This is a genomic window from Nocardioides sp. NPDC004968 (assembly GCF_040608935.1).
Classification (GTDB): domain Bacteria; phylum Actinomycetota; class Actinomycetes; order Propionibacteriales; family Nocardioidaceae; genus Nocardioides.
In genome coordinates this window covers 1-113,536 of the sequence record NZ_JBEXJF010000008.1, presented here as the reverse complement: position 1 = coordinate 113,536, position 113,536 = coordinate 1, and the positions used below count along the sequence as shown (strand labels likewise).

Genomic DNA, 113,536 nt, shown 5'->3' with positions numbered 1-113,536 from the left:
CACGGCTTCCGCTACCTCCAGGTCGAGGGCCTGACCACCGCGCCGACCGCCGCGACGGTGAAGGGGCTGGTGCTGCGCGCCACCGACCGGGCAGTCGGCTCGTTCGCCACCTCCGACGCTCAGATGACCGGGATCCACCGGATCATCGACCGCTCGGTGCAGTCCAACATGTACTCCGTCTTCACCGACTGCCCGCACCGCGAGAAGCTCGGCTGGCTCGACCAGACCAACCTGGTCTTCGACACCCTCGCCTACGGCTACGACGTCCAGGCGCACTACCGCAAGATGCTGCAGGACGTCGTGGACGCCCAGCAGGACGACGGCCTGATCCCCACCACCGCACCGGAGGACGCGCTCTTCGCCGGGGCCTTCCGGCACGACGCCAACTGGGGCGCGACCCTCGCGGTGTCGTCCTGGCAGATCTACCAGTGGTACGGCGACGACAGCGCCATGCGCGCCCACTGGCCGCAGATGGTGGAGTACGCCGACTACCTGGCCTCGATCTCGAAGGACGGCATCGTCTCCGGTGGCCTCGGTGACTGGATCACCCCGGCCTCACCGGCCACGCCTCCGGCGCTGACCCAGACCTGGGCCTACCACCGCATCCTCACCCATATGAGCCGGATCGCGGCCGCCCTCGAGAGCGACGCGGACGCCGCTGCGTACGAACAGAAGGCGGCGGAGGTGGCCACGGCCTTCCACGCGACCTTCTACCACCCGGAGACCGGGCTCTACGGCAACGGCGACCAGGCCAGCCAGGCTCTGGCGCTCCAGGAGGACCTCGTCCCGACCGACCTGCGCGCCGGTGTCCTGGACCGATTCGTCCAGCAGATCCGCGCCGCGGATGACCACATCGTCGTCGGTGAGGTGGGTCTGTACGCAGCCGTCGACCTGCTCTCCAAGGAACGGCTCGACGACGTGCTCCACGACTGGGTGCAGCGCAACGACGGGGTCAGCTACGGCAAGTTCCTCGCCGCCGGCGCGACCTCGCTGCCGGAGAGCTGGACCAGCTCCGGCGCCTCGCAGAACCACTACATGCTCGGCGCGATCGACTCCTGGTTCACCGGTGGGGTCGCCGGCATCACCCAGGCCGACGACTCGGTGGCTTGGAAGAAGGTCGTGATCGAGCCCGCGCTCGTCGGTGACGTCGGGTCGGCCGCGTCCTCCTACGAGTCGGTCCGGGGCACGATCTCCAGCTCGTGGGTCCGGACGGACGGACAGGTCCGGCTCACGGCCACGATCCCGCCGAACACCACCGCGACCGTCCGGGTGCCGGCAGCCGAGGGCGTCCGGGTCACCACCCCGACCGGCGCCCGCCGGGTGGCCTCGACGGTCCCCGGGTTCGCCGAGTTCGAGGTCGGGACCGGCACGTACACGTTCATCACCAGGTAGGAGCAGAACATGATCCGACTCACCGGCCTTCTCGCCGGCACCGCGGCCCTGGCGACAGCGCTCGCGCTCGGCACCGTACCCACCGATCCCGCGGTGGCGGCCCAGGGAGCGACCCAGGAATCGACCCAGAAATCGACCCAGGCACGCGGCTTCGATCCGGCGGCCTTCGCCGACCCGCCCAGCGACAGCCGCCCGGCCTTCTACTGGTACTGGACGGGCAACGTGACCCCGGACGTCGTCGACGCGCAGATGGCGGAGATGCGCGACAAGGGCGTCTACGAGGCGGTCCTCTTCCCCTACGGCGGCGACAAGATGCAGCCGGCGTTCTTCACCGAGGCCTGGTTCGACATCGTCGAGCACGTCCTGCGGGAGGCACAGCGCACCGGGATGCGGATCTGGCTGTTCAACGACAGCAACTTCCCCAGCGGCAAGGCGGGCGGCATCATCGCCAACGGCGGCACCGTCGGGGACAAGACGTACGAGCCGAGCCCCGAGCTGCGGCTGAAGGCGCTGCAGCGCTCGACGCGCGTCGTCGAGGGCCCGGCGACGATCGACCCGGCCGAGTCCAGCGGTCTCAGCGTCGAGGGCGGACGGCTCGTCGTGGACGCGGCCATCCGCGAGGGCGCGCACCCGATCAGCTCCGGTGCGACCTGGGGCGACTACACCGCGACCGGGAAGGTCACCCTGACCGCCTCCGGCGCGCAGCTCGTCGTACGTGCCTCCGAGGACGGCAGCCGCGGCTACCTCGTCGATGTCGACGTGAAGGGCAAGGCGAGCGTCTGGCGTCTCGACGGTGGCTCGCGGACCCGGCTGACCACCGGTGTGAACACGCCGGGCTTCTCGCCGCGGCGGGAGCAGACGATCAGCGTCACCGTCGCCGGCGACCGGATCCAGCCGGTGATCAACAAGACCGTCCAGCCCGAGGCGGTCGACGCGACGTACGCCACGGGTGCTCCGGCGGTCAGCGCGGAGTTCGGCGGCGTCGGGATCGAGGATGCGGTCGAGGGCCTTCAGCGCGTGCAGTGGAACGACCTGACCGTGACCGACCAGGCCGGGGCGACGCTGTGGTCGCAGACCTTCGAGGGCAGCGAGGCGATCGGTGACTTCGGCGGCCCGCTGGTCAGGCTGAAGGACACGGTCGCGGCCGCGGCTCGCCCGACGGGATCGACCGACGGTGGCGACCTGCTCGAGCTCACCCCGAACCTCGAGGACGGCTCCTGGACGGTGCCGGCGGGGCGCTGGCAGGTGGACACCTTCGCCCACACGACCCTGGTCGACGACACCAGCGGCTACCACCGGGGCTACCTCAACCTGCTCGACCCCGATGCGACCGACCGGCTGCTCGAGGTGGTGCAGGGGGAGTACCTGCGCCGTTTCGGCTGGGCGATGGGCTCGGTGGTTCCGGGCTTCTGGGACGACGAGCCCTTCATCTCCTCGGCTGAGCCGTGGCCCTTCAAGCGGCTCGCCTGGTCGGACGGTCTCGCGGACCTGATCGAGGACGCGGGCGGGTCCCCGGGCGTCGCGTTCACCGCCGCCTCCGACGAGCTCGGCCGCGCCGGTGAGCAGTACGCCGGGACCTACTGGCGCGCGGTCAACGACGCGTTCGCGACCAACTACTACCAGCGCCAGGCCACCTGGATGGGCGAGCACGGACTGCAGCTGATCACCAACCCACTGCTCGACGAGGAGGGCCCGCAGCAGCGGATGCACAGCACCGGCGACCTGGCCAAGAACAACCAGTACGCCCAGGTCCCCGGCACCGACATGATCACCACCGACTACACCGCGGGCAAGCAGACCACCCTGATGCGCAACGCCGCCTCGGCGGCCCACCAGAGCGGTGCCGAGCGTGCCCTGGTGGAGGTGTTCGGCAACTCCGGCTGGGGAGTCGCACCGGAGTACATGCACGCCACGATCGGTGCCCTGGCCACCCGGGGAGCCAACTTCACCGCGCTGCACGCGATGTGGACCGACGAGACCCAGGTCTACTTCGCGCCGCCGTTCGGGCCCGCCAGCACCTACTGGGACGCGATGGGCGACGTCGATGCCTGGATCGGCCGGGTCATGGAGCTCGGCCGGGGCGACTCGCTCGCCCGGACCGCCGTGGTGCAGCCGCAGCGAGCCGCGGAGCAGACCCGGGCGACGGACGCGGAGCATGATCTCGACGACCGCCTCGCCGAGGCTGCCTTCGCGCTCGAGCGCGGTCAGGTCGACTTCGACCTGCTCAGCGACGGCTCGCTCTCCGGCGACCCGGGCACGCGCTATCAGGCGCGCTCCGACGACGGTGAGCTGAAGGTCGGCGAGGCGAGCTACCGGATGCTCGTGCTGCCGACGACACCGGTGCTGGACCTGGAGACGGCCCGGACCCTGAAGAAGTTCGTACGCGGCGGCGGGCGGGTGGCGGCCGTCGGGCCGTTGCCCGAGCTGGAGGCCGGCGGTCGGACCGCCGAGCTGGACCGGGAGCTGCGCTCGCTGTTCGGTGGAGCCGCCGCGGGTTGGACCCGTCGCGGCGAGGGCCACGTCGCCGTGGTCGCGGACGCGGACGCTCTCGGTGGGCTGGCGGCTTCCGCCGGTGTCTCTGCCGCCGAGCTCAGCCCGGCCGCTCCGGCGGTGCGGGTGCTGCGTACCAGCCGCGACGGGGACGTCGCGTTCCTGGTCAACAACGAGAGCGACCAGGCCGTCAGCACCTCGGCGACCCTTCCGGTCGACGGCGTGCCGGAGATCTGGGACCCGCGCGACGGCAGCACCGAGGTCGCCGCGACGTACGACGAGGGCCGAAGCAAGGAGACCACCGTGCCGCTGCGCCTCGACCCCTACGAGACGCTCGCGATCGTCTTCCAGAAGGGCAGCAAGCCAGACGCGCACCTGGTCGGTGACCAGCTCGCCGAGTCGGTGACCCGGAGCGGGAAGGCGCTCGAGGCGACCGTCCTGGTCGACGAGCCCGGGACGACGACCCTCACCGGCAAGGACGGGCAGCGGACCTACCGCGGCGAGGCCACGACGACCGACCAGCTGCAGCCGATCGCGCTGGACGGCCCGTGGACGGTGAGGCTCGAGCGCGAGGGCGAGTCGGAGCAGACCAGGCCGCTGGGATCGTGGACGACCATCGACCCCCGCTTCTCCGGGAGCGCGACCTACCGCACCTCGGTCGACGTCACCGCCGCCGACCTGGCCGGACGGCGGATGCTGCTCGACCTCGGCGAGGTGCGCGACATCGCGCAGGTCACCATCAACGGGGTCCTGCTGCCGCGGGCGCTGTGGCGTCCGTACGTCATCGATGCCACCGAGGCGCTACGTGCCGGCGCGAACACGATCGAGGTCCGCGTCACCAACACGCTGCTGAACCAGCGCGGCAAGGCCAACCAGGTCCCGCCGACCTCCGGTCTGCTCGGGCCGGTCAGCCTCCGTCCGCGGGCGGTGGTCGTCGCGGAGCTGACGCCGTCGCGGTGAGGTTGAGCGCTAGGGGCGGCCCGACTCGGTGTAGCCGGGGCCGCCCCGCAGCGCGGCGAGGGCGGCCTCGACCCGGCGCGCGGTGAAGTCGGCGGCCCGCTCGCGGACCTCGTCGAGAGTGCAGAACGCCACCGAGCGGATCTCGCGCGGCTGGAGAGTGGTCCGCTCGACGATCGAGGACGGGTGGACGCCGCCGTCGAAGACGAGGCAGACGGCGTCGTCCCAGCCGCCCCACGGCGGCAGCCAGTCGGTGAGCAGCAGGTCGCCGGCCGGGAGGACGAGGGCGAGCTCCTCCTCGATCTCGCGGGTGGTGGCCAGCTTCGGCGACTCACCGACCTCCACGATGCCGCCGGGCAGGTCCCAGTCCTTCTTGTAGGTCAGCTGGCACATCAGGACGCGCTCCTCGGCGTCGCGCACCAGCATCTGCCCGATCGCGCGCTTGCGCGGGAGGAACGAGTTGAGCAGCGCCCGGAAGCCCTCGGGTGCCTCCACCGGGGCATCGCTCGCGACCCGGGCGTAGATCATCCGGTCCTTGCCGCCAGCCACGCCGCGGAGCAGCCCCTCGCGGTGCAGCCCCGACCAGGTCGCGGTGCGCTGTTCGGTCGGGTCGTCCGGGTCGACCAGCGCCTCCACCCGATGATGGGTGAGCAGCGCGGCGGCCACCTCGCGGCGTACGACATCGACGGCCTCGCCCGCGGCCCACTCGATCCGGGCAACGCCCTCCGCCACCGTCGTCGTCTCTGGCTCGCTCACGCCCCAACCCTAGTGTCACATCCTGATGAGTGCCGGTGTCTGGATGGTGACGAGATGGTCCCATGACACAGGAGGGCGAAGATGCCCAGCACGTTCAGGATCCCGAAGGTGGATCTGACCGGCCTCTACGGCGCGATCACGCTGGCGCTGGCGCCGGTAGGGTCGCTGGCATGAGTGACGATGCCGCGACGGAGGTCTTCGTCGCCCACCGCAACCTGCTCTTCACGGTTGCCTACGAGATGCTCGGCTCGGCCGCCGACGCCGAGGACGTGCTCCAGGAGACCTGGCTGCGCTGGGCCGAGGTGCCGCTGGAGGAGGTGCGCGACCACCGCGCCTATCTGGTGCGGATCACGACCAGGCTCGCGCTCAACCGCATCCGGACGCTGTCGCGCCGCAAGGAGACGTACGTCGGTCCGTGGCTGCCGGAGCCGCTGCTGACCGCGCCGGACGTCGCCGAGGACGCCGAGCTCGCCGACTCGCTCTCGACCGCCGTGCTGCTGGTGCTGGAGACGCTCTCGCCGACCGAGCGGGCGGTCTTCGTGCTGCGCGAGGTCTTCGCGCTGGGCTATGGCGAGATCGCGGCAGCGGTCGACAAGTCGCCGGCCGCCGTGCGTCAGATCGCCCACCGGGCGCGCGACCACGTCGCCGAGCGGCGGCCGCGCGAGTCGGTCTCGGCGGCCGAGGCGCGGCACGCCCTGGAGCGGTTCCGCGACGCCGCGACCGGCGGCGACCTGCAGTCGCTGCTGGACGTGCTCGCCCCCGACGTCGTGCTCTTCTCCGACGGCGGCGGAGTAGTGCAGGCGGCACGCAAGCCGATCCACGGCGCCGAGAAGGTGCTGCGGTTCTTCGCGGGGCTGGCGACGAAGTACGGCATCCCCAGGTTCGAGCTGACCAGCGTCAACCGCGCCCCGGGGATGCTGATCTACTTCGGCGAGGAGGTCGACGGCGTCGTCACCCTGCACGTTGAGGACGGCATGGTCACCGGCCTCTACTACGTACGCAACCCCTCCAAGCTCAGCGGCGTCGTCGAGCAGGTTCATCTGGAACGCTGAGGCCGACGCCGGCCCTGAGGCGGCGCGTGCAAGGGTGACGCCCTACGTGCTGCTTGGAGGTTGGCGATGGAAGAGCGGGTCGACGGGCGGCCACTGCTCGCGGTGCTGGTCACGCTCTGCGTGACCGTCACCGCGGCGTACGGCGTTCTCTACTACGCCTTCACCGTCCTGCAGCCGCGGATCGTCGACGCCACCGGGTGGTCGGCGGCCGCGATCACCACCGCCTTCTCCGCCGGGACGCTCGTGGGCGCCGTCGCGGGCATCCCCGTCGGGCGGGTCATCCAGCGCTTCGGGCCGCGGTGGGTGATGGCCGGGGGCAGCCTGCTGGGGGCGGTGTCGCTGCTCGTGGTCGCTGCCGCGCCCTCGTACTGGATCTTCGCACTGGGCTGGCTGCTGGTCGGGCTCTCGACCGCCGGAACGTTCTACCCGCCGGCCTTCGCGGCGCTGACCCACTGGTTCGGTACGCGGCGGGTCGATGCGATCACGACCCTCACCCTCGCCGGCGGATTCGCCTCGACGATCTTCGCGCCGCTCACCGATGCGCTGGCGGGCTGGGTGGAGTGGCGATGGACGTACGTGATCCTGGCCGGCGCCTTCCTCGTGCTGACGTTCGTGCCGAGCATCGTCGTGCTCGATCTCGCCTGGAAGCCGACTGCTCCGGCTGAGGACGGTCGACCTGTGCGGGACCGGGAGGTGCTGCGGAGCAGCCGGTTCGTGCTCCTCACCCTCGCGGGCACCCTGGTCTCGCTGGCCGTGTTCGCCTCGATCGTCCACCTGGTTCCGTTCCTCGTCGAGCACGGGCTGAGCGCGACCACCGCCGCCTGGGCCCTCGGCCTCAGTGGCGCCGGCCAGGTCGCGGGGCGTGCGTTCTATCCGATGCTGGCGCGTCGTTTCGGTGTCCGGGCCCGGATGATCGGGGGAGTGCTCTGGTTCGCCGTCTCCGTCGCCCTGCTTCCGTTGCTGCCCGCGGTCGGCTGGGTGATGATCGTCGTCGCGGTGCTCACCGGCACTGCTCGCGGGCTCTACACGCTCATCGCGGCGACCGTCGTCAGCGACGTGTGGGGGCCGGAGAGGTACGCCGCGCTCAACGGTGTCTACTCGGCTCCCGCTGGGGTTGCTGGTGCGCTTGCGCCTGCTGTGGGTGCTGCGCTCGCTGCGGTGCTGGGCGGGTATGACGCGCTCTACTGGGTTCTTGCTGGGACTGTCCTCGTTGCTGCGTTGCTTGCTGGGAGCGCGTTGGCGTCGTTCGGGCGGCGGTGACTCAGCCTCTGGGCTTTGTTCGAGAGGGGACTAGGGGACGACAACGGCGCGTCCGCGAAGCGTGCCTTCGTGAAGTCGCCGGTACGCCTCGGGTGCCTCGTCCAGGGAGAACCGCTCCGTCTCCACGTGCACGAGCCCGGCGCGGGCGAGGTCGAAGACCTCCATCAGCTCCGAGCGCGAGCCCCAGTACGGAGCCCGGATCACCGCGTCGTACGGCTTGGCGAGCGTGCCGACCTGGGCGCTGGCGGTGTTGACGCCGACGATGACCAGATCGCTCTCCACACCGATCACGGACGAGGCCAGGTCGACGGTCGGCTGGGCGCCGACGAAGTCGAAGACGGCGGTGGCGCCGCGGGCGCCGACCACCTTGCGGATGTTGTCGGCGGCCGTCTTGTCGGACAGGAAGGCGTGGTGGGCGCCGACGTCGGTGGCCAGGGCGAGCTTGTCCTCGCTGAGGTCGAGGGCGATCACGGTCGCGGGGGAGAGGGCCCGCAGCAGCTGGATCGCGACGTGGCCGAGGCCGCCCGCGCCGATCACGACGGCGGTCGAGCCGGCGACCAGCTTGGGTAGCGAGCCCTTGATGGCGTGGTATGGCGTCAGGCCGGCGTCGGTGAGCGCCACGTTGGCGACCGGGTCGAGGTCGCCGAGTGGCAGCAGGTGGCGGGCGTCGGGCACGAGGACGTACTCGGCCATGGTCCCGTCGGTGCCGAGCCCTGGCGGGCTGATGTGGAGCTCGGCTGCACGCTCGCAGTAGTTCTCCTTGCCCTGCGCGCAGGAGTAGCAGCGGCCGCAGCCCTGCGGCCCGTAGATCGCCACCGGCTCACCGGGCTCGATCCCGTGCGCCCCGTCGCCGAGCGCGTCGACAACCCCGACGCCCTCGTGCCCGAGCGTCATCGGCAGCGGGTAGCCGAACGAATGCCAGGCATCCTCCGGCAGGCCCATCAGGAAGGAGTCGGAGTGGCAGGCGCCGGCCGCGGTGATCTTCACCCGCACCTCGCCCGCTCCCGGCTCCGGCACCGGAACCTCGCTGATCTCCGGCGCAGCGCCGATCGTGACGTACCTCAGAGCCTTCATCGTCGATCTCCAGACCGGCAGGACCCCCGCCCGCCGCTGCGTCCCGTTCTACCCTGGCGTCCGCGGGGACGCCAGGGTAGACGCGGGTCCGGTTACTGACCGAAGACCTGCAGCTCGGCCGCGTGGACGATGGTGCCGCGGTCGGAGCCGGTCTTGCAGTCGGTCGTCGTGAGCGGGTCGGCGTCCTGCTCACCGGCGTACCCGACATAGCCCGTGCACTGGTTCTCCAACGCCACCAGACGGACCGCCGCGGCGGAGGTGTCGGGGACGTCGAAGGTGCGCAGGTTGAGGTTGGGGGCGACCGGCCTCGGACGCTTTCCGGGGAAGGCGTCGTCGGCCGAGGTGTAGAAGCGCTTCCAGGTCGCGCCGGCCGTGTCGCAGGCGGAGACGCACGCCTCCAGAGCGAACGTCCGCAGTGCGGTGAAGCGCGACCCCGAGTCGGCGTCGGTGTCGGTCGCCGGCGACAGGTAGGCGCTGACGTTGACCGTCTTCACCGTGCGCGTCCCGCCGGCCAGGTCCACAGCGATCGAGGGCGTGGTGGCGTCCACGTTGTCCGCGGTCACCCCGCCCCAGTTGGTGCCCTCGGTGCCGTCGATCAGGGCGCCGGGGTTGCGAGAGCCTTCGGTCGAGGTGAGCACCTTGGCTCCGTTGGCGGCCGCGGCCAGGTTGGTCCCGGTCGCGAACGAGACGGTCTTGGCGATCTCCGCGGGGGAGACCGTGACGGTCTTGCGCTGGGCGCCTCCGGTGGCAGAGACGTAGAGGAGCTCGTACGTCCCCGGCACGAAGTGAGCCACCGACCCGAGCGGGGTGCCGGTGAGCGTGTCGGCGATCGGGGTCGCCCGCGCCTCGAAGCGACCGACGTAGACCTTCCCGGGCGCCGGCGCGCTGAAGGTGACCTTGACGTTGCGCGAGGCCGGCGAGGCGAAGCTCGGGGTCGGCTCGTCGCTGTCGGCGGTCGTGGTGGCGTACTGACCCATGCCGCGCCGGGCGAACGCATCCGCGATCACCTGGCGGTTGGCGCCGCCGAAGCGCATCTGGTCCGCGGCGAGGAACGCGTCGCGGGCGTCCAGCATCGAGGTCGCACCCTGCTGGAGCAGGAACGAGTCGAAGACGAGCTGGATCCAGCGGCGGTTGCCGGGGCACTTGTCGGCGGCCAGCGGCGAGGCGGTCGTCGTCCCGACCGAGCAGCGCCGCTGCAGGGCCTTGTCGGCGTAGGGGTGGGTCGCGTCGTACTTGTCGACCAGCGCCTGCCGCACCGACCACATCGTCCCGTTCCAGATCTCGCCGTCGGCGTGGACCTCGGGGCCGGTGCTGTCGAAGCCGTAGTCGGAGAAGTTGAGCGGGTTCTTGTCGATCGCGAAGTCGCGGATCGCGACGTCGGTGTTGCCGGTGGCGTAGGAGCCGACGGCCCACGGGCTGCCGCCGTTGTAGAGGTCGTGGGCGAACATGTGCTCGGCCGCGGCCAGGTCGCTCCAGGACTCACCCATCGCGCCGCCCTGCTCCGAGGTCAGGCCGTCGTCGGGGCCGCCGACCATCCGGTTGGAGATGGCGTGGGTGTACTCGTGGCCGACGATCCCGAAGTCCAGCGACCCGTCGGTGCAGGGCGCGTAGAAGGCGCCGGCGGCGGGCTGGAAGAGGTACTGGTTGGTGACGCCCGGAACGCCGTCCATCAGAGTGAGCTGGTTGGCGTTGTTGCGGCCGGTCAGCAGCCCGGTCTGCTCGATGATCTGCGAGTCGAGCGCGGCGGCCTGCGCGTTGCCGACCTCGGCGTCGAGGCCACGACCGCCACGGCCGAGGTTGTCGGTCTGCAGGTTGTAGTTCTCCTCGGTGAAACCGAGGAAGTAGGACCAGTCGTGCATCCGGTTGTGGCTGGCGAACAGGTTTCCGACCACGTAGTTCACGTCGTTGCCGCCGGGGACCAGGGTCGTGGGCGAGCACTTGGAGTTGTTCCAGGCGTCGGTGAACGTGCCGGTGTAGTCGCGTACCGGCGAGATCGGCGCCTGCTCGAGGCCACCGGCCGCCAGCGGCGAGAGCCAGCCCTCATGGGTGTTGGCGTTGTTGCCGATCGTGGTCAGGCTCGGCACCCCGACGGTCGTGTTGAGCAGCGTGTCCCACGGGCCGGCGTTGGCCAGGCTCTTCAGCTCCGGCCCGGTGCACTCGGCCACCTTGGTCCAGCACGCGATCACGTCGTTGGCCGGGACCGCCTCACCGCCGGTCGAGGCGGCGTCGGGAGTGCCGGGGAAGTAGGACCAGCGCGGGTTGCTGCCCGGCAGGTCACCGGTCGCCGCGCCGGCATCGGAGGACGCGACGGTCACCGTGTAGCTGCCGACGAGGAGCGAGTCGTCGAAGGGACAGACCTGGACCGCGTACGTCCCGGGGTCGATCTCCTCCGCGGTGTAGGTGGCGGTCTCGGGGCTGGTGAGAAGGTCGCCCTCCACGAGCAGCTTCCCGTCAGGAGCGAAGAGCTTCACGGTGAAGTCGTCGGTCGGCAGCCCGATCGCGACCGCGGCCAGGGTCCGGGTCTTGTCGTCGGCGATCTCGAAGGTGTGCTTCGGGCCGCAGCCGCCGAGCGCGGTGCCGGTGAACGGACCCTCGACGTCGTTCTCGTGGTCGACGTTGTCGCGGCGCAGGAGCACCTCGCCGGTGACCGCGTCGACCAGCACCGTCTGCCCCAGCAGGGTGGCGGCGGCGGAGTCGACGACGGTCGCTTGGAAGACGGGACGTACGCCCTCGCCGGGGACGGGGAGGGCACGCAGCCGCACCAGCTGGTCGGTCACCAGGCCGGGGACGGTCAGCTTGGTCCAGTCTGTCAGCTTGGCGGAGAGGTCGGTGACGATCTCGCCGACCTTCGTGCCGGAGATCGGGCGTCCGGCCGAGGCCGCCGCCTTCAGCCACGCCTCGGTGGGGGTCAGCTCGGCCTTGGCCGGGGTGCCGGTCACCTTGGACAGCGAGGAGGAGACGTAGGTGATGGCGCCGTCGGCCACACCCACGGTGACCATCCCCTCGGTCGCGGCGGACAGGCCGTCGTAGGTCTGCCGGAAGAGCACCGCATGACCGCCCCCGCCGGCCAGCTTCTGGTCGCTGACGAGCTCGAGGTCGCCCATCTGGGCCGCGGTGAGCCCGAAGACCGCCGCGTTGTCGTCGAGGAAGGCTCGGGCAGCGGCGACCGGGTTCGAGGAGCCGGCCGTTGCCAGCACGCCGTCGGAGGAGATCAGCGAGGTCGGAGTCCCGTGGGCGTTCCAGCGGATGTCGACGGCGTCCAGGGCCTCGGCCGCGGACTCCTGGGTCGAGGTGGGCAGCACGCGGTCGCGTACGTCCAGGCCGGCATCGGCCTCGTGACCGAGCAGCCCGCCGGAGCGGGCCGTCTCAGTCTTTGTGCTTGCAGTGTCATCAGTAGTGGAGAGCGCGGCACCCGAGACCGGCGTCACCAGCACGAAAGCGCCGAGTGCGATGCTCAGCGCGGCACCGAGGCTCACCCTGGCGCGACTGGAACGAATATCGGTCATGTTATTGAAACGTCCCTTTACCCGCTCGGGTTACGAGATACACGCAACGCCTGTACCGCGAACCGGCACACAAGAGGTGGAAGGCACCCGCTAGTGTTCCGGACACATGTAACCGCCTTCACAGACAGGGGAGCGCCACGATGGGTGACTTCGTCAACCTCACCGTCGAGGACGGCATCGGCACGATCCGGCTCGACCGGCCGAAGATGAACGCGATCAGCTTCCAGGTGCAGGCCGAGCTGCTCGAGGTCGCGACCGAGGCGGCAGCCGACGATGACGTACGCGCGGTCGTGGTCTACGGCGGCGAGAGGCTGTTCGCCGCCGGGAACGACGTCAAGGAGATGGCCGGCCTCTCCTACTCCGAGATGGCCAAGCGGGTCGCCGGCGTGCAGGCCGCGGTGACGGCCGTCGCGGAGATCCCGAAGCCGGTGGTGGCCGCGGTGACCGGCTACGCGCTGGGTGGAGGCTGCGAGCTGGCGCTCGCGGCCGACTTCCGGATCGCCGCCGACGACGCGACCTTCGGCCAGCCGGAGGTCCTGCTCGGCATCATCCCGGGTGCCGGTGGCACCCAGCGGCTGGCACGGCTGGTCGGGCCGTCCAAGGCCAAGGATCTGATCTTCTCGGGCCGCTTCGTCAAGGCAGACGAGGCGCTTGCAATCGGCTTGGCCGACCGGCTCGTACCGGCGGCCTCGGTCTATGAGGAGGCGCTCGCGTGGGCGAGCCAGTACAAGTTGGCGGCACCGTACGCTCTGGCGGCGGCGAAGACGGCGATCGACAAGGGGCTCGGGGTGGACCTCGCCACCGGGCTGGCCATCGAGCAGCAGCAGTTCGCCGGCGTGTTCGCGACGAAGGACTCCCAGACCGGAATGGCATCGTTCCTGGAGAACGGCCCCGGCAAAGCCAACTTCGAAGGGAAGTGAATCTCGTGTCCGACACCAAGACGTCCACCGGCCCGGGCATGGTCCACACCATCCGGTCCTACGCCTCGAGGGTGGTCTGGGTGATCGCGCTGCTCGCCGCGCTGGCGCTGGCGATCGGAGCGCTGCTGATCGCGCTCAAGGCGAACCAGGACAACACCCTCGTGGCGTTCATCCTCGACCTCGCTGACATCGCCGATCTCGGCCTGTTCTCGCGAGAGAACGGCATCAAGCAGTTCAGTGGTGAGGATGCCGAGATCAAGAACGCGCTCTTCAACTGGGGCATCGGTGCGCTGGCGTGGCTGATCGTCGGCCGCATCGTGGCCGGTGTGATCCGGCCCTGAGCCCATGTGACATTCTCAACGCGTAGGCACCTGTCATCGTATGTGACTGACGGGTAACATCGCTGGCGAACTACGACCATTCCAGGAGGGGCCGGCAAGGCCGCACCATCATGAACATTGTTGTGCTTGTGAAGTACGTGCCGGACGCGACCGCGGACCGGCAGTTCGAGGACGACTTCACCGTCGACCGCGTGAACGTCGACGGTCTGCTCTCCGAGCTCGATGAGTACGCCGTCGAGCAGTCGTTGCAGATCAAGGAGAAGCGCGAGGGTGAGGAGATCACCGTCACCGCGCTGACCGTTGGTCCGCAGGCCGCCGAGGCAGCCGTGCGCAAGGCGCTGCAGATGGGTGCCGACAAGGGCGTCCACGTCGTCGACGACGCGATCGCCGGCTCGGACTCCATCGCCACCTCGCTGGTGCTGGCCAAGGCGATCGAGAAGATCGGTGCCGAGACGAAGGTCGACCTCGTGGTCGGCGGTCTGGCCTCGACCGACGCCGGCATGAGCGTGGTCCCGGCGATGCTGGCCGAGCGCCTCGGCCTGCCGCAGGTGACCCTGGCCTCGGTCGTCGAGACCCAGGGCGACCAGATCCGGATCAAGCGTGACGGCGACGTGGCCACCGAGGTCATCGGCGGCACGCTGCCGCTGGTCCTCTCGGTCACCGACCAGTCCGGTGAGGCCCGCTACCCGTCCTTCAAGGGCATCATGGCGGCGAAGAAGAAGCCGCTGGAGACGTGGTCGCTGTCCGACCTCGGTGTCGACGCCGGCCAGGTCGGCCTCGGTGCTGCCTACACGGCGGTCGAGGAGACGGCGGCCCGTCCGCCGCGTACCGCGGGTGAGATCGTCACCGACGAGGACGGCTCGGGCGCCAAGGCGCTGGCCGAGTTCCTCGCGTCCAAGAAGTTCATCTGAGGCCGGGAAGGATTCTGAATCATGGCTGAAGTTCTCGTTCTCATCGACCACGTTGGTGGTCAGGTCAAGAAGCCGACCTATGAGCTGCTCACCCTGGCCGCCAAGCTCGGCGAGCCCTCCGCTGTCTACATCGGTGGCGCCGACGGTGCCGCTGGTGCCGCGGAGGCTGTGAAGGGCTACGGCGCCGAGAAGGTGTACGTCATCGACGACGCCCAGATCAAGGGCTACCTGGTGGCCCCGAAGGCCGAGGCGCTCGCGCAGCTGGCCGGCACCGCCTCCCCGGCCGCGATCCTGCTGCCCTCCTCCGCGGAGAACAAGGAGGTCGCGGCCCGTCTGGCGATCAAGCTCGACTCCGGTCTGATCACCGACGCCGTCGACCTCGACGAGTCCGGTGTGGCGACCCAGTCGGTCTTCGCCGGCAACTTCACGGTCAAGGGCAAGGTCACCAAGGGCACCCCGATCATCACGGTCAAGCCCAACTCGGCCGCTCCGGTCGAGAAGGCCGGCGCCGCCGCGGTCACCCCGTTCGAGGTGACCATCTCCGACGCCGCCAAGACCGCCCAGATCGTGGCCTCCCAGCCGCGTAAGGCCTCCGGCCGCCCCGAGCTCACCGAGGCCGCGATCGTGGTCTCCGGTGGTCGTGGCACCGGCGGTGACTTCTCCGCCGTCGAGGGTCTCGCCGACGCGCTCGGTGCCGCTGTCGGTGCCTCGCGTGCCGCGGTCGACTCGGGCTGGATGCCGCACACCTTCCAGGTCGGCCAGACCGGTAAGACCGTCTCCCCGCAGCTCTACGTGGCCAACGGGATCTCCGGCGCGATCCAGCACCGTGCCGGTATGCAGACCTCGAAGACCATCGTCGCGGTCAACAAGGACGAGGAGGCACCGATCTTCGAGCTCGTCGACTTCGGTGTGGTGGGCGACCTGCACACGGTTCTCCCGGCCGTCACCGAGGCTGTGAAGGCCGCAAAGGGCTGAGTCACGGTGTGACGTTCGTCCCGAAAACCCGCCTCCGAGCACCGCTCGGAGGCGGGTTCCTTTCGGTTTGGCATCTTGTTCTGGGAATTGTCGTTGCGAGCCATACGTCGCTGGGTATAGTCCGGCCGCATGTGGGTGAATGCGCTGAGGTCGAGGACGACCCGGAAGATCTCGATCGCTTCGGCTGTGGCTGGCTGCGTGGCTGCCTTGGTCGTGGCGACGATGTCCGTGGTTTCGACGCCGGCGACCGCGGCGACCTGGTCGCCCCCGGCGGGGCCGTTCTTCAACAACCCGACCGGCAACGCGTCGCAGCGCAACGCCATCGTCCACCGGATCAACAACAGCATCCGCTACGCGCGCGCGGGCTCCTACATCCGGTTCGTCACCTACAACCTGGACCGCGCCGACACTGTCGATCAGCTCATCGCCGCGCACAAGCGCGGAGTGCACGTGCAGATCCTGGTCAATCGGAAGATGTGGAGCAGCGGTGAGCGGAAGCTGGCCGCCCGGTTCGGCACCAAGCGCTCCCGTCCGAGCTTCATCTACGGCTGCGCAGGCGCCTGCCGTGGATATGACAAGGGCAACCTGCACATCAAGATGCATTCGTTCACCCAGGTCGGCACCAAGCGCAACATCCTGATCAACAGCTCCGGCAACCTCGGTGGCGGCGCGGCTGGTTCGCAGTGGAACGACGCCCAGACGATCTACGCCAACGACAGCCTGTGGAAGACCTGGCTGCGGATGTTCAACGAACTCAAGGCCGACCGGAAAGCCTCGCCGCGCTACGTGTCCTGGACCGGTGGCGGCACCTCCGTCGGCTTCCAGCGTCAGCGTCCGGGCGCGACCAGCGACGAGATCTACGCCCGCGGTAGCGGTGACCGGGTGATCGACCGGCTGCGGCTGATCGGCTGCAGTGCGCCGAGCGGCTACGGCACCAAGGGCAAGACGATCCTGCGGATCCACATGTACGCCTGGTACGGCCGCCGTGGCGAGCGCATCGCCGACGAAGTCGTCCGGTTGAAGAAGCGCGGCTGCGTGGTCCGGGTGATCGGCTCGGTCACCAGCGACGTGGTCTACCGCAAGCTCCGTCGGGTCGGCATCCCGGCGCGCGACGCCGCCTGGGACTGGGGCCAGAAGAAGTCGACCAGCGGCGACAACATCGTCTACGGCTCGCGCTGCTACTCCCACTACAAGTGGATGAGCGTCAACGGCCGCTACTCGAACAGGGGCACCTACAGCGTCTGGACCGGCTCGGAGAACTGGTCGCCGCCGTCGTTCAGCAACGACGAGGTCACCTTCCGGTTCACGTCGAAGAGCTACTACACCGCCTACACCGCCCGGTTCAACAAGATGTGGGACAGCTCGAGGGCCACCCACCGGATCTACCTGGAGCCGAAGAGCCGGCCCTGCGCCTGACGCTTGGGGCGCTAACCTCGCCGGGTGAGCTTCGGTGAACTCGGTGGGGGCCTTCGGCCACTCGACGGCGGCTGGTCGGGCGAGACGTTCCTGGCTGAGGCAGGCGGGGAGAGGTCGGTCGTGCGGGTCTTCGCCGACCCGCGCCACCACCTGCAGGCCGCGGAGGTCCACGAGGCCCTGCACCGTCTGGTGCGGGGCCTCGTCCCCGTCCCGGACGTATTGGAGGTACGCCGCGCCGACCCGGCCACGGGCACGCCCGCGCTGCTGGTGACCGAGTTCGTCGAGGGCGTACGCGGCGACCTGCTGCTCCCCGACCTGGACGAGGCGCAACAGGGCAGCTTCGGGCGCTGTCTCGGAGAGATCGCGGGCACCCTGGCCGGGATGCCGTTCCTGACCGCCGGGACCTTCGCCGACAAGGAGCTGCGGGTCGAGGCGTTCGCCCTGGACCTGACCGAGTGGGTCGAGTCGTACGCCGAGCGTCTCGACTGGTCACCGGCCGACCTGGAGGGCCTGCGGGACGTGGCCGCCGACGCCCAGGATCTGCTCGACACGGTCACGCGGGTGAGCCTGGTGCACAGCGACCTCAACCCGAAGAACCTCATCGTGGACCCGGAGACGCTGCGTGTGCGCGCGGTGCTGGACTGGGAGTTCGCCCACGCCGGCTCACCGTTCGCCGACCTCGGCAACCTGCTGCGGTTCGATCGGGAGGCGGCGTACGTCTCAGGGGTGCTGGAGGGCTATGTCGCGGTGCGTGGGGGCAGTGCCGCGGAGGCTCTCGAGCTGGCCCGCGCCGCGGACCTGGTCGCACTGGTCGAGCTCGGGGCGCGGCGTACCGCCAATCCGGTGGCCGCCCGGGCGCACGACCTCCTGCTCGAGATCGCACGATCCGGGGACGTCCACACCGCCCCGGAAGGCTCCGATCGCGGCTAGGATCGGAGCGCGCCGGACGGTGCCGGCGCAACCTGGGGGATGGTTGTGGGAGTGAGTGATCTCGACGGGGCTCGGGGCCCCGCCGGAGCTTGGTGGCGTGGCTGGACGCCCTGGATCTCGGCGCTCGTGCTGTCGGCGCTGTTCGCAGGGGCGACATCGGGGATCGCGTTCGTGCGGAAGTCCTACAGGCCGCCGGTGGACTACCCGGCGATGACCGAGTCCGAGCCGGCGGCGAGCGCCTCGTCGTCCGCGCCGGCGAAGCAGGACCGGCGCCCGTCGCCCTCGACGCGACCGACGGGCGCGCCCGCCGACCCGACGCCGGTGAAGGCGCCGCGGAAGGTCCGGCCCTCGGCCTCCGGATCGGGGAGTGGCGAGCCGATGGCGACGCCGGAGCCGTCCGAGAGCCCGTTCGACCCGCTCGGGGGCCTCGGCGTCCTGCTGGGACTGGGCCAGGAGGACTGACTCCCGGCCGTGCGGTCCGCACGGCGAAAGGGTGGTGGCTGCGTACGCCGGACGGCATAGGGTTTCCCTCATGAGTGCAGAGGCAGTGATCCGTGAGGTGGCGGCGAAGGCACGAGAGGCGAGCTACGAGCTCGCGGTCGCGCCGCGCAGCGTGAAGGACGCGGCGCTGCACGCGATGGCCGACGCGCTCCTGGCGCGGGCTGACGAGGTGCTGGAGGCCAACGCGGCCGACGTCGCCCGTGCCGAGGCCTCGGGCAGCCCGGCCAACATCATCGACCGCCTCACCCTGACCCCGGAGCGGCTCGACGGCATCGCCGCCGCCCTCCGCGAGCTCGCCGCCCTCCCGGACCCCGTCGGAGACGTCGTACGCGGCAGCACCCTCGCCAACGGCCTCGAGCTGCGCCAGGTGCGGGTGCCGTTCGGTGTCGTCGGGATGATCTACGAGGCGCGCCCCAACGTCACCGTGGACGCGGCCGGGATCTGCCTGAAGTCCGGCAACGCGGCGCTGCTGCGCGGCTCCTCCAACATCGCGTCCAGCAACGTGGCGATCGCCGACGTGCTGCGCGACGCCGTCGCCTCCGTCGGTCTCCCGGCCGACGTGATCCAGGTCGTGCCCGGTGAGGGCCACGACTCGGTCAAGGCGCTGATGCGGGCCCGCGGCCTCGTCGACGTGCTCATCCCGCGCGGTGGCGCCGGGCTGATCCGCAGCGTCGTCGAGGAGTCGACGGTGCCGGTCATCGAGACGGGGGTGGGCAACGTACACGTCTACGTCGACAAGGCCGCCGACCTCGAGAAGGCGGTCTCGATCGTGGTCAACTCCAAGACCCAGCGCACCAGCGTGTGCAACTCCGCCGAGTCGCTGCTCGTGCACGCCGACATCGCCAAGAAGTTCCTGCCCATGATCGTCCCCGCCCTGCAGGAGCGTGGGGTGCAGATCCACGGTGACGAGACCTTCCAGGCGTACGACCTCGTGGAGCCCGCCACCGACGAGGACTACGCGGCCGAGTTCCTGGCGCTGAAGATCAGCGCTGCCGTCGTGCCGGACCTCGACGCCGCCATCGCCCACATCCGGCGCTGGTCGAGCGGTCACACCGAGGCGATCCTGACCGAGGACCTGCGCGCGGCCCGGCGGTTCACCGCCGCCGTCGACTCCGCGGCGGTCATGGTCAACGCCTCGACGCGGTTCACCGACGGCGGCGAGTTCGGCTTCGGCGCGGAGATCGGGATCTCGACCCAGAAGCTGCACGCCAGGGGCCCGATGGGCCTGCCCGAGATGACCTCGACGAAGTATGTGGTCACCGGGGACGGGCACGTGCGCTGACCTGGTACGGGGCAAGGTAATCTGTGCGCCATGTCGAACTCTGTTGTGTCGAGCATCATCACCTCCGCTGAGCACGGGGCCGAGCACGGCACCTCTGGCATCGAGTGGGTCATCGGCGGCGGTGCCCTGGCGATCCTGGTCTTCGCGCTCATGGTCCTGGTCTGGTTCGCCGGCGGCCGTGAGCACTCCTGAGCGCTGATCCGATGGGTAGCGGGGGAGCGCCCGAGCCAGGTCTGGAGGGCCTGACCGGCAAGCGCCGCGTCGGGGTGATGGGCGGCACCTTCGATCCCATCCATCACGGCCACCTGGTGGCGGCCTCCGAGGTGCAGTCGTTCTTCGACCTCGACGAGGTCGTCTTCGTACCGACCGGCGACCCCTGGCAGAAGGCCGACCGCGACGTGTCTCCGGCCGAGCACCGCTACCTGATGACGGTCATCGCGACCGCCGCCAACCCGCGCTTCACCGTGAGCCGGGTCGACATCGACCGGGCGGGCCGCACCTACACCATCGACACGCTGCGCGACCTCGCCAAGGCGCTGCCCGAGGCCGAGCTCTACTTCATCACCGGGGCCGACGCGCTCGCCGAGATCTTCACCTGGCGTGACACCGACGAGCTCTTCGAGCTCGCCCAGTTCGTGGGGTGCACGCGCCCGGGCTACAACATGGATCCCGAGGTCATCGCGAAGATCCCCTCCGACCGCATCACCATGCTCGAGATCCCCGCTCTGGCGATCTCGTCCTCCGACTGCCGCGAGCGGCGTCACCGTGGCGAGCCGGTCTGGTATCTCGTCCCCGACGGCGTGGTGCAGTACATCGGCAAGCACGACCTCTACCGGCCCAGGGAATCCAGGGCCCCTCAATCCAAGACTCTCCCAAATAAGGACCGCGTATGACCGCGACCGATCACGCCATCGAGCTCACCATCACCGCCGCCCGGGCGGCCTCGGACAAGAAGGCCGGGCACATCCTGGCCTTCGACGTCAGCGACCAGCTGGCCATCACCGACGCCTTCGTGCTGGCCTCTGCCCCCAACGAGCGGCAGGTGCAGTCGATCGTCGACGAGGTCGAGCTGAAGCTCCGCGACCTCGGCTCCAAGCCGCTGCGCCGCGAGGGGCACAAGGAGGGGCGCTGGGTGCTGCTCGACTACGGCGAGATCGTCGTGCACGTCCAGCACGAGGAGGAGCGCCAGTTCTACGCCCTCGAGCGGCTCTGGCGTGACTGCCCCTCGATCTCGCTGCCCGCCGACATCGTCTCCGAGGGCTGAGGTCCGGTGGTCGAGCCTGCGGAGATCCGTCGCCTCATCCTGCTCCGTCACGGGGTCACCGGCTGGAACGCCGACGGCCGCTACCAGGGCCAGACCGACATCGAGCTGGCCGAGACCGGCCACCAGCAGGCCAAGGCCGCCGCTCGCGCGCTCGGGACGACCTTCGCCGTCACCCGCCTCGTCTCCTCGGACCTGATGCGGGCCCGGCAGACCGCTGCGTACGTCGCCGAGGAGACCGGCCTCGAGGCCGCGTACGACCCGCGGCTGCGGGAGGTCTGCGCGGGGGAGGCCGAAGGGATGAACCGCGCCGAGATCTTCGAGCGCTTCGGTGAGATGCCGGCCAGCTGGGAGCCCTTCGGAGGGGAGTCCTGGCCCACGGTCGCGGCACGCTTCAGCGGCGCGCTCCACGACGTCGCCGAGACCGTCGCGCCCGGCGAGACCGTCGTCGTCGTCGCTCACGGCGGTGCCATCCGGCAGGGTCTGGCCGCCTTCCTGGGCTGGGACCCGTCCGTCGTCACCACCCTCGCTCCGCTGACGAACTGCGCCTGGATCGAGCTCACCGCCCGGGAGTCCGCCCACGGACTCATCCCGTCGGCGCCCTGGCGACTCGCGACGTACGGAATGGGGGCCCCGATTTCGTGATCGCGAGAGCATTCCGCTACTGTTCTTCTCGTTGCCCGGGTTGATCTCCGGGACAACGCCAAGGGGGTGTGGCGCAGCTGGTAGCGCATCTGCATGGCATGCAGAGGGTCAGGGGTTCGAGTCCCCTCACCTCCACCGAAACACCTGATCAGAGCCGTGTTCTGAACCTTCACCGAAGGTTGAGAACACGGCTTGATCGCTTTTGAGGCGCAGTCGTCGTTCAGCTCGAGACGTACGAGCGCAGGTGCGCCATCGTGGCGTCGAGCAGGTCGGGGAGCGAGGCGTCCTCGTCGGCGAGCCAGGCCTGATACGAGGCCAGGGCGAGGGCCGGCCCATGGCCCTCCTCGGCCGCCGCCTCGACGACCTCGCCTACGGTGCCGGACTCTGGCTCGGCGCCGCGAGATCCCGGTCCGCGCAGTGCCTCACCCCAAGCCTCGTGCACCGACCTCGGCGGTAGGCACACGAGGCACGGAGGTCAGTCGGTGAGGAAGTCGGCGGCGACCGGGGCGAACTTCTCGTGGAACTGGAAGATCCCACCGTGACCGGAGTTGGGGTAGATGATCAGCTGGCTGCCCTTGATGCGGCGATGGAGGTCTTCGGAGAGAGCAGTGGGCACCATCCGGTCGTGGTCGCCGTTGGCGATCAGGGTCGGCAGGGTGAGCGCCGACAGATCCGACGGGGCGGAGCGACCGTACTTCTGGATCGCCTTCAGCTGGGTCCGCAGCGCCTTGATGGTGGCCGGCCGGTCACGGTCGTTGGTGCGTTCCTGGAGCCGCTTGACGAACGCCTTCGCGGCCGACTTTCCGGCCGCGTCGCGGTTGAAGAAGAGGAACTCCTTGGGGTCCGACCTGGTCAGCGTCGCCCTGAGGATGTCCCGGTAGGTGACGCCGGCGACCTTCTCGATGTCCTTGCCGCCACGAGGACCGGTCCCGGTCAGCACGAGCCTGCGGACCAGGCCGGGGTGCTTGACGATCAGGTCCTGCGCGATGAAGCCGCCCATCGAGAAGGAGAAGATGTCGATCTCCTCGAACCCGAGCGCCGCGATGAACTCGTAGGCGTGATCGGCGGCTTCCTCGATGGTGTCGGGCACCTTCCCGGTCGAGGCGCCGACGCCGCGCTGGTCGAAGGTGATGACGTGTCGCTTCTCGGCGATGGGGTCGACGATGCGGCGGTCCCAGTTGTCCAGGGTCGCGGCGAGGTGCACGAAGAAGACGACGGGTATGCCGCCCTTCGGGCCGAGCTCGCGGTAGGCGTACGTCACGTCGCCGACGGTGACGGAGCGGGTCGGGGCGTGTTCGTAGGAGGTGATGACGGGCTCGTTGCTGGTGGAGGTCATCGGGTCACCACGATCTTGCCGTTGGCCTTGCCCTGCTCGACGTACGCCATCGCTTCGATCGTGTCGGCGAAGGGGAAGGTGCGGTCGAGGACCGGCTGGAGGATGCCGTCGTCGTAGAGCGCGGCGAGGGTCTTGAGCTGGGTGCCGTTCGCCTCCATGAAGAGGAACGAGTAGCGCACGCCGAGCTTCTTGGCTCGGGACCTGATCTTGCGGCTCAACAGGGACATCACGGGCTTGAGGAGCGGCTTGCCCAGCTGGTCCGCCATGTGCGGGTCGGGTGGTCCGACCACGCTGATCGCCAGACCGCCCGGCTTCAGGACGGTCAACGACTTCTCGAGGCTGGCGGTCCCGAGGGAGTCGAGCACGACGTCGTAGCCGGACAGGACCTCGGCGAAGTCGGTGCTGGTGTAGTCGACGACCTCGTCGGCGCCGAGCGCGCGGACCTTCTCGACGTCCTTGCTGTGGGCGGTGGTGGCGACGTGGGCCCCGAGGTGCTTGGCGACCTGGATGACGGTGGAGCCGAGGCCGCCGGCGCCGGCGTGGACCAGGACCTTCTGGCCCGGCTTGACGCTGGCCAGGCCGACCAGGGCCTGCCATGCGGCGAGCGCGACCAGGGGTACGGCGGCGGCCTCCTCGAACGACAAGGACCTCGGCTTGAGGGCGATGTCGCCGGAGTCGATGGCGATCTGCTCGGCGAAGGTGCCGATGCGCAGGTCGCGCGCCCGGGCGAAGATCGCGTCGCCGACCGTGAAGTCACGGACCTCCGACCCGACCTGGGTGATCACGCCGGAGACGTCGTGGCCGAGGGTGAAGGGCGGCTTGTACTTCAGCAGCTGCTTGAGCTCCCCGTTGCGGACCATCTTGTCGAGCGGGTTGATGCTCGCGGCGCGGACGTCGACCAGGACGTCGCGCGGTCCGACCGTCGGTGCCGGGACATCGGCTGCCTCGAGTCCGTCAGGACCGTAGCGGGTGACGACGAAGGCCTTCATGATGACTCCTGGGTGGGTGTTCTTGTGGAACCCGGACGGGCTCCCGCGATGGTCATGGCTTGGGTGTAGGCCGCGGTGAGGATGCGCTCGGACATCTCGGTGTCGGTGACGGCGCGAGCCAGCTGCAGGGACCCGACCAAGAGCGTGAAGATGCCGATCGCACGCTCGTCGGTCTGCTGGGCATCGCCCTCGTCGAGGTGGCGTGAGATCGCCTCGATCATCGAGCGGGCGCCGTCGGTGTAGGCGTCTCGGGTAGTCGCGTCGCAGCGACCGATCTCATCCAGGAGGGCGGCCGACGGACAGCCTTCGGCGGGGGCGTCGCGGTGCTCGGCGGAGAGGTACTCGCGGAGGAAGGCCTCGACGGATGCGAGGCCTGCGGGCAGCGCGTCGACGACGGCGACCTGGTCGGCGAGCTGCTGGGTCACGACCGAGGCGACCAGGTCCTCCTTCGAGGCGAAGTGACCGTAGAAAGCTCCGTTGGTCAGTCCCGCGTCGGCGACCAGTGTCGCGATGCCCGAGCCGTCGATGCCGTCGCTCTTGAGCCGGCGGCCGGCGGTCTCGATCATCCGGCGCCGCGTCGCTTCCTTGTGCTCCGGGCTGTATCTCGCCATGAGGTGAATCTCCTTCCGGGGGTTGTCAATACTTTAGCATTATGATCATACTATTACGAACGTACTGCAATCACGAACTGGAGCACCCATGGCCTCGCTTGCTGATCCGCTCGACCTTCCGTCCGGCGCACGCCTGCCCAACCGCATCGCCAAGGCAGCGTTGAGCGAGGCTCTGGGCGATGCGGACAACTCGCCCGACGAGCGCATCGTCACGCTCTACCGCCGCTGGGCGCAGGGCGGCTACGGCCTGCTGATCACCGGCAACATCATGGTCGACCGCCGGCACCTGGGGGAGCCGGGCAACATCGTGATCGAGGACGACCGCGCCCTTCCGCAGCTGACGGCGTGGACCAAGGCCGCGCACGACGGCGGCGCCGCGATCTTCGCCCAGCTCAACCATCCCGGCCGTCAGTCCAACCTGATGGATCTCGGCCACCAGCCGGTCGCGCCGAGCGCCGTGCCGCTCGCGCTACCCGGTGCGGCCGTGCCTCGTGAGCTCACCGGTGCGGAGATCGAGGAGATCATCGAGCGCTTCGCCGTCGCCGCGAAGGTCTGCGAGGACGCCGGCTTCGACGGCGTACAACTCCACGCGGCGCACGGCTACCTCGCCACCCAGTTCCTCTCGCCGCTGACCAACCTGCGGCAGGACGAATGGGGCGGCGACGCCGAGCGGCGCATGCGCTTCCTGATCGAGGTCGTACGCCGCGTGCGCGGTCGGGTGGGTCCCGGGTTCGCGGTGTCGGTCAAGCTCAACTCCGCCGATTTCCAGCGTGGCGGGTTCAACGAGGACGACTCGCGCGCCGTCGTCGAGGCCCTGGCGCTGGAGGAGGTGGATCTGATCGAGGTCAGTGGCGGCAACTACGAGTCACCGGCCATGTCGGGCTCGGCCGCCTCCTCGACCCGGGCACGTGAGGCGTACTTCCTCGACTACGCGCGGTCCGTCCGCAAGGCTGCCGGAGACGTGCCGCTGGCCGTGACCGGCGGTTTCCGTTCGCGCTCCGGGATGCAGGACGCGCTCACCGCCGGGGACTGCGACGTCGTCGGCATCGGGCGCCCGACGGTGACGACCACCGACTCCGCCGACGCGATCCTCCGGGGGCACGCCGGGGAGCTGACCACCCACGAGATCGGCGCCGGCATGCGCGGTCTGCTCGGCCGGTTCGCGGATCTGAAGGCTCTCGACGGAGTCCTCAACCTCGCCTGGAACACCGACCAGATGCACCGGCTCGCCCGCGGGCAGGAGCCGGATCTCGACCGTGGTGTGCTGCGCACCGCGGTGGCCATGGTGCGCCGCAACGGCCGGGTGTCGTTCGCGCCGCGCCGGGGCCTGAAGTGAGCCGCCACGCGTACGACCTCGCCGACAAGGTCGTCCTGGTCACCGGTGGCAACGGCGGGATCGGGGCCGCCACGGTCCGCACCCTGCTCGAGCGGGGAGCCCGCGTGGCGGTCGCCGACATCGACCCGACGACGCCCGAGCGGGCCGGCGCGCTGCATGCGACCGACATCTTCGGATGCGTCGCCGACGTACGCGACCCCGCCTCGCTCGAGGCGGCGGTCACCCAGACCGTCGACCGGTACGGCCGACTCGACGTCGTGATCGCCAACGCCGGTCTCCTGGCCAAGGCGGCCACGCTGCGCAACACGCCCACCGCGGACATCGAGGCCACTCTCGCGGTCAACGTGACCGGTGTCGCGAACACGATCTCGGCCGCGCTGCCGCACGTGATCGCGCAGCGCGGCCAGGTCGTCCTGATCAGCTCCGTGTTCGCCTTCCTCAACGGCATGGGCACGATTCCGTACGCCATGAGCAAGGCAGCCGTCGAGCAGCTCGGACGCGGGCTCCGCGTCGAGCTCGCCGACCACGGTGTCTCGGTCCTCACGGCCTACTTCTCGCTCGTTCAGACCGACATGATCGCCCGCGGCGTCGACGAGGACCCGGTCGTCATGGAGCTGCTCGGCGCGCTGCCCAAGGCGATGCTGAAGCGGATCACCCCGGCGCAGGCCGCGGCCGGCATCGCCGACGGGCTCGAGGCGCGCGCGGCCCGCGTCATCCTGCCGGACCTGTGGCGTCCGGTCTCCTCCTGGCGCGGCTTCCTGGGGCCCGTGCTCGACTCCCGCTTCGCCCGCGACCGCCGCATCCTCGACGTCCTCGCCCGTCTCGACGCCCGCCTCTCCACGCCTCCCGTCGCCGTCCCGGCGGCACTCTCACGAAGGAACAAGCCATGACCACCACCTGGAAGACCACCCCCAACAAGACGATCGACGTCGGCGGCACCTCGTTCGCCTACCGCGAGCTCGGAAAGCCCGGCGGCGTACCGGTGGTGTTCCTGCACCACTTCACCGCCGTCCTCGACGACTGGGACCCGCGCGTCCTCGATGGGGTAGCCGCGCAGCACCACGTGATCGCCTTCGACAACCGCGGGGTCGGCGCGACCGGCGGCCGGGTGCCGAACGACATCGAGGAGATGGGTGCCGACGCCATCGCCTTCATCCGTGCGCTCGGGTATGAGCAGGTCGATCTGATCGGCTTCTCGCTCGGCGGTGCCGTCGCCCAGATGGTCGCCCTCCAGGCGCCCGATCTCGTACGCCGCATGGTGGTCGCCGGCAGCGGCCCCCGCGGTGGTGGCGGCATCTGGAAGATGCCGTTCATCGTCGGTGGCGCCTACACGAAGGCGTTCCTGTCCCGGAAGGACCCGCGCCACTTCCTCTTCTTCCCGCGCACCACGGAAGGCAAGAAGGCGGCCAACGCCTACTTCGAGCGGCTCGCGGAGCGTACGACGGGTCGGGACAAGCCGATCTCCTCGCAGGCGGGCCTGGCCCAGCTGCGGGCGATCACCAGCGCGGGGATGCACCCCGCCGACGACCTGGAGCAGATCAAGATCCCGGTCTTCGTCGCCAACGGGGACAAGGACTTGATGGTCGCCAGCGAGCACTCCAAGGACATGGCGGCCCGGCTGCCCGACTCCCGACTGCGGATCTACCCGGCCTCGGGTCACGGCGGCGTGTTCCAGTACCACCACGAGTTCGTCCCCGAGGTACTGGACTTCCTCGGCCCGAAGACCGAGTCCGCGGCGTCCTGAGCGGGCAGCGATGAGCCGACCGGACTTCCTGACCGTCGACGCCTTCCATCGGCCGCCCGGCGGGCGGATCGGGTGGCGGCGCGACCTCAGGCGCACGATCGACGCCGGTATCGACGGCCTGCATGGCGTGACGGTGAACTATGCCAACAACGGCACCCACTCCCTCGCCCCGAACCTCCTTCCGGGCGGCTGTGCGCTCGTCGCCGCGTGGGAATCGGCGGAGGCGGCCGAGGCCGCCTTCGCCGGTCCGCTGCGGCGTGCCATCGACGGCCCTGGACGGTTCAGCCTCGACAGCGAGATCGTGCGGGTGAGGATCGACTCCGAGTCCGAACACGACCATTGGCACGGCTGGAAGCCCAGTGCCGACGGGGCCGAGCCGCTCGTCGACGGCGAGCCCATGGTGGCCATCGTCCACGGCATCCTCCGGCGTGGCCGGCTGCTCGAGTTCATGCGCAACAACCTGCACGCGGCCAGCCGAGCCGCGCACCACCCCGGTCACCGCGGCAGCATCGACATCTCGGCTCAGCTGCCGTACGAGCACACCTCGATCAGCCTCTGGAAGACCTACGCCCTGGCCCGGGACTTCGCCTACAAGAAGGGCGGCCATGCCAGCGCCATGAGCCATGCGCTGAAGCAGAAGACCCATCGCGTCGGTGTCTTCCTTCAGGCCCGGCCGCTGGCCTGCACCGGAGTGCTGGGCATCGACAAACCGCCTTACCCGCAGCTGCCCGAGGCGCGGCGCTGGGGAACGTAAATATTCCGACGGGTACGAAAATTGGTCCCTGCGTACCCCTTCCATCTCTGAGATGTTGTGACTACAGTCACGGTACGTAAGTTTCCTCATTCGTACCCAGGAGTGCGCTGTGTCGGCAACATCCCCCCTTGTGACCGGGTCGCGGTCCCGCCTGCGGCCGTTGCTGGCAGCCGCCGTGGGCAACATCGTCGAGTGGTTCGACTTCACCATCTACGCGACGTTCGCCGTCTACTTCTCGCCGCTGTTCTTCCCGTCCGCTGATCCCACGGCTTCGCTGCTGTCGACGTTCGCCGTGTTCGCTGTCGGATTCTTCGTCCGTCCGCTCGGGGGTTGGCTGATCGGCGCTTACGCCGACCGGCAGGGGCGGCGTAAGGCCCTGCTTCTCACCATCGTTCTGATGACCGTGCCGGCTTTCGTGATCGGCATCTCGCCGACGTACGCCTCGGTGGGGATCGTGGCTCCGATCGTGCTGGTGCTGGCCCGGATGCTGCAGGGCTTTGCCGCCGGTGGTGAGGCCGGTGGGGCGATGGCGTACCTGTCGGAGATCGCGCCGGAGCATCGCAAGGGTCTCTACAGCAGCCTGTGGTACACGACCGTCGTGCTGGGCATGGTCCTGGCGAGCCTCACCGGCTTCGTGCTCACCCGGCTCCTCGCCGCGGAGGCGATGGGGGAGTGGGGATGGCGGATCCCGTTCCTGGTCGGCGGTGCGGCCGGGCTGCTCTCCCTGTGGGTCCGGCGCGCCATGGTCGAGACGAGCGATGCCGTCGTCGACGGCACCGCCGCGGCACGACCCGCCGGGCTCGGCACCCTACTCTCGGAGTTTCCCCGGGAGACGCTGCGGGTGATCCTGCTGATGGCGGGAGCGGCCACTGCCTTCTACACGTTCGTCAGCTACATGCCGACCCACCTGATCAACTCCGTCGGGCTGGCACCGGCGACGACCTTCGGCCTGCACACGGTCGCCCTGGTCATCTTCATGGTGCTTCTCCCGACATTCGGGATGCTCTCCGACCGCATCGGCCGGCGTCCGCTGGGTTTCGTGTTCGCTATCGGTGGCGGCGTTGCGATCTACCCGCTGAGTCTGGCGCTCTCCGAGCGCTGGTACGTCAGCCTCGCCGTCGATCTGGCGTTCCTCACTTTGACCGCATGCATCTTCTCGGTGCTGGCCGTGATCATGACCGACCTGTTCCCGAGCCGGATGCGTGCCATGGGAGTAGGCGCGCCGTACAACCTGGCGACGGCGATCTTCGGTGGTACCGCACCGTTCCTGCTGACCTGGTTGGCCGGCCAGGGGCGCGCCGACTCGTACTTCATCTACCTGGCGTGCCTGGTGCTCCTGTCCGCTGTCGGTCTCGGCCTCACCAGTAACAGGCGGACCGGACCAAGCAACGTGGCCACCCCGGTCGTGGGCTCCTAGCGCCCGGCCGCCCCCTGCTCTTTGTACCGATCAACCCAGGAGAGAAACCCATGAGTACGTATCCCGATGAGCGGGTCGGAGAGATCCTCCGCGCATTCGCCTCGCCGACCGCGAGTGCGCCCGAGCTGATGTGCGACCGCCACCCGCGCGATGGGGTCGCGTTCAAGTTCATCGATGCGGACCTGGCGGATGCGTCGTTGACCTACGGCGACCTCGCCGACCGGTCTCGGCGGATCGCGTCGGTGCTGAGCGAGCACGGTGTGTGCGCCGGTGACCGGGTGGCGACGCTGATGGGTAAGGACGTCGATCTTCCCGCAGTGATGTTGGGCATCTGGCGCCTGGGGGCGGTCTACATGCCGCTGTTCACGGCCTTCGCGGCATCAGCGGTCGCCGACCGTCTGGATCAGGGCGGCGTACGCGTGGTGGTCACCGACGGCGACCAGTTCAGCAAGTTACCCGAAGACCGTGTGCGGCTGGTGGCCGGGATCCACACGGGAGCCACGCCTCCTGCGGGAGGCGTCAACCTGGCGGCCGCGGTGGCGGCGGCGCCGCTGTGGGAGGAGCCGGGGCCCACCGGACCCGAGGTGGAGCTGACGCACATGTTCACCTCGGGCACGACGGGCAAGCCGAAGACGGTCATCCACCCGCTCGCGTACGTGGCAGGTTGGCAGGCCTATCTCGAGATCGGGCTGGGCGTCGATGAGAGCTCGGTCTACTGGAACGCCGCCGACCCGGGCTGGGCCTACGGTCTGTATGCCGGGGTGGTCGCGCCGATGTGCGTGGGTGTTCCGAACATCGTGAGCACGGCGAAGTTCGATGCCGAGACCACCTGGCGGATCCTGGAGACGTACGAGGTCACCGACCTGGCGGCGGCGCCCACGATCTTCCGGGGCCTGCGGGGCGCGAACACGCGGGCGGAGCTTCCGGCGTTGAAGCGTCTTTCCAGTGCCGGTGAGCCGCTGACCCCGGATGTGTTCGCCTGGGCGCAACAGCAGTGGGGGCTGGAGATCCACGACCACTTCGGTCAGACCGAGCTGGGCATGCCCGCCGGCTTCGCCCACCACCCCCACGCCGCCACCGAGGTGGAGCCGGCGGCGATGGGTCGCAGCTTCCCCGGGTGGTCCCTGACCGCGCTCAGGCTGGATGAGGACGTACCTGCCGGGCCTGGCGAGGTGGGGCGGCTGGCGGTGCGTATCGCGGAGAGTCCGTTCTTCACCTTCACCGGGTACGGCCAGGATCGTGGTCATCGCGGTGACCGGTTCAGTGCCGATGGTGAGTTCTACCTCAGCGGCGATCTGATCACGATCGACAGCAGCGGTCTGATCCACTTCTCCTCCCGCGACGACGACGTGATCCTGATGGCCGGTTACCGGATCGGCCCGTTCGACGTCGAGAGCGCACTGGGCACGCACCCGGCCGTGGCGGAGTGCGCGGTCGTGGCCGCGCCGGACGAGATGCGGGGCGAGATCATCAAGGCGTACGTCGTCCTCAGCCCGGGGGGCGAGGGCTCCGATGTGTTGGTGAAGGAGCTCCAGGACTGGGTGAAGAAGGAGTACGCCGCGCACGCCTATCCCCGCCAGATCGAGTTCGTCGCGGAGCTGCCCAAGACACCGAGCGGCAAGGTGCAGCGCGCGGTGCTGCGCAAGCAGCTCGCCGAGGTCGGTGGCACCCGGTGACCGACGTCCTTCTGACGACTCGGACCGGTGACGTCGAGACCTGGACGCTGAACCGGCCCGAGTCCCGCAACGCCCTGGACCCGGCCCTGGTGAGTGCGCTGACCGAGCAGGTCTCCCGGGCGGAGGACGACGGGGTCCGGGTCGTGATCCTCACTGGTGCGGGGGCGGGGTTCTGTGCGGGAGCCGACCTGGCGTACCTGCTCGAATGTGCCCAGAGCGGTGAGTCGCCTCGTCCGCATCTGCGCGAGATCTGCGACCTCACGCTCGCGATGGAGGCCAGCCCGATCGTCTTCATCGCCGCGCTCCACGGGTTCGCCGTCGCCGGGGGTCTCGAGATCGCGCTGGCGTGCGACCTGGTCATCGCTGCCGCCGGCACCCGGATCGGTGATGGGCATGTGAAGAACAACCTGATCGCCGGGGGAGGAGCCAGCGTGAGGATGCCCCCGAAGCTCGGTGCCGGCACGGCCGCATGGCTGGCCCTGACGGGTGAGCTCGTGCCCGCAGAGGACCTCGCGCGCAGGACGGGGTGGCTGCACGAGGTGGTCGCGCCCGACGTACTGCTCGAGTCCGCCCACACCATGGCCACCATCCTGACGAGCCGGCCCGCCGGCGCCCAGCACCGCTACAAGCGACTCATCGTCAACGACCCCATCACGACCGCGGCGGCGCTGACGCGGGAGCTCGACATGTTCGAGGAGCACTGGAACGGCTCCGACGTGGCCACCGACCTCATCCGTTTCCTCGGCCGCTCCACACCGCGGTCGACCTCCAAGAAGGAGCGAACCGTTGCCTGACCGGTTCACAGACCAGACCGTCCTCGTCACCGGCGGAGCCCAGGGGCTCGGCCTGGCGATGGTCCACCGATTCGCCGCCGAAGGCGCCCGCGTCCATCTCGCCGACGTCAATGCGGACGCCGTCGAGGAGGCGGCCGGGAAGGTCGCCGCGGACGCGCCGATCCCGCCGGTGCCGCACGTCGTGGACGTCACCGACCCGGCGGCCGTCATCGCCTGGATCGACGGTGTGGCCGAGGCCGATGGGCGCGTCGATGTCCTCGTCAACAATGCCGGGATCATCCGCGACAACCGCGTCGAGAAGATCTCGGTCGAGGACTGGCACGCGGTCATCGACGTGAGCCTGACCGGCTCCTTCCTCTGCATCCAAGCGGCCATGCCGCACATGAAGAGCCGGAACTATGGCCGGATCATCTCGTTCTCCTCGATGAGCTGGCGAGGCAACTTCGGCCAGGCCAACTACGTCGCGGCCAAGGCCGGCATCGTCGGCCTCACCCGCACCATCGCCCTCGAGGGCGCCCGGCACGGGATCACCGCCAACGCGATCGCACCCGGCCTGATCCAGACCCCGATGCTCGCCTCGATGAACGGCCCCGCGCGTGAGCTGCTGATCGGCAAGGTCCCGGTCAAGCACCCGGGCGAGCCCGAGGACATCGCCGCGGCCGCTGCCTTCCTGGGATCGCCGGAGGCCCGCTACATCACCGGCGTCGTGCTCGACGTCGACGGCGGCATCGGGATCGGATCCTCGATCCGATGAACGACCGCCAAACGCCAACCGAGTCCACCGTCATCGTCGCCGGCGCCCGTACGCCGATCGGGAAGCTCCTCGGCGGCCTGCGAACCCTCACCGCCACCGACCTCGGCGCCATCGCCATCAAGGGCGCCCTGGAGAAGTCAGGCGTCGCGCCGGAGCAGGTCGACTACCTGATCATGGGCCACGTACTCCAGGCCGGCGCCGGCCAGAACCCGGCGCGAACCGCCGGACTCAACGCCGGGATCCCGGGCAACGTCCCCTCGATCACGATCAACAAGGTCTGCCTCTCTGGCCTCAACGCCATCGCGACCGCCGACCAGATGATCCGCGCCGGCGAGGCCGAGATCATCGTCGCCGGCGGCATGGAGTCGATGACCAACGCTCCGCGGCTGCTGCCAGGAAGCAGAGAAGGCAGCAAGTTCGGCGACATGACCCTCGTCGACCACATGGCCTACGACGGGCTCTACGACCAGGCCACCGCGCAGGCGATGGGCGCCCTGACCGAAGCCGTCAACGCCGATCGCGAGCTGGCCGTCACCCGAGCAGAGCAGGACGCCTTCGCCGCCCGCTCCCACCAACGCGCCGCCACGGCACGGAAGAACGGCCTCTTCGACGACGAGATCGTCCCCGTCGCCATCGCGCAGCGGAAGGGCGACCCGGTCGTCGTGACCGCCGACGAAGGCGTACGCGAGGACACCACGACCGAGACGCTCGCCAAGCTCCGTCCGTCCTTCTCCCGCACCGGAACGATCACCGCGGGATCGGCCTCACCGATCTCCGACGGTGCCGCCGCCGTCGTCGTGATGGCCAGGTCCAAGGCCGAAGAGCTCGGCCTGGACTGGCTCGCCGAGATCGGTGCCCACGGCATGGTCGCCGGCCCCGACTCCACCCTCCAGCTGCAACCGGCCAACGCCACCGCCAAGGCCCTGGACAAGGAGGGCATCACCGCCGCCGAACTCGACCTCGTCGAGTTCAACGAGGCCTTCGCCGCCGTCGGCATCGAGTCCATGCGTGCCCTCGGCCTCCCGGAGGAGAAGGTCAACGTCAACGGCGGCGCGATCGCGATCGGCCACCCGCTCGGCTGCTCCGGCACCCGCATCGTGCTCCATCTCGCCCTCGAGCTCCGACGCCGCGGCGGCGGCCTCGGAGCGGCCGCACTGTGCGGCGGCGGTGGCCAAGGAGACGCGCTGATCCTGCGGGTGCCTAGGACCTCGGGCGAATGAACCCCACATCCCGATCCCGAGGAGGCTCCCGTGCGAGCAGCAATCATCACCGCCCTCAACGGCCCTGACGGCGTCGTGATCCGTGACGAGCCCGAACCGGAACCGGCGGCAGGGCAGGTGCGGATCGACGTCCACTCCGCAGGCGTGGTCTTCCCCGACGTCCTGCAGACCCGCGGCGGATACCAGCTGCGTCCGGAGCTGCCGTTCACACCGGGCTGGGAGGTCGCCGGCGTGGTCCGCGAGGACTCCGGCGGGTTCCGCGCCGGCGACAGGGTCGCTGCGATGCCGGTCATCGGAGGCTTCGCCGAGACCGTCGCGGTGAGCTCGGAGATGGTCTTCCCTCTGCCCGACGACGTCGGGTTCGACAAGGGCGCGGCACTGCCGCTGAACTACCTGACCGGCCACTTCGCGCTCATGCGTCGTGCCCGCCTCCTCGCCGGCGAGACCGTCCTGGTGCAAGGAGCCGCCGGTGGCGTGGGTACGGCAGCGTGCCAGCTGGCCGCTGCGTACGGCGCTCGGGTGATCGCGGTCGTCTCGACGCCGGAAAAGGGGGAGGTCGCGCGTGCCGTAGGTGCGCACGAGGTGGTTCTGGCCGCGGGGTTTCGCGACGAGGTCTCACGGCTCACCGATGGCCGAGGCGTCGACGTCGTCGTCGATCCCGTGGGCGGAGACCGCTTCACCGACTCGCTGCGCACGCTCGCGCCTGAGGGACGTCTGATCGTGATCGGCTTCACCGGTCGCGAGATCCCGACCGTCAAGGTGAACCGGCTCCTGCTCACCAACACCACCGTCATGGGCGCGGCCTCCGAGGAGTTCTGGCACCTGAATCCGGAGTACGCCGCCCAGCAGTGGGACGAGCTGATGCCACTGATCCGGTCCGGCGCCATCGACCCGCCGATCGGCGAGGTCTTCAGCCTCGAGGAGACCGCCTCCGCGCTCCGCGCCATGGACGAACGCCGGGCGATCGGCCGACTGATCGTGCGCGTACGAGAACCCAGTCCATCCCTACCCCTCGGGTCACATCAAGTAGTTCGATGAAGTCTCAAAGGAGAGTTCGATGAAGCATGTCTACGAGCGCAACGTCCCGATGAAGACCCGGGACGGAGTGATCCTGCACGCCGACGTCTGGCGACCGTTGGAGGGGCAGGCACCCACCCTCCTGGTGCGTTTGCCCTACAACAAGGAAGGCGCCCTTCTCGGCGGTGGCCCCAACGTCTCGATTCCGTCCGTGATCGCACTCTTGAACGCCGGCTACGCGGTGGTCTGGCAGGACACCAGGGGCACCTACGCCTCCGAGGGGTCGTTCACGCCCAAGGTCAACGAGATCGAGGACGGCCAGGACACCGTTGCCTGGATCCTCGAGCAGGGTTGGAGCGACGGAAGCGTCGGCACCTACGGCGCCTCCTACTCGGGCATGACCCAATGGGCCCTCGCCACCACCGACACCCCGGGACTGGGCGCCATCGCCCCGACCAATGCGGCACTGAATTGGTACACGGGCCTCTGGTACTCGCAGGGCGGCGCTCTGTCGCTGAGTCTGGTGACCTGGTGGAACGCCCTGATGTATGCCGCCGAGGAACAGCGATCCCTGCAGAGCGGCGAGATCTCCGACCCCTCGGCGCTGTTGCGCCTCGGGGCGGCCCTGATGGACCCACTCTCCCTCAACGACGCCACCCCCGTCGCCGACCTGCCGGTGCACGGCAAGGGCCGCTGGTTCGACGACTGGCTCGCTCACCCCGACCACGACGAGTACTGGGCAGCCCAGGACTGGTCCGGTCTGGGCGGTTCGGTGACGGTCCCGACGCTCAACGTCGCTGGTTGGTACGACCTCTACGTCGCCGAAAGCGTGGCCGACTACGTACGCGTCCGCACCGAGGGTGGCTCGCCCCGAGCCCGCGACGAGTCCCGGTTGGTGGTTGGCCCGTGGGACCACATCAGCTTGACCGGACAGTACCCCGACCGCTTCTTCGGTCTCACCGGTGCCGGCGACCTCAGCGAGCTGCATGTCGCCTTCTTCGACCAGACGCTGCGAGGGCATGCACCCGAAACTCCGGCGCCGCGGGTACGTCTGTTCGTGATGGGCATCGACCAGTGGCGCGACGAGGAGGACTTCCCGCTGCCCGACACCCAGTACGTCGACTACCACCTGCACAGCGACGGGTCGGCGAACACCCGGAACGGCGACGGCACCCTCACCCGAGAGGCACCAGCAGCCGAGGGGATTGACGAGTTCCGCTACAACCCGCGCGACCCGGTTCCGACCGCGGGCGGTGCCTTGCTCCCAGCACTGCCAGGACTGATCGGACCGGTCGACCAGATCGCCGTCGACGGTCGCGACGACGTCCTCTGCTACACCGGCCCGGTCCTGACCGAGCCGGTCGAGGTCACCGGGTTCGTCGAGCTCAAGGTGTTCGTCTCCTCCACCGCGGTGGACACCGACATCACCGCCAAGCTCGTCGACGTCTTCCCCGACGGCCGTGCCATCAACCTGTGCGACGGCATCCTGCGGTTGCGCTACCGCAACAGCCTCTCCCAGCCCGAGCTCATGGAGCCCGGCGAGGTCTACGAGGTGACCGTGCCGATGTCGGTGACCTCCAACGTGTTCCTCCCCGGTCACCGGATCCGACTGGACGTCTCCAGCAGCAACTTCCCCCACTACGACCGCAACTCCAACACCGGTGGCGTGATCTCCTCAGAGGTGCTGGAGGACATGGTGGTCGCGGACAACACCGTCCACCATGGTGGCGCCCGGCCCAGCCGCCTGGTGCTGCCGATCATCGAGCGCTGACCACGGTCCTTGTGCGCCTGCCGTGAGGCAGGCGCACAGGGCTACTTCGACTGGTACTGCAGTCCGTCCAGGAGGATGTCGCCGATCTCGGCGAACGCCTGGCCGGCGGTCAGGCCGGTCCGTCGCAGCAGGCGCCCCGAGCGGACTCCATCGATCGCGAGCACCACGAGCTCGGAGGCCAGGGCCGCGTCGACGCCGCGGAACTGGCCGGCCCGTACGCCGTCGTCGATCATCTCGTGCACCCGGCGTGCGGCGGCGGCGGAGTTCAGGGCGTAGATGTCGGCCGCTGCGCGGTAGGTGACCATATCGTCGTAGAACGCGGCCGAGTGACGCCCCATCTCCCGGCCGACGCCGTGGAGATAGACCTTGATCTTGCGGCGGTGGTCGCTCTCGGCCGCGGTCTCCTCCTCGATCCGCGCCGTCGCTGACTCGAAGAACCGCTTGACCACCAGCGAGACCAAGTCGTTCTTCGAGCCGCCGACGCCGTACAGCGTCGACTTGGAGCAACGCAGCCGCGTGGCCAACTCGTCCATGCTGAGCTTGGCGAAGCCCTCCTCGAGCAGGATCGCCTCGATCTGCGCCAGGAGATCAGAGCGACGCTGCTCGTCGACCTTGCGCCGACCAGCAGGACGCTCGAGGGCCTCAGGGGGCAGGTAGTCGTGGCTCACACCGCCATTGTGCCGTCAGCCGCGCGTCCAGTCGGGCACAGGCCCGGATGTTTGGGAATACGATCGTCATCCCATGTGCTATTGTCGTATGAACATAATCCCAAACGTCAGGAACCCATGATGAAAACAACTCCGCAGGTCGCGCTCGTGACGGGCGCATCCTCAGGCATCGGCAAGGCCACAGCGATCGCGCTGGTCGCGGCGGGCTTCCGAGTGATCGGCACCAGCCGCAACACCGCGCGACTCACCGCGCCCGCCGGGGTGACGTACCTCGACCTCGACGTGACCAGCGACGAGTCGGTCGCCTCGGCGGTGGAGCAGGTCCTCGAGCGGTTCGGGCGCATCGACGTCCTCGTCAACAACGCCGGCGTCGGGTCGACCGGTGCGGGCGAGGAGTTCTCAATCGGCCAGACGCAGGACATCTTCGACATCAACGTCTACGGAGTCATGCGGATGACCAAGGCGGTCCTGCCCCACATGCGCGTTCAGCGCAGCGGGCGCATCATCAACGTCTCCTCCCTCAGCGGATTCGTCCCCAGCCCGTTCATGACCGTCTACGTGGCGACCAAGCACGCGGTCGAGGGCTACTCCCAGTCGCTGGACCACGAGGTGCGCGAGTACGGCGTCCGGGTGCTGCTCGTCGAGCCCGGCCCGATCAACACCCCGTTCGCGGGCCACAGCGTCGAGGCCGACACCCCGATGCCGCTCTACGCGGCGGGACGGCGCAACTACGACGAGCTGATCACGAAGAACCTCAGCAGCGGCGACGACCCCGCGGTCGTCGCCAAGGTGATCGTCGGGGCGGCCACCGACCGCAACCCGAAGCTGCGGCGTACGGCCGGCTCGACCGCCCGGACCATCAACGCGGTGCACCGCATCGCCCCGGCGCGCAGCTTCGACCGCGTCATCCGCCGGTTCAACCGGATGCCGAGCTGACCGATGGTGCGCTACACGGAGGAACACAAGCAGGAGACCCGGCAGCGGATCATCGCGACCGCCGGTCGACGGCTCAAGCGTGACGGCATCGACGGCTCCGGGGTCGCGACGCTGATGAAGGACGCGGGCCTGACCAACGGCGCGTTCTACCGCCACTTCGAGTCCAAGGACAGCCTTGTCGCGGAGGCGATCACCGACCAGCTGCACACGCTGCACGCCAACATCGTCGAGCAGGCGGAGCCGGGCCGGGCCGGCCTGGAGCAGATCGTGCGCTGGTACCTGTCGGCCGAGCATCGGGACAACCCGGTCGACGGCTGCCCCAACGCCGCCCTCCTCGACGAGATCGCGCGCAGCCATGAGGCGACCAGGCAGGCGTACACCGAAGGCGTGCTGGTCGTCATCGACGGCCTCGCTGCCCGGATGGCACCCGACGACCCGCCCTCGGCACGGGTGAAGGCGCTGAGCCTCCTCGGCCTGATGGCCGGGACGCTCCAGCTCTCTCGCGCGCTGGCCGACCGGCAGCTGTCCGACGACCTCCTCGAGCAGGGTCTCCGTAATGCGTTGTCCCTGCTGGACGCCGAGGTCGGCCGATGACCCGCGAGCAGCCCTTCCATCCGCAGCTTCGGGTCGCGCGGTTCCTTCCGCGCACGATCATCACGGCTCGTACGTTGCCGACGCTCCGTCGCCTCACCAAGCTCTCCGCTCGTGCCCGGCGGCCCGACGCGCAGGTCGTCGCCGTGGACGACAACGTGTCGGTGCATGTCTTCCGGCCGGCAACGGCTCGGCCCCGGACGCCGGCGCTGCTGTGGATCCATGGCGGCGGAATGGTGCTCGGCGACGCAGGGCAGGACCGGGCTTTCTGCCGCCGGGTCGCCGACGAGCTGGGCATCGTCGTCGTCTCGGTCGAATACCGGCTCGCTCCCGAGCACCCGTTCCCGACCCCGCTGGAGGACTGCTACACCGCGCTGCAGTGGCTCGCCCGCCAGCCCGACATCGACCCGGCACGCACCGCCATCGGTGGGCAGAGCGCCGGCGGCGGCCTGGCCGCCGCACTGACGCTGCTGGCGCAGGAACGCGGCGAGATCCGTCCGGTCCTGCAGCTGATGTCCTACCCGATGCTCGACGACAGGACCACGACCCGCACCGACATCGACCCGCGGCGCCTACGCATCTGGAGCCCGGCCAGCAACCGGTTCGGCTGGAGTGCCTACCTCGGCGCATCGGGCGGCGAGGTCTCCCCGCTGGCCGCGCCGGCCCGCTACGAAGACCTCTCCGGGCTGCCGCCCGCATGGATCGGCGTCGGTACCAACGATCTCTTCCACGACGAGGACGTCGCCTACGCCCGGCGCCTGCAGGAGGCCGGAGTCGACTGCACGCTGCACGTGGTCCCGGGCGCGTACCACAACTTCGACTCCATCGAAGCCAAGCCTCCCGTCTCCCGAGCCTTCGTCAAGGCCCAGATCGCGGCGCTGGACGAAGCGCTCAACGGAGGCTGACGGATCCTGCGGATCCGGGGCCTGGGTGCCAGGCGCGGCCGAGTGCGGTCTCGTGCGAGGCGAGGGCGGAGGCGGGGTCGGCCCCGAGTCCCACGCAGAACGTGACGCCCATCGGGACCAGCACCTCGCGCACCGGGTCGGCGAACTCGACGAAGTGGTTGGCCAGGTCGAGGGTGATGTAGCCGTGGACGTAGCTCCACATCGCCCCGGCGGCCGCTCTCGGATTCTCGATGGTGAGGTCGCCGTTGGTGCTCAGCCGCGTGGCCGCCTCGACCACGTGGGCGTAGGCGGCGTTGAACGCGGGGGAGTGGCCGGCTCGCCGTTCGCCCTTGGCCGGGGTGGGCCGGTAGGTGGCCCGGGTGGAGAGGCCGAACATCGCGTCGTACAGGTGTGGGTTGGCCTGTGCGTAGGAGAGCGTGGTCAGCGCCATTGTGAACAGGTCGGCGATGGCGTCCTCGCTGGCACCGACCTGAGCGAACGCCTCGCCCAGCTGGTCGAAGCCGTGGTCCACCACGGCACCGAGCAGCTCCGGGACGCCGCCGAAGTAGTTGTAGACGACCATGCTCGACATGCCGGCCTTCGCGGCGACCGTCCTGGCCTTGATGGCAGAGGGGCCCTCCTCGGCGAGCATCGTGACGGCGGCGGCGATCAGTCGCTCCGGGATCCCGTTGGAGGGGCCGTCCGTCACCGTGGAATTCCTCGACATGGCCGTCATCGTCCCAAACCGGCGTCGGGGATGTGCGACATGGCGTGCTCGGCCAGCGCCGTGATCGTCAGCGCTGGGTTGACACCGGGGTTGGCCGGCAGGGCGGCGGCGTCGCAGACGACCATGTTCCGGTAGCCGAACACCTGAAGGTCGGCGTCGACGACTCCGGTCGCCGGGCTCGCGCCGACCACGGCGCCGCCGAGCACGTGGGCGGTCATCGGCCGGTTGCCGAACACCTCGAAGACGCTGCTCTGCGCGACGCCTCCGGTGCGTTGGGCCAGCCACTTCGCGACCCGGTGGCCTGCGTCGATGTACGTCGGGGCCGGCCGTTCGCGGTCACGTTCGGTGGCGAGCCGATATCCCCGACCCAGGAGTCGCCTCCTCGCGACGAACCGGATCGCGTTGTCTCGCGGCTGCATGACCAGCATCATCAGGGTGCGTGCCGACCAGCCCGATCGCATCGTCGAGAACCAGCGGCGTGGGTGGCGCACCACGGTGCGGAGCCAGGCTGACAGGCGCCGTACGCCCCGGCCCTCGCCCACCAGGATCGTGAACATCAGGCGCATGAAGTCGCCTCGCGGCCCGTAGGTGAGAAACTCGATCTGGGTGTCGCCGTCGAGGACCACCCGGCTGCTCGCGGTGACGTCGCGCCAGGTGCCGACGTCCTCGGGGAGCAGGACGGAGAGCACGGCCTCGCTGTTCGTACGCGCGAGGTGGCCGAGGCGGTCACTGAGCGCGGGAAGTGCTCCACGGTGCTTGCAGTCCGCGAGGAGCGCGTTGGTGCCCACCGTGCCGGCGGCGAAAACGACCCCACGCGTGGTGATGCTTGTGCGGCGGCCGCCCCGGCCTCCGGAACCGCGGGTGGTGATCCGATAGCCGTCGCTCCCATCGGCCGCCCCGAGCGGAGTCACGTCGACCACCTCGCGCTCCGCGAAGACCTGGGCGCCGTGCTTCTCGGCGAACCAGAGGTAGTTCTTGGTGAGCCGGTTGGCGGCACCGACCCGGCATCCGGTCATGCACTGCCCGCAGCGGGTGCAGCCGGTGCGGTCCGGGCCCTCGCCGCCGAAGTAGGGATCTGGCACCGTGACGCCCGGCTCGCCGAAGAAGACGCCGACCGGCGCCGCCGAGAAGCTGCCGCCGAACCGGTCGGCGACCTCGCGGGTCAACCCGCTCGTCACCGACTCCCACGGGGTCGTGCTTGCGCCGAGCATCCGCTCCGCCGTGACGTAGTGAGGCTCGAGGACCTCCTCCCAGCGGGCCGGCCCCGGCCACTGAGGGTCGGAGAAGAAGTCCTCGTGCGGGCGGAACAGGACGCCGCCGTACACGAGGCTCCCGCCGCCGACCCCGATCTGGGTGGAGCTGAACACGTGGCGGAAGAGCACGTTGCGCATGATCCCGCGCAGCCCGACCTTCGGCGCCCAGACGAAGCGGCGGCGATCGGATGCCGACGCGGGCAGCTCGTCGTCGGCGTACGCACGGCCGCGCTCGAGGACCGCGACCCGGTGGCCCTTCTCGGCCAGGCGCAGGGCGGCGACGCTGCCGCCGAAGCCCGACCCGACGACGACCCAGTCATGGTCCAGCGGGGGATGGATGGTGCTGTTCATGGCGGCTCCTCGGGGTTGTGACATCACAATAACTTCGTTATCGTCGTGAAGACAAGGGTCTCACGAAGGCCCTCGCCGCATTCGCAACGGAGACCGGTCATGACAGAAGAAGTACGAGGCAACCTCGAGATCGAGGACCGCGGCGCGGTGCTGGTCGCTCGCGTCGATGGCGGTCCGCTGGGCCTGTTCGGCAACGACATCGCCGAGCAGCTCGACACGCTCGTCGACCGCGCGGACGGTGATCCGGCGATCCAGGCCGTCGTGTTCACCGGCACCCACCCGGACCGCTTCGTCTCGCACGCCGAGGTGCGCTGGCTCCAGGAGGGCGGAGCCACCGTCCCGTCGGTCGGCGTCCGGGGCGCCTCCGCCCTCGCCCACACGGCGCGCGGGGTGAACCGGGCGGGCGGGCTGAAGGCGGCGTTCGGCAGGACACCGCTGTGGCCGGCGGTCCAGCTGGAGCGGGTGCACCAGACGTTCCTGAAGATGAACCGCAGCGGCGTCGTCTTCGTCGCGGCCCTGAACGGGTCGGCGCTCGGTCTCGGAGCCGAGTTCAGCTGGGCCAACGACCTGCGAGTCATGGCCGAGGGGGACTACGTCATCGGGCAGCCGGAGGTCCTGCTCGGGATCATGCCCGGCGGCGGTGGCAGCCAGCGGCTTCCGCGCCTGGTGGGCAACCACAAGGCGCTGCTGGCGATCCTGTCCGGCGAGCCGTTCACACCTGCGCAAGCGCTGGAGATCGGCGCGGTGGACGACGTCGTGGCGCCGGACCAGGTGCTCGACCGGGCGATCGAGCTCGCCGAGCGCCTGGGGTCGCGGCCGAAGGCGTCGCGGGCGGCGATCAAGCGATCGGTCTACTTCGGCGGCTCTGCGGACCTGGAGGCGGGGCTGCACATCGAGCGCTCCGAGTTCCTCGCCACCGCGCTCTCCGACATCGGCCAGGAGCTGATGCTCGACTACATGGCCAACACGCAGGCGGCCGGTGAGCTGCCGCTGTACCAGCCCGGAGTCTTCGAGGAAGTGCTCCAGGCCGGCACGACCCGGGGTGCCGGTTCCACGCCCCAGGGGGCTCGGCGATGAGCGGCCACACCGTCACCCGGCACGACGTCGGCTTCGACTCGGCCGGCGACACCTGCGCCGCCTGGCTCTTCCTGCCCGACGGCGTCACCAACCCTCCCGTGGTGATCCTCGGGCACGGCCTCGGCGCCACCCGAGAGATGCGCCTGGACGCGTTCGCCGAGCGATTCGCCCAGGCCGGGATCGCGGCGCTGGCGTTCACCTATCGCCACTTCGGTGACTCCACCGGCCAGCCCCGGCAGCTGCTGTCGATCAATCGGCAGCTGGCCGACTGGGACGCCGCCATCACCCACGTCAAAGGGCGCTCCGACGTCGACGGCTCTCGCGTCGCGGTCTGGGGAAGCTCGTTCGGCGGCGGTCATGCCATCGTCGTCGCCTCCCGCCACCCCGAGCTGCGCGCGGCGGTGTCCCAGTGCCCGTTCACCGACGGCCTCGCGTCGGCCCGGGCCCTCGGCCCGGTCGGCACGATGCGGCTGCTGCCCACCGTCGCCCGCGACCTCGTCGCCGCGACCCTGCAGCGGGACCCGGTGCTCATCACGCTCGCTGGGGCGCCGGGGGAGAAGGCCCTGATGACCGCCCCGGACGCCCTGCCCGGCTACCTCGCCCTCGTCCCTGAGGGCGCCGCCTTCGTCAACGAGGTCACCGCCCGCGTCGCGCCCACGATCACCCGGCACCGTCCGGGCAAGGTCGCCAAGGACGTACGGATGCCGATCCTCTTCTGCATCTGCGATCACGACTCCGTCACGCCGCCTGAAGAGACGCTCGCCTACGCGCGCACGGCGCCTCGCGGCGAGATCAAGCGGTACGACGCCGGCCACTTCGACATCTACCTCGGCGAAGCGTTCGAGACCGTCGTCGCCGACCAGACCGAGTTCCTCACCCGTCACCTGAAGGCCTGAACCATGACGTTCTCCACCATCATCGACCGGCGCGCCACCGACAACCCGACCGGTCCGGCCATCGCCGACTCGTCCCAGCGGCTCACCAACGTCGAGCTCCTCGACCTGGTCCGTGCCGGCGCGGCGCATCTCGCCGAGCTCGGCATCGGTGCCGGGGACGTCGTCGCGCTCAAGCTCACCAACCGCGTCGAGTTCGTCGTACTGCTCTTCGCCGCATGGCGACTCGGAGCGACCATCACACCGGTCAACCCGGCCCTGACCGACTCCGAGGTCGCCCGGCAGCTCGACGACTCCGGCGCAAAGCTGCACGTCATCGAAGACGGCGCTCACCCGATCGGCGACGTACCCGCCCTCGCGGTCTCCGACCTGCGCCGGGAGCCGAGGCAGGAGGAGGCCGCGCCGCCGGTCGTGGACAGTGCGCTCCTGGCGCTGCTCATCTACACCTCGGGCACCACCGGCGTACCCAAGGGGGTGATGCTCGACCATGCCAACCTGGAGGCCATGACCGTCATGGGGCGCGATGCGCTCGAGGTCGGTCCCGAGGATCGCTGCCTGCTGATCCTGCCGCTCTTCCATGTCAACGGCATCGTCGTCAGCATCCTCACCCCGCTCCTCGTCGGCGCCAGCGTGGTCATCGCGGACCGGTTCAACCCGCACACGTTCTTCGACACCGTCGAGAAGGAGCGCCCGACGTTCTTCTCCGCGGTGCCCACGATCTACAGCATGCTCGCCGCGCTTCCCGATGACGTACGACCAGACACGAGCTCGGTCAGGTTCGCGGTCTGCGGCGCCGCCCCGGCGTCGGCCGACCTGCTCGCCCGGTTCGAGGACCGCTTCGGCTTCCCGCTCATCGAGGGCTACGGACTCTCCGAAGCCACCTGCGGCTCGACCATCAACCCGGTCGGCGGACCGCGCAAGGCGGGAACCGTCGGACTGCCGTTCCCCGGCCAGGAGTTGCGCATCCTCGGCGCGGACGGGAAGCCGGTGCCGCCCGGCGAGAACGGCGAGGTCAATGTCCGCGGGGCCAACGTCATGCGCGGATACCTGGGCCGTCCGGACGACACCGCCGCCGTGATCAGGGACGGCTGGCTCGCCACCGGCGACCTCGGCCACGTCGACGAGGACGGCTACCTCACCATCGTCGGCCGGTCGAAAGAAATGATCATCCGAGGTGGCGAGAACATCTACCCGAAGGAGATCGAGGACGTCCTCGCCGGCGACCCGACCGTCCTCGAGGTCGCGGTGATCGGGCTGCCCGACGAGAAGTGGGGCGAGGTCGTGGTCGCCTTCGTCCAGGCCCGCCCGGGCGCGACGGTCGACGTCAAGGCGCTGATGTCGAGGTGCCGGGAGCAGCTCAGCGGCTACAAGCGACCCACCGCGATCCATGTGCTCGACGCCCTGCCGAAGAACACGGTGGGCAAGCTCGACAAACGGGCCCTTCGCAACCAGCGGGGGAGGGGCGTGCCTGTAGATTCCTCCGTGTGAAGAGGCCTCGAAGTTCCTACCGCTCACCTGTGTCCGAATGGGATGGTGAGCGGGCCTGATGGACAGCCAGACGTTTCTCAGCCTCGGGCTGGTGCTGGTGTTCGTGCTGGTCGGCGGCGTCTTCGCTGCGACCGAGCTGGCGCTGGTGTCGCTGCGTGAGAGCCAGCTGACCGCGCTCGAACGCAAAGGCTCACGTGGAGCACGGGTGGCGGAGGTGGCCCGCGACCCCAACCGCTTCCTGGCCGCGGTGCAGATCGGCGTGACCGTCGCCGGCTTCCTCTCCGCGGCCTACGGCGGGTCGGCGATCGCTCCCGACGTTGCGCCCTACCTCGAGCGACTCGGCCTGACCGAGGCGCTGGCCGAGACCACGGCGCTGATCGTGCTGACCCTGTTCATCGCCTACCTCTCCCTGGTGCTGGGCGAGCTCGTGCCCAAGCGGCTGGCGCTGCAGAAGGCCGCCGGTATCTCGCTGGCCGTCGCGCCCGTGCTGGACCGGTTCGCCACCGTGATGCGGCCGGTGATCTGGCTGCTCTCGGTCTCCACTGACGCCGTCGTACGGCTGCTCGGCGGTGACCCCAAGGCCTCGGCCGAGCAGGTCTCGGAGGAGGAGTTGCGCGAGATGGTCTCCACCAACCGGGACCTCGAGGAGGACGAGCGCCGGATCCTGCGTGACGTGTTCGCCACCACCGAGACGACGTTGAGGGAGGTGATGCGTCCGCGCGGCGACGTCACCTTCCTGCCCGCCTCGATGCCGCTTCCCGCGGCTGCCGAGACCGTGCGTGACCTGCCCTACTCCCGCTACCCGGTGACCGGCGAGGGCTTCGACGACATCCTCGGTTTCCTGCACGTACGCGACCTGCTCGGTGTCGTCGCGACGGACGATCTCACGATCCGGGACATCTGCCGTCCGGTGCTCTCGCTGCCCGGGAGCAAGCGGGTGATCCCGTCGGTCGCCACGATGCGCGAGGGCGGCACCCACCTGGCGATGGTCGTGGACGAGTACGGCGGCACCGACGGCATCGTGACCCTCGAGGACCTCGTCGAGGAGATGATCGGCGACATCCGTGACGAGTACGACCACGGCGAGGCCCGCATCCGCGACCACGGTGACCTGTCCCGGATCGACGGCGCGATGACGATCGAGGACTTCGCGGACACCACCGGCATCGAGCTCGAGGACGGCGCGTACGAGACCGTCGCGGGCTATCTCATCGCTCGGCTGGGGCACATCCCGCAGGTCGGGGAGGTGCTGGCGCTCCGGGACGGCACCCTGGAGGTGACCGCCCGGAACGGCAACCGCATCACCGAGATCGCGCTGCGCCCCGAGGCGTCACTTCCGGCACCGGAGTGAGTACGGCTCTGCTTCAGTGACGGTCGACGATCGCCTCGAAGGAGTCGAGCAGGACGTCGATGCCGTCGAGGAAGACCTCGCGAGGGGTGAGCACGAGGAGCTCGGGGAGCACCGCGGCGAGCGACGGGTGTCGCACCGGGTCCACGGCTCGTAGGTCGCCCACCCAACTGGTGGGTGGGACGCCTGCCAGCTCCTGCAGTCGCTGTTCGGACAAGGTGGCGGCGGCCGCCAGCACGTAGCTGGAGTACGCGGCGTAGCAGCGCACGACCTGCTGCTTGTCGAGCCCGGCGCGGGCCAGCTGGTCCAGGATCCAGTCGATCACCGCGAGCTCCCCGGGACCTCCGGTGGAGATGGCAGTGGCCTCGGCGCCGATCTGCGGGTGGGCGCTGAACGTGTCGATGGTGCACACGGCACCGTCGCGCAGCTGGTCGCGCCACGACGCGCCCCGGTCGACGCGGACCATGGATGCCGCGATCAGGCCGTCGAGAAGCGCCGCCATCAGCTCGTCCTTGTCGCGAAAGCGTCGATAGATCGCCGTCGGGTCAGCGCCGAGGGCGGTGCCCAGGCTGCGGAACGTGATCGCCTCTCCGTTGGCGGCGAGCTCGGTCGCCGTCGCGAGGATCGCCTCGCGGTCCAGTGCGACGCGCTCCTTCGAGCGGCGGGTGACGGCACTCATCGTGACCTCCTCAAGTCTGGACGATCCTACCGAATCGACAATGGTGTCAACACCGTTGACAACACTGTTGTCACGGTTCTAGCGTACCGATTCGAGTGATCCTGACCACACCGAGGCAGGCCGCGCCCGCTGGAGGAACCCCTTGACCACGTACGCAGATCTTCTGTTCGCCGGTGGCCCCGTCCATCTCGGAAACACCGCCCGCAGCCGTGCGACCGCGGTCGCCGTACGGGGGGAGCGGATCGTCGGGGTCGGGCACGACGAGCTGCGCGAGCTCGTGGGTCCCGCCACCGAGGTCGTCGAGCTCGGTGGCCGTATGCTCGTCCCGGGTTTCCAGGACGCCCACGTGCATCCCGTCGGTGCCGGCGTCGAGCTCGGGCAGTGCGACCTCACCGAGACGGTCGATGTCGAGGAGTACCGCAGCCGGATCGCGTCGTATGCCGCCGCGAACCCCGGCCGGCCCTGGATCACCGGTGGCGGCTGGTCTATGGAGAGCTTCCCTGGCGGCGCCCCCGACCGAGCCTTCCTCGACGCGATCGTCCCCGACCGTCCGGTCTACCTGGCCAACCGCGACCACCACGGCGGCTTGGCCAACAGCCGTGCGCTCGAGCTCGCCGGCATCGACCCTCGTACCCCCGATCCGGTCGACGGCCGGATCGAGCGCGACGCAGACGGCGTCCCCACCGGCCTGCTGCAGGAGGGCGCGATGCATCTCGTTGCCGCCGTCGTGCCGGAGACCACCCGTGAGGAGAAGCTCGCCGGCCTGCTGCGTGCCCAAGGGATGCTGCACTCGCTCGGCATCACCGCCTGGCAGGACGCGTTGATCGGCATCAATCCGGTCATCAGCGACACCTCGACGGCGTACGCCGACGCGCTCGACGCCGACCTGCTGACCGCCCGCGTCGTCGGCGCGCTCTGGTGGAGCCGGGACCGCGGTGCCGAGCAGATCGAGGATCTGCTGGCGGCTCGCGAGGCGATGACCCGCGGCGGTTTCCGGGCCACGAGCGTCAAGATCATGCAGGACGGCATCGCCGAGAACCACACGGCCGCGATGATCAGTCCGTACGGCTCGGGCTGCGGCTGCCGCGACGCGGGCGACCACCGCGGACTGTCGTTCGTCGACCCCGAGGCGCTCAAAGAGCACGTCACCGCGCTCGACGCGCACGGCTTCCAGGTCCACTTCCACGCGCTCGGCGACCGCGCTGTCCGCGAGGCGCTCGACGCCATCGAGGTGGCCCGCGACAAGAACGGCTTCACCGACGGCCGGCACCACCTGGCGCACCTGCAGATCGTGCATCCCGAGGATGTCGCCCGCTTTCGTAGGCTCGGCGTGACCGCCAACATCCAGGCGCTGTGGGCCGCCCACGAGCCGCAGATGGACGAGCTCACCATCCCGTTCCTGGGCCCGGAGCGCTCCGCGTGGCAGTACCCGTTCGGTTCGCTGCTGCGCAGTGGCGCCGTGCTCGCCGCCGGCAGCGACTGGCCCGTCAGCAGCGCCGACCCCATCCGCGGCATCCACGTCGCGGTGAACCGGGTCGAGCCCGACACTGACCACCCGGTCTTCTACGCCGAGGAGCGGATCGACCTCGGCAGCGCGTTGGCGGCGTACACCTCCGGCACGGCGTACGTGAACCACCTCGACGACACCGGCACCATCACCGTCGGCAACCTGGCCGACCTGGCGGTGCTCGACCGGGACCCGTTCGACGGTCCGGCCTCGGACATCTGGGACACCTGTGTCGAGCAGACCTTCGTGGGTGGGGAGCGGGTGTTCGCCCGATGACGACGAGCCACGTCCGCGACGCTCTCGCGTCCGCGAAGCCGCTCCCATTCTGGCTCGACGACCCGGACCGACCGGCGGCCCGACCGCCACTGGCCGGCGACCAGAGCTGCGATCTGGCGGTCGTCGGTGGCGGCTACTCCGGTCTGTGGACGGCGCTTCGAGCCAAGGAGCGTGACCCCGGACGAGATGTCGTCCTGGTCGAGGCGGACCGGATCGGTGGCGCCGCAAGCGGTCGCAACGGAGGCTTCTGTGAGGCGAGCCTGACCCATGGTGAGGCCAACGGCCGCACCCGTTGGCCCGACGAGGCCGCCCGGCTCGAGGAGCTCGGCCTGGCCAACCTCGACGACATCGAGGTGACCTTGCGGCGCTACGGCATCGACTGCGACTTCCGCCGGACCGGGCAGCTCGCCGTCGCCACCCGACCGCACGAGGTCGAGGAGCTACGGGCCGAGGCCGAGGGCGAGAGCGCGGTCTTCCTAGACAGGGCCGCCGTCCGTGCGGAGGTCGACTCGCCGACGTACCTGGCCGGATTGTGGAGCAAGGACAGCTGCGCGACCGTCGATCCGGCCCGTCTGGTCTGGGGTCTGGCCGCCGCGGCGGAGCGGCTCGGTGTGCGTATCGTCGAAGGCACGCCGGTCGAGCGGATCCGCCGGGCCGGCGGGCAGATCGCAGTACACACCAACCACGGCACGATCCATGCGCAGCAGGTCGCGCTCGGCACCAACGCCTACCGCCCGCTGCTGCGCCGGCTCCGGCTGGCGACGGTCCCGGTCTACGACTACGTCCTCATGACCGAGCCGCTCACCGACGAGCAGCTCGCGTCTATCGGCTGGAGCAACCGGCAGGGCCTCTCCGACTGCGGCAACCAGTTCCACTACTACCGCCTGACCGCGGACAACCGGATCCTCTGGGGCGGCTACGACGCCGTCTACCACTACGGGCGGCGGGTCCGGGCGTCGTACGACCAGCGGCAGGAGACCTTCGACGTCCTCGCCCGGCAGTTCTTCGAGACCTTCCCCCAGCTGGCCGGCGTCCGCTTCAGCCACCGGTGGGGTGGGGCGATCGACACCTGCACGCGGTTCTGCGCCTTCTTCGGCACGGCGTTCGGCGGCCGCGTCGCCTACGCCCTCGGCTTCACCGGCCTTGGTGTCGGTGCCACCCGGTTCGGTGCCGACGTGATGCTCGACCTGCTGGCTGGGGAGGACACCGAGCGCACCCGGCTCGCCCCCGTTCGGAAGCGGCCGCTGCCGTTCCCGCCGGAGCCGATCGCGTGGATCGGCATCCAGCTGACCCGCTGGTCGCTCGCGCGCGCCGACGCGCGAGCCGGTCACCGCAATGTCTGGCTCCGCCTGCTCGACCGCCTCGGACTGGGGTTCGACTCATGAGCCCGATCTCGGACACCACCCATGCAGCCCCCGCTGACAGCACCGTCCCAAGGAGATCCTTGTGAACCGACGCAACCTCACGCGCATCACCGCGCTGCTCCTCACCTGCACTGCGATCGTCGGTTGTGGGCGATCGGCCGACAACTCGACGTCCTCGACGACCGCGAGCCACCTCCAACCGACGACGACCGCCGCGACCGCTGAGGCCGACCCGATCACCTGGGCGGTCTACCGCGACGTCCAGACGATCGATCCCCTCTACGCCTTCGACTACCCGGACAACACCGCGCTCACCCTGATGTGTGAGTCGCTGCTCCGCACCGAGCCGGACGGCGCGATCACCGACGGGCTCGCCTCGTTCTCGCGCACGGACGACAAGACGCTGGTCTTCGACATCAACCCGGACGCGAAGTTCTGGGACAACAGCCCGGTCACCGCCGAGGACGTCGTCTACAGCCTCGAGCGTCATCGCGACCCGGAGCTCGGCGGGTTCTACGCCGACTCCCTCGTCCGGGTCGACACGATCGAGGCGACCGGCGACCGCGAGGTCACCATCACGCTGACCCAGCCCGACTACTGGCTCGACGGCGAGCTCGCCTCGCTCCCCGGCATCATCGTGCAGAAGAAGTACGTCGAGGCCAAGGGTGCCGCCTACGGCACCACGACAGGTGGCGCGATGTGCACGGGCGCCTACAAGCTCGACTCCTGGTCGCCGGCGAGCGGGGTGGTCGCGGTGCCCAACGACGACTACTGGGGTGAGGCCGATCCGCGGGTCGCGAAGATCACCCTCAAGGGTGTCGTCGACGAAGCGGCACTGACGTCCTCGCTGATCGCGGGCGAGATCGGTGGGACGTACCCGCCGGCGATCTCGACGCTGCCGGTGCTGGAGGGCAACAAGGCCGTTACCGTCACGCAGGGTCCCGGCTACGCGACCGCCGCGCTGGTGATCAGCGACCTGGACGGCACGCTCGGCGACGTCAAGGTGCGCCAGGCGCTGTCCCTTGCGCTCGACCGCAAGGGCATCGTCGAGAACGTGTTCCACGGTGCGGCCGAGGACGCGCGCTGGCTCGTCAACCCGGGCACCTTCGCCTCGGCGAGCGAGACCTACCAGGCGGCGTACAAGGACAGCCCGGTGCTCGAGCAGGACATCGACCTAGCGAAGAAGCTGATCGAGGAGGCCGGGGCGGCGGGGAAAACCGTCACGATCGGCATGTCCTCGGCGATCCCGGACATCGCCTACGAGGCCGGAGCCTTCAAGACGGCGGGCGAGAAGATCGGCCTCGAGGTGGAGTTCAAGTCGGTCTCGGCCGATGCATTCATCAACTTCTTCATCGACCCGAAGGCGCGCGAGGGGGTGGATGCGTTCCCGACGGTGACCTACGGCGACTATGCCGACCCCGCCGCGCTCTCCGCGACGGTCGTCCTGCCGGACGGTGCGCAGAACTACTCGGGCTTCGACGACCCGGAGATCACCTCGCTGATGGAGGAGGCGCGCGGCACCGAGGACGTGGAGGCCCGGGCGAAGCTCGTCATCGAGGCGCAGCAGCGCACCATGGAGCTGCTGCCATGGATCCCGACCGCCCAGCCGAACTCGGTGCTCGTGACCAACAGCGAGCTGACCGGAGCAGTGTCGTCGTTCGCCTACATGTCGGCGCCCTGGGCCAACCATCTGGGAGTCCGATGACCATGCGGATCGGATACCTGATGCGCCGACTCGCGATGCTGGGGGTAACACTCCTGGTGGCCAGCTTCGCGATCTTCGCAGCGACGTACGTCGCACCGGGCAACCCGCTCGCCGCGCTCTCCGGGGGCAAGTCGCTCTCCGCGGAGGCGCAGGCGGTGCTCGAGCGGCGATACCATCTCGACGAGCCGTTTCTCGCGCAGTATTGGCACTGGCTCTCCGGGGCTCTCCGGGGCGACCTGGGCGTGTCGATCCCGCTGCACCAGGACGTCTCCTCGCTCATCGCGGACCGCGCTTGGATCACGCTCAGCCTGGTGCTCTACGCCGCCGTCATCATCGTGGTCCTCGGCATCGGTCTCGGCCTGCTCGCCGGGCTTCGGCCGGGGTGGATCGACTCCTCGGTGCTGGTCATCTCCTCGATGGCCGCCGCCGTGCCGGCCTTCGTCGCGGCCATCGTGCTGATCGCGGTCTTCGCGGTGTCTCTCGGCTGGTTCCCGACGATCGGGGTCGGCGAGGGCTTCCTCGGCCACCTCGAGCACCTCACCCTGCCGGCGGTCGCGCTCGCGCTGTCATCAGTGGCGGTCGTGGCACGAGTGACCCGCACCGCGATCCGCGAGGAGGTGGAGCGTGAGCACGTCCAGACGGCGATCAGCCGCGGAATCCCGCAGCACCTCGTCGTCACCCGCCACGTGCTGCGCAACGCCGCGATCCCGATCACCACGGTGACCGGCGTGACGATCGCGAGCCTCATCGCGATCTCGTCCGTGGTCGAGACATCCTTCGGCCTCAACGGCCTGGGGCAGTACCTCGTGAAGTCGGCCCAGGGTAAGGACATCGCCGTCGTGCAGGGCATCTCGCTCGTGCTCGTGGTGGCGTTCGTGCTCGTCAACGTCGTGGTCGACGCGATGTACGCGGTGCTCGACCCCCGCGTCAAGCGCGGAGCGAGGGCCTCATGAGCGCCGTCGCCACCACCGCGCCCGCCGCCGGCACGACGGCGACCCGTCGCCGTGCCCGTCTCGGCGCGACCGTGTGGGTCTGCGTCGTCGTGGTCGGGCTCGCCGCCCTGATCGGCATCATCGGGCCGGTGCTCACGCCACACGACCCGAACCAGGCCGACCTGGCGCAGGCGTGGATCGGTCCGGGGGAGGGGCACCTGCTCGGTCTCGACGTCCAGGGCCGGGACGTGCTGTCCCGGGTCCTGGCCGGCGCGCGGTCCTCGCTGCTCGGGCCGCTGCTCATCGTGGTCCTCTGCATGCTGGTGGGATCGGTGCTCGGTCTTGCCTCCGCGTGGCGCGGGGGAGCGGTCGACACGACGGTGTCGGCGGGCCTGGATGTCCTGTTCGCGTTCCCCGGAGTGCTACTGGCGGCGCTCACGGCGGCAGTCTTCGGTGCAGGCCTGTGGGCGGCGGTGCTCGCGATGGCGGTGGCGTACACGCCGTTCGTCGCGAGGCTGTTGCGCAGCGCGATGCTCAAGGAGCGCAGCCAGCCCTACATCGCCGCCCTCGAGGTGCAAGGTCTGGGCGCGACCGCGATCTGCGTACGGCACCTGCTGCCCAACGTGTTCCCGTTCATGGTGGCGCAGGCGTCGATCCTGTTCGGCTATGCAGTCCTCGACCTGGCGGTCATCTCGTACCTCGGCATCGGCGTCCAGCCGCCGAACCCGGACTGGGGCGTGATGATCTCGGAGAACCAGTCGGGCATCCTGCTCGGCTACCCGATGCCCGCTCTCGTTGCGGGCGTCTGCATCGTCGTGGTCGTCGTGGCCATGAATCTGCTCGGCGAGCGGCTCCTCGAGCGGGCTGGGAAGGAGGGTGGCCGATGAGCGCGACCCATCATGGCCCGCTGTTGGAGGTCGACGGGCTGGGCCTGGACCTGCTCGTGGGAGGCGTGCACCGCTCGGTGTTGCGCGACGTGTCGTTCACGGTGGCTGCCGGGGAGGCGGTCGGCCTCGTGGGCGAGTCGGGCTCGGGCAAGTCGATGACCGTGCGGGCGATCGATCGGCTGTTGCCCGCGGGGGCACGCCGGCGTGGTTCGATCCGGTTCGCCGGCCAGGATGTGGAGGCCCTCTCCGGCGCCGCCCTACGCGCCTACCGCGCCGAGGTCTCCGTCGTCTTCCAGGACCCGCGGGTGCACATCAACCCGGTGCGCCAGGTCGGCGACTTCATGACCGAGGTGCTGCGTACGAATCGCGGGGTCAAGCGGCGCGAGGCGGCTCGCCGAGCGGTCGCGATGCTCGCGAAGCTAGGGATCTCGGACGGGGAGAGACGTTTGGAGCAGTATCCGCACGAGCTGTCCGGCGGGCTGCTTCAGCGGGTGATGATCGCCGGCGCGCTGCTCACCGAACCCCGACTGCTGCTCGCCGACGAGCCGACCACGGCGCTGGACGTGACGACGCAGGCCGAGATCATGGGCTTGCTGGATGAGCTGCGCCAGGACCTCGGTCTGTCGCTGCTGTTCATCACCCACGACCTGGACCTGGCCGCGGCGGTCTGCGACCGCACCGGGGTCATGTATGCCGGCGAGATCGTCGAGGTGCGTCAGTCGGGAAGGCTTCACGACGACCCGCTCCACCCCTACACCGCCGCCCTCGGCGCGGCGCGCCCGCTGCTGGACCGCGCGATGCCCCGGCTCACGGCGGTCCCGGGGCGTCCGCTGTCGGCGCTCCAGGCGCCGGCCGACGCGTGCGCCTTCGCCGGTCGCTGTCCGCACAAGTACGACGTCTGCGTCTCCTCCGCCCCGGCCTTGGTCGACCTCGACGGCGGTGCCGTGCGGTGCGCACGCGCAGAGGAGCTTCGTGGAGTCCTGGGAGGAAGCACCCATGTCTGAGGCGTACGAGACCACTGAGGCGGAACCGGCCCTGGCAGTCACCGGCCTGCGCAAGGTGTTCGGAGAGGTGGTCGCCGTCGAGGACGTCTCCTTCACGGTACGTCGGGGAGGATCGCTCGGGATCGTCGGCGAGTCCGGGTCCGAGAAGACCACGGTCGCGAACATGATCACCGGCCAGGAGCGGCCGTCGGCCGGCACGATCCGCGCCTGCGGTCGAGACCGTACGGCGCCGGCGCGCGGTGGCGCCGAGCGGCGCCGGCGCGGCGCCGAGGTGCAGATCGTCTTCCAGGACCCCTACTCCAGCCTGGACCCACGGCAACCGGTCGACCGCGCGATCGAGGAGGTGCTGCGCCTCCACCAGCGCGAGCGGACCTCGTCGGCGCGGGCTGCGCGCGTGGGCGAGCTGATAGAGATGGTGGGTCTCGACGAACGCCAAGGTCGTGCCCTGCCGCGAGCGCTCTCCGGCGGTCAGCGCCAACGAGTGGCGATCGCGCGGGCGCTCGCGGCAGAGCCGGACGTCCTGATCCTCGACGAGTCGGTCGCCGCGCTCGACGTGTCCATTCAGGCGCAGGTGCTCAATCTGCTCAGCGATCTGCGGGAGCGGCTGTCGATCACCTATGTGCTGATCAGCCACGACCTGGCCGTCGTGCGTCAGCTCACCGAGACCGTCGTGGTGATGCAGCACGGCGCCGTCGTCGAACGTGGGACGACGACCGATGTGCTGGATGCGCCGCAGCACGACTACACCCGCCGGCTGCGGGCGAGCGTCCCGACGCCCGGGTGGGACCTGACGGAGGTACGTCGCGCCTTCAGCCCCGCGACACCATGACCGTCAGTTCGACATCTCCGGCACCGGAGTGAGGACGGTGCCGTCGGCGAGCCAGCGGTCGAGGTTGTCGAGGGTCAGCTGCTCCATGGCGGCACGCGTCTCGACGGTGCCGCTGGCCAGGTGCGGGAGGAGCACCACGTTGTCGAGGCCGATCAGCTCCGCGGGGACCGCGGGCTCCTCGGTGTAGACGTCGAGGCCGGCGCCGGCGATGCCGCCCTCGAGGAGCAGCTCGACCAGTGCGTCCTGGTCGACCACGGAGCCGCGCGCGATGTTGATGAGGTAGCCCTCGGGCCCGAGCGCCTCGAGCACCTTGCGGTCGACGAGGTGCTGCGTACCGCTGCCGCCGGAGGTGGCGAGGACCAGGATGTCCACGTCGGCGGCGAGCTGCGCGGGGGAGGCGGCGTAGATGTAGGGAGAGCCGGCGACCTCGCGGCGGGAGTGGTAGGAGATCGGGCAGCCGAACGCCTCGAACCGGGTCGCGATCGCCTGGCCGATCCGCCCCAGACCCAGGATCCCGACCCGCTTGCCCGAGACCTTGCGGGCCAGCGGGTAGGTGACGACCTCGGGCCAGTCGCCGCGGCGTACGAACCGGTCGGCCGCACTGAGCTGGCGCAGGGTGTCGATGGCGAGGCCGATCGCGGTGTCGGCCACGCAGTCGGTCAGCACGTCGGGGGTGTTGGAGACCAGTACGCCACGTGCGGCCGCGGTCTCGACGTCGGTGGTGTCGTAGCCGACCCCGAAGTTGACGACGGCGCTTAGCGCGGGCAGCTGCGCCATCAGCTCGGCCGGTACGCCGGTACGTCCGGTGGTCACCACGGCACCGATCGAGGGCCCGTGCTCGGCGAGGAACGCGGCGCGGCTGTCGTCGTCGGGCAGCACCAGGGCGTCGTAGCGGTCGGTGAGGGTGGCGGCCAGCGACGGCTTGAGCGGTCCTACCTGGAGGATGCGGCGGGTCACGGTTTCTCCTGTCGATCGGGTGGCCGTCAGATGACGGTCTTGACGAGGGCGGTGAGCTCCGCCAGCTCCTGCTCGGTGAGGTCGGTCAGCGGGGGACGTACGGGACCGGCCGGACGGCCGGCGGCGGTGAGACCGGCCTTGACGATCGAGACGCCGTAGCCGGCCCCACGGTCGCGGATCGCGATGTAGGGGACGACGAAGTCGCGGAGCCGGGCGAGCACCTCGTCGCGGTCGCGGTTGCGGACGGCGGTGTAGAACTCGACCGCCCACTGCGGCGCGAAGTTGAAGATCGCCGAGGAGTAGGTGCTGACGCCGAGCTCCAGATACGGCAGGGCGTACGTCTCGGCGGTCGGCAGGCCTCCGACGTAGAGCAGGCGGTCGCCGAGGCGCGCGTTGAGCGTGGCGAGCAGGTCGATGTCGCAGACGCCGTCCTTGAAGCCGATGAGGTTCGGGAACTCCTCGGTGAGACGGACGATGGTGTCGGCGTCGTAGCGGGCGTTGGCGCGGTGGTAGACGATCACGCCGAGCGAGGTCGCCGAGCAGACGCGGGCGACGTGCTCGTACAGGCCGCGACCCGGCAGCTCGGTGAGGTAGGGCGGCAGCAGCAGGATGCCGTCGGCGCCGTCCGCCTCGGCGCGCTGCGCCATCGCGACGGCCTGGGAGGTGCCGTAGCCGGCCGCGCCCATCACCGGGGTGCCGTCCCCTACCTCCTCGACGGTGGCCCGCAGGACCCGGGACACCTCGTCGTGGGTGAGCGAGAAGAACTCGCCGGTGCCGCCGGCGGCGAAGAGGCCGGCGACGTCGAAGCCGTCGAGGTGCTGCAGGTGCGCGCGGTAGCCGTCCTCGTCGAAGGCGTAGTCGGCGGTCGCGTGCGTCACCGGGAACGACAGCAGGCCGGCGCCGAGGGCGTCACGGAGCTCGGTGGGGGAGTAGCGGCCCATGGGGTCTCCTCAAGGGGTTCGATGACGTCGGAGATCCCGAGGCTAGGTAGCGGAAGCGATACGCGTCCAACATCGTGACGGCATCGCTCGATGCCCCATGGGCATTGCCCGACGTGCTTGACGTCACACAAAACTCGCTCGTACGGTTCATCCACGAATGACAACGACGTCCACATATGTAGATGTCGCCGATCGACTGGAGGAACAGTCGCATGAACTTTCGTCCCTCGCTGCGGTCCCGCTTCGGTCTCGCAAGCGCCTCGCTCATGGCTGCCTCGCTCACCCTCTCGGCGTGTGGCGTCGCCAACTCCGACAGTGCCGGCGCCGCCGCCGACACGGTCCGGATCGTGCTCCCGCAGGAGCCACCGACCCTCGAACCGTGCGATGCCAACCTGACCTCGACGGGCGTCGTCGTGCGCTCCAACATCACCGAGCCGCTGGTCGAGCGCGACCCCGCCTCCGGCGAGCTCCAGCCGCTGCTCGCCACCGAGTGGGAGCAGACCGAGCCGACCAAGTGGGCCTTCACCCTCCGCGAGGGCGTGAAGTTCTCCGACGGCTCCGCCTTCGACGCAGAGGCCGCCGCGCACTCCATCGACCGCGCGGTCAACGGCACCTTCGGCTGCAACGTCGAGGGGTACGTCTTCGGTGACGACGACCTGCAGGTGAAGGCCGTCGACGCCACCCACCTCGAGGTGACCACCGCCGAGGCGGACCCGATCCTTCCGCTGCGCCTCTCCTTCATCGAGGTCGTGCCCGCGTCGACCAGCGACACCGCCAAGGTGCGCGAGCCGATCGGCACCGGCCCCTACAAGATCGAGGACTGGCAGAACGGCACCAAGCTGACCCTCGCGGTCAACGACACCTACTGGGGTGACGCTCCCGCCTTCAAGAAGGCGGAGTACCAGTGGCGTGAGGAGGGCAGCGTACGCGCCGCCATGATCACCAACAACGAGGCCGACATCGCCACCGGGCTCGCGCCCGAGGACCTCTCCGGCGACGCCGCGGTCCGCTACCCGAACAACGAGACGACCGCGCTGCGGTCGACCGGGACGTACGCTCCGCTCGACGACATCCGGGTGCGCCAGGCGATCAACTACGCGATCGACCGCGAGTCCATCGTCGACAGCCTCTTCGAGGGCTACGCCGACGTCGCCTCCCAGCTGGTGCCCGAGGGCGTCGTGGGCCACAACCCGGACCTGAAGGCGTGGCCGTACGACCCGGAGAAGGCCAAGTCGCTCATCGCCGAGGCGAAGGCCGACGGGGTGCCGACCGACACCAAGATCCGGCTGATCTCCCGCAACGGCCTCTTCCCCAAGGTCGGCGAGACCGTCGAGGTGGTCCAGAAGGCGCTCGAGGACATCGGTCTCAACGTCTCGATCGAGATGATGGACACCGCCGCGTCGGTCGAGTACCAGTCCCGCCCGTTCCCCAAGGACACCGGGCCGTACATCATCCTCGTCCAGCACGGCAACCAGGCCGGTGACGCCCAGTTCTCCGTCGACCAGTACATGCTCAGCGACGGCGCCCAGTCGACGTTCGGTATGCCGGAGTTCGACGCCCAGATCGGGGCCGCCGACAAGGCCGAGGGCGATGACCGCCAGGCCGCGTTCGCGGGCATCTTCGCCGACGAACCGGAGAAGGTCTCGCAGTTCGCCTACATCGCGCACATGACCGGGATCATCGGCGAGTCCGACAACGTCGAGTACGAGCCCAACTCGGCGACCGGCGACGAGATGCGCGTGACCGAGATGAAGCCGGCCAAGTGACCCCGGCCGCGACTCACCCAGGAGGTCATCGATGGTGACGTTCCTCCGCAAGCGAGCTCTCACCTCGCTGCTGCCGCTCGTCGTGGTGCTGCTCGGAGTGTTCTTCCTGGCCCGCCTCACCGGCGACCCGGCCAGCCTGTACCTGCCGGAGAACGCCACCGAGACCCAGAAGGAGACCTTCCGCGAAGTCAACGGCCTCGACCTGCCGGTCTGGCAGCAGCTGATCGACTACCTCCAGGGCATCCTCCGCCTCGACTTCGGTACGTCGCTGAGCACGGGTGAGTCCGCGGCCGCCATGGCGTTGCGGGCCTTCCCCGCGACGCTCCAGCTGGCGATCACCACGATGCTCATCGCGGTCGTCCTCGCCGTCGTGATCGGCTCGTGGGCGGCGTACCGTCCGAACTCGCTGGCCGACCGGTTCGCGTCGTTCCTGTCGATGACGGCCGCGAGCGTCCCCGACTTCTGGCTCGCCATCATGGGGGTCTGGGTCTTCGCGGTGATGCTCGGGGTGCTGCCGACCTCGGGTGTCGACGCCGGCCTGCTCTCCTGGGTCCTGCCGATCGCGACCCTGCTGCTGCGTCCCGTCGGCGTGCTCACCCAGGTGGTACGGGGTGCGATGGTGGCGGCCCTGTCCGCGCCGTACGTCCGGCTGGCACGCAGCAAGGGTGCCGACAGCCGCCGGGTCGTCGCTCATCACGCCCTGCGCAACGCCGCTGCCCCGGCGCTGACCGTGGCCGGCGACCTGGCGGTCGGGCTGGTCAACGGTGCCGTGGTCGTGGAGTCGATCTTCGGGTGGCCCGGCATCGGCAAGCTGATGATCGACTCGATCACCGGCCGCGACTTCGCCATCCTGCAGGCGGCCGTGCTGCTCACCGCGGTGACGATCTTCCTGCTCAACATCGCCATCGACATCTGCTACGCCCTGCTCGACGCCCGTGTGCGCGACAAGGCGATGGCGTGAGAGAGGAGAACCGATGAGCTCCACCACCACCGACTCTGTTGAAGCCCCGAGCCGCTCCGGCAGGGTGAGCTACTGGCGGATGCTGCTGCGCGACAAGGTCGCGACCGTTGCCGCCGTGATCCTCTGCTTCATCCTGCTCGTGGCGGTCTTCGGGCCGGTCCTGCTCGGCAGCGAGGCCAACGCCCAGGACCTGACTCGAGGCAACAAGGCACCGCTCGAGCTCGATGGCTGGCTCTACGTGCTGGGCACGGACTCGCTCGGTCGCAGCATCCTGGCCCGGATCGTCGTCGCGACCCGGACGACCCTCGGCGTGGCCATCCCGGCGGTGCTGATCTCGCTGGTCGTGGGCTCGGTGATCGGCATGTGGGCCGGCTACCACCGCGGCTGGCGCGAGACCCTCGTGATGCGGATCGCCGATGTGATCCTGAGCTTCCCGTCGCTGCTGATGGCGGTCGTCGTCCTCTACGTCTACTCGCCCAGCCCGCGCAACATCGTCATCGTGCTGGCGATCACCCGCATCCCGATCTACCTGCGCACCGCGCGGGCCGAGTCGGCCGAGCTGCAGAGCCGGGTCTTCGTCGACGCGGCCCGTACGTTCGGGGCGGGGAGCTTCAGCATCATCCGCCGTCATGTCTTCCCGATCGTGCTGCCGACGCTGCTGACGGTCGCCACGCTCGACTTCTGCTACGTCATGCTCGCCGAGTCGTCGCTGAGCTTCCTCGGCATCGGCATCCAGGCACCCGACGTCAGCTGGGGTCTGATGGTCGCCCAGGGGCAGAACTATCTGCAGACCGCATGGTGGCTCTCCTTCTTCCCGGGCCTGGCCATCGTGATCGCGACGGTGTCCGCCGCCGTGCTCGCCGCCTGGGTGCGGCTGGCCACCGATCCCGCTCAGCGGTGGCGGCTCACCGTTCCGCGGCGACAGCGTCGCCGCGCCACCCCGACCGTCACCCAGTCCGTCACTCAGACCGCTACGGAGGACGCCCAGTGACCAGCACTCTGACCGAGAAGGCCATCGCCCTCGACGTCGACGGCATGAGCGTCGACATCCGCACGCCCCACGGTGTCGTCCGAGCCGTCGACAAGGTGACCTTCCAAGCACGCCGGGGCGAGACCCTCGCGCTGCTCGGGGAGTCGGGCTGCGGCAAGTCGATGACCGCCACCGCGGTAGTCGGCCTGCTGGAGCCGGTCGCCGACGTGACCGAGGGTGCCGTCCGCATCACCGGCGACAGTGGCACCACCGACCTGCGGACGGCCTCGGCGAGGCGCCGGCGCGACATCGCCGGCAAGGAGCTGGCGATCGTCTTCCAGGACGCCCTCACCGCGCTCAACCCCGTCTACACCGTGGGTACGCAGCTGGCCGAGCCGTTCCGGATCCACCGTGGCCTGTCCAAGAAGGCCGCTCGCAAGGAGGCCATCGAGCTGATGCGCCGGGTCGGCATCCCCGAGCCGGAGACCCGGATCGACTCCTACCCGCACCAGTTCTCCGGCGGCATGCGACAGCGGCTGCTGATCGCGATCGGCGTGGCGCTGTCGCCGGCCGTGCTGCTCGCCGACGAGCCGACCACCGCGCTCGACGTCACGGTCCAGGCCCAGATCATGAGCCTGCTCAAGGACCTGCGCGAGGAGCGCGACATGGCGGTCGTGCTGATCACCCACGACCTCGCGCTCGTCTTCGAGCAGGCCGACCGGGTCGTGGTGATGTACGCCGGCAACGTGGTCGAGCAGGGCTTGGTCGAGGAGGTCTTCGGCTCTCCGAAGCACCCCTACACCGCCGGCCTGCTGGAGTCGGTGCCCGTGCACGCCGAGCGCGGTGCGGAGCTCAAGTCGATCGGCGGTTCGCCGCCCGAGCTGGCCGCGATCCCGGCCGGCTGCGTCTACCAGGACCGCTGCCCGATCGCGCGCGACCGCTGCCGCGAGGAGCGGCCCCCGGCCCGTGAGGTCGCCCCCGGCCACCTTTCCGCCTGCCACTTCCCCGACGAGGTGAACCGATGAGTGACGCACCGCTTCTCGAGGTCAGAGACCTCACCAAGATCTTCCCGGTACGCCACGCCGGAAAGCGCAAGGAGCTGCGAGCTCTCGACGGCGTCACCCTCGACCTGCACCGGGGCGAGACGCTCGGCCTGGTGGGGGAGTCCGGCTGCGGCAAGTCCACGCTGGCCCGCACGCTGCTCATGCTGGAGACCCCCGACGGTGGCTCCGTACGCTTCGACGGGGTCGACCCGACGACGACCAGGGGCGCCGACCTGCTGGCGTTCCGGCGCCGGGTGCAGATGGTGTTCCAGGACCCGTTCGCCTCGCTCAACGCCAGGATGTCGGCGGGCGACATCGTGAGCGAGCCGTGGCGTACGCACACCGGTCTCCACAAGACCTCGCGTGAGCGGACGGCCCGGGTGCGGGAGCTGCTGGACCTCGTCGGGCTGCGACCTGGCGACGCCGGGAAGTATCCGCAGGAGTTCTCCGGCGGCCAGCGGCAGCGTCTCGGGATCGCCCGCGCGCTCGCGCTCAACCCCGACGTGATCGTCTGCGACGAGCCGGTCTCCGCGCTCGACCTGTCGGTGCAGGCACAGGTGCTGAACCTGCTCAACGACCTGCAGCAGGAGCTCGGGGTGGCGTACCTGTTCATCTCGCACGACCTGTCGGTGGTGCGGCACGTCGCCGACCGGGTCGTGGTGATGTACCTGGGGCGGATCGTCGAGCAGGGCGAGACCGAGTCGACGTTCGAGCGGCCCCAGCATCCCTACACCGGGGCGCTCCTCTCGGCTGCGCCCTCGCTCGACCACGAGCGCCGGCGCGAGCAGATCATCCTGTCCGGCGAGATTCCCTCGCCGCTCAACCCGCCGTCCGGCTGCCGGTTCCGGACCCGCTGCTGGAAGGCGACCGACGAGTGCGCCACCGCCCTCCCGCCGCTCGCCATCGACCCGGTCGACGGCGGTCACACGGCGGAGTGCTTCCATCCACTGGGGGCGAACGAGCAGGAGCTGGCCGCGGCCCAGGCGGGCTGATGGGGCTCTCGCTCGGGTCCTTCGCGATCGTGGCCGTCGCCGTCGTCCTGGCCTCGGCGCTCCAGGCCTCCATCGGGTTCGGCATGGGCATGCTCGCCGCCCCGGTCGTCGCCCTGGTCGATCCGGGGCTGCTGCCCGGCACACTGGTCATACTCGCCTTCGTGGTCACGGTCATGGTCGTCGTCACCGAACGGCAGCACATCGACCTCGGCGGCACCGGCTGGGCACTGTTCGGCCGGGTGCCCGGGACGATCGCGGGCGCGCTCCTCGTCGCGGCGCTGCCCGAGCGGGGTCTCGCCCTGCTGCTGGCCGGCGTCGTGCTGGTCGGCGTCGCCCTCAACTCGCTGGGCTGGCAGCCGCGGCCGGTACGCCGCAACCTCGTCACCGCGGGCGCGGCCTCCGGGCTGCTCGGCACCGCCACCTCGATCGGCGGCCCGCCGATGGCGCTGGTCTGGCAGCAGAAGCACGGTGCGGTGCTGCGCAGCTCGATGAGCTCGTTCTTCCTCGTCGGCTCGGTGCTGTCGTTCCTCGCGCTGGCTGCCACCGGGTCCGTCGACCAGCGCACCCTGCTGGTCACCGCGGCGCTCGTGCCGGCTCCGTTCCTCGGATGGGGGCTGTCGCTGCTGCTCAACCGGGTGATGTCGCCGGTGCGGCTGCGGCGTACGGCGATCGCGGTGTCGATCTTCGGCGCCGTCGTGCTGGTGGCCGACCAGCTCTTCGGCTAGCTCCTGGTCACCGGGTTGCGCAGCGGCCGGCCGTCGGCGAGCGCGTCGACGTTGTCGGTGATGTCCTGTGCGCGGCCGGCGAACACCTCCGCGGTGTGCCCCGACTGGTGCGGCGTCAGCACGACGTTGGACAGCTCGGTGAAGTCGAGGTGCGAGGGCGGCGGAGAGTCGGGGTCGCGGGGGTTGCGCCACCACACGTCGATGCCGGCGCCGGCGATCGTGCCGGCGGTGAGCGCGTCGTGGAGCGCCTGCTCGTCGACGACAGCGCCGCGGGCGACGTTGACCAGCACGGCGCTCGGCCGCATCGCGGCGAGGGCGGCGGAATCTATGAGCCCGCGGGTCGCATCGCTCAGCGGCACGGTCACGACGACCACGTCGGAGGCGGCCAGCAGGTCGTGCAGGGCCGAGTCGGGCCCGACCCAGTCCAGCTCGACGCCCTCGGGCAGCGGGGCGTCGGGGTTGCGGCGTACGGCTCGGACCCTCATCCCCATCGCGGAGCCGAGCCGGGCCACGCTGGAGCCGATCTCGCCGAAGCCGACGATCCCCAGGGTGCGGCCGGCCAGTACGCCGCCGAAGGGGTAGTCGCCGGAGACGATCGCGTTGCTCCACACGCCGCGGCGCATGTCGGCCTCGGACCGCAGGACGCCGCGCAGCAGCATCATCGACACCATCATCACGTGCTCCGCGATGGAGCGTCCGTGGTGGAAGGTGTTGGCCAGACGTACGTCACCGGGCAGCGCCGTGAGCGGGATCCGGTCCACGCCGGCACCAGTGACGTGCACCAGCCGGAGCCGGGGCATCGTGGCCAGCAGCTCCGGCGTCGTCGAGGAGCAGACCAGGACGTCGGCGGCCGCGGCGGCCTCGGCGAGCCGGGGGTCGTCTCCCCAGGCGAACGTCCACTGGTGCGGTGAGGCGCCCGTCCGGGTCAGTACGTCGGTGAACCGGGCCATGATCGGCTCGGTCACCAGCACGTTCAGCAGCGTGGTGGGAGAGGTGGAGGGCACGTCCGCGATTGTGTCATGCGTCTACATCTGTGGACAAGGTTCGACATATGAGGTCAGGTCCAGGTCAGAGAGTTGCGGATCGGGCCGACCACACGGACGATCCGGTCCGCCGCCTGGCGCAGGGCGGCGATGACCTCGGCCTCTCGCTCCGGGGTGAGCCGGGCGATCGGGATGGAGGCGCTGATCGCGTCGGAGACCGGCTCGTCGTAGTCCAGGGCGACCGCGATGCAGCGCAGCCCGAGGGTGTTCTCCTCGTTGTCGATCGCGTAGCCGCGCCGGCGGGTCGCCTCGAGGTCAGCGGCCAGCGCGCCGCGGTCGGTGAACGTGTGCGGGGTGAGCGGCGCGAGCTCGGCCGGCAGGTGGTCGGCGACCTCGTCCTCGGGCTGCGCGGCCAGGACCGCCTTGCCCAGGGAGGTGGAGTAGGCCGGGAGCCTGCGGCCGACGCGGCTGTAGGGGCGGAGGTACTGCGAGGACTCTCGGGTGGCGAGGTAGACCACGTCGGTGCCGTCGAGACGGCCGAAGTGGAAGGTCTCGTCGAGCTGCTCGCGGAGCTCGACGAGGAACGGGGTCACCTGGGGGAGGTAGGGGTCGGTGTCGAGATAGCTGGTGCCGGCCAGAAGGGCCCGGATACCGATGCCGTAGAGCGTGCCGGTGGCGTCGCTGCGTACCCAGCCGTGCTTGGCGAGCGTGCGGAGCAGGGCGTGCAGGCTGCTGCGGGGAACCCCGAGCGCCTCGCTCAGCTCGCGCAGCCGCACCGGGCGGTTCTGGCGCGCGGCGAGGAACTCGAGGATCTCCACCGTGCGGGCGGCGGACTTCACCTCGCGCACCCCTCCGGTGGTGGCATCAGGCGCGGCAACGTCGTTCATGTCCGCAGAGTAGTGCGCGGGTCAGATGCCCGTCCACGTATGAAGATGGTCTCCCGGTTCGGGGCCGTTGCGCAGCCGCGTCTGCCATCCGTGCTGGTCCCAGGTCGCCGGCTCGGTGCTCCGGATGAACTGCTCGACGGCCATCACGAAGCGCCCGGGGTCGGAGCGGAACGGGAAGTGGCCGGCGCCCTCGAAAACCTCGAGCGTCGCCTGCGGCATCGCCGCCTGCGCCTGTGCGGCGTGGCGGTAGGGGATGACGCCGTCGCGGTCGCCCCAGATCATCAGCATCGGGATGTTCGAGGCCAGATAGCAGCGATCGAGCATCGTGACGACCTGGCCGTGCCAGTCGACGACCGCGCGCAGTGTTCGGGCGAACGCCTGGCGGGAGTGACTGTCGGGCGGGGTGTCGACGATCCTGGCCAGATCCAGAGCGTCGACGCCGAGGTCGTGGTCGATGCGGCGCAGCAGACCGAGGCCGGCGGACAGCCAGATCCGCGAGACCGGCAGCTGCAACAGCATGAGCAGCTCCGGCGCCAACGGCAGGGTCGCGAGTCGCAGCCAGGTCGAGACACCGCGCCCGGAGCCGCCGTTGGACACCAGCACGATCCGCTCGACCAGCTGCGGGTACTGGTAGGCGAGCTGCATCGCGACGCCGCCGCCGAGCGAGTGGCCGACGAGGGTGACTCGCTCCACGTCCAGCACGGACAGGAGGTCGCGCATGCCGTTGGCGAACCCTCCGATCGAGTAGTCGGCACGGGGCTTGTCGGAATCGCCGTGACCGAGCAGGTCGGGTGCGATGACCAGATGGTTCTCGGCGAACATGGGCAGGACGTCGTCCCAGGTCCGCGAGCTGTCACCGATCCCGTGGATGAACATGATCGCGGAGCCGTCACCGCCGATGCGGTACGCGCGCTTGTACCCGTGGACCACCCGCGACTGCTGCTCGATCACCCGCGTCATGATTGCACGCTAGTCGCCGTGGGTTTCGATCATGTTGCAGTCGTGCCGCGACGCACATCAGCGAGCATCAGGTACGTGGCGGGCCGGTCCTGAGGGCATCGAGGAACAGCGTCAGGAGCGGCGAGTCGTTGTCGGCGTGCCAGGCGGCGTACAGGTCCAGCATCGGCACAGGGCTGTGCAACCGGACCGGGGTGAGGCCGGCGCCCGAGCGGGCGAGCAGGACGGCGCGTGACTCCGAGGCGAAGGTGATCAGCTGGTGTGCGCTGACGAGGACTCCGGTCGCTGCCGGGTCGTCCGCCGTCTCCGCGATGTCCAGCTCGATACCGGCCTGTGCCGAGGCCTGCTGGATGACGTCGTACATGGCGGGAGACTGGCCGCGCTCGAACATGACGCACGGGTGCCGAGCGAGCTCCGCGAACGGTGCGGCCGGCCGGTGGGCCCACTGATGGGTCGGTCCGACCACGCCGCAAAGGCGCAGTGTCATCAGGTGGTGGGACCGGATGTCGGGTGCCGTCGGACGTCCGTAGACCAGGCCCACGTCGAGTCGGCGTTCTGCCAGGGCCGTGAGCTGGGGGCCGGAGCGCAGCTCCTCGAGGTCGACCCGGATCCCCGGGTGCCCCTGTTTCAGCCTGCGGAGCGCGGCCGGGAGCACGTGATGCCCGGCCGGGAAGTTGAATCCCACCCCGAGGGATCCGGCATGCCCCTCGACGGCATCGCGGGCGGATCTCGTCGCCTTGCCGAGGTGGGCGAGAACGGCACGCGCATCCGGCTCGAAGGCACGTCCGGCGTCGGTGAGGTCCACGGCGTGTGAGGATCGCTCGACCAGCTTCGCGCCCACCGTCCGTTCGAGCCGCTGGAGGTGCTGGCTCAGGGTCGGCTGGGCGAGGTGCAGCCTGGCTGCGGCGCGTCCGAAATGACGCTCCTCGGCGATCGCCAGGAACGACTCCAGCAGCCTGATGTCCATCTCGCCTCCAGGAGAGTCGCGATGAGCGTGGCGCGCGCCGGTCAATGGAGCGTGTCGCTTCGATGAATCGTTCGGGTCTTTCGATCGATCGATGCCGGAACCCAATCAGGGCAGGTCAACGACAGGTATGGCGTGGGCCGTGGGTACGCGGAGACGCTCTGTGAGGAGCCGTTGTCGGATCGGTTCATCGGAGCGACACCGAGCGCTGATCGGCTTCTCCGCAGCCGCACCGATGTGCAGTGACCTCACTCTTCCCCTGACCCGCACGGAGTCGCCATGCCTCAGCCCTCGCCCATCGGTCCTCTCGGCCGCCGTTCTCTTCTCCTCGGTGGAGCTGCTGCCGGGTCTGCCCTGCTGCTGCCCGCTCGCTCCGCCGCGACGCCGCTTCTGGCGCGATCCGGGCGTCCGATGCTCACCGACGGCGTCCAGTCCGGTGACGTGTCGGCCTCGGCCGCCGTCGTCTGGGCGCGCGCCGACCGCATCGCCCGGATGTACGTCGACATCAGCCCGACGGAGACGTTCCGGAAGGTTCGTCGCGTACGAGGTCCGCTTCTCGACACCCGGACCGACCTGACCGGGAAGACCCTCCTGCGAGGCCTTCCCGCCGGAAAGGACGTCCACTACCGCGTCGTCCTCGCTGATCCCGACGACGACAGCGTGACCGGCGAGCCGCAGGTCGGGCGGCTGCGTACGGCACCCGTCGGGAGCTCCGACATCCGCTTCGTGTGGTCCGCCGACCTCGGTGGTCAGGGATGGGGGATCAACCCGTCCCGAGGTGGCTACCGGATCTTCGAGTCGATGCGACGGCTCTCGCCGGACTTCTTCCTCTGCTCCGGAGACCTGATCTACGCCGACGGCGTGATCCCGAGCGAGAAGCCGCTCTCGGACGGCACCGTGTGGCGCAACCTCGTCACCCCGGCGAAGTCGAAGGTCGCCGAGACCCTCGACGAGTATCGGGGTAACTATCGGTACAACCTGCTGGACGACAACCTGCGCCGGTTCAATTCCGAGGTCGCCCAGATCAACTCCTGGGACGACCATGAGGTCATCAACAACTGGTACCCGGGGGAGATCCTCGATGACTCCCGCTACACGGAGAAGCGGGTCGACGTGCTCGCCGCCCGGGCCCGGCGCGCGTTCCACGAGTATCTGCCGACCCGCACCGGCAGCGACGACGGACGCATCTACCGGGTCCAGCGCTACGGCGAGCTCCTCGACGTGTTCGTGCTCGACATGCGCTCGTACAAGGACCCGAACACTCCCGGCCTGGAGACGGTCAGCGACGGCGGCGTGTTCGGCCGCCGGCAGCTCGCCTGGCTCAAGGAGCAGCTGAGGGTCTCACGTGCGACGTGGAAGGTGATCGCCGCGGACATGCCGCTCAGCCTCGTCGTCCCCGACGGAGCGGCGGTCGAGGCGCTTGCCCAAGGCGACCACGGCAACCCGCTCGGCAGGGAGCTCGAGATCGCCGAGCTCCTGTCGTACGCCAAGCGGAACCGGATCACCGGGATGGTCTGGCTCACCGGCGACGTGCACTACACCGCGGCGCACCACTACCAGCCCTCGCGTGCCGCCTTCACCGACTTCGACCCGTTCTGGGAGTTCGTCTCCGGACCGCTCAACGCCGCGGTCGGGGTCGAGCCCGAGCCCAACCCGGTCGACAGCACCTTCGGGCCCGAGGTCGTCTTCTCTCAGGGCGCACCCTCGCTCGAGGTCAACAACCCCGGATTCGGGTACCAGTACTTCGGCGAGGTCAGCATCGATAGCGGCTCGCGGGTGATGTCCGTACGACTCAGGGACATCGATGGCGGGGTCGCGTACACGGTGGATCTGCCGCCGCCGGGCTGAGCAACCAACGCGTCGCCCAGCTCGCGCGTAGCTCGCTGGGCGACGGCCGGTGACGATCCGGTGGTGACCGCGGCTCAGCGTGCTGCGGTCACCGTCGTGGAATCTTCGGAGTTCTCGGCCTCGGCGGCGCCGCGGCCGAGCAGCGCGCGGGAGCACACCAGGGAGATCACGGTGGTCACGACTCCGAAGGCGACTGGCACGGCGATGCTGCCGGAGGTGTCGAGGAGCCACTGCAGGATCATCGGCGTAGTCCCGCACAGCGCGCCGGAGAGGCCGTACGTGACCGAGATGCCGGTGTAGCGGACCCGGGCCGGGAAGGCCTGGGCGAGCATGCCCGCCATGACCGCGTAGAACATCACGTCGGGGATGGTCGCCATCACCGCGCCGATCATCGCGAGGGTCCAGTTCCCGGTGCCCATCAGCACGAACATCAGCGCGAGCGCGGGAATCTCGAGGGCGAGCAGGACGGTGACCAGGGTGCGCGGGTTCCAGCGGGTTGCGAGCACCGCGCCGAACGGCTGCACGAAGAACTGCACGACGCTGGCGATCAGGATGATGGTGAGGAAGGAGTCCTTCTCGAAGCCGAGGTGAGTGGTGGCCCAGGAGAGTGCGAAGGTGTCGCGGGCGTAGACGACCACGAAGACGCACAGGATGCCGAAGACACCGAGGGTCAGCTCGCGGGAGTTGTTGCGGAACAGCTCGATCACCGGGACCCGGACGACCTCGTTGCGCTCGTGGAGGTCCTTCATCGCCGGGGACTCCTCGAGGCTGAGCCTGATCACGAGCCCGACCACGACCAGCGCGGCCGACGCCAGGAACGGCAGTCGCCAGGCCCACTCGAGAAGAGCGTCGTCGGGGAGCAGGCCGGTGACAGCGAGGAAGCTGAGGGTGGCCAGGATCCGGCCGGCGGGGGAGCCCTGCTGGGCGAAGGCGCCGAACAGGAAGCCGCGGTCGGGGCGGGTGTGCTCGGTCGCGATCAGCACCGCGCCGCCCCACTCGCCGCCGACGGCGAGGCCCTGCAGCAGCCGGAGCACGATCAGCAGCACCGGCGCGGCGGCACCGATGGCCGCGTGTGTCGGCAGCAGGCCGACGCCGACCGTGGTGACGCCCATGAGCAGCAGCGTCAGGATCAAGGAGCGCTTGCGGCCGATCCGGTCGCCGAGGTGGCCGAAGACCACGCCGCCGAGCGGCCGGGTCAGGAAGCCCACGGCGAACGTCGCGAAGGAGAGCAGGGTCGCGACCGCGGGCTCGGCGTTGCTGAAGAACAGTGGCCCGAAGACCAGAGCGGACGCGGTGCCGTAGATGTAGAAGTCGTACCACTCGATGGTGGTGCCGACGAACGCGGCGATGCCCGCCTTGCGGGCCATCCGTTCGTCGGGGACGCGCGTTGACTGGGTCATGGGGACTGCTCCTCCGGGGGTTGTCTGTCGTCACGCACCGGAATGCTGTGTGACCGCGTTCACACTAGGAATCCGCGCCATTGCACGTCCAACACCAAATCTAGATGGCATTGATATCACTCGTGAGCCCAATGATGCTCCGGGCATGCCAAGGCCGCCGATCTCCCGACGGGAGATCGGCGGCACTCGTGAGGCGTCAGGGCAGGACCAGCGTGATGCTCTCCGCGACACAGACCGGTCGCTCGGTGCCCTCCGCCTCGACGGTCCAGGCGACCAGCACCTGAGTCCCGGCCGGGACCGCCCGGACCTCCTTGATCCGCGGCGTGGCCCGGATCTTCGTGCCGACCTCGACCGGCGCGGGGAACCGCGCTTTCTCGAGACCGTAGTTGAGCCGGGCGGAGCCGGTATCGATCGTGTAGAGCTCGGCGGCGAAGGCCGGCAGCATCGACAGCGTGAGGTAGCCGTGCGCGATGGTGCCGCCGAAGGACGAGGCGGTGGCGCGCTCGACGTCGACGTGGATCCACTGCTGGTCGCCGGTGAGCTCCGCGAAGCGGTCCACGCGCTCCTGGGTGATCTGCACCCAGTCGGTGGTGCCGAGTTCCTCGCCGGCAGCAGCCTCGATCGCCGCGACCGAGGTGAACGTACGCATCAGACCACCCGCTCGAAGACGGCGGCGAGGCCCTGGCCGCCGCCGATGCACATGGTCTCGAGGCCGTAGCGGGCCTCGCGGCGGTGCAGCTCACGGGCGAGCGTACCGAGCATCCGTACGCCGGTCGCGCCGACGGGATGGCCGAGGGAGATGCCGGATCCGTGGACGTTGGTGCGCTCGAGGTCCTCGTCGGTGAACTTCCACTCGCGCATCACCGCCAGCGCCTGGGCGGCGAAGGCCTCGTTGAGCTCGATGACGTCGATGTCGGCCAGGGTCAGACCGGCCTTGGCGAGCGCCGCCTCCGTGGCGGGGACGGGGCCGATGCCCATCACGTCGGGACGTACGCCGGCGGCGGCCCAGGACACGAGCCGGACCAGCGGCCGCAGGCCGAGGCTCTCGGCGAGATCGGCGGTCGTGACCAGACACATGGCGGCGGCGTCGTTCTGGCCGCTGGCGTTGCCGGCGGTCACGGTCGCCTCGGGGTCGGAGGAGCCGAGGATCGGCCGCAGCTTCGCGAGCGACTCGAGAGTGGTGTCGGCGCGCGGGTGCTCGTCGGTGTCGACGACGACATCGCCCTTCCGGGACGGGACGGTGACCGGCACGATCTCCTCGGCGAAGACACCGCTCTGCTGGGCGGTGACGGCGCGCTGGTGGGAGCTGACGGCGAGCCGGTCCTGCTCCTCGCGGCCGATGGCGTACTCCCGGCGCAGGTTCTCGGCGGTCTCGAGCATGCCGCCGGGCACCGGGTGGAACCGGCCGCCCGGGGTCTGCCGGCCGCGGGTGAGGCCGTCGTGGATCTGTACGCCGGTGCGTGCGCCGCCCCAGCGCATGTCGAGGGAGTAGAAGGCGACGTTGCTCATCGACTCGGCGCCGCCGGCCACCACGATCTCGCTGGCACCGGAGGCCACCTGCATCACCGCGTTGGCGACGGCCTGCAGCCCGGAGCCGCAGCGACGGTCGACCTGCTGACCGCCGACGGTGACCGGGAGCCCGGCGTCGAGTCCGACCACACGGCCGATCGCCGGTGCCTCGGCGTTGGGGTAGCAGTGGCCGAGGATGACGTCGTCGATCCGCTCCGGGTCGATGCCGGTGCGGGCGAGCAGCCCCTGCAGCGCGGTGACGCCGAGGTCGACCGGGCTCAGGTCCTTGAAGGCGCCGCCGTAGCGGCCGATCGGGGTGCGGACGGGTTCACAGATGACCACGTCGCGGGCGGTGTCACTCATGGTTGGTGCCTTTCGGGATGAGGGTGGCCAATTCGGCCGTCAGGCCGACCAGCGCGGTGCCGTCGGGGCGCCGCAGCGCGACCTCGACAGAGTCGGGCGCTGTGTCGGGGTTGGGGCGGTCGACCCGGACCTGGGCAGGGTCGCCACAGAACAGGGGAGCGGTGTTGCGATGCCGCAGGTGGCGTACGACGCGGTCGGGGTGGGCCAGCCGAAGAGCCTCGGCGAGCACCAGGGTCGAGAGCGGGCCGTGCACGACCAGCCCGGGATAGCCCTCGACCCGGGTGGCGTAGGGCCAGTCGTAGTGGATCCGGTGCGGGTTGGCGGTCGCCGCGCTGAACCGCATGAGCAGAGTCGGATCGGTGACGAACCGCCAGCCGTCGTCCTCGGCGACCAGCGCTGGGCCGGCCGGTGCGATCGCCGAGGCGGGCTCGGGGTCAGGGAACGACGTCGGCGCAGGCGCGGCATCGCGGTAGATCAGGTCCTGCCGCTCCTCCACGAGCAGATCGTCCCGGCCGGTGTCGACCAGCCGGGTGACCACCGTGACGATCGCCAAGCGGCCGCTGCGACCCGACTTCTCCTCGACCGAGACGACCTCGGACTCGCGGACGACCTCGGTGCCGACCAGGAGGTCGCCGTGGAAGGTCACCTCGCCGCCGGCGAACATCCGCCGAGGCAGGTCGATCGGCGGCAGGAAGTCGCCGCGGCGCGGGTGACCGTCGACGCCGATGACCGACGACACCGGCCAGCGCGGAAGCGCCACCCAGTGCCACAACGGCGGGAGTACGTCCCCGGCGGCGGGCACCGGAGAGCCGCTGTCGAGGAGAGCGCCGAGGGCGGCGGCTGGCCCCGCGTCGAGGGTCTCGACCGACGTCGCCCGGCGTGGCCGCCAGGTCACATGAACCTTCCGCCGGTCACCTCGGCGACCGTGCCGGTCATGTAGGAGGAGAGCGAGGAGGCGTAGAAGAGCGCGACGTTGGCGATCTCGGCCGGCTCACCGGCGCGACCCATCGGGATCTCGGCCATCTTCTCGTCCCAGATCCGCTGCGGCATCGCCTCGGTCATCGCCGAGCGGATCAGCCCCGGCTGGATCGCGTTGACCCGGACCCCGTGGTGGGCCATCTCCTTGGCCGCGGCCTTGGTCAGCCCGACGATGCCGGCCTTCGCGGCCGAGTAGTTGGTCTGCCCGACCATGCCGACCTTTCCGGAGATCGAGGAGATGTTCACGATCGCGCCAGACTTCTGCTCGCGCATCCGGGCGGCGGCGAGCCGGGTGCCGTGCCAGCAGCCCTTGAGGTGCACCGCGATGACCTGGTCGAACTGGTCCTCGGTCATCTTCCGCATCGTCGCGTCCCGGGTGATGCCGGCGTTGTTGACGACGATGTCGAGCGAGCCGTACGTCGCGACCGCGGTCTCCAGAGCACGCTCCACGTCCTCGCCGTTCACCACGTCGCAGGCGATGCCGGTGGCCACGTCCGGGCCGAGCTCCAAGGCCTTGGCCTCGGCGGCGGCGCCGTCGAGATCGGCGAGCACCACGCGTGCCCCCTCTGCCACGAAGCGCTCGGCGACGGCGAGGCCGATGCCCTGGGCGCCCCCGGTGATGACCGCGGTCCGGTTCTCGAGAAGTGCCATGTCAGTTCTTTCCCTTCTGGTCGCGCGCCACCAGCTGGGCGGCGATCACGTTGCGCTGGATCTCGTTGGTGCCCTCGCCGACGATCATCAGCGGGGCGTCGCGGAAGTAGCGCTCCACGTCGTACTCCTTGGAGTAGCCGTAGCCGCCGTGCACCCGCACCGCGTCGAGGGCGACCTGCATGGCCGCCTCCGAGGCGAAGAGCTTGGCCATCCCGGCCTCCATGTCGGCGCGGTCGCCGGCGTCGAGCCGCTCGGCCGCGTCGATCGTCATCAGCCGGGCGGCGCGCATCTTGGTGCCCATCTCGGCGAGCAGGTTGCCGACCGACTGGTGCTTCCAGATCGGCTTGCCGAAGCTCTCCCTGGTCTGGGCGTAGGAGAGCGCGTCGTCGAGCGCGGCCTGGCCGACGCCGACGGCGCGGGCCGCCACCTGGATCCGACCGACCTCGAGGCCGCGCATCATGTGGCCCCAGCCGAGGTGGGGTGTGCCGCCGAGCACCGCGGTCGCGGGCACCCGCATCCTGTCGAAGGTGAGCTCACAGGCCTCGACGCCGCGGTAGCCGAGCTTGGGGATCTTGCCCGAGACGGTGAGCCCGTCGCCGGGTTCGACCAGCACCACGCTCATGCCCTGGTGCGCGGGCGAGGCGGAGCGGTCGGTGATGCAGAGCAGCCCGATCAGGCCGGCGTGCTGGGCGTTGGAGATCCAGGTCTTCGAGCCGGTGATGACCAGCTCGTCGCCGTCGGTGTCGGCGAACGTACGCATGCCCTGCAGGTCGCTGCCGCCGGACGGCTCGGTCAGCGCCATCGTGGCGCGCAGGCTCCCGTCGGCCATCCGGGGCAGGTAGGACTCCTGCTGCTGCGGGGTCCCGAAGTGGCGGACCAGATAGCTGATCACCGAGTGTCCGCCGATCGCGCCGGCCAGGCTCATCCAGCCACGGGCGAGCTCCTCGGTGACCCGCGCGAAGCAGGCTGTGCTCACGTCGACGCCGCCGTGCTCGGCGGGCACCAGGAGGCCGAAGAAGCCGAGCTTCTTCATCTCCTCGATGAGCTCCTCGGGGTAGATGTCGTCCGCCTCGAACTCGCGCACCCGGGGGCGTACGCGCTCGTCGACGAAGTCGGCGACGAGCCGGACCATGTCCTGCTCGTCGGGGGTCAGGCTGCTCATCTGGCTGCTCCTGGGGTGGGTCGGTTGAGGGAGACGATGCGGCGGGCGCGGGCGACGACGGGGGCGTCGACCATCCGGCCGTCGACGAGGGCGACGCCGTCCTCGGTCGCGTCGGCCAGGACGCGTTCGGCCCAGGCGACCTCGTCGGGGCTGGGTGCCAGGGCCGCGGCGGCGGGGGCCACCTGGCCGGGGTGGATGCAGAGCTTGCCGGCGAACCCGAGGGCGGCGGCCGCGGTGACGTCGGCAGTCAGCCGCTCGTGATCGCGTACGTCGCCGGTGACCCCGTCGATCGGGCCGGCCAGGCCGCCGACGGCGGAGGCGAGCACCAGGTTGCCGCGCGCGGGAGCGAGGGCGGGTGCGTGGTCGGGATCGACGCCGAGCTCGGCGGCCAGGTCGTAGCTGCCGAAGGCCAGGCGTACGACTCCGGGGGAGCGGGCCAGGTCGATGGCTCGCGCGACGCCGAGCGCGGTCTCGACCAGCGCCACGACGGCGGAGCCGTCGGGAAGCGCGGCCAGGACGTCCGCCACGGTCGCGGGGCTGTCGGCCTTCGGCAGCACCACCAACGACGGCCCGGCGAGGGCGGCGAGCGCGGCGACGTCGGCGTCGTGCCAGGTGGTGCCGGCGGCGTTGATCCGCACCGCGACGGTGACTCCTGCTCGGGGGAGCCAGTCGGTGACGTGGGCGCGGGCCGCGTCCTTGTGCGCCGGGGCGACGGCGTCCTCGAGGTCGACGACCACGACGTCGGGGCCGGCGGCGGCAGCCTTGGCGAACCGCTCCGGTCGGTCCCCGGGTACGAACAGCCAGGTGCGTGCCGCCCCGGCGATCTCGGCGGTGCTCATCGCGCCACCACCTCCCGGGTGCCGATGACGCCGCGGGTGAGCAGGTCGTCGAGCCGTTCGGCGGCCAGCCCGAGGGTGCCGGCGAGCACCTCACCGGTGTCCTGCCCGACGGAGGGCGCAGGCCGGGGCGCGCTCCGGCGGCCGTCGACGGTGATCGGCGCGCCCGGGGCGAGCAGTTCGCCGACGCCGGGCTGGGTGATCGTCGAGAACAGCGGGTGCTCGCGCAGCAGCCGGGCGTCATCCGCGGCGAGGTCACGGAAGCTGCGGTAGGGCGACCACAGGATCCGGGTCTCCGACAGCGCCCTCGTGACGTACGCCGTCTCGTGCTGCTCGAACCAGGCGGCGATCAGGCCGCCGAGCACGGTCCGGTGCCGGAACCGCGCGCCCTCGTCGGAGAAGTCGGCATCGAGCGCTCGGGCCAGTGCGGAGACCGCCTCGGCGAGGCCGGTGATGCCCAGCAGGTCCGACCACTGCCGCGGGGTGAGGGCCACCAGCATGAAGCGGTCGCCGCCCGCGGTGGTGAAGTCGCGGCCGAAGGTGCCGTAGACGTGGTTGCCGATCGAGCCCCGTTCGCCTGTAGGCCGCAGCTGCGCCTCGGCGAGATAGCCGAGGTTGCCGGCGGCCGCGAGGGCGACGTCCTCCAGCGCGACCCGCACCTCGGCGCCGTCGCCGGTGACCGCGCGCCGGCGCTCGGCGGCGAGCAGACCGGTCGCGAGGTGGAGCCCGGCCGCGAGGTCCCACGCCGGCACCACGCCGTTCACCGGCGCCGCATGCTCCTCGGGGCCGGTCACGAGCGGGAAGCCGGTGCCGGCCTGCACGGTGTAGTCGACGGCGGTCCCGCCGTCGTGACGTCCGGTGAGAAGCACATGGATGACGTCGTCGCGGCGGGCGCGCAGCGCGGCGTACCCGAGCTCCGACCAGCGCTCGGTGTTGGTCACCACGATGCCGCCGGACGGGCCGCCCGAGACGACCAGGTCCGCGACCAGCTGCCGCCCCTCCGGGTGGGTGCAGTCGACGGCGATGGCCTTCTTGCCGGGGTTGAGCCCGTTCCAGTAGAGGCTGGCGCCGTCGTCGCTCAGCGGCCAGCGAGTCCGGTCGGACGCACCCTCGAGCGGCTCGACGCGGATCACCTCTGCGCCGAGCTGCGCCAGCGTGGTGCCGCACAGGGGCGTGGCGACGAAGCTGGACACCTCGACGACCCGCAGGCCGGCGAGCGGTCCGGGAGCGGGGTCGGGCGTGGAGTCAGCGGTGGTCATGGAACACCCTTTCTGCGGAGGGCTCGGAGGACGGGGCCGAGGGGCCGGCCATCGCCCAGGTCAGGGCGACCGCGGCGACCGGGACGCCGTAGACGAGGGAGAGGTTTCCGGTCGGGTAGGCGATCGCGACCCAGGAGTAGCCGACGGCGAGGCCGGTGAAGCGGAGCATGTTGTGGAGGCCGAGCGCGACACCATCGGCGGCGGCCGGCGAGGTCATCAGACCGAGCGCGGAGGTCGCCTGGACGACGCCGATCGCCGCGCCGGTCAGCACGAGCGCGGCCACGGTGAGCGTGACGATCGTGCCGGGCCCGGAGGCGGTCGCGGCCAGGGGGAGGGCGAGTAGGCCGAGCGCGAGGAGCACCAGCCCGCCGCGCAGCGTGCGCCGGGCGGTGAACCGTTCGGTGACCCGGGAGGAGAGCGGCGCCGCGAGCGTCATCGCCAGAGCCAGCGCGAGCATGGTGATGCCGATGTGCCCCGGGCCCAGGCCGAGGTCGCGGCCCAGGTGCAGGGGAGTGGCGACGATCGCGACACCGAGGCAGCCCATCACCGTGCCGGCGGCCATGGTGCTCGCGACGAATCTCCGCTCGGTGAGGAGGCCGGGTGGGACGAACGGACCGGCGCTGGTGCGCCCGAGCTGGCTGTGCACGGCAAGGGCGAGCACACCCACCGCCACCATCCCCGCGGCCACCGCGACCTCGCCGTGCTGCCCGAGCCAGCTGACGGCGCCGACGAGCGCGCCGATCCCGACCAGGAGCGTCGCCATCCCGCTGACGTGGAGCGGAGCGTACGAGGCGGGCACGTCGGGCACCACGGTCAGGCACAGCACCAGCAGGACGGCGCTGAGCGAGGCGTGGGTGATGAACACCCAGCGCCAGCCGAGGGTGTCGGCGACCAGCCCGCCGAGGGGCGGGCCGAGCGCCTGGCCGACGCCGATCGCGGCCGCCCAGGCGGCCATCACCCGGGCGCGGTTGCCGGCCCAGTGCCGGCCGAGCACCTGCTGGATCGCGGGCGGCACCGCCGAGCAGGCGACTCCCTGCAGGGCGCGCGTCACGACCAGGAAACCGAGCCCCTGGCTGAACGCCGCGCCCGCCTGTGCGGCGACCATCAACAGCAGCGACCCGGCGAGCACCCGCCGGGAGCCGAACCGCTGGCACATCCAGCCCGAGACCGGGGCGAAGACGACCATCGCCAGGGTGAAGGCGCTGACCGCGAAGACGATCCCGCGCGACGAGGCCCCGATCGCGTGGGCCATCACGTTGATCGGCGCGCTGATGATCGTGCTCGACAGGGTGCCGAGCGTGGAGCACGCGAGCAGGGCGACGTACGCCGACCGGCGCGGTTCGTAGGTGCTGGTGGCCGGGCTCATCGGAGGTAGAGCCGCACCGTGTCGATCTCGTCGCGGAGCAGCCGGACCTCCTCGACGGTCGGCCGGGCGGTCTCGCGTACGTCATCGGCGACGGCGATGTCCCACCCGGTGGCGGCGCGGACGTCGTCGACGGTGAGGCCGGGGTGGACCTCGCCGATCTCGAGCTCGCCGAGCTTGTCGGGGCGGCGCAGCACCGCCATCGGGGTGATCACGGTGGAGACCCCGTGGCCGGGAGGCACCATCCGGGGGTCCTCCTCGTACGCGCGCACCGGGCTGGGGGAGGTGCAGAAGTCGAGCTGCGCGGGGAGGGCGCCGGGGTCGTGGCGGCGCAGCACGACGATGCACGCGCCGGCGTTCGGCATGATCTCGGCGGCGCCGCCGGCGCCGGGGAGCCGGACGGTCGGTTGGTCCCAGTCGCCGATGAAGCTGGTGTTGAGGCTGCCCCAGCGGTCGACCTGCGCGGCGCCGAGGAAGCCGACGTCGACATGGCCGCGCTGGAGTACGTAGCCGAAGAGTGCGGGCATGCTCAGCACCGCCGCGGCGCCGGAGACCAGCACCGAGTCGGCGATACCCTCCGCGAGGCCCTCCGGCTGTGCGCCGCAGACACCGGACTCGTAGACCAGCTCGACGTCCGGGTTCACGGTGCGCCGTGCCAGGTCGACGGCGAGCGTCGGCAGCCCGACACCCGCGAAGACCCGGTGCTTGCCGACGAGCTGCCGGGCGGCGACCGCGGCGAGGAACTCGGTGCTGGACGGAGCCACGTCCGAGAGCGGGACGCTCATGAGGCCTCCTCCTGGGCGGCCACCCGGCGGCGGCCGAAGTCGACGGGCTGCGAGAGCCGAGGAGTGACGCCGAGCCCGTCCCAGCGCTCCGCTCCGAGCTTGGCGAGGTAGGCGGCGCGGTCGGGCACCTGGTGCACCCACTCCTCGAGCCAGCCGAGCACCGCCTCGCGGTCGCGGCTGATCGGCGTCCACTCGCGGTAGAAGGCGTTGTCGCGGTCGTAGTGGCCCTGCGTGTAGGACGGGTGCGCGCCGCCTGGGCACTCCACCACGGCGGTGACCGCGTGGGACGGCAGCACGGTGCGGTTCGGGTCGGAGCGGACCACGTCCTCCTCGACGATCTCCTCGACGGTCGCGATCACGGTCTCGGCCGCGTACGCCGCTTCCTGCTGGGCCCCGACGATGCCCCACATCTGAACGTTGCCGGAGCGGTCGGCGCGCTGGGCGTGGACGATCGTCACGTCGGGGCGCAGGGGCGGCACGACGTAGATGTCCGGGCCGCCGTAGGGATCGGAGACCTTGCGGATCAGCGGGTTCAGCTTCGGGAGGTCGCTGCCGGCGTACGAGCGGAGCGGGAAGAACGGCAGCCCGGCGGCGCCTGCCTGGTAGCGGCAGACCATGCCGTAGTGGCTGTACTCCTCGACCTCGAGCGGTTTCGGATCGGCGTTCTCGACGCGACGCCGGACCTCGTGCAGGGAGCCCGCCGAGCCGCTGGCGAAGAACGAGGCCACGAGCTTGGAGACGCAGCCGGCGGCGATCATCTGGTCGGCCAGCAGGTCGGGGGTCATTCGGCAGAACGTCAGGTCCCGACGGCCCTGGCGGATGATCTCGTGGCCCGCGGCGAACGGGATCAGGTGGCCGAAGCCTTCGAGTGCGACCGTCATGCCGTCCCGTACGTGGGCGGCCACCGCCGAGCTGAGATCGGTGACCTTGTCGGGCGCGGCCATGGGTGCTCCTCAGGGGCGGACGGGGATTGGTCAGTGGCCCCAGCCTGCCGCCAGCCGCGTGCCGAACTCCAATACTTCTTCCGCCGCTCACTGTTGACGGATACGTATGAATAGTTCGAGACAGATATCGAAAGTGATGACAAACGACGGCACAATGAGCCGGGTGGACCCTGCCTCTCCTATCGCTGACGTCCGTGCTGCGGTGACCCTCGACGAGCTGCTCGAGCTGCTCGACCTGAGCTGTGCCGACGACCCGGCGGGCCGGGTCAGTCACTGGGCCGGGAAGCCGCAGAAGCATCCCGCCGGCAGGCTCTTCGGTGGCCTCCTCCTGGCCCAGGCGCTGGTCGCCGCCGGCCGCGGTGTCGGGGCTGACCAGCGGATCATCAGCCTGCAGGCCGACTTCGTCGGCGGAGTGCCGACGGACCGGCCGCTGCAATGGGAGGTCACGGTCGTCTCGGACGCTCCCTCGCTGGTGACCCGGCGCAGCCGGCTGCTCGACGACGCGGGAGAGGAGCTCTTCAGTGCGGTCACGCGATGGGCGACGGTCCGTGCCGACCTGCCCTCCTACAGTTCCGTCCGGCCGGCGCCCGCGCCCGACCCCGAGACGCTGCCGGACCTGGCCGATCGGTTCGGCTCCGACGAGCGGATCCCGCCCTGGTGGCGGCTCCGGCGGCCGGTCCACTTCAGGCACGCGGTGGCCCCGCCATACTTCACCGTCGCCGAGCCGAACGACCGGCAGACCACCTTCTTCCGGGCGACCGGGCCGCTGCCGGACGACCCGGTCCTGCGGGCGGCGCTGGTCGCCTACGTGAGCGACATGAGCATCCTCGAGGCGTCGTTCCTGGCGCTTGGATCAGCACGGCACAAGCCTGGCGCCCGGATCCTCAGCCTGACCCACGCACTGACGTTCCATGCCGCCTCCGACCTGACCGACTGGCACCAGTTCGACTGCCGGGTGGAGTCGATCGCCCACGGGCGTGCCCACGGCGTCGGCGAGCTCTTCGACGCGGCCGGTCGCCACGTCGCCACCGCGTCGCAGGTCGGCCTGGTGAAGGTCTCGACCGACTGCTGACCGGTGGGTCAGGCGGGCGGGCCGTTCGGCAGGTCCGGGGTGGGTAGCGCCTCCTCCGAGGCGTGCAGCACCGCGTGCAGCGCCGGGCTCCGGTCCTCCTGCCGCCAGGCGAGCTGCTGGAACGTGGGGCGGTCGCACTCGCTGATCCGGACCACCTCGATGCCGGTCTGCACCACGTTGGCGATCGCGGTGTCGAGCGTGAACGTGATGCCGACGCCGGCCGCGACCAGCGCGACCGCGGTCCAGCTGTCCGGCGCGGTCTGCACGATGTTGGGCACGAAACCGGCCTGGGAGGCCGTCTCGATGAAGGCGTCGCGCACGCTGGAGCCCGGGTCGGCGGGCAGTGCCACGAACGGTTCGTCCCGGCACTCCGTCATGCTGACCTCCTCGCGGCCAGCGAGCCGGTGGCCGGCGGGTACGGCGAGCACGTAGTGCTCGACCGCGATCACGCGGTGTGCCAGACCCTGCGGCTCGATCCGCCACCGCGCGATGGCCAGGTCGAGCTCGCCGTCCTGGAGCGAGCGCAGCGCCTCGTAGTTGTACGTCGTGCTCTGCAGCATCAGCTCGATCCCGGGGTGCTGCTCGCGGACGATCCGGCCGAGCTGGCCGACCAGCACGTGGGAGGAGGGGCCGGCGAACCCGATCCGGACCCGGCCGGTCTCGCCCCGGCCTGCCGAGCGGACCGCCCGGCGCGCGGTGCGCAGGCCCTCGAGCACGTCCTGGGCGGGCCGGACCAGTGCCTCGCCGGCCGAGGTCAGCCGGACGCTCCGGGTGGTGCGGTCGAACAGCTGGGCGCCGAGGTCGCGCTCGAGCTGCTTGATGGTGCGGCTCAGCGGCGGCTGGGCGATGTGCAGCCGCTCGGCCGCCCGGCCGAAGTGGAGCTCCTCGGCGACGGCCAGGAAGGCCTCGAGATGGTGCAGGTCCATAGGGACAACTCTTGCATCAGTGGGAACAATCCTCCAAGGATTAGGTATTGGACGCGCATAAGAAGTCGCGGGATGCTTTCTGCATGACCACCGACATGGCCATCGACCTGCTGCCGCTGGAGGGCATCACCGTGGTCGCCCTCGAGCAGGCCGTCGCGGCCCCGCTCGCCACCCGTCACCTCGCGGACCTCGGTGCCCGCGTGATCAAACTGGAGCGGGTGGGCGAGGGCGACTTCGCCCGCAACTACGACCACGCCGTGCACGGCCTCGCCTCGCACTTCGTCTGGCTCAACCGCGGCAAGGAGTCGGTGGCGCTCGACCTCAAGTCGCCCGACGGCGCCGAGCTCGCGCGGCAGCTGGTCGGGCGCGCCGACGTGTTCCTGCAGAACGCCGCCCCCGGCGCAGCCGAGCGGCTCGGGCTCGGCGCCGACGAGCTCGCCGAACGGCACCCCCAGCTCGTCGTCGCCGGCATCTCCGGATACGGCACCGGCGGCCCGCTGCGGGACCGCAAGGCATACGACATGCTGATCCAGGCCGAGTCCGGGCTGATCTCGATCACCGGTACCCCGGAGACGGCGACCAAGACCGGCGTCCCCAGCTCCGACATCGCCGCCGGCCTCTACACGAGCCAGGCCATCGTCGCGGCCCTGTTCCGCCGCGAGCGCACCGGCAAGGGCGGCATCGTCGACGTATCGATGTTCGACGCGACCGTCGAGTGGCTCGGCCACCCGATGTACATGCAGATGTACGGCGGTCGGCAGGTGCCGCGGATGGGGCTCAGCCACGCCTCGATCGCACCGTACAACGCCTACCCGACCGCCGACGGGGAGATCCTGATCGGCGTCCAGAACGACCGCGGCTGGCGGGCGCTGGTGACCGACGTCTTCGACCGGCCCGATCTCGCCGACCACCCCCGGCTGGCCACCAACCCGCTGCGGGTCGCCCACCGCGAGGAGTGCGATGCGGTCGTCGCTGAGCACACCCGTGGGTTCGCCACCGCCGACCTCGACGCCCGGCTCGCCGCCGCCGGCGTTCCAGCGGCCCAGATCAACGACATGTCCGGCCTGGTCGAGCACCCGCAGCTCGCCGGTCGCGACCGGTGGCGCGAGGTCGCCACTCCTGCCGGGCCGGTCCGCGGCGTACTGCCTCCGATGACCTTCCGCGACGTCGAGCTGCCGATGGGTGCGATCCCCGATCTCGGCGCCCACACCGATGCCGTGCTCGCGGAGCTCGGTCTCGACGCCGGCGCGATCGACCGGCTGGCCGCCGGTGGCGTGGTCGGCCGGCCCACCGACGTATCCGTTCCCACACCTTGACCCCTCCCGCACGAAGGAGCACCCATGGAGCCCGACGAGTTCACGTCGATCCTCGACGCCGTCCGCGCGTTCGTCCGCAAGGAGGTCGTCACGGCCGAGGACGAGATCGAGGAGACCGACCAGATCCCCGACCGGCTCCGGCAGCAGGCCGCGGCCATGGGGCTGTTCGGCTATGCCATCCCCGAGGAGTACGGCGGTCTCGGCTTCACCATGTCGGAGGAGGTCCGGCTGGCGATGGAGCTCGGCTGGACCACGCCGTCGTTCCGCTCGATGTTCGGCACCAACAACGGCATCGCCGGTCAGGTGCTGGTCAACTGCGGCACCGAGCGGCAGAAGCAGCAGTACCTGCCTGGGCTGGCGAGCGGTGACCTGGTGGCCTCGTTCGCGCTCACCGAACCCGAGGCCGGCTCCGACCCGAGCGGCCTGCGCACGCGCGCGGTCCGCGAGGGCGACGCGTACGTCCTCAACGGGCAGAAGCGCTTCATCACCAACGCGATCTGGGCCGACCTGCTGATGGTGTTCGCCCGCACCGGCGACCTCGACGAGGGCGCGAAGAACATCTCGGTGTTCGTGGTGCCGACCGACACCCCCGGCGTCACCATCGGTCCGAAGGACCACAAGATGGGCCAGCGCGGTTCGGTGACGTCGGAGATCTTCCTCGACGGTGTCCGGGTGCCCGCGGAGAACCTGGTCGGCGAGGTCGAGGGCGAGGGCTTCTCCGCGGCGATGCGATCGCTGGCCAAGGGCCGTCTGCACATCGCGGCACTGACCGTCGGCCTGGCGGACCGGCTGATCGAGGAGAGCCTGCGCCACGCCACGACCAACAGCCAAGGTGGTCAGAAGCTGGCCGGGTTCCAGCTGATCCAGGCGATGCTCGCCGAGAGCCGGACCGAGGCGTACGCCGGTCGCGCGATGGTCCTCGAGGCCGCCCGCAGCTGGGACGACGGCAGCGACCGACGGACGGCGCCGTCGCTGTGCAAGCTGTTCTGCACCGAGGCGGTCGACCGGATCGCCGACCGCGCGGTTCAGATCCACGGCGGCCTCGGCTACATGCGCGAGGTGCCGGTCGAGCGGTTCTACCGCGACGCGCGGCTGTTCCGGCTCTACGAGGGCACCAGCGAGATCCAGAAGCTCATCATCGCCAAGCAGATGGTCAAGGAGTTCCAGGGGTGAGCGAGGAGTCGCGGACCGGAGCGGTCCGGGTCGAGGACCGTGGCCACGTCCGGATCCTCACCCTCGACCGTCCCGAGCGTCGCAACGCGCTCGACCTCGCCGACCGGCTGGACCTGCTGACGGCGCTCCGGGCTGCCGACCAGGAGGCGCGCGCCGTCGTCCTGACCGGCGCGGGCTCGGTGTTCTCCGCGGGCGGCGACATCCGGTCGATGTCGCAGGACCGCGACGTCGCCAGGCAGCGACTCGAGGTCGTCAACGCCGTCGTACGTCAGCTGGTCACCGGCGACCGGCCGGTCCTCGCTGCGGTCGAGGGTGGCGCTTACGGGCTCGGCCTCGCGTTGGCAGCCGCCTGCGACCTGGTGGTCGCCGGCCGCTCGGCGACCTTCTCGACGTCCTTCGGAAAGATCGGGCTCGGCCCCGACACCGGGCTCGCGTACACGCTCCCGCGGCGCGTCGGACAGGGCAGAGCGCGCGAGCTGCTCCTGACCGTACGCACCTTCGACGCGGCCGAGGCCGAGCGGATCGGAGCGGTCGAGACCGTCGTCGACGACGGCACCGCCGTCGACCACGCGGTCGAGCTGGCCTCGCGGCTGGCCGAGCTCTCGGGGCCGATGGTCGCCGGCACCAGGCGCATCCTCACCCAGCCCGACCAGAGCCTCGACGGCGTACTCGCGGCCGAGGCCGACCTCCAGGTCGACCTGCTCACGGGCCGGCAGTTCGCCGAGGGCCGGGCCGCATTCCTCGAACGCCGGAGGCCGGACTTCATCAGCGCCTGAGGCCGGACGGCGTGCCGGTTGTACGCCCGGCCGATCCGCGCGAGGCTTCAGGTATGACGTCCCCGCTGGTCCGGGTCCACACGCTGACGACGCGCGTCGAGGCGCCGGTCGAGGAGGTCTTCGGGTGGCATCGTCGCCCGGGCGCGATCCGCCGGCTGACGCCGCCGTGGACGCCGGGGGAGGTGCGGGTGGAGGCGACCGAGCTGGCCGACGGGACGGCGGTGATCTCGCTCGGCCGTGGTGTGGACTGGGTGGCCCGCCACGATCCTGACGCCTACGACCCGCCGCACCTGTTCACCGACCGGCTCGCCTCGCTGCGGCCGCTGACGTGGACCCACCGGCACGAGTTCGCCGCAGACGGCGACGCGACGCTGGTCACCGACCGGGTCGAGACGAACGTGCTCGGGCGGATGGTGGACCGGATGCTCGGCTACCGCCACGATCAGCTGGTCGCCGACCTCGCGGCCCACCACAGGACGTACGCAGCGGGCAGGTCGCTCACCATCGCGGTCACCGGCTCGAGCGGCACCGTCGGGCAGGCCCTGGTCCCGTTCCTGACCACTGGCGGTCATCGGGTGATCCGACTGGTCCGGCACGCGCCGGCAGGCCCTGACCAGCGCCGCTGGGATCCGTCGGCGCCCGGCTCGGACCTGCTCGACGGGGTGGACGCGGTCGTCCATCTGGCCGGGGCGTCGATCGCGGGCCGCTTCACCGCGGCGCACAAGGCGGCCGTCCGCGACTCCCGGATCGAGCCGACCCGACGGCTCGCCGAGGCGGCGGCAGGCGGCGGCGTACGCACCTTCGTCAGCGCCTCCGCGATCGGGATCTATGGTGCCGACCGGCGTGACGAGATCCTGACCGAGGCTTCGACGCGGGGCACCGGCTTCCTCGCCGATCTGGTCGCCGACTGGGAGGCGGCGAGCCGGGTGGACGGGCCGCGCGTGGTGAACGTGCGGACCGGGATCGTGCAGACCCCCGCCGGGGGACCGCTGCGGCTCCAGCGACCGCTGTTCGCGGCCGGCCTGGGTGGCCGGCTCGGGAGCGGCGAGCAGTGGCTGAGCTGGATCGGCATCGACGATCTGGTCGACATCTACCACCGCGCCGTCCTCGACGAGGCGCTCGTGGGACCGGTCAATGCGGTTGCCCCCGAGCCGGTCACCGGCCGGGTCTACGCGCAGACGCTCGCGCACGTGCTCCACCGGCCCGCAATCCTGCCCACGCCGACCCTCGGCCCGCGGCTCCTGCTCGGCAAGGAGGGGGCCGAGGAGTTGGCGCTGGCGAGCCAGCGCATCGAGCCGGCCGCTCTCGGGAGCCAGCACCAGTTCCGTCACCCGAAGCTGGAGGCGGCACTGCGTCACGTACTCGGTCGTTGAGGGTCAGGCCTCACCGCTGAGCAGCAGCTCCGCGGCCACCGCCGCTCCGTCGACCCGGGCCGCGGCAGCCAGCGACGTCGCCCGCGTGCGGACCTCAGGCGCCAGGACGGCGTCGAGAGCCGCGGTGAGCGACTCGACCGTCGGTGCGGCGCCGTCGTGGGCGACCCCGATGCCGAGCTCGGCCACCCGCCCGGCCCAGTAGGTCTGATCGCCGGCCTGCGGCACCACCACCTGCGGCGCGCCGGCCCGGTAGGTCGTCGTCATGGTGCCCGCGCCGCCGTGGTGGACGACGGCGGCGACCCGGCCGAAGAGCTGCTGATGGTTGACCTCGCCGATGACGAAGCAGTCGTCGCGACCGTCGATGACGTCCAGCCCTGCCCATCCGCGTCCGATGACCACGCGCCGGCCGTGGGCGCGGATGGCCTCGACCGCGACCCGCACGCTCTCCTCGCCGACCGTGCGCATGCTGCCGAAACCGACGTACACGGGCTCCTGCCCGGCCTCGAGGAAGCCCAGCAGGTCGGCCGGGAGCGGACGGTCGTCCTCGAGCATCCAGGCGCCGGTCTGCACGACGTCGAGGCTGGAGGTCCCGTGCCACGGCCCGAGGGTGGGATCGGCCGCGAGGAGGGGACGAGCGGTGAACATGAACTCGGTGACATCCGTGACGGGCGGCAGCCCGATCGAGGCCCGATGGGCGTCGATCGGCGCCTTGAACAGCTCGTCGAAGCCGCGCCCGTCCAGGCCGTCGACGACGTCCGGGCAGAAGAGGACGTAGTGATAGGGGATGGCCAGCGTCTCGGCGACGGAGAGTGCGACGAACTGTGACATCGCGGTAGCCACGACCACATCACAGCCCGCAGCGGCCTCCGCCACGGTGTCGTACTGCGCCGTGATGAAGTCGGTCACCCGCTGGTGACGCTCCTCGGAGGTCGGCGGACGCTCCCACGACCGCCACGGCTTCAGGAACGGCACGTGCGGCACCCCCTCCCGCGCCAGCAGGTCGACGAACTCCTCGTCCGGCGGCGCGCACATCCGCACCTCCGCGCCCCGCCGCTGCAGCTGCACCGCCAGCGCCACCAGGGGCTCGACGTCTCCCCGCGACCCGTACGTCGACAGCAGCACGCGCATCCATGGCTCCGTTCTATGGGCATCGGGCCGGGCCCGAGAACGACGGCAGCATAAGGCTCCCGCGCCGCCGGATCAGGATGTCGGGAGCGCGGTGCGGGTGAGGCTCTCGGAGATCTCCCACAGCCGGGTGGCGTCCTCGGCGCTGACCAGCGGCCGGTAGAGCGCCTGCTCGGCGGGGGCGCCACCGAGGTGCCCGGGACCGCTGGGGCCGTAGAGCCGGCCGCCTGTCGCCTCGGGCGAGGTGGTGGCCAGCAGCGCGGGAAGGGCGGCGGTCTCGGGGGTGCCGAGGAGGATCCCGCGGGCCGAGAGCCAGCGGATCACGCGTACGGAGAGGGTGTCCGTCGTACGTCCGATCTCAGGGCGAGCGGCCAGCAGGTTGGTCGGCGCGACGCCGGGGTGGGAGAGGTTGCTGGTGATGCCCCAGCCGTTGGCCTGGCTGCGCCGGTCCAGCTCCAGCCCGAAGAGACCGACGGCGATCTTGGACTGGCTGTAGGCCTTCATGTCCTCATAGCTCTCCTCCCAGTTGGGGTCCTCCCAGTTGACCGCGCCGCGCCTCGCGGCGACGCTGACCTGCGACGTCACCCGGGCCTGCCCGGCTCGCAGCAGCGGCAGGATCCGGGCGACGAGGGCGAAGTGGCCGAGATGGTTGGTGCCGAACTGGAGCTCGAACCCGTCGGCGGTCGTCTGCCGCTCCGGCGGCGTCATCACGCCGGCGTTGTTGATCATCACGTGGAACGGCTGCTCCTCGCCCAGCAGCGTCTCGGCGAGCGCCGCCACCGACGACAGCGAGGACAGGTCGAGGTCACGCAGCGAGATCTGGGCCTCCGGGACGTGCCCGCGGACCGTGGCCAGTGCCTTCTCGCCCTTGCCGGCGTTGCGTACGGGCATCACGACCTCGGCCCCGGCTGCAGCCAGACGGGTGGCCATCACCAGGCCCATGCCGTCGCTGGCTCCGGTGACCAGGGCTCGCTTGCCGGACAGGTCGGGGATGGTGATGTCGATGGGTCGGCGTGGCATCGGTCTGCTCCTGGAGAGAGGATCTCGGGTCGAATCCATCCTCGGTCGCCCACCAGGATCTATCCAGGGTCTGCCGATCCCAGCCTGGTCTCCACGCCGCCGAAGTAGCGGGAGAGGAAAGAGCGACCGCGCACAAGATTCGGCGCGGAGTCGGCGTTGGCGGCAGGGCGCTGCGAGACGGGGGCGCGGATGCCTCTTAGGATCACAGCATGGTCCCGCCTGAGTCGAAGAACGCGCCGAGCATGGCAGATGTCGCGGCCCGGGCAGGGGTCTCGCACCAGACCGTGTCTCGCGTCGTCAACGGCTCCGACGCCGTACGCGGCGACACCCGCGACCGGGTGCTGGCGGCGATCGAGGAGCTGGGCTACCGGCGCAACAAGTCGGCGCGTGCCCTGGTGACGAGGAAGTCGGGACGGCTGGGCCTGCTCTACACCCAGCCGCACCTCTACGGGCCGGGCACGCTGGCCGCCTCGGTGCACCAGGCCGGTCAGCGGGCCGGCTACGACATCATCCTGAGCCCGGTGCCGCACCTCGAGGCGACCTCGGCGGAGCGGGCGATCGAGGCGCTCCTCGACGACGCGGTCGAGGCCGTGCTCCTCGGCGTCTCGCACCAGTCGTTCGAGGACCTGGTCGCCCAGCTCTCGACCAAGGTCGAGGTCGTGATGATCCACAGCGACCCACCGGCGGGGGTGCGCTCGGTGGGGATCGACCAGCACGCCGGGGCCGTGCTGGCCACGCAGTATCTGCTGGACATCGGCCATCGCAACATCGCCCACGTGGCCGGTCCGGTCGGCTGGATCGACGCCCGGCAGCGCCGGGAGGGGTGGCTGGCCGCGCTTCGGGACAGTGACGTGCAGCCCGGGCCCGAGATCTTCGGTGACTGGTCGAGCAAGAGCGGTTACGAGGCCGGGGCCGAGATCGCCCGGGACCCCTCGGTCACCGCGGTCTTCGCCGCCAACGACTCGATGGCGCTCGGCGTGATCCGGGCGCTGCACGAGGCCGGCCGCCGGGTCCCGCAGGACGTGAGCGTCGTCGGCTTCGACGACGTCCCGGACGCCGCGTACCTCTGGCCGCCGCTGACCACGGTCCGGCAGGACTTCGCGTCGCTGGGCGAGCTCGCGGTCGAGGTGGCCATCGAGGCCATCGCCGAGGGGACCGTCGAGGTGCCGCCGCTGCTGGCGCCCGAGCTGGTCGTGCGGTCCTCGGCCGCCCCGCACCCGCGCGACTAGCACTTTCGCAACGGGCTGTGCGGGGAACACGCCGGTAACCCGCTCGTCATATGTTAGCGTTCACATCGCCTCGAACCCCACCCCGAGCCGTCGGGCAGAAACGGAGCCGTGATGACGCAGCGAGCAGGCCACCTGCCTGACCTCGGAGAGACCGCGCTCGGCATCGAGCTGGGCTCCACCAACATCAAGGCGTGCCTGATCGGGCCCGACCACGCGACCGTCGCCACCGGGTCCCATCTGTGGGAGAACGAGCTCATCGACGGCCTGTGGACCTACTCGCTCGAGGCGGTCTGGGCGGGCGTACAGGGCGCCGTCGCAGCCCTCGGCGACGAGGTCGAGCGCCGCTACGGCACCCGTCCGACCACGTTCGGGTCGATCGGCGTCTCGGCGATGATGCACGGCTACCTCGCCTTCGACGAGGCCGGCGAGCTGCTGGTGCCGTTCCGCACCTGGCGCAACACCAACACCGCCGTCGCCGCGGCCGAGCTGTCGGAGATCTTCGGCACCAACATCCCGTTGCGCTGGTCGGTCGCCCACCTCTACCAGGCGATCCTCGACGACGAGCCCCACCTGCCCAAGATCGCCTCGCTGACCACACTCGCGGGCTACGTCCACCGGGCGCTGACCGGCGAGCACGTGCTCGGCGTCGGCGACGCCTCCGGCGTCTTCCCCATCGACCCGGCCACCGGGACCTACGACCAGCGGATGCTCGAGCAGCTCGGTCACCTCGCCGCCGCCAAGCGCCCCGGTCTGCAGGTCGAGGGGCTGCTCCCGCACGTCCTCCCGGCAGGTGCCGACGCCGGCCGGCTCACCCCCGACGGCGCCGCGCTGCTCGACCCCACCGGCACCCTCCAGCCGGGCATCCCGCTGTGTCCGCCCGAGGGCGACGCCGGCACCGGGATGGTCGCCACCAACTCCGTCGCCAAGCGCACCGGAAATGTCAGCGCCGGCACCTCGATCTTCGCGATGGTCGTCCTCGAGGCGCCGCTGGCCACCGTCCACCACGCCATCGACATCGTCACCACCCCGGCCGGCGACCCGGTCGCGATGGTGCACTGCAACAACGGCGCCAGCGAGCTGGACGCCTGGGCCGGGGTTTTCGGCGAGTTCGCCGCCGCGCTCGGCCACCCCTGCGAGCCCGACGCCGTCTTCGGCGCCCTGCTCACCGCGGCCCTGAAGGGCTCGCCCGACGGCGGCGGCCTGCTGGCCTACAACTACCTGGCCGGCGAGCCGATCACCGGCCTCGACGAGGGTCGTCCGCTGTTCGTACGCACCCCCGGCAGCCGCCTCGACCTCGCCGGGTTCGCCCGCGCCCAGGTCTACGGCGTCTTCGGCACCCTCGCCCTCGGCATGCGTGTCCTCGCCGACCAGGGCGTCGAGATCGACGCGATGTTCGCCCACGGCGGACTGTTCCGCACCGCGGGCGTCGCACAGCGGCTGCTCGCCGCGGCCATCGGCGCCCCGGTCGCGGTCGGCCGCACCGCCGGCGAGGGCGGTGCCTGGGGGATCGCTGTCCTGGCTGCGTACACCCGGGCCGCCGAGGCCGAGGGTGACCTCAGCCTGAGCGCCTATCTCGCCGAGCGCGTCTTCGGTGACATCGACCTCGAGGTCGTCGAGCCGGACGCCGCCGACCTCGCCGGGTTCCGGGCCTACCTCGAACGCTACGAGGCCGGCCTGGACATCGAGCGCGCCGCCGTGGCCTCGCTCGCCCCCAGCGCAGATACCGCAGACAGCGCACGAGACGCAGAAGAAGGAGACCAGTGATGACGGGCGTCCCCGCCGCTCTTCGCACCGCCGTCGATGCCGCCAAGGAGCGCGTCGCCGCGCTGCACGCCGAGCTGCCCCGCTGGGAGCTGGTCGTGTGGACCGCCGGCAACGTCTCCGAGCGCGTGCCGAACCCAGATGGTGAGGACCTGCTGGTCATCAAGCCCTCCGGGGTCGCCTACGAGGACATCACCGCCGAGGCGATGGTCGTGTGCGACCTGGCCGGCAACCTCGTCGAGGGCGAGCGGTCGCCGTCCTCGGACACGGCCGCCCATGCGTACGTCTATGCCAACATGCCCGAGGTCGGTGGAGTGGTCCACACCCACTCCACCTACGCCACCGCCTGGGCCGCCCGCGGGGAGGAGATCCCCTGCGTGCTCACGATGATGGCCGACGAGTTCGGCGGACCGGTCCCGGTCGGACCGTTCGCGATCATCGGCGACGACTCGATCGGGCGCGGCATCGTGGAGACGCTGCGGGAGTCGCGCAGCCCCGCGGTGCTGATGCGGAACCACGGTCCCTTCACCATCGGCAAGGACGGCCGCTCCGCGGTCAAGGCCGCGGTGATGTGCGAGGAGGTCGCCCGCACGGTGCACATCGCGCGCCAGCTCGGCCAGCCTCTGCCGATCGACCAGGGCCACATCGACTCGCTCTACGACCGCTACCAGAACGTCTACGGCCAGCACTGAGCTGCCCGCCCCTCAAATTTTCAGCACTGGAAGGACCCCCACATGAGCAAGCCCACAGCGCCGAAACCCTATGGCGACCGCGAGGTCTGGTTCTTCACCGGCAGCCAGGACCTCTACGGCGAGGAGACCCTTCGTCAGGTGGCCGAGCAGTCCCAGGAGGTCGCCCGCGCCCTCGACGGTTCCTCGGACGTACCGGCGAAGGTCGTGTGGAAGCCCGTCCTGAAGGACTCCGCGGCCATCCGCCGCGCGATGCTCGAGGCCAACTCCGACGACAACGTCCTCGGCGTCATCACCTGGATGCACACCTTCAGCCCGGCCAAGATGTGGATCGCCGGTCTGGACGCCCTCCAGAAGCCGCTCCTGCACCTGCACACCCAGGCCAACGTCGAGCTCCCCTGGTCGGAGATCGACATGGACTTCATGAACCTCAACCAGGCCGCCCACGGCGACCGTGAGTACGCCTACATCGCCACCCGCCTCGGCGTCGCCCGCACCACCGTCGTCGGCCACGTCTCCAACCCGGCGGTCACCGGCCGCGTCGGCACCTGGGTCCGCGGCGCCGCCGGCTGGGCCGCCACCCACGGGCTCAACCTGGTCCGCTTCGGCGACAACATGCGCAACGTCGCGGTCACCGAGGGCGACAAGACCGAGGCCGAGCTGCGCTTCGGCGTCTCGGTCAACACCTGGGGCGTCAACGACCTGGTGGCGGCGGTCGAGGCCGTCGACGAGGCCGCCGTGGACGCGCTCGTCGCCGAGTACGAGGACCTCTACGACGTGGTCCCCGAACTCCGCAAGGGCGGCGAGCGCCACGACTCGCTGCGCTACGCCGCGCGCCAGGAGATCGCCATGGAGGCGTTCCTGGTCGAGCGCGACGCGAAGGCGTTCACCACCAACTTCGAGGACCTCGGCGGTCTGCGCCAGCTCCCCGGCATCGCCGTACAGCGGCTGATGAGCAAGGGCTACGGCTTCGGTGCCGAGGGCGACTGGAAGACCGCGGTCCTGGTGCGGGCCGCGAAGGTGATGGGGGAGGGGCTGCCCGGTGGCGCCTCCCTGATGGAGGACTACACCTACGACCTCACCCCGGGCGCGGAGGTCATCCTCGGCGCCCACATGCTCGAGGTCTGCCCCTCGCTGACCACCTCCACCCCGCGCGTCGAGATCCACCCGCTCGGGATCGGCGACCGCGAGGACCCGGTCCGGATGGTCTTCGACGCCGACGCCGGCGAGGGTGCCGTGGTCGTCTCCCTGGCCGACATGCGCGACCGCTTCCGGCTGACCGCCAACGTGGTCGACGTCGTCCCCCCGACGCAGGCGCTGCCCAACCTTCCGGTCGCGCGCGCCGTCTGGGCGCCGCGCCCCGACTTCGCGACCTCGGCCGAGGCCTGGCTGACCGCCGGCGGCGCGCACCACACGGTGATGTCGACCGCCGCCGGGATCGAGGCCTTCGAGGTCTTCGCCAACATCGCCCGCACCGAGCTGCTGGTCATCGACGAGTCCACCACCCGCCGCGGCTTCGCCGACCAGGTGCGCTGGAACCAGGTGTTCTACCGGGTCGCCCAGGGTCTCTGAGTCACAGGACCTTCCGGGGGTTCATGACCCCGTCGGGGTCGATCGCCTGCTTGACCGCTCGCAGGAGGTCGACCTCGACACCCGTCTTGTACGCAGCGGCAGCATCCCGCTTGAGCGCGCCGATCCCGTGCTCGGCGGAGATGCTGCCGCCGAGCGCCGTGACGGCGTCGTAGACGATCCGGGTCAAGGTGGGAGCGTCCCGCTTCAGCGCCGCGTCGTCGCCGACGGGGGCGGAGATGTTGTAGTGCAGGTTGCCGTCCCCGATGTGTCCGTACGTCACCAGCCGCAGCCCCGGCAGCGCGGCGAGCAGTGTCGGGCCGACCTCGGCGACGAACCGGGACAGGGCGGTGATCGGCAGGGTGACGTCGTGCTTGAGGGTCGCGCCCTCGCTCTTCTGCGCCTCCGAGACGCCTTCGCGCAGCGCCCACAGCGACTCGCGCTGAGCGGGGCTGCCGGCGACCACGGCGTCGAGGAGCAGCCCCTGCTCGGCGGCGGCCGCGAGGGCCTCCTCGAGCCGCTCGTCCACGTCGGCGGAGGTGCCGGCGAGCTCGACGAGGCCGTACCACTCGTGCCGTTCCGTGAACGGGTCGCGCACACCCGGCAGGTGGGCGAGGACCAGGTCGACGGCCTGGCGTCCGAGCAGCTCCCAGGTGGTCAGCTGCCCGCCGCCGTGCTCGCGGAGCAGGGGGAGGAGCGAGGTGGCCGCCTCCACCGACTCGAGCGCCACGAACGCCGTCGCCCGGCGCGGTGTCGCCGGCAGCAGCCGCAGCACCGCCGCGGTGACGACGCCGAGGGTGCCCTCGGAGCCGATGAACAGCTGCTTGAGGTCGTAGCCGGTGTTGTCCTTGCGTAGCGGCCGCAGCCCGTCCCAGACCCGCCCGTCGGGGAGCACGACCTCGAGGCCGAGCACCAGCTCGCGCATCATCCCGTAGCGCAGCACCGCGGTGCCGCCGGCGTTGGTCGCGATCGTGCCGCCGATGGTGCATGAGCCCTCCGAGCCGAGGGAGAGCGGGAAGAGCCGCCCGGCGGCCGCGGCGGCCTCCTGGACGGTGGCGAGCGGGGTGCCGGCCTCGACGGTGAGGGTGTCGGCGATCGGGTCGACCTCTCGGACGCGGCGCATCCGGCCGAGCGAGAGCACGATCTGGTCGCTGCCGGAGTCTGGTACGCCGCCGCCGACGAGGCCGGTGTTGCCGCCCTGCGGGACGACCCCGACGCCCGCCGCCGCGCACAGCCGGATCGCGGTCGCGACCTGCTCGGTCGAGGCCGGGCGCACCACCGCGAGCGCGGTGCCGGAGAAGCTGCCGGTCCAGTCGGTGACGTACGCCGCCATGTCGGCCGGATCGGTCAGCACGGCGCTCTCGCCGAGGGCGGCGCGCAGGTCGGATACGAGGTTCATGCCGACCTCAGCCGGACGTGCTCGGGGCCGATCGAGGCGATGTCGGGAGTGCCGAGCAGGCACATCGCCCGCTGCAGCTCCTCGACCAGCAGTGTCAGGGTGGCGTCGACCCCATGCTGTCCGCCGACCATCAGGCCGTAGAGGTAGGGCCGGCCGATCACCACGCCGCGGGCGCCGAGGCCGAGCGCCGCCGTGATGTCGCCGCCGGAGCGGACGCCGGAGTCGACGTACACCTCGGTCCGGTCGCCGACCGCGTCGACCACCGCCGGCAGCAGTTCCAGCGGCACCGGCGCGCGGTCGAGCTGGCGGCCGCCGTGGTTGGAGAGGACCAGCGCGTCGGCGCCCGCGTCCGCACAAGCCACCGCGTCGGCGACCGAGAGCACGCCCTTGACGACCACCGGGCCGTTCCAGTGCTCCTTGAGCCAGCCGATGTCCGAGGGCCGGATCGCCTGCTCGCGCAGCTCGTTGGACATGCCCCAGCGGCCGTGGTGCGACCCCTCGGGGAAGGTCGCGAACCGTAGTGGCTCGGTGGTCAGGATGTTGGCGACCCAGCCGGGATGGCGGGTCATGTCCGCGAACGTACGCAGGCTCAGCTGGGGCGGGATCGCGAACCCGTTGAGCTTGTCCTTGCGCTTCATGCCCGTCACGGTCGTGTCGATGGTCAGCATCAGCGCCTCATAGCCCTGCGACGCCGCCTCGGTGATGTGGTCAAGGGTCACCTCGCGGTCCTTCATCAGGTAGACCTGGAACCAGTTGCGTCCGTGCGGAGCCGCCTCGGCGACGTCGGTGATCGAGGTCGTCGCGTACGTCGAGAGCGTGTAGGGCAGCCCGGCAGCGGCCGCCGCCGCGGCGACCGCCCGCTCGCCGGTGTGGTGGCTGAGCCGGGTGTAGCCGGTCGGCGCCAGCACGATGGGTGCCGCCGCGGGCCGGCCGAGGATCGACGTACGCACCTCCGGCTCGGCCACCTGGCCGAAGGCCGTGGGCCGCAGTTCCACGCGGTCGAAGGCCGCCCGGTTCCGGCGCATCGCGTGCTCGCCGTCCGACCCGCCGTAGACGTAGTCCCAGACCGCTGTCGGCACCCGCCGGCGCGCGGCCCGCTCCAGGTCGTCGACACTGAGGCAACGGGCCAGCCGGCGGTCGGCCGCCCGCCAGCGGAACGGGCGCGGTTGCAGGAAGGGCGCGAGATCGCGCCATCGGGGGACCTGCCGGACGACTTGCCGGACAACCTGAGAATCGGCGGCCACGCTCTGGACTCCTCACCACTCATCGGATAAGTTCTGAACTTGTCATACAACTTAGCCCATCGAGGAGCATCCCGCCATGGCCGCCGACCGCATCACGTCACTGACTCTCTCCCACGTCGTCCTCCCGCTCGAGAACCCGGTCAGTGACGCCAAGGTGCTCACCGGGCGGCAGAAGCCGCTCACCGAGACCGTGCTTCTCTTCGTCGAGGTGACCACCGAGCAGGGTTTTGAGGGCATGGGCTTCAGCTACTCCAAGCGCGCCGGTGGCCCGGCGCAGTACGCCCACCTCAAGGAGATCGCCGAGATCGCCATCGGCCAGGACCCCTCCGACATCGCCAAGATCTACGAGTCGCTGATGTGGGCAGGCGCCTCGGTCGGTCGCAGCGGCGTGGCGACCCAGGCCGTGGCCGCCCTCGACGTGGCGCTCTACGACCTCAAGGCGCGCCGCGCCGCCCTGCCGCTGGCCAAGCTGCTCGGCGCCCACCGCGACTCCTGCCGTGTCTACAACACCTCCGGCGGCTTCCTCCAGGCGAGCGTCGAGGAGATCAAGGAGAAGGCCACCGCCTCGCTCGAGGCCGGCATCGGCGGCATCAAGATCAAGGTCGGCCAGCCGGACTGGGCCGAGGACCTGCGGCGCGTCGCCGCGATGCGTGAGCACCTCGGTGACGCCCCGCTCATGGTCGACGCCAACCAGCAGTGGGACCGCGCCCGTGCCCGCCGGATGTGCCGTGAGCTCGAGCAGTTCGACCTGATCTGGATCGAGGAGCCGCTCGACGCCTGGGACGCGGTCGGTCACGCCGACCTGTCGCGTACGTTCGACACCCCGATCGCGACCGGCGAGATGCTGACCTCGGTGCCCGAGCACATGGCGCTCATCGACGCCGGCTACCGCGGCATCGTGCAGCCCGACGCGCCGCGCATCGGCGGGATCACCCCGTTCCTGAAGTTCGCCACCCTCGCCGCCCACGCCGGTCTGGCGCTCGCGCCGCACTACGCGATGGAGATCCACCTGCACCTGGCCGCGGCCTACCCGACCGAGCCGTGGGTCGAGCACTTCGAGTGGCTCAACCCGCTCTTCGAGGAGCGCATCGACATCCACGACGGCCAGATGTGGGTGCCGGACCGCCCGGGTCTCGGCTTCACGCTCAGCGACCAGATGCGCAAGCTCACCGTGGAGACGGCTAAGTTCTCGGTATGACAGTCAGTGCCGGGCTCGCCGACCGTGTCGTCTCGGGGGTCAAGGACCAGATCCTGGCCGGGTACCTCGCTCCGGGGGCGAAGCTGCCCTCGGAGTCCGACCTGGTCGCGACGTACGGGGTGTCGCGGACCGTGGCGCGCGAGGCGGTCACCCGCCTGCGTGCCGAAGGCCTGGTCGAGACCTTCCAGGGGCGCGGCTCCTTCGTCCTGGCGGTGCCGGAGCCCTCGCCGTTCGCGCTGGAGTCCTCCGCGATCCGCACCCAGCACGACGTGCTCGACATGGTCGACTTCCGGCTCGGCGTGGAGTGTGAGGCGGCGGCCCTGGCCGCCGCCCACCTCGACGAGCAGGGCTCGCGCGCCATCGAGGAGGCGCTCGCCGCGCTGGCCACCGCGCATCCCGACGAAGCGGTGGAGGCCGACTTCGCCTTCCACCGCGCCGTCGCGGCGGCGACCGGAAACCGCTTCTACCTCGACCTGATGGACTCGCTGGGCCCGATGATGATCATGCTGCCCCGCACCCGGCTCGGCGACGCCTACTCGCCCAGCGACGCGCTCCATGTCGAGCGGGTGCAGCGCGAGCACGACAACATCGCGGCCGCGATCCTCGCCGGTGACGCCGACACCGCCCGGGCCGCGATGCGGGTGCATCTGGGCAGCACGCGGCGCCGTCTGCGGCGGTGAAAGACGTTGCCCCCATGGGCATCGCGTGAGTCTGCATCGGTATTGGCTCCAGAGATGTGAGCCTCGTCACGATTGAGGGATGAATTCACCTGCGAAGAAGTCCCCACCGAGCTCGACACTGACCCGGCGCCGGCTCGTTCAAGCAGCAACGGCCGCGCCCCTCCTCGGCGCCGCGAGCGGCGTCACCACCGTCGGCCTCACCACCTCCGCCGCAGCCGCCACGTCCACCTCAGACTCCGTTCGTGACGCGATGCTCCGGGCGTCGACCTACATGGACGAGACGGTGTCCTACGAGGGCGCCTACGTCTGGAGCTACCGCCCCGACCTCTCGCTGACCTGGGGCGAGATGGAGGCCCGGCGCACCATGTGCTGGGTCCAGCCGCCAGGGACTCCGACCGTCGGGCACGCCCTGCTCGATGCGTACGCCGCCACGGGGGAGAAGCGGTTCCTGCACGCCGCGCGGCGCACCGGCCGGGCTCTCGCCCGTGCGCAGCGCCCCGAGGGCGGCTGGAACTACATCCACGACTTCGCGGGCGCGAAGTCGCTGCGGCGCTGGTACGAGTCGATCGGGATCAACGGCTGGCGCCTGGAGGAGTTCCAGCACCTCTACGACAACTCGACCTTCGACGACGCGGCCACCTCGACCGCCGGCCAGCTGATCCTGCGGCTGCACCTGCTCGACCCGCGCGACCGCGGCTTCAGGCGGTCGCTCAACAAGGTGATCGCCTTCATCACCGACGCCCAGATCGCCGGTGGCGTCGGCGACGGTGGCTGGCCGCAGCGGTGGCCGGTCGACCCGAAGGCCACCACCGAGATGCCGTGGCCGAAGAAGCTGCCGTCCTGGCTCCCCGAGGACGCCCGCGAGGGGATGGTCGACGGCGACTACACCCAGCACGTCACCTTCAACGACAACGTCCTCGGCGAGAACATCAAGCTCCTGCTGATGTGCGTCATCGCCCTGGGGCGCAAGGACCTCGTCGAGCCCGTGCGCCGGGCCATGGAGTGCGTACGCCGCATGCAGCAGCCCGCGCCCCAGGCCGGCTGGGGCCTCCAGCACCTCGCCGAGGACGGCGACGGCCGCCCGGCCGGCGCGGTGGCCGCCGGACGCTCCTACGAGCCGCGCGCGCTGACCACCCACACCACCCAGACCAACGTCGAGCAGCTCTTCACCTACTTCCAGCTCACCGGCGACCGTACGTTCCTCGACGGCGTCCCGGCAGCGCTGGACTGGCTGGCGAGCTGCCGGCTGACCGCCGAGCAGCGGGCGGAGAACCCGCTGATCGCGAGCCGGACGCACCCGACCTTCGTGGAGCCCGGGACCAACCGAGCGCTGTTCGTGCACCGGTTCGGGTCGAACATCGTCAACGGCGCCTACTACTACGACTACGACCACCACGACACGCTCAGTCACTACTCGGGTGGCCGGTCGGTGCCCGAGGCACGCCTGCGCGCCGACTACGACCGGCTCATCGCGCTCACCGATGCCGAGGTCGCCGACCTGGTCGCGCGCTCACCGCTGACCCCCGGGCCGACGTACGACCTGCCGCCGTTCTTCTCGCTGCACGACCTGGGCCTGCTCGAGCTGCTCCGCGACACCTCCCACGAGGTCGAGGCGCCCGAGGAGACCGAGGTCGCGGAGGTGATCGCCGACCTCGGCGAGAAGGACTACTGGCTCTCTGCGGCCGAGGCGGTCACCAACCCGTTCCGCGGTCCGGGCACCCGGCACCCCTATGACGGGAAGGCCTACATGAGCAAGCACGTCGGTGACACGTTCGACACCTCGCCCTATCCCTCCGACAACCCGCCCGCAGTGCCGCCCTACCAGCCCGCCGAGCCGCCCCAGCTGATCAACACCTCCACGTTCGTGGCGAACCTGGGGACGCTGATCCGCGCCGCCGCCTCCTGACCCCTGAACTGACCCCTGAAAAGAGGAACGGGTGGCCCGGCGACAGCCGGACCACCCGTTCCCCATGGGGCCTATTTCTTCTGGTGCTCACCCAGCGGGGTGAAGCAGAACTTCCCTCCGGCCAGGCGCTCCTCGGGGCCCTGCGGGCCGTCGTCGATCGCATCGCCGAGCAGCTCGGCGGCGTAGACCTCGGAGTCGTCCTGCGGGTGGTAGCCGATCGCCTCACCCTCGGCCAGCGACCACCAGCGCCGGGTGTTGCGGGAGATGCCCCACACCACCCGGAAGCCGGGCTCGGGAGTGGCCAGGCACGCCTCGAGGAGCCGGGCACCGTCGTCGGGCGACATCCACGTCCACAGCGAGCGGCGGTCCCAGGGCTTCTCGAAGCACGAGCCGATCCGCAGGGCGGTCACGTCGATGCCGTAGCGGTCGTGGAAGAGGCTGCCTAGCGCCTCCATCGCGACCTTGCTGACCCCGTAGTAGGTGTCCGGCCGCGGGAAGGCGTCGGCGGCCAGCCCCTCGGCGGGTGCGTCGTCGAGGTCGTAGAAGCCGGCCGCGTGGTTGCTCGAGGCCAGGACGACGCGACGGACCCCGGCGTCCCGGGCGGCTTCCAGGACCACGCGGGTGCCGTCGATGTTGGCCGAGAGGATGTCCTCCCACGGGGCCTCGACGCTGATGCCGCCGAGATGGATGATCGCCTCCACGCCCTCGGAGGCGGCCCGCATCGCCGCTTCGTCGGTCACCGACGCCTCGATGACCTCGACGGCCTCGCCCTCGGCGGGATCCTCGGGACGTACGATGTCGAGGAGCCGAAGCACCCGGCCCTCACGGGCCAGGCGGGTGCGCATCAGCCGCCCCACGACACCGTTGGCCCCAGTGATCAGAACAACTTGCGTCATGCGGTGCGCAGCTCCTCGACGGCGGAGATGTACTCGCCCAGGTCCGCGCCGTGCTTGTCGATGACGGACTTGGTCGCCTCGCGCCAGGGGGCTAGGTCGGTGATCTCGTTGATCGTGACGCCCTCACCGCGCAGCTTCTCCAGGTCGGCCTCGACCTGGGCGTCCCACTTCTCGCGCTGGAACGGGGCCGCCTCGTCGGCGGCCTTCTGGAGCGCCTCCTGGTCCTTGGTGTCGAGTCCGGCCCAGGTGTCCTTGTTGATCAGGAGCACCTCGGCGACGCGCATGTGCCGGTCGAGGGTGTAGTTCTGCGCCACCTCGTAGTGGGACGCGGAGTAGTAGGACGGCTCGTTGTTCTCGGCACCGTCGAGCAGCCCGCTCTGCAGCGAGCTGTAGACCTCGCCGTAGTCCATCGGGGTGGGGGAGCCGCCGAGAGCCTTGATGAAGTCGATCTGCACCTGCGACTCCTGGACCCGGATCTTGAGTCCCTTGACGTCCGCCGGCGCCTTGATCGGCTTCTTCGAGGTGTAGAAGCTGCGGGCGCCGGGGTCGAAGTAGCCCAGACCCTTGAAACCGGCACCGTCGGCCTCGCCGAGCAGCTTCTTGCCGCTCTCGCTCTCCAGGAAGCGCCACAGGTGGTCGGCGTCGTCGAAGAGGTACGGCAGGCTGAACAGCCCCATCGCGGGCACGAACTCGCCCATCGGTGCCGAGCTGATCCGGGTCATCTCGATCGAGCCCATCTGCACCTGCTCGATCGCGTCGGACTCCTCGCCGAGCTGAGCGTTGGGGTAGACCTGGATCTTGATCCGGCCGTCGCTGTACTTCTCGGCCAGTTCGGCGAACTTCTTGTCGCCCAGCGTGGTCGGGTAGTCGTCGGGGTGGGTCTCGGCCAGCTTGAAGGTCTTCGAGCCGCCGCCTCCGCCGCCGCTGCCGGCGAGGGAACCGCCGCCACAGGCACTGAGCGCGAGGCCGCCGGCGACGGCCGCGGCACCGAAGGCGCCTGCCTTGAACAGGGAGCGCCGGGCAACCGGCTTGGGGGATGTGGGGTTCACGGGTGGTTCCTTTCGAGAGGTGGAGTTACTGTCCGAGCGCATCGGGGAGGGCGAGCGAGAAGAACGGGACGTAGGTGATCAGCAGCAGGACGATGAGCATCGGGATGAGGAAGAGGCCGACCATCTTGATGACCTTCTCGATGGACGTACGTCCGATGGCACAGCCGACGAAGAGGACGTTGCCGACCGGCGGCGTGATCAGGCCGATGGCCAGGTTGAAGACGAGCATGATCCCGAACTGGACCGGATCCATGCCGAGCCCCGTGGCGACCGGCAGCAGGATCGGCGTCATGATCACAATGAGCGGGGCCATGTCCATGATCGCGCCGAGCACGAGCAGCAGCAGGTTGATCAGCAGCAGGACCACGACGATGTTGTCGGAGATGCCGAGAAGGGCGTCGGTGGCCAGCGCCGGCACCTGCAGGAACGCCAGGAAGTAGCCGAAGGCACCCGCCGCCGCGATGATGAACAGCACCACGCCGAGCGTGCGCAGGGCGCTCTGCAGGATCGGGATCATCGCCTTGAGCGGCAGGTCGCGGTAGACGAAGAAGGTCAGGATGAAGGCGTACAGGCAGGCGATCGCCGCCGACTCGGTCGCGGTGAAGATGCCGCTGAGGATGCCGCCCAGGATGATCACCGGCATCAGCAGGCTGAGCAGGCCCTCGGCGACGATCTTCGGTACGTCCTTGAGCGGGACCAGCTCCTCCTTCGGGTAGCCGCGCTTGACCGCCACGATGTAGGCCATCACCATCAACGACGCGCCGAGCAGCAGGCCGGGGATGACGCCGGCGGTGAACAGGGCGCCGATCGAGACGCCGCCCGCGGCCATCGAGTAGATGATCAGGTTGTGGCTCGGCGGGATCATGACCGCCTGGGTGGCGCCGGAGACGGTGACGGCGACCGCGTAGTCGGTGTCGTAACCGCGCTTCTTCATCATCGGGATCGTCACCGACCCGATCGCGGAGACGTCCGCGACCGAGGAGCCGGACAGGGCGCCGAAGAAGGTGCTGGCGCCGATGTTGACCATCCCGAGGCCGCCGCGGACCCAGCCGACGAGCAGCCCGGCCAGAGCGATCAGACGGCGGGAGATGCCGCCCGTGCCCATGATCTCGCCACCGAGGATGAAGAACGGGATGGCCAGCAGGGCGAAGGTGTCGAGACCGGCGACCATCCGCTGGCCGACGGTGGTCAGCGGAAGGCCGATGTAGAGGGCCTCGAAGATGGCGGCCAGGGCGAGAGCGAGGGCGACCGGGACGCGGAGCAGGACGAGGACGGCGAAGCCACCCAGCAGAATGGCGATGGCAAGCGGATCGATGGGCATGGGGGAGTCCTTCGACTTTCGGCGGCTCAGCCGAGCTCGGCTGCATCGTCAGGCTCGGCGTACCGCTGGGTACTGATGCCGAAGGCCTGGAGGACGGTGTAGAGGAGGATCATGGCGCCGGCGACCGGCATCATGAGGTAGAGGACGCTGCGCGGGAGCCCGGTGCCGGCCAGGGTCGCCGTCTGGGCGTCGATGACGAACTGGCTTCCCTGGACGACCAGGAAGAGGCCGAAGGCGAGCAGCAGCACCTGGACGAACCGGTCGATCACCGCCTGGAGCGTCGCCGGGAACTTGTCCACCAGGAAGGTGACCGCGATGTGGGCGCCCTCGCGGAAGCCGATCGCGGCGCCGAGGAAGCCGATCCAGACCAGCAGGATGCGGGCGGTCTCCTCGCTCCAGCTGGGGGAGTTGCTCAGCAGCTCACGGCTGAACACCTGCCACAGCACGATGAGCAGCGTGGCGACCAGGCACAGGATGCAGAAGGCCTCGAAGACCGTGTCGACCGCGCGCCAGGCGCGCTTGAGCGTTCGGTTCTCGTTGCGGGTGTTCATGGGCGTCATTCCGTCCTCGTCGCGGCGGTGGTGGGGACCTTGGTCGCCTCGGCGAGCAGGTGCTGCCTGTCCGCACCCGCCAGACCGAGGTGGTAGAGGTGGATCTGGTCGATCCCGGCATCGACCAGCGCCCGCACATGGCCACCGAAGGCGTCCTCGGTGGTGGGCGGGAGAACGGTGACGTACGCAGCGGCCGCTGCCTTCCCGTCGACTGCCTGGACGAGTTGACGCCCGGTCTCCACCGCGGCCTCGGTGGTCGGCCAGCAGAAGGAGACGACCAGGTCGACGTCTTCGGCCGTGGTCGGGGTCAGACCCGGGCTGGCTCCGGTGGCCCAGGGGTCGGGCTGGGCGTGCACGGCGATCTCGACGACGCCGGGAGCCGCCTCGCGGACGGCCGCGATCACCCGGTGGCGGAGCTCGTCGGCCGCGGCGTGCCGGGAGGCGAGGATCGTGTCCAGGACCGCAGCGTCGACCGTCGCGCCGGCGGCGTCGGCACCTGTCGCGGCCCGCAGGTCCGCCACCGTGGCCTCGGCGTCGAGTCCCCGGCCGGCCCAGTCCTCGCGGCAGCCCGCGCAGCAGCAGATCGAGAGCAGCTGCTGAGCGGTGGCGTCGTAGGCGCCGTCGGTCTTCTCGTGGTGCCCGCCGTGGCCGAAGCCGAGTTGGCCGCACGCCTCCAGGATGGCCGTGCTGGTTGGGGTGTCGCGCACGGCCTCCGCGGCCAGGGTCTCCGCGTAGCGGCGGACGTCCTCGTGGCGGGCGCACAGGGCGTAGGGGTAGGGCTCGCCCCAGCAGTTGACGACCGCGAGGTCCGGGTTGGCCTCACCGAGGAGCGTGGAGTGGGTCAGCACGATCCAGGCGGCGACCTCGAACCCCGCCTCGGCGAGGATGCTCGCGGCCTCGCCGTATGGGTCGGCCGCCACAGAGTCCTGCACAGCGACCCAGGTCGCCGCGGGCGGCACCAGCCGCGCGCCGTCCCACGTCTCGGCGCGCACCGGGCGGTAGAGCGCCGCGCTGCGGGCCTCGACGATCCGGTGCTCGGGGTGGAGCGGGGTCGCGGCGCGGGTGGTGTGATATGCCGCGGCGAGGGCGACCTTCGTGACTCCGAGGCTGCGGGCGCGATCGGCGAACGTCGGATCGCCGATCACGTCCCAGGGGTAGGCATAGCCGACGACCGGTACTGGCAGTATTGCCCCGGTCTCGCCGCTGTCGATCTGTGTCACCGGTGGTTGCTCCTGGCTCGTCGTACTGTGACCGGGCCCACGTGTGGCCCCGGTCACAGGAGACTGTCAGGATGCGCGATTCGTGTCCAAGCCACTTATCGCATCAGGCGATACCCTGACGGTATTGCCCAATAGGGTCACCAGCGCGACGTGTTCGGCGTGAAATCCGGCTCGAACGAACGCATGTAGACGGTGTCCTCCCGGCGGCGCACACCGCAGCTGAGGTACTGCTCGTGCAGCTCACCGAGCAGGTCACGATCGAGCTCCACGCCCAGGCCCGGACCCGTCGGCACCGTGATCGCGCCGCCGCTGAAGTCGAGCACTCCGGGGCGTACGACGTCCTGGGTCTTCCACGGGTAGTGGGTGTCGCAGGCGTAGGTCAGGTTGGGGGTCGCGGCGGCCAGGTGGACCATCGCTGCCAGGGAGACGCCGAGGTGGGAGTTGCTGTGCATCGACAGGCCCAGCCCGAAGGTGTCGGTGATGCCGCCCAGCAGCGCCGACTGCCGCAGCCCGCCCCACAGGTGATGGTCGGAGAGCACGATCTGGACCGCGTCTGCCGCGATCGCCGGCTTGAGGTGCTCGAAGGCGATCACGCACATGTTGGTGGCCAGAGGTACGTCGGTGCGGGCCGAGACCTGCGCCATCCCCTCGATCCCGGGGGTGGGGTCCTCGAGATACTCCACGACGCCGGCGAGCCGCTCGGCGACCTTGACCGAGGTCTCCGGCGTCCAAGCGCCGTTGGGATCCAGCCGCAGCGGCAGGTCGGGGAAGGCGTCGCGGAGCGCCTCGATCGCGGCGCACTCCTCGTCGGGATGGAACACCCCGCCCTTCAGCTTGAGCGAGCCGAAGCCCCAGCCATCGACCAGCCGTTTCGCCTGCGCGACGATCTGCTCGGGGTTCAGCGCCTCGCCCCACTCGTCGTTGGGCTGACCGGGGTGGCCGGCCCACTTGTAGAACATGTAGCCGCTGAACGGCACCCGTTCGCGGACCGCGCCGCCGAGCAGGTCGCTCACCGGACGGCCAGCCTCGCGGGCGACCAGGTCGAGGCAGGCGACCTCGAAGGGGGAGTAGACGGTGTCGACGGCGGAGGAGACGTCGAGCATGCCGCCGAAGGAGGCACCCGCCCCGCCGGTCTCCTTGCCGAGTACGTCGACGACGAGCCGCCGCAGGCCGTGGGTGTCGTAGGGGTCGGCGCCCGGGAGCGCCCGGGCGACGGCGTCGAGCCGGGCGAGATGGGTCTCGTCGGCGTACGTCTCGCCGAGGCCGACCAGGCCGGTGTCGGTGTGGAGCTCGACGATCGCGCGCAGCGCCCACGGCTGGTGGACGCCGACCACGTTGAGCAGCGGTGGGTCCGCGAACGCGACCGGGGTGACGACGACCTTCGAGATCCGGCTGGCGTTGGGGCCGGTCATGCCGCCACCTCCGTAGGGCAAAGCGAAGAATACGGACGCGGCGGCCTGAGGCTTGTTGTCGCTCGCTGGCGCTCGCTCATGCGGTCGGCTTCACGGCGAGGACGGGCACGCCGGCGTCGAGCAGGATGCGCTGGGCGTCGCTGCCCAGCAGCGCCTTGCCGACCGGCGAGCGGCGGCGCAGCCCGATCACGATCAGCCGAGCACCGGTCGAGGCGACCAGGTTGTCGAACGTCTCCACGACGTCGGCGCCATGCGTGGTGTGGTCGACCCGGGCGCTCACCCCGGCCTCGGCGGCGCGGGCGACGAGCTTCGCGGCTGCGGCCTCGTCGACGAGGTCGGCGTCCACGGTGGCGCCGCGGCGCGGGCTGTTGACGATGACGACGTCGTCGCCGCGGGCCGCCGCCTCGGCCAGGCCGGCCTCGAGAGCCGCCTCACCTACCGGTGTGGGTACGTAGCCGATCAGGATGGTCATGGTGTGCCTCTCTCAGCGGGTCGGGGTGTCGGCGTCGTCGCGCTCGGCCGGGGCCGCGGGGACGGTGGCGGCCTTGCGCCGGCCCAGGATCGCCTTGGCGGCGGGCCAGAGGGCGACCAGGACGAAGGCGGCCAGGATGGTGCCCGAGATCGGGCGGGTGAAGAACCCGGTCGGGTCACCGTCGAAGATCAGCATCGAGCGGCGTACGCCGTCCTCCACGATCGTGCCCAGGACGAAGGCGAGCACCATCGGACCGGGCTCGAAGCCGACCTTCTTCATCAGGTAGCCGATCAGGCCGAAGACGATCATCACGAAGATGTCGAAGGTGGAGTTGTTGATCGTGTAGACGCCCAGGATCGTGATCAGCGCGGTGATCGGGGCCAGGATCGCCGGGCGCACCCGCAGGATGCGGACGAAGATGCCGACCAGCGGGATGCTCAGGACGAGCAGGATCAGGTTGCCGATGTACATCGAGTTGATGACGCCCCAGAACAGGTCGGGGCGCTCCTCGACCAGCTGCGGACCGGGCGAGATACCGAGGATGAGCAGGGCACCGAAGAGCATCGCCATCGACGCGTTGGCCGGGATGCCGAGGGTCAGCAGCGGGATGAACGAGGAGGTCGCGGCGGCGTTGTTGGCGCTCTCGGGAGCCGCGACGCCCTCGATGGCACCGCGCCCGAAGCGCTCGGGGTGCTTCGAGATCCGCTTCTCCGTGGCGTACGCGGCCAGGGAGGCCATCACCGCGCCACCACCGGGCAGCACGCCCAGGACGAAGCCGATCAGCGAGCCTCTGCCGATGGCGCCGGAGGACTGCTTGAGGTCCTTGCGGGAGGGCCAGATGTTGGCCACGATGGCGGGCACGTGGGGCTTCCCGTGCCGCTCCTCGAGGTTGTAGAGGATCTCGCCGACGCCGAAGAGGCCCATCGCGACGACGACGAAGTCGATGCCCTCGGTCAGCTGCAGGCTGCCGAAGGTGAAGCGCTCGGCGCCGCTGAAGCTGTCGCGGCCGATCGTGGCCAGCAGGAGGCCGAACGCGGCGGCGATCATGGCCTTGAGCTTGTTGCCGTTGCCGATGGTGGCGACCAGCAGGACGCCCAGCAGGGCCAGGGCTGCGTACTCCGGGTCGCCGAAGCTGAGCGCCCAGCCGGCGATCAGCGGGGCCACCAGGGTCAGGCCCAGGATCGAGATGGTCGCGCCGACGAAGGAGCCGATCGCGGCGATGCCGAGGGCGGTGCCGGCCTTTCCCTGCTTGGCGAGGGCGAAGCCGTCGAAGACGGTGACCACCGATGACGCCTCACCCGGCAGCCGGAGCAGCACCGAGGTGATCGTGCCGCCGTACTGGGCGCCGTAGTAGATGCCCGCCAGCATGATGATCGCGGAGACCGGGTCGATGCTGTAGGTGATCGGCAGCAGGATGGCGATCGTGGCCGCCGGCCCGAGGCCGGGGAGTACGCCGATCAGCATGCCGATGAGCACGCCGATCAGGCAGTAGAGCAGGTTCTGCGGTTCGGTGACGAGCCCGAAGCCGTCGAGGAATGCGTTGACGTCCACTGGGGGCTCCGCTCAGAACAGGTGGGGCAGCGGGATGCGCAGCCCGTAGAGGAACAGGAAGTAGAACGCGGCGACCGTGGCGACCGAGGTGATGATCGTGCTGCGCCAGGACTCGCCGCCGAGGAATCTCAGCCAGACGACGCACAGCAGCAGGGAGGGGATCTCGAAGCCGATCACGGGCATCAGCAGGGCCAGCACGATGAAGGTGACCAGGCCGACCGCGGGAAGGATGCTGGAGCGGGTGAACTTCTCGCTGTCGGTCAGTCGGCGGCCGACGACGAGCAGCGCCACGGCCATCAGGGTGATGGCGATGCTGACCACGAACGGCCACATCCCGGGCCCGGGCTGGCGCAGCGAACCCAGGCCGTAGCCGTAGGAGAGGACCGCGCCGCCGATGCCGACGACGAGAGCGACGAGCGCACCCACCACCTGGTAGACCGGTCCGCCGGCCGGAGGTCGTTCCTCCTCCAGCTCATGGGCCACCTCGGCCTGGATCTCGGCCAGGATGTCCTGGTCAGGAGAGGGGGTACGTCCGTCGCTCATCGTCATGCCTTCGTCGTGTTGGGCGGGAGTCAGCTCGCGCCGAGGTTGAGACCGTACTGCTCGACCAGGTCGGCGTACCGCTTCTTGTCCTCCTCGAGCTGGGTCACCACCTCGTCGCCGGAGATCTCCATCGGGGTGAGGCTGTTCTGCTTGTTGAAGGCCTGGTACTCCTCGGTCTTGAACGTCGCCTGCATCGCCTCGGCGATGGTGTCCTTGACGTCGTCCGGGGTGCCCTTGGGGACGGTCATGAAGCGGTACTGCGCGACCTCGACGTCGAGGCCCTGCTCCTTGGCGGTCGGGACGTCCGGCAGGTAGTCGACCCGCTCGGGACCGAAGACGCTCAGCGGGGTCAGCTTGCCGGACTCGATGTTCTCGATCGCCTCGCCGACCTGGAGGCAGGCGGTGTCGACCTGGTTGCCGAGCACCGCGGTCAGCGCCGGGGCGCCGCCGTCGAACGGAACGGCCTCGGCGTCGACGCCGGCCGAACCGTACGTCAGGCCGCAGGAGAGCTGCGCGCCCGTGCCGACGCCGGTGGTGCCGTAGGTGACCTTCGCGTTCGCGGCCTTGATGTCGTCGAGCGTCTTGAAGCCGCTCTTCGGGCCGGTGACCATGACGTAGTCGTCACGCGAGACGCCCTGGACGACGTCGAAGTCGCCGAGGTCGGTGACCTCGTCCTCGCTGACCGCCAGCGGCGTGATGGCGAAGAGCGACGCGTTCTGGATGGCGATGGTCTGGCCGTCGGGCTTGGCCTTGGCGACCTTGTTGGCGGCGAGCGCACCGTTGGCGCCCTCCTGGTTGATCACCGGGAAGGAGGCGCCGAGCTCGTCGGAGAGGCCCTTGGAGACGGCCCGGCTGATCAGGTCGCTGGAACCGCCGGCCGAGGCACCGACGTACATCTCGACGTTGCCGGCGGGATACTCCTCACCGTCCCCGCTGCCTCCGGTGGTGTTCTCGACACCGCAGGCGGAGAGGGCCAGGGCCGCAATGCCGGTGGTCGCGGCGAGAAGGTGGGTTGTGGTTCGCATCGTTGCTCTCCTAGGTCCTGGTGGTCGGGCTGGTTGTGGCAGGGGATGGCCCGACGTCGTGTGACCACCGACACTAAGAGTCTTAGCGATACCGGTCCAAGCCCGTTTCGGCATAGAGTGTTCCACTTGGTGCATCGTGGTCTACTCTGGCCAGATGATCACGCTCGACCAGGTGCGCTCTTTCGTGGCGGTCGCCGAGGAGCTTCACTTCGGCCGGGCTGCCGAACGGCTGCGGATGACGCAGCCCCCGCTGTCGCGACAGATCCAGAAGCTGGAGAAGGCCGTCGGCGCGCAGCTGCTCGAGCGGGACAATCGCCGAGTCGCTCTCACCGGTGCCGGAGCAGCCTTCCTCGACGAGGCCTACCGGATGCTCAACCTGGTCGAGAGCGCCGGTGACCTGGCCCGCCGGGTCGACGCGGGCGCCGCCGGCGTGGTCCGGCTCGGCTTCACCGCGGTCTCCGCGATCTCGATCCTGGGACCCCTGCTGCGCCGCCTCACCGTCGAGCTCCCGGATGTCGAGGTGCGGCTCTCCGAGAGAGTCACCCTGGCCCAGGTCGACGGCATCCGCCACGGCGAGATCGACATCGGTCTGGCCCGTCCGCCCTTCGACACCGAGCTGCTCTCCTCGAGAGTCATCTCCCGCGAACCGCTGATGGCCGTACTCCCGCAGGGCCACCCGCTGGCCGAGCTCGACCGACCGCTGACGCCGCAGGACTTCGAGGGCCAACCCGTCATCGGCTACCACCCGCAGCAGTCCCGCTACTTCCACGAGCTCTCCGTACGCTTCCTGGCCAACGCCCACCCCCGCATCGAGCAGCGCGTGCACCAGGTCCTCACCGCCATGCTCCTGGTCTCCGCCGAGCGAGGCGTCGGCTTCGTCCCGGTCTCGGCCAGCTCGCTCCACGTCGAAGGTGTTGTCTTCCGTCCCATCGAGCACGGCGGCGGCGATACCCGTCTCGACAAGGACCCCGAGCGCCCCGTCGAGCTCCATGCGATCTGGGCGCGGGGGTCTGTCAGTCCGGTCGTACGCCGAGTTCTCGACGCGATCATCCAGATGAATCGGTAGGTAGTTGCCGGGCCGTTTGGGTGCTAGCTGTTCCTCGCGGGCTGGTGGCCCCTGGAGAGCGAAGGCCTCCTCGTGCCTTTACAAGACGATGACACCTTGTGAATCCTTCACAAGGACGCACGGGTGAGCGGTCGTGCCAGAGCAGCTCGCTCAGGTGCGCCGGGTGAACCGGATCCGCCCATTCGGAAGTCGCTCATACCCGTACTTAGGGTCATGGATTCGGCGATGGTCGCTGGAGCAGAG

At 70.3% G+C, this 113,536-nt stretch carries 104 protein-coding genes and 1 tRNA gene (1 of these 105 cut by a window edge); 62 read left to right on the top strand and 43 right to left on the bottom strand.

The annotated features are described in order from the left end of the window. Positions 1-1,392, top strand: the 3' end of a protein-coding gene (locus ABZU72_RS11395; protein ID WP_355018968.1) for a family 78 glycoside hydrolase catalytic domain. 1,803 nt of this gene lie to the left of the window's left edge; 1,392 of the gene's 3,195 nt are visible here — the last part of the coding sequence; its start codon lies off the left edge, out of view; its stop codon occupies positions 1,390-1,392. 9 nt (positions 1,393-1,401) lie between these two features. After that, positions 1,402-4,842: a glycosyl hydrolase gene (locus ABZU72_RS11390; protein WP_355018967.1), complete on the top strand. Its 3,441-nt coding sequence runs from the start codon at positions 1,402-1,404 to the stop codon at positions 4,840-4,842. 9 nt (positions 4,843-4,851) lie between these two features. Here ABZU72_RS11390 and ABZU72_RS11385 read toward each other — a convergent pair whose 3' ends face one another. Continuing rightward, complete coding sequence (locus ABZU72_RS11385) at positions 4,852-5,595, bottom strand: NUDIX hydrolase (RefSeq protein ID WP_355018966.1); 744 nt, start codon at positions 5,593-5,595, stop codon at positions 4,852-4,854. A gap of 170 nt (positions 5,596-5,765) precedes the next feature. On the opposite strand from ABZU72_RS11385, the gene ABZU72_RS11380 reads away from it, so the two are divergent. Both ABZU72_RS11380 and ABZU72_RS11375 read left to right on the top strand, forming a co-directional pair. Then, positions 5,766-6,647, top strand: coding sequence for an RNA polymerase sigma-70 factor (locus tag ABZU72_RS11380; RefSeq protein ID WP_355018965.1), 882 nt, complete (start codon positions 5,766-5,768; stop codon positions 6,645-6,647). A 66-nt stretch (positions 6,648-6,713) separates the two neighbouring features. Beyond that, entirely contained in the window at positions 6,714-7,907 is a 1,194-nt protein-coding gene (locus ABZU72_RS11375) for an MFS transporter (RefSeq protein ID WP_355018964.1), read from the top strand. Positions 7,908-7,937: 30 nt separating this feature from the next. Here the strand turns inward: ABZU72_RS11375 and ABZU72_RS11370 are convergent, their stop codons facing one another. Both ABZU72_RS11370 and ABZU72_RS11365 read right to left on the bottom strand, forming a co-directional pair. After that, the gene (locus ABZU72_RS11370) at positions 7,938-8,981 is read right to left on the bottom strand and encodes an NAD(P)-dependent alcohol dehydrogenase (RefSeq protein ID WP_355018963.1); all 1,044 of its coding nucleotides are present in this window, start codon (positions 8,979-8,981) and stop codon (positions 7,938-7,940) included. Positions 8,982-9,073: 92 nt separating this feature from the next. Continuing rightward, a complete protein-coding gene (locus ABZU72_RS11365; protein WP_355018962.1) occupies positions 9,074-12,487 on the bottom strand; it encodes a M36 family metallopeptidase in 3,414 nt (1,137 codons plus the stop codon). Between the two features lie 140 nt (positions 12,488-12,627). Here ABZU72_RS11365 and ABZU72_RS11360 point away from each other — a divergent pair, with 140 nt between their 5' ends. The 13 genes from ABZU72_RS11360 to ABZU72_RS11300 all read left to right on the top strand — a co-directional run bounded on the left by ABZU72_RS11360 (position 12,628) and on the right by ABZU72_RS11300 (position 21,804). Further along, a complete protein-coding gene (locus ABZU72_RS11360) occupies positions 12,628-13,407 on the top strand; it encodes an enoyl-CoA hydratase-related protein (protein ID WP_355018961.1) in 780 nt (259 codons plus the stop codon). A 5-nt stretch (positions 13,408-13,412) separates the two neighbouring features. Continuing rightward, the gene (locus ABZU72_RS11355) at positions 13,413-13,748 is read left to right on the top strand and encodes a hypothetical protein (RefSeq protein WP_355018960.1); all 336 of its coding nucleotides are present in this window, start codon (positions 13,413-13,415) and stop codon (positions 13,746-13,748) included. Between the two features lie 110 nt (positions 13,749-13,858). Beyond that, a complete protein-coding gene (locus ABZU72_RS11350) occupies positions 13,859-14,659 on the top strand; it encodes an electron transfer flavoprotein subunit beta/FixA family protein (RefSeq protein ID WP_355018959.1) in 801 nt (266 codons plus the stop codon). A 21-nt stretch (positions 14,660-14,680) separates the two neighbouring features. Next, a complete protein-coding gene (locus ABZU72_RS11345; protein ID WP_160027846.1) occupies positions 14,681-15,634 on the top strand; it encodes an electron transfer flavoprotein subunit alpha/FixB family protein in 954 nt (317 codons plus the stop codon). Between the two features lie 198 nt (positions 15,635-15,832). Then, positions 15,833-17,050, top strand: coding sequence for a phospholipase D-like domain-containing protein (locus ABZU72_RS11340; protein ID WP_355018958.1), 1,218 nt, complete (start codon positions 15,833-15,835; stop codon positions 17,048-17,050). Between the two features lie 24 nt (positions 17,051-17,074). Beyond that, positions 17,075-17,980, top strand: coding sequence for a phosphotransferase (locus ABZU72_RS11335; protein ID WP_355018957.1), 906 nt, complete (start codon positions 17,075-17,077; stop codon positions 17,978-17,980). Positions 17,981-18,031: 51 nt separating this feature from the next. Beyond that, entirely contained in the window at positions 18,032-18,442 is a 411-nt protein-coding gene (locus tag ABZU72_RS11330; RefSeq protein WP_355018956.1) for a hypothetical protein, read from the top strand. Positions 18,443-18,512: 70 nt separating this feature from the next. After that, positions 18,513-19,763, top strand: coding sequence for a glutamate-5-semialdehyde dehydrogenase (locus ABZU72_RS11325; protein WP_355018955.1), 1,251 nt, complete (start codon positions 18,513-18,515; stop codon positions 19,761-19,763). Between the two features lie 30 nt (positions 19,764-19,793). Then, a complete protein-coding gene (locus ABZU72_RS11320; RefSeq protein ID WP_355018954.1) occupies positions 19,794-19,955 on the top strand; it encodes a hypothetical protein in 162 nt (53 codons plus the stop codon). A gap of 11 nt (positions 19,956-19,966) precedes the next feature. Continuing rightward, positions 19,967-20,656 (top strand): nicotinate-nucleotide adenylyltransferase, encoded by a 690-nt coding sequence (gene nadD / locus ABZU72_RS11315; RefSeq protein WP_355018953.1) that lies wholly within the window; start codon positions 19,967-19,969, stop codon positions 20,654-20,656. Continuing rightward, positions 20,653-21,027 (top strand): ribosome silencing factor, encoded by a 375-nt coding sequence (gene rsfS / locus ABZU72_RS11310; protein ID WP_355018952.1) that lies wholly within the window; start codon positions 20,653-20,655, stop codon positions 21,025-21,027. The genes nadD and rsfS overlap by 4 nt, the downstream gene beginning before the upstream one ends. 6 nt (positions 21,028-21,033) lie before the next feature. After that, complete coding sequence (locus tag ABZU72_RS11305; RefSeq protein ID WP_355018951.1) at positions 21,034-21,669, top strand: histidine phosphatase family protein; 636 nt, start codon at positions 21,034-21,036, stop codon at positions 21,667-21,669. A gap of 62 nt (positions 21,670-21,731) precedes the next feature. Next, a tRNA-Ala gene (locus ABZU72_RS11300) sits at positions 21,732-21,804 on the top strand. Positions 21,805-21,889: 85 nt separating this feature from the next. Here the strand turns inward: ABZU72_RS11300 and ABZU72_RS11295 are convergent. The 4 genes from ABZU72_RS11295 to ABZU72_RS11280 are packed head-to-tail and all read right to left on the bottom strand — an operon-like array spanning position 21,890 to position 24,605. Beyond that, the gene (locus ABZU72_RS11295) at positions 21,890-22,111 is read right to left on the bottom strand and encodes a hypothetical protein (RefSeq protein WP_355018950.1); all 222 of its coding nucleotides are present in this window, start codon (positions 22,109-22,111) and stop codon (positions 21,890-21,892) included. 33 nt (positions 22,112-22,144) lie between these two features. Beyond that, positions 22,145-23,005: an alpha/beta hydrolase gene (locus ABZU72_RS11290; RefSeq protein WP_355018949.1), complete on the bottom strand. Its 861-nt coding sequence runs from the start codon at positions 23,003-23,005 to the stop codon at positions 22,145-22,147. After that, complete coding sequence (locus tag ABZU72_RS11285) at positions 23,002-23,994, bottom strand: NADP-dependent oxidoreductase (protein WP_355018948.1); 993 nt, start codon at positions 23,992-23,994, stop codon at positions 23,002-23,004. Before ABZU72_RS11285 ends, ABZU72_RS11290 begins: the two co-directional genes overlap by 4 nt. Beyond that, positions 23,991-24,605: a TetR/AcrR family transcriptional regulator gene (locus ABZU72_RS11280; RefSeq protein WP_355018947.1), complete on the bottom strand. Its 615-nt coding sequence runs from the start codon at positions 24,603-24,605 to the stop codon at positions 23,991-23,993. Before ABZU72_RS11280 ends, ABZU72_RS11285 begins: the two co-directional genes overlap by 4 nt. An 88-nt stretch (positions 24,606-24,693) precedes the next feature. Here ABZU72_RS11280 and ABZU72_RS11275 point away from each other — a divergent pair, with 88 nt between their 5' ends. The 11 genes from ABZU72_RS11275 to ABZU72_RS11225 all read left to right on the top strand — a co-directional run bounded on the left by ABZU72_RS11275 (position 24,694) and on the right by ABZU72_RS11225 (position 37,088). Then, positions 24,694-25,941 carry an NADH:flavin oxidoreductase/NADH oxidase family protein gene (locus tag ABZU72_RS11275; RefSeq protein ID WP_355018946.1) on the top strand — a complete coding sequence of 416 codons (1,248 nt, stop codon included), beginning with the start codon at positions 24,694-24,696 and terminating at the stop codon, positions 25,939-25,941. Continuing rightward, positions 25,938-26,831: an SDR family NAD(P)-dependent oxidoreductase gene (locus tag ABZU72_RS11270; protein ID WP_355018945.1), complete on the top strand. Its 894-nt coding sequence runs from the start codon at positions 25,938-25,940 to the stop codon at positions 26,829-26,831. Before ABZU72_RS11275 ends, ABZU72_RS11270 begins: the two co-directional genes overlap by 4 nt. Then, entirely contained in the window at positions 26,828-27,685 is an 858-nt protein-coding gene (locus tag ABZU72_RS11265) for an alpha/beta hydrolase (protein ID WP_355018944.1), read from the top strand. Before ABZU72_RS11270 ends, ABZU72_RS11265 begins: the two co-directional genes overlap by 4 nt. Positions 27,686-27,695: 10 nt before the next feature. Then, positions 27,696-28,439 carry a hypothetical protein gene (locus ABZU72_RS11260; protein ID WP_355018943.1) on the top strand — a complete coding sequence of 248 codons (744 nt, stop codon included), beginning with the start codon at positions 27,696-27,698 and terminating at the stop codon, positions 28,437-28,439. 109 nt (positions 28,440-28,548) lie between these two features. Further along, positions 28,549-29,856 (top strand): MFS transporter, encoded by a 1,308-nt coding sequence (locus ABZU72_RS11255; protein WP_355018942.1) that lies wholly within the window; start codon positions 28,549-28,551, stop codon positions 29,854-29,856. A 50-nt stretch (positions 29,857-29,906) separates the two neighbouring features. Further along, positions 29,907-31,532: an AMP-binding protein gene (locus ABZU72_RS11250; protein ID WP_355018941.1), complete on the top strand. Its 1,626-nt coding sequence runs from the start codon at positions 29,907-29,909 to the stop codon at positions 31,530-31,532. Further along, the gene (locus ABZU72_RS11245; RefSeq protein WP_355018940.1) at positions 31,529-32,326 is read left to right on the top strand and encodes an enoyl-CoA hydratase/isomerase family protein; all 798 of its coding nucleotides are present in this window, start codon (positions 31,529-31,531) and stop codon (positions 32,324-32,326) included. The genes ABZU72_RS11250 and ABZU72_RS11245 overlap by 4 nt, the downstream gene beginning before the upstream one ends. After that, entirely contained in the window at positions 32,319-33,080 is a 762-nt protein-coding gene (locus tag ABZU72_RS11240; protein ID WP_355018939.1) for an SDR family NAD(P)-dependent oxidoreductase, read from the top strand. Before ABZU72_RS11245 ends, ABZU72_RS11240 begins: the two co-directional genes overlap by 8 nt. After that, positions 33,077-34,300, top strand: a complete 1,224-nt coding sequence (locus tag ABZU72_RS11235) for an acetyl-CoA C-acetyltransferase (RefSeq protein WP_355018938.1) — start codon at positions 33,077-33,079, stop codon at positions 34,298-34,300. The genes ABZU72_RS11240 and ABZU72_RS11235 overlap by 4 nt, the downstream gene beginning before the upstream one ends. A gap of 30 nt (positions 34,301-34,330) precedes the next feature. Then, positions 34,331-35,338, top strand: coding sequence for an NADPH:quinone oxidoreductase family protein (locus ABZU72_RS11230; protein WP_355018937.1), 1,008 nt, complete (start codon positions 34,331-34,333; stop codon positions 35,336-35,338). 19 nt (positions 35,339-35,357) lie between these two features. Then, on the top strand, positions 35,358-37,088 hold the full coding sequence (locus ABZU72_RS11225) for a CocE/NonD family hydrolase (RefSeq protein ID WP_355018936.1): 1,731 nt from the start codon (positions 35,358-35,360) through the stop codon (positions 37,086-37,088). Between the two features lie 41 nt (positions 37,089-37,129). Here ABZU72_RS11225 and ABZU72_RS11220 read toward each other — a convergent pair whose 3' ends face one another. After that, complete coding sequence (locus ABZU72_RS11220; protein ID WP_355018935.1) at positions 37,130-37,756, bottom strand: hypothetical protein; 627 nt, start codon at positions 37,754-37,756, stop codon at positions 37,130-37,132. Positions 37,757-37,876: 120 nt separating this feature from the next. Between ABZU72_RS11220 and ABZU72_RS11215 the strand changes: the two genes are divergently transcribed. The 3 genes from ABZU72_RS11215 to ABZU72_RS11205 are packed head-to-tail and all read left to right on the top strand — an operon-like array spanning position 37,877 to position 40,188. Then, on the top strand, positions 37,877-38,692 hold the full coding sequence (locus ABZU72_RS11215; RefSeq protein ID WP_355018934.1) for an oxidoreductase: 816 nt from the start codon (positions 37,877-37,879) through the stop codon (positions 38,690-38,692). A 3-nt stretch (positions 38,693-38,695) separates the two neighbouring features. Next, complete coding sequence (locus ABZU72_RS11210; RefSeq protein WP_355018933.1) at positions 38,696-39,286, top strand: TetR/AcrR family transcriptional regulator; 591 nt, start codon at positions 38,696-38,698, stop codon at positions 39,284-39,286. Further along, positions 39,283-40,188: an alpha/beta hydrolase gene (locus ABZU72_RS11205; protein ID WP_355018932.1), complete on the top strand. Its 906-nt coding sequence runs from the start codon at positions 39,283-39,285 to the stop codon at positions 40,186-40,188. The genes ABZU72_RS11210 and ABZU72_RS11205 overlap by 4 nt, the downstream gene beginning before the upstream one ends. On the opposite strand, the gene ABZU72_RS11200 is transcribed toward ABZU72_RS11205, so the two are convergent. Both ABZU72_RS11200 and ABZU72_RS11195 read right to left on the bottom strand, forming a co-directional pair. Beyond that, entirely contained in the window at positions 40,175-40,876 is a 702-nt protein-coding gene (locus ABZU72_RS11200; RefSeq protein ID WP_355018931.1) for a TetR/AcrR family transcriptional regulator, read from the bottom strand. The two genes, ABZU72_RS11205 and ABZU72_RS11200, sit on opposite strands and share 14 nt — an antisense overlap. Positions 40,877-40,899: 23 nt before the next feature. After that, complete coding sequence (locus tag ABZU72_RS11195) at positions 40,900-42,498, bottom strand: GMC family oxidoreductase (protein WP_355018930.1); 1,599 nt, start codon at positions 42,496-42,498, stop codon at positions 40,900-40,902. 99 nt (positions 42,499-42,597) lie between these two features. Between ABZU72_RS11195 and ABZU72_RS11190 the strand changes: the two genes are divergently transcribed. The 4 genes from ABZU72_RS11190 to ABZU72_RS11175 are packed head-to-tail and all read left to right on the top strand — an operon-like array spanning position 42,598 to position 47,307. After that, a complete protein-coding gene (locus tag ABZU72_RS11190; protein WP_355018929.1) occupies positions 42,598-43,575 on the top strand; it encodes an enoyl-CoA hydratase/isomerase family protein in 978 nt (325 codons plus the stop codon). Next, positions 43,572-44,471: an alpha/beta fold hydrolase gene (locus ABZU72_RS11185; RefSeq protein WP_355018928.1), complete on the top strand. Its 900-nt coding sequence runs from the start codon at positions 43,572-43,574 to the stop codon at positions 44,469-44,471. The genes ABZU72_RS11190 and ABZU72_RS11185 overlap by 4 nt, the downstream gene beginning before the upstream one ends. Before the next feature lie 3 nt (positions 44,472-44,474). Beyond that, a complete protein-coding gene (locus ABZU72_RS11180; protein ID WP_355018927.1) occupies positions 44,475-45,956 on the top strand; it encodes an AMP-binding protein in 1,482 nt (493 codons plus the stop codon). A 58-nt stretch (positions 45,957-46,014) separates the two neighbouring features. Beyond that, the gene (locus ABZU72_RS11175; protein ID WP_355018926.1) at positions 46,015-47,307 is read left to right on the top strand and encodes a hemolysin family protein; all 1,293 of its coding nucleotides are present in this window, start codon (positions 46,015-46,017) and stop codon (positions 47,305-47,307) included. Positions 47,308-47,320: 13 nt separating this feature from the next. On the opposite strand, the gene ABZU72_RS11170 is transcribed toward ABZU72_RS11175, so the two are convergent. Beyond that, a complete protein-coding gene (locus ABZU72_RS11170) occupies positions 47,321-47,983 on the bottom strand; it encodes a TetR/AcrR family transcriptional regulator C-terminal domain-containing protein (protein WP_355018925.1) in 663 nt (220 codons plus the stop codon). Between the two features lie 142 nt (positions 47,984-48,125). On the opposite strand from ABZU72_RS11170, the gene ABZU72_RS11165 reads away from it, so the two are divergent. The 7 genes from ABZU72_RS11165 (at position 48,126) to ABZU72_RS11135 (ending at position 56,487) form a co-directional block, all read left to right on the top strand. Then, entirely contained in the window at positions 48,126-49,766 is a 1,641-nt protein-coding gene (locus ABZU72_RS11165) for an amidohydrolase (protein WP_355018924.1), read from the top strand. Continuing rightward, positions 49,763-51,151 carry an FAD-binding oxidoreductase gene (locus ABZU72_RS11160; protein ID WP_355018923.1) on the top strand — a complete coding sequence of 463 codons (1,389 nt, stop codon included), beginning with the start codon at positions 49,763-49,765 and terminating at the stop codon, positions 51,149-51,151. Before ABZU72_RS11165 ends, ABZU72_RS11160 begins: the two co-directional genes overlap by 4 nt. Before the next feature lie 61 nt (positions 51,152-51,212). Next, positions 51,213-52,835 carry an ABC transporter substrate-binding protein gene (locus tag ABZU72_RS11155; RefSeq protein WP_355018922.1) on the top strand — a complete coding sequence of 541 codons (1,623 nt, stop codon included), beginning with the start codon at positions 51,213-51,215 and terminating at the stop codon, positions 52,833-52,835. After that, positions 52,832-53,788: an ABC transporter permease gene (locus tag ABZU72_RS11150; RefSeq protein ID WP_355018921.1), complete on the top strand. Its 957-nt coding sequence runs from the start codon at positions 52,832-52,834 to the stop codon at positions 53,786-53,788. The genes ABZU72_RS11155 and ABZU72_RS11150 overlap by 4 nt, the downstream gene beginning before the upstream one ends. Beyond that, on the top strand, positions 53,785-54,654 hold the full coding sequence (locus ABZU72_RS11145) for an ABC transporter permease (RefSeq protein ID WP_355018920.1): 870 nt from the start codon (positions 53,785-53,787) through the stop codon (positions 54,652-54,654). Before ABZU72_RS11150 ends, ABZU72_RS11145 begins: the two co-directional genes overlap by 4 nt. Further along, positions 54,651-55,658, top strand: a complete 1,008-nt coding sequence (locus tag ABZU72_RS11140; RefSeq protein ID WP_355018919.1) for an ABC transporter ATP-binding protein — start codon at positions 54,651-54,653, stop codon at positions 55,656-55,658. The genes ABZU72_RS11145 and ABZU72_RS11140 overlap by 4 nt, the downstream gene beginning before the upstream one ends. Continuing rightward, complete coding sequence (locus ABZU72_RS11135) at positions 55,651-56,487, top strand: ATP-binding cassette domain-containing protein (RefSeq protein ID WP_355018918.1); 837 nt, start codon at positions 55,651-55,653, stop codon at positions 56,485-56,487. Before ABZU72_RS11140 ends, ABZU72_RS11135 begins: the two co-directional genes overlap by 8 nt. A gap of 3 nt (positions 56,488-56,490) precedes the next feature. Here ABZU72_RS11135 and ABZU72_RS11130 read toward each other — a convergent pair whose 3' ends face one another. Further along, positions 56,491-57,444 (bottom strand): 2-hydroxyacid dehydrogenase, encoded by a 954-nt coding sequence (locus tag ABZU72_RS11130; protein WP_355018917.1) that lies wholly within the window; start codon positions 57,442-57,444, stop codon positions 56,491-56,493. Between the two features lie 26 nt (positions 57,445-57,470). Next, positions 57,471-58,385, bottom strand: a complete 915-nt coding sequence (gene kdgD / locus ABZU72_RS11125) for a 5-dehydro-4-deoxyglucarate dehydratase (RefSeq protein WP_355018916.1) — start codon at positions 58,383-58,385, stop codon at positions 57,471-57,473. A 212-nt stretch (positions 58,386-58,597) separates the two neighbouring features. On the opposite strand from kdgD, the gene ABZU72_RS11120 reads away from it, so the two are divergent. The 6 genes from ABZU72_RS11120 to ABZU72_RS11095 are packed head-to-tail and all read left to right on the top strand — an operon-like array spanning position 58,598 to position 64,842. Next, positions 58,598-60,151, top strand: a complete 1,554-nt coding sequence (locus tag ABZU72_RS11120) for an ABC transporter substrate-binding protein (protein ID WP_355018915.1) — start codon at positions 58,598-58,600, stop codon at positions 60,149-60,151. A gap of 31 nt (positions 60,152-60,182) precedes the next feature. Next, positions 60,183-61,112 carry an ABC transporter permease gene (locus ABZU72_RS11115; protein ID WP_355018914.1) on the top strand — a complete coding sequence of 310 codons (930 nt, stop codon included), beginning with the start codon at positions 60,183-60,185 and terminating at the stop codon, positions 61,110-61,112. A gap of 13 nt (positions 61,113-61,125) precedes the next feature. Then, the gene (locus ABZU72_RS11110; RefSeq protein ID WP_355018913.1) at positions 61,126-62,103 is read left to right on the top strand and encodes an ABC transporter permease; all 978 of its coding nucleotides are present in this window, start codon (positions 61,126-61,128) and stop codon (positions 62,101-62,103) included. Positions 62,104-62,147: 44 nt separating this feature from the next. Further along, positions 62,148-63,107 carry an ABC transporter ATP-binding protein gene (locus ABZU72_RS11105; RefSeq protein ID WP_355019030.1) on the top strand — a complete coding sequence of 320 codons (960 nt, stop codon included), beginning with the start codon at positions 62,148-62,150 and terminating at the stop codon, positions 63,105-63,107. Then, positions 63,104-64,117, top strand: a complete 1,014-nt coding sequence (locus ABZU72_RS11100) for a dipeptide ABC transporter ATP-binding protein (protein ID WP_355018912.1) — start codon at positions 63,104-63,106, stop codon at positions 64,115-64,117. The genes ABZU72_RS11105 and ABZU72_RS11100 overlap by 4 nt, the downstream gene beginning before the upstream one ends. Next, positions 64,117-64,842: a sulfite exporter TauE/SafE family protein gene (locus tag ABZU72_RS11095; protein WP_355018911.1), complete on the top strand. Its 726-nt coding sequence runs from the start codon at positions 64,117-64,119 to the stop codon at positions 64,840-64,842. Before ABZU72_RS11100 ends, ABZU72_RS11095 begins: the two co-directional genes overlap by 1 nt. On the opposite strand, the gene ABZU72_RS11090 is transcribed toward ABZU72_RS11095, so the two are convergent. The 4 genes from ABZU72_RS11090 to ABZU72_RS11075 all read right to left on the bottom strand — a co-directional run bounded on the left by ABZU72_RS11090 (position 64,839) and on the right by ABZU72_RS11075 (position 68,636). Then, positions 64,839-65,846, bottom strand: coding sequence for a 2-hydroxyacid dehydrogenase (locus tag ABZU72_RS11090; protein ID WP_355018910.1), 1,008 nt, complete (start codon positions 65,844-65,846; stop codon positions 64,839-64,841). The two genes, ABZU72_RS11095 and ABZU72_RS11090, sit on opposite strands and share 4 nt — an antisense overlap. 53 nt (positions 65,847-65,899) lie before the next feature. Next, complete coding sequence (locus ABZU72_RS11085) at positions 65,900-66,712, bottom strand: IclR family transcriptional regulator (protein ID WP_355018909.1); 813 nt, start codon at positions 66,710-66,712, stop codon at positions 65,900-65,902. 21 nt (positions 66,713-66,733) lie between these two features. Further along, complete coding sequence (locus ABZU72_RS11080) at positions 66,734-67,672, bottom strand: alpha/beta hydrolase (RefSeq protein WP_355018908.1); 939 nt, start codon at positions 67,670-67,672, stop codon at positions 66,734-66,736. Positions 67,673-67,739: 67 nt separating this feature from the next. After that, positions 67,740-68,636 carry a LysR family transcriptional regulator gene (locus tag ABZU72_RS11075; RefSeq protein ID WP_355018907.1) on the bottom strand — a complete coding sequence of 299 codons (897 nt, stop codon included), beginning with the start codon at positions 68,634-68,636 and terminating at the stop codon, positions 67,740-67,742. A gap of 276 nt (positions 68,637-68,912) precedes the next feature. Between ABZU72_RS11075 and ABZU72_RS11070 the strand changes: the two genes are divergently transcribed. After that, positions 68,913-70,481: an alkaline phosphatase D family protein gene (locus tag ABZU72_RS11070; protein WP_355018906.1), complete on the top strand. Its 1,569-nt coding sequence runs from the start codon at positions 68,913-68,915 to the stop codon at positions 70,479-70,481. A gap of 74 nt (positions 70,482-70,555) precedes the next feature. Here the strand turns inward: ABZU72_RS11070 and ABZU72_RS11065 are convergent, their stop codons facing one another. The 11 genes from ABZU72_RS11065 to ABZU72_RS11015 form a co-directional block, all read right to left on the bottom strand. Continuing rightward, positions 70,556-71,881 carry an MFS transporter gene (locus tag ABZU72_RS11065; protein WP_355018905.1) on the bottom strand — a complete coding sequence of 442 codons (1,326 nt, stop codon included), beginning with the start codon at positions 71,879-71,881 and terminating at the stop codon, positions 70,556-70,558. A gap of 196 nt (positions 71,882-72,077) precedes the next feature. Continuing rightward, on the bottom strand, positions 72,078-72,530 hold the full coding sequence (locus tag ABZU72_RS11060; protein ID WP_355018904.1) for a MaoC family dehydratase: 453 nt from the start codon (positions 72,528-72,530) through the stop codon (positions 72,078-72,080). Next, complete coding sequence (locus tag ABZU72_RS11055) at positions 72,530-73,753, bottom strand: acetyl-CoA C-acetyltransferase (protein ID WP_355018903.1); 1,224 nt, start codon at positions 73,751-73,753, stop codon at positions 72,530-72,532. Before ABZU72_RS11055 ends, ABZU72_RS11060 begins: the two co-directional genes overlap by 1 nt. Further along, positions 73,746-74,648, bottom strand: a complete 903-nt coding sequence (locus tag ABZU72_RS11050) for a MaoC family dehydratase N-terminal domain-containing protein (RefSeq protein ID WP_355018902.1) — start codon at positions 74,646-74,648, stop codon at positions 73,746-73,748. The genes ABZU72_RS11055 and ABZU72_RS11050 overlap by 8 nt, the downstream gene beginning before the upstream one ends. Beyond that, complete coding sequence (fabG, locus tag ABZU72_RS11045) at positions 74,645-75,382, bottom strand: 3-oxoacyl-ACP reductase FabG (RefSeq protein ID WP_355018901.1); 738 nt, start codon at positions 75,380-75,382, stop codon at positions 74,645-74,647. The genes ABZU72_RS11050 and fabG overlap by 4 nt, the downstream gene beginning before the upstream one ends. Position 75,383: 1 nt before the next feature. Next, positions 75,384-76,544 (bottom strand): acyl-CoA dehydrogenase family protein, encoded by a 1,161-nt coding sequence (locus tag ABZU72_RS11040; RefSeq protein ID WP_355018900.1) that lies wholly within the window; start codon positions 76,542-76,544, stop codon positions 75,384-75,386. Next, complete coding sequence (locus tag ABZU72_RS11035) at positions 76,541-77,383, bottom strand: CoA ester lyase (protein ID WP_355018899.1); 843 nt, start codon at positions 77,381-77,383, stop codon at positions 76,541-76,543. The genes ABZU72_RS11040 and ABZU72_RS11035 overlap by 4 nt, the downstream gene beginning before the upstream one ends. Then, positions 77,380-78,639, bottom strand: a complete 1,260-nt coding sequence (locus ABZU72_RS11030; RefSeq protein ID WP_355018898.1) for a CoA transferase — start codon at positions 78,637-78,639, stop codon at positions 77,380-77,382. The genes ABZU72_RS11035 and ABZU72_RS11030 overlap by 4 nt, the downstream gene beginning before the upstream one ends. Further along, positions 78,626-80,005 (bottom strand): MFS transporter, encoded by a 1,380-nt coding sequence (locus tag ABZU72_RS11025; RefSeq protein ID WP_355018897.1) that lies wholly within the window; start codon positions 80,003-80,005, stop codon positions 78,626-78,628. Before ABZU72_RS11025 ends, ABZU72_RS11030 begins: the two co-directional genes overlap by 14 nt. After that, a complete protein-coding gene (locus tag ABZU72_RS11020; protein ID WP_355018896.1) occupies positions 80,002-80,787 on the bottom strand; it encodes a CoA-transferase in 786 nt (261 codons plus the stop codon). The genes ABZU72_RS11025 and ABZU72_RS11020 overlap by 4 nt, the downstream gene beginning before the upstream one ends. Further along, positions 80,784-81,731 carry a CoA-transferase gene (locus tag ABZU72_RS11015; RefSeq protein WP_355018895.1) on the bottom strand — a complete coding sequence of 316 codons (948 nt, stop codon included), beginning with the start codon at positions 81,729-81,731 and terminating at the stop codon, positions 80,784-80,786. Before ABZU72_RS11015 ends, ABZU72_RS11020 begins: the two co-directional genes overlap by 4 nt. A 163-nt stretch (positions 81,732-81,894) precedes the next feature. On the opposite strand from ABZU72_RS11015, the gene ABZU72_RS11010 reads away from it, so the two are divergent. Further along, positions 81,895-82,803: an acyl-CoA thioesterase domain-containing protein gene (locus ABZU72_RS11010; RefSeq protein WP_355018894.1), complete on the top strand. Its 909-nt coding sequence runs from the start codon at positions 81,895-81,897 to the stop codon at positions 82,801-82,803. An 8-nt stretch (positions 82,804-82,811) separates the two neighbouring features. Here ABZU72_RS11010 and ABZU72_RS11005 read toward each other — a convergent pair whose 3' ends face one another. Continuing rightward, complete coding sequence (locus ABZU72_RS11005; protein ID WP_355018893.1) at positions 82,812-83,729, bottom strand: LysR substrate-binding domain-containing protein; 918 nt, start codon at positions 83,727-83,729, stop codon at positions 82,812-82,814. Positions 83,730-83,812: 83 nt separating this feature from the next. On the opposite strand from ABZU72_RS11005, the gene ABZU72_RS11000 reads away from it, so the two are divergent. Genes ABZU72_RS11000 through ABZU72_RS10985 form a run of 4 tightly spaced genes read left to right on the top strand, consistent with a single transcriptional unit; the run spans position 83,813 to position 88,367 of the window. Next, complete coding sequence (locus ABZU72_RS11000; protein ID WP_355018892.1) at positions 83,813-85,045, top strand: CaiB/BaiF CoA-transferase family protein; 1,233 nt, start codon at positions 83,813-83,815, stop codon at positions 85,043-85,045. A gap of 24 nt (positions 85,046-85,069) precedes the next feature. Then, positions 85,070-86,218: an acyl-CoA dehydrogenase family protein gene (locus ABZU72_RS10995; protein ID WP_355018891.1), complete on the top strand. Its 1,149-nt coding sequence runs from the start codon at positions 85,070-85,072 to the stop codon at positions 86,216-86,218. Continuing rightward, positions 86,215-86,994 (top strand): enoyl-CoA hydratase-related protein, encoded by a 780-nt coding sequence (locus ABZU72_RS10990; RefSeq protein WP_355018890.1) that lies wholly within the window; start codon positions 86,215-86,217, stop codon positions 86,992-86,994. Before ABZU72_RS10995 ends, ABZU72_RS10990 begins: the two co-directional genes overlap by 4 nt. A 53-nt stretch (positions 86,995-87,047) precedes the next feature. After that, positions 87,048-88,367, top strand: coding sequence for a TIGR01777 family oxidoreductase (locus ABZU72_RS10985; protein WP_355018889.1), 1,320 nt, complete (start codon positions 87,048-87,050; stop codon positions 88,365-88,367). Positions 88,368-88,370: 3 nt separating this feature from the next. Here the strand turns inward: ABZU72_RS10985 and ABZU72_RS10980 are convergent, their stop codons facing one another. Together ABZU72_RS10980 and ABZU72_RS10975 are read right to left on the bottom strand one after the other, a co-directional pair. After that, a complete protein-coding gene (locus ABZU72_RS10980; RefSeq protein ID WP_355018888.1) occupies positions 88,371-89,495 on the bottom strand; it encodes a glycosyltransferase in 1,125 nt (374 codons plus the stop codon). A gap of 72 nt (positions 89,496-89,567) precedes the next feature. Beyond that, positions 89,568-90,512: an SDR family oxidoreductase gene (locus ABZU72_RS10975; protein WP_355018887.1), complete on the bottom strand. Its 945-nt coding sequence runs from the start codon at positions 90,510-90,512 to the stop codon at positions 89,568-89,570. Between the two features lie 209 nt (positions 90,513-90,721). On the opposite strand from ABZU72_RS10975, the gene ABZU72_RS10970 reads away from it, so the two are divergent. The 4 genes from ABZU72_RS10970 (at position 90,722) to araA (ending at position 95,763) form a co-directional block, all read left to right on the top strand. Continuing rightward, entirely contained in the window at positions 90,722-91,741 is a 1,020-nt protein-coding gene (locus ABZU72_RS10970) for a LacI family DNA-binding transcriptional regulator (RefSeq protein WP_355018886.1), read from the top strand. A 111-nt stretch (positions 91,742-91,852) separates the two neighbouring features. Further along, positions 91,853-93,505: an FGGY-family carbohydrate kinase gene (locus ABZU72_RS10965; RefSeq protein ID WP_355018885.1), complete on the top strand. Its 1,653-nt coding sequence runs from the start codon at positions 91,853-91,855 to the stop codon at positions 93,503-93,505. Then, positions 93,505-94,194: an L-ribulose-5-phosphate 4-epimerase gene (locus tag ABZU72_RS10960; RefSeq protein WP_355018884.1), complete on the top strand. Its 690-nt coding sequence runs from the start codon at positions 93,505-93,507 to the stop codon at positions 94,192-94,194. Before ABZU72_RS10965 ends, ABZU72_RS10960 begins: the two co-directional genes overlap by 1 nt. Before the next feature lie 42 nt (positions 94,195-94,236). After that, positions 94,237-95,763: an L-arabinose isomerase gene (gene araA / locus ABZU72_RS10955; RefSeq protein ID WP_355018883.1), complete on the top strand. Its 1,527-nt coding sequence runs from the start codon at positions 94,237-94,239 to the stop codon at positions 95,761-95,763. Between the two features lies 1 nt (position 95,764). On the opposite strand, the gene ABZU72_RS10950 is transcribed toward araA, so the two are convergent. Beyond that, positions 95,765-97,159 carry an FAD-binding oxidoreductase gene (locus ABZU72_RS10950; protein WP_355018882.1) on the bottom strand — a complete coding sequence of 465 codons (1,395 nt, stop codon included), beginning with the start codon at positions 97,157-97,159 and terminating at the stop codon, positions 95,765-95,767. Then, entirely contained in the window at positions 97,156-98,403 is a 1,248-nt protein-coding gene (locus ABZU72_RS10945) for an alpha-hydroxy acid oxidase (protein WP_355018881.1), read from the bottom strand. Before ABZU72_RS10945 ends, ABZU72_RS10950 begins: the two co-directional genes overlap by 4 nt. A 76-nt stretch (positions 98,404-98,479) precedes the next feature. Here ABZU72_RS10945 and ABZU72_RS10940 point away from each other — a divergent pair, with 76 nt between their 5' ends. From ABZU72_RS10940 to ABZU72_RS10930, 3 genes are all read left to right on the top strand, one after another. Beyond that, positions 98,480-99,601, top strand: a complete 1,122-nt coding sequence (locus tag ABZU72_RS10940) for a mandelate racemase/muconate lactonizing enzyme family protein (protein WP_355018880.1) — start codon at positions 98,480-98,482, stop codon at positions 99,599-99,601. Further along, on the top strand, positions 99,598-100,281 hold the full coding sequence (locus ABZU72_RS10935) for a FadR/GntR family transcriptional regulator (protein WP_355018879.1): 684 nt from the start codon (positions 99,598-99,600) through the stop codon (positions 100,279-100,281). The genes ABZU72_RS10940 and ABZU72_RS10935 overlap by 4 nt, the downstream gene beginning before the upstream one ends. A 79-nt stretch (positions 100,282-100,360) precedes the next feature. Beyond that, a complete protein-coding gene (locus ABZU72_RS10930; RefSeq protein WP_355018878.1) occupies positions 100,361-102,187 on the top strand; it encodes a pectate lyase in 1,827 nt (608 codons plus the stop codon). Positions 102,188-102,258: 71 nt separating this feature from the next. Here the strand turns inward: ABZU72_RS10930 and ABZU72_RS10925 are convergent, their stop codons facing one another. From ABZU72_RS10925 to ABZU72_RS10880, 10 genes are all read right to left on the bottom strand, one after another. Further along, a complete protein-coding gene (locus ABZU72_RS10925; RefSeq protein WP_355018877.1) occupies positions 102,259-103,083 on the bottom strand; it encodes an NAD(P)-dependent oxidoreductase in 825 nt (274 codons plus the stop codon). Next, positions 103,080-104,132 carry a TRAP transporter substrate-binding protein gene (locus tag ABZU72_RS10920; protein WP_355018876.1) on the bottom strand — a complete coding sequence of 351 codons (1,053 nt, stop codon included), beginning with the start codon at positions 104,130-104,132 and terminating at the stop codon, positions 103,080-103,082. Before ABZU72_RS10920 ends, ABZU72_RS10925 begins: the two co-directional genes overlap by 4 nt. 25 nt (positions 104,133-104,157) lie before the next feature. Next, on the bottom strand, positions 104,158-105,453 hold the full coding sequence (locus ABZU72_RS10915) for a TRAP transporter large permease (RefSeq protein ID WP_160028024.1): 1,296 nt from the start codon (positions 105,451-105,453) through the stop codon (positions 104,158-104,160). A gap of 26 nt (positions 105,454-105,479) precedes the next feature. Beyond that, on the bottom strand, positions 105,480-106,013 hold the full coding sequence (locus tag ABZU72_RS10910) for a TRAP transporter small permease (RefSeq protein WP_355018875.1): 534 nt from the start codon (positions 106,011-106,013) through the stop codon (positions 105,480-105,482). Next, a complete protein-coding gene (locus ABZU72_RS10905) occupies positions 106,010-107,224 on the bottom strand; it encodes a hypothetical protein (RefSeq protein ID WP_355018874.1) in 1,215 nt (404 codons plus the stop codon). Before ABZU72_RS10905 ends, ABZU72_RS10910 begins: the two co-directional genes overlap by 4 nt. A 137-nt stretch (positions 107,225-107,361) precedes the next feature. Further along, on the bottom strand, positions 107,362-108,636 hold the full coding sequence (locus ABZU72_RS10900) for a glucarate dehydratase family protein (protein WP_355018873.1): 1,275 nt from the start codon (positions 108,634-108,636) through the stop codon (positions 107,362-107,364). Between the two features lie 76 nt (positions 108,637-108,712). After that, entirely contained in the window at positions 108,713-109,108 is a 396-nt protein-coding gene (locus tag ABZU72_RS10895; protein WP_355018872.1) for a universal stress protein, read from the bottom strand. A 12-nt stretch (positions 109,109-109,120) separates the two neighbouring features. Next, positions 109,121-110,659: a tripartite tricarboxylate transporter permease gene (locus ABZU72_RS10890; RefSeq protein ID WP_355018871.1), complete on the bottom strand. Its 1,539-nt coding sequence runs from the start codon at positions 110,657-110,659 to the stop codon at positions 109,121-109,123. 12 nt (positions 110,660-110,671) lie between these two features. Continuing rightward, positions 110,672-111,202 (bottom strand): tripartite tricarboxylate transporter TctB family protein, encoded by a 531-nt coding sequence (locus ABZU72_RS10885; RefSeq protein ID WP_355018870.1) that lies wholly within the window; start codon positions 111,200-111,202, stop codon positions 110,672-110,674. A gap of 29 nt (positions 111,203-111,231) precedes the next feature. Then, positions 111,232-112,227 carry a tripartite tricarboxylate transporter substrate binding protein gene (locus tag ABZU72_RS10880; protein ID WP_355018869.1) on the bottom strand — a complete coding sequence of 332 codons (996 nt, stop codon included), beginning with the start codon at positions 112,225-112,227 and terminating at the stop codon, positions 111,232-111,234. Positions 112,228-112,381: 154 nt separating this feature from the next. Between ABZU72_RS10880 and ABZU72_RS10875 the strand changes: the two genes are divergently transcribed. After that, positions 112,382-113,293, top strand: coding sequence for a LysR family transcriptional regulator (locus ABZU72_RS10875; protein WP_141805810.1), 912 nt, complete (start codon positions 112,382-112,384; stop codon positions 113,291-113,293). Positions 113,294-113,536 lie beyond the last annotated feature (243 nt).

Excerpts from the sequence above, each read along its gene's own strand:
- ABZU72_RS11390 (WP_355018967.1), top strand. The coding sequence starts at position 1,402 with ATGATCCGACTCACCGGCCTTCTCGCCGGCACCGCGGCCCTGGCGACA.
- ABZU72_RS11380 (WP_355018965.1), top strand. The coding sequence starts at position 5,766 with ATGAGTGACGATGCCGCGACGGAGGTCTTCGTCGCCCACCGCAACCTG.
- ABZU72_RS11375 (WP_355018964.1), top strand. The coding sequence starts at position 6,714 with ATGGAAGAGCGGGTCGACGGGCGGCCACTGCTCGCGGTGCTGGTCACG.
- ABZU72_RS11370 (WP_355018963.1), bottom strand. The coding sequence starts at position 8,981 with ATGAAGGCTCTGAGGTACGTCACGATCGGCGCTGCGCCGGAGATCAGC.
- ABZU72_RS11365 (WP_355018962.1), bottom strand. The coding sequence starts at position 12,487 with ATGACCGATATTCGTTCCAGTCGCGCCAGGGTGAGCCTCGGTGCCGCG.
- ABZU72_RS11360 (WP_355018961.1), top strand. The coding sequence starts at position 12,628 with ATGGGTGACTTCGTCAACCTCACCGTCGAGGACGGCATCGGCACGATC.
- ABZU72_RS11350 (WP_355018959.1), top strand. The coding sequence starts at position 13,859 with ATGAACATTGTTGTGCTTGTGAAGTACGTGCCGGACGCGACCGCGGAC.
- ABZU72_RS11345 (WP_160027846.1), top strand. The coding sequence starts at position 14,681 with ATGGCTGAAGTTCTCGTTCTCATCGACCACGTTGGTGGTCAGGTCAAG.
- ABZU72_RS11325 (WP_355018955.1), top strand. The coding sequence starts at position 18,513 with ATGAGTGCAGAGGCAGTGATCCGTGAGGTGGCGGCGAAGGCACGAGAG.
- ABZU72_RS11320 (WP_355018954.1), top strand. The coding sequence starts at position 19,794 with ATGTCGAACTCTGTTGTGTCGAGCATCATCACCTCCGCTGAGCACGGG.
- nadD (WP_355018953.1), top strand. The coding sequence starts at position 19,967 with ATGGGTAGCGGGGGAGCGCCCGAGCCAGGTCTGGAGGGCCTGACCGGC.
- rsfS (WP_355018952.1), top strand. The coding sequence starts at position 20,653 with ATGACCGCGACCGATCACGCCATCGAGCTCACCATCACCGCCGCCCGG.
- ABZU72_RS11290 (WP_355018949.1), bottom strand. The coding sequence starts at position 23,005 with ATGACCTCCACCAGCAACGAGCCCGTCATCACCTCCTACGAACACGCC.
- ABZU72_RS11285 (WP_355018948.1), bottom strand. The coding sequence starts at position 23,994 with ATGAAGGCCTTCGTCGTCACCCGCTACGGTCCTGACGGACTCGAGGCA.
- ABZU72_RS11280 (WP_355018947.1), bottom strand. The coding sequence starts at position 24,605 with ATGGCGAGATACAGCCCGGAGCACAAGGAAGCGACGCGGCGCCGGATG.
- ABZU72_RS11275 (WP_355018946.1), top strand. The coding sequence starts at position 24,694 with ATGGCCTCGCTTGCTGATCCGCTCGACCTTCCGTCCGGCGCACGCCTG.
- ABZU72_RS11265 (WP_355018944.1), top strand. The coding sequence starts at position 26,828 with ATGACCACCACCTGGAAGACCACCCCCAACAAGACGATCGACGTCGGC.
- ABZU72_RS11260 (WP_355018943.1), top strand. The coding sequence starts at position 27,696 with ATGAGCCGACCGGACTTCCTGACCGTCGACGCCTTCCATCGGCCGCCC.
- ABZU72_RS11250 (WP_355018941.1), top strand. The coding sequence starts at position 29,907 with ATGAGTACGTATCCCGATGAGCGGGTCGGAGAGATCCTCCGCGCATTC.
- ABZU72_RS11235 (WP_355018938.1), top strand. The coding sequence starts at position 33,077 with ATGAACGACCGCCAAACGCCAACCGAGTCCACCGTCATCGTCGCCGGC.
- ABZU72_RS11225 (WP_355018936.1), top strand. The coding sequence starts at position 35,358 with ATGAAGCATGTCTACGAGCGCAACGTCCCGATGAAGACCCGGGACGGA.
- ABZU72_RS11215 (WP_355018934.1), top strand. The coding sequence starts at position 37,877 with ATGAAAACAACTCCGCAGGTCGCGCTCGTGACGGGCGCATCCTCAGGC.
- ABZU72_RS11210 (WP_355018933.1), top strand. The coding sequence starts at position 38,696 with ATGGTGCGCTACACGGAGGAACACAAGCAGGAGACCCGGCAGCGGATC.
- ABZU72_RS11205 (WP_355018932.1), top strand. The coding sequence starts at position 39,283 with ATGACCCGCGAGCAGCCCTTCCATCCGCAGCTTCGGGTCGCGCGGTTC.
- ABZU72_RS11195 (WP_355018930.1), bottom strand. The coding sequence starts at position 42,498 with ATGAACAGCACCATCCATCCCCCGCTGGACCATGACTGGGTCGTCGTC.
- ABZU72_RS11190 (WP_355018929.1), top strand. The coding sequence starts at position 42,598 with ATGACAGAAGAAGTACGAGGCAACCTCGAGATCGAGGACCGCGGCGCG.
- ABZU72_RS11185 (WP_355018928.1), top strand. The coding sequence starts at position 43,572 with ATGAGCGGCCACACCGTCACCCGGCACGACGTCGGCTTCGACTCGGCC.
- ABZU72_RS11180 (WP_355018927.1), top strand. The coding sequence starts at position 44,475 with ATGACGTTCTCCACCATCATCGACCGGCGCGCCACCGACAACCCGACC.
- ABZU72_RS11175 (WP_355018926.1), top strand. The coding sequence starts at position 46,015 with ATGGACAGCCAGACGTTTCTCAGCCTCGGGCTGGTGCTGGTGTTCGTG.
- ABZU72_RS11170 (WP_355018925.1), bottom strand. The coding sequence starts at position 47,983 with ATGAGTGCCGTCACCCGCCGCTCGAAGGAGCGCGTCGCACTGGACCGC.
- ABZU72_RS11160 (WP_355018923.1), top strand. The coding sequence starts at position 49,763 with ATGACGACGAGCCACGTCCGCGACGCTCTCGCGTCCGCGAAGCCGCTC.
- ABZU72_RS11150 (WP_355018921.1), top strand. The coding sequence starts at position 52,832 with ATGACCATGCGGATCGGATACCTGATGCGCCGACTCGCGATGCTGGGG.
- ABZU72_RS11145 (WP_355018920.1), top strand. The coding sequence starts at position 53,785 with ATGAGCGCCGTCGCCACCACCGCGCCCGCCGCCGGCACGACGGCGACC.
- ABZU72_RS11140 (WP_355018919.1), top strand. The coding sequence starts at position 54,651 with ATGAGCGCGACCCATCATGGCCCGCTGTTGGAGGTCGACGGGCTGGGC.
- ABZU72_RS11135 (WP_355018918.1), top strand. The coding sequence starts at position 55,651 with ATGTCTGAGGCGTACGAGACCACTGAGGCGGAACCGGCCCTGGCAGTC.
- kdgD (WP_355018916.1), bottom strand. The coding sequence starts at position 58,385 with ATGGGCCGCTACTCCCCCACCGAGCTCCGTGACGCCCTCGGCGCCGGC.
- ABZU72_RS11120 (WP_355018915.1), top strand. The coding sequence starts at position 58,598 with ATGAACTTTCGTCCCTCGCTGCGGTCCCGCTTCGGTCTCGCAAGCGCC.
- ABZU72_RS11115 (WP_355018914.1), top strand. The coding sequence starts at position 60,183 with ATGGTGACGTTCCTCCGCAAGCGAGCTCTCACCTCGCTGCTGCCGCTC.
- ABZU72_RS11110 (WP_355018913.1), top strand. The coding sequence starts at position 61,126 with ATGAGCTCCACCACCACCGACTCTGTTGAAGCCCCGAGCCGCTCCGGC.
- ABZU72_RS11105 (WP_355019030.1), top strand. The coding sequence starts at position 62,148 with ATGAGCGTCGACATCCGCACGCCCCACGGTGTCGTCCGAGCCGTCGAC.
- ABZU72_RS11100 (WP_355018912.1), top strand. The coding sequence starts at position 63,104 with ATGAGTGACGCACCGCTTCTCGAGGTCAGAGACCTCACCAAGATCTTC.
- ABZU72_RS11095 (WP_355018911.1), top strand. The coding sequence starts at position 64,117 with ATGGGGCTCTCGCTCGGGTCCTTCGCGATCGTGGCCGTCGCCGTCGTC.
- ABZU72_RS11085 (WP_355018909.1), bottom strand. The coding sequence starts at position 66,712 with ATGAACGACGTTGCCGCGCCTGATGCCACCACCGGAGGGGTGCGCGAG.
- ABZU72_RS11080 (WP_355018908.1), bottom strand. The coding sequence starts at position 67,672 with ATGACGCGGGTGATCGAGCAGCAGTCGCGGGTGGTCCACGGGTACAAG.
- ABZU72_RS11075 (WP_355018907.1), bottom strand. The coding sequence starts at position 68,636 with ATGGACATCAGGCTGCTGGAGTCGTTCCTGGCGATCGCCGAGGAGCGT.
- ABZU72_RS11070 (WP_355018906.1), top strand. The coding sequence starts at position 68,913 with ATGCCTCAGCCCTCGCCCATCGGTCCTCTCGGCCGCCGTTCTCTTCTC.
- ABZU72_RS11065 (WP_355018905.1), bottom strand. The coding sequence starts at position 71,881 with ATGACCCAGTCAACGCGCGTCCCCGACGAACGGATGGCCCGCAAGGCG.
- ABZU72_RS11060 (WP_355018904.1), bottom strand. The coding sequence starts at position 72,530 with ATGCGTACGTTCACCTCGGTCGCGGCGATCGAGGCTGCTGCCGGCGAG.
- ABZU72_RS11055 (WP_355018903.1), bottom strand. The coding sequence starts at position 73,753 with ATGAGTGACACCGCCCGCGACGTGGTCATCTGTGAACCCGTCCGCACC.
- fabG (WP_355018901.1), bottom strand. The coding sequence starts at position 75,382 with ATGGCACTTCTCGAGAACCGGACCGCGGTCATCACCGGGGGCGCCCAG.
- ABZU72_RS11040 (WP_355018900.1), bottom strand. The coding sequence starts at position 76,544 with ATGAGCAGCCTGACCCCCGACGAGCAGGACATGGTCCGGCTCGTCGCC.
- ABZU72_RS11035 (WP_355018899.1), bottom strand. The coding sequence starts at position 77,383 with ATGAGCACCGCCGAGATCGCCGGGGCGGCACGCACCTGGCTGTTCGTA.
- ABZU72_RS11030 (WP_355018898.1), bottom strand. The coding sequence starts at position 78,639 with ATGACCACCGCTGACTCCACGCCCGACCCCGCTCCCGGACCGCTCGCC.
- ABZU72_RS11025 (WP_355018897.1), bottom strand. The coding sequence starts at position 80,005 with ATGAGCCCGGCCACCAGCACCTACGAACCGCGCCGGTCGGCGTACGTC.
- ABZU72_RS11020 (WP_355018896.1), bottom strand. The coding sequence starts at position 80,787 with ATGAGCGTCCCGCTCTCGGACGTGGCTCCGTCCAGCACCGAGTTCCTC.
- ABZU72_RS11015 (WP_355018895.1), bottom strand. The coding sequence starts at position 81,731 with ATGGCCGCGCCCGACAAGGTCACCGATCTCAGCTCGGCGGTGGCCGCC.
- ABZU72_RS11005 (WP_355018893.1), bottom strand. The coding sequence starts at position 83,729 with ATGGACCTGCACCATCTCGAGGCCTTCCTGGCCGTCGCCGAGGAGCTC.
- ABZU72_RS11000 (WP_355018892.1), top strand. The coding sequence starts at position 83,813 with ATGACCACCGACATGGCCATCGACCTGCTGCCGCTGGAGGGCATCACC.
- ABZU72_RS10995 (WP_355018891.1), top strand. The coding sequence starts at position 85,070 with ATGGAGCCCGACGAGTTCACGTCGATCCTCGACGCCGTCCGCGCGTTC.
- ABZU72_RS10985 (WP_355018889.1), top strand. The coding sequence starts at position 87,048 with ATGACGTCCCCGCTGGTCCGGGTCCACACGCTGACGACGCGCGTCGAG.
- ABZU72_RS10980 (WP_355018888.1), bottom strand. The coding sequence starts at position 89,495 with ATGCGCGTGCTGCTGTCGACGTACGGGTCGCGGGGAGACGTCGAGCCC.
- ABZU72_RS10975 (WP_355018887.1), bottom strand. The coding sequence starts at position 90,512 with ATGCCACGCCGACCCATCGACATCACCATCCCCGACCTGTCCGGCAAG.
- ABZU72_RS10970 (WP_355018886.1), top strand. The coding sequence starts at position 90,722 with ATGGTCCCGCCTGAGTCGAAGAACGCGCCGAGCATGGCAGATGTCGCG.
- ABZU72_RS10965 (WP_355018885.1), top strand. The coding sequence starts at position 91,853 with ATGACGCAGCGAGCAGGCCACCTGCCTGACCTCGGAGAGACCGCGCTC.
- ABZU72_RS10960 (WP_355018884.1), top strand. The coding sequence starts at position 93,505 with ATGACGGGCGTCCCCGCCGCTCTTCGCACCGCCGTCGATGCCGCCAAG.
- araA (WP_355018883.1), top strand. The coding sequence starts at position 94,237 with ATGAGCAAGCCCACAGCGCCGAAACCCTATGGCGACCGCGAGGTCTGG.
- ABZU72_RS10950 (WP_355018882.1), bottom strand. The coding sequence starts at position 97,159 with ATGAACCTCGTATCCGACCTGCGCGCCGCCCTCGGCGAGAGCGCCGTG.
- ABZU72_RS10940 (WP_355018880.1), top strand. The coding sequence starts at position 98,480 with ATGGCCGCCGACCGCATCACGTCACTGACTCTCTCCCACGTCGTCCTC.
- ABZU72_RS10935 (WP_355018879.1), top strand. The coding sequence starts at position 99,598 with ATGACAGTCAGTGCCGGGCTCGCCGACCGTGTCGTCTCGGGGGTCAAG.
- ABZU72_RS10930 (WP_355018878.1), top strand. The coding sequence starts at position 100,361 with ATGAATTCACCTGCGAAGAAGTCCCCACCGAGCTCGACACTGACCCGG.
- ABZU72_RS10925 (WP_355018877.1), bottom strand. The coding sequence starts at position 103,083 with ATGACGCAAGTTGTTCTGATCACTGGGGCCAACGGTGTCGTGGGGCGG.
- ABZU72_RS10915 (WP_160028024.1), bottom strand. The coding sequence starts at position 105,453 with ATGCCCATCGATCCGCTTGCCATCGCCATTCTGCTGGGTGGCTTCGCC.
- ABZU72_RS10910 (WP_355018875.1), bottom strand. The coding sequence starts at position 106,013 with ATGACGCCCATGAACACCCGCAACGAGAACCGAACGCTCAAGCGCGCC.
- ABZU72_RS10900 (WP_355018873.1), bottom strand. The coding sequence starts at position 108,636 with ATGACCGGCCCCAACGCCAGCCGGATCTCGAAGGTCGTCGTCACCCCG.
- ABZU72_RS10895 (WP_355018872.1), bottom strand. The coding sequence starts at position 109,108 with ATGACCATCCTGATCGGCTACGTACCCACACCGGTAGGTGAGGCGGCT.
- ABZU72_RS10885 (WP_355018870.1), bottom strand. The coding sequence starts at position 111,202 with ATGAGCGACGGACGTACCCCCTCTCCTGACCAGGACATCCTGGCCGAG.
- ABZU72_RS10880 (WP_355018869.1), bottom strand. The coding sequence starts at position 112,227 with ATGCGAACCACAACCCACCTTCTCGCCGCGACCACCGGCATTGCGGCC.
- ABZU72_RS10875 (WP_141805810.1), top strand. The coding sequence starts at position 112,382 with ATGATCACGCTCGACCAGGTGCGCTCTTTCGTGGCGGTCGCCGAGGAG.